This is a genomic window from Sphingomonas sp. PEI4, from assembly GCF_056679955.1.
Window position 1 is genome coordinate 1 of the sequence record NZ_JBWXPI010000002.1, and the last position, 113,955, is coordinate 113,955.

A 113,955-nucleotide genomic window follows, 5' to 3' on the forward strand; every position below is an offset into this window, starting at 1 on the left:
GAGGCAACGGCGCCGCCAATCCAGCGCGCTCTCTTTGCTGGTCGGCGACAGGAGACGCAGAATCCGCGCAGGGCATCCGGCCTCGCAGGGGCCCATAGATTCCTCCAGTCGGGTAGGGTTGGTGCTGCTCAAAGAGTCAGCCCTGACCCCCCCGCCGAACCGTACGTGCAGCTTTCACTGCATACGGCTCTCCGCTGCGATAATACCATTCATGTTCCGGGTATCAGACAAGCGTCCACGGTGTAGATCGACATGACACAGGTCGCACAGGACTCTCGTCTTGCGTAACCGCGCAGCCTTCATCTCCGCAGCGAAACCACGATGTGCAATATCGGCCAACCCTTCGACGTGATGAACCTGACACGGACGGTCCGTCCGCCCGCACGCCGAGCATTGCTTGGCGTTCTGGCGATCAACCCAATCCGTCCGTGAATGGGAATAGATTTGAGTCCGCGGTGGGATATCCACCTTGGCCTTATCTACCCACCCACGGTCCAAGTACATCAGCTTCCAGACCTTAACCGACCGAGGCTGGCCGTCGACCACATAGTCGACGCGATATTCCTGCCCCGACCTCATACGGGCGGCAACAGCACGTACGCTACTCTTGTGCTTGCTCGCCATGGTCTTGAACATACTCCAGCGTTGGATGAACTCCAGCCTATTGAGCTTTTGCTTTACGTCCCTCGCTAAGGCGTAGTAATTCGCAAACCCCCGCAGTTCGGCATTATACGCAAGGACGATCTCGACATCGCTACAGCTAAGAAGGATGTTTCGATGCTTGGCCTTCAATACAGCCATGTCACCATACCCCTTCCTTGCGGCAAACCCGAAAACCTTCTCCCAAGGAACGCTGAGTTGCATCACCTCTGACGGAGGCCGACGGCTGAAGTGCTGCGAGCCGCGCTGGCTCCGCACTGTCCATTGACGTCCCGTATAGGTTCGCACCTCGTAACCGAGGAAGGCAGCTCCATCGCTCGCCTTTCGAATACCGCTTTTCTCCTCGGATACGCTCAGTGCCAACTCGGTGGTCAGGAACGACCCAACCTCCGCGAAGATACGTCGCGCCTCGTCTTTGCTACCGATCACACCGATAAGGAAATCATCAGCATACCGGCAGTAGCGAAGTCGGCGATATCCGGCGTCCATGGCGTCTCGCGACGGCAAGGTACGCATCTGTTTCGACAAAGCTTTGATCTCGGAGATTAAGACCTCGATCGCTGCCAAGTCAGCGTTATCGCTGGCCTGTAGACGCTTGAGCCGCGCTCGCCTTTTAGCGATGCGCGCTGCCACTCTCCCGTACTCAGGGTTCGTGGCACGGACCTTTCCCCTCTCGAAGGCGGCTATCCGGCCTGCGATGAACTCATCGAGCTCATGCAGGTAGATGTTTGCCAAGATTGGAGACACGATCCCGCCCTGTGGAGTGCCGCTGTAGGTCGGATTATGCGTCCGCCCCTCCATGACGTGCTGCGCGGCGATGAAGGTGAGACAGCAGCGTCAATCAAGATGAGACTCCGTTTGGGGCTGTCGGCGTAGGGCGTAGCCCGGAGCCGACAGCCCCAAACGGAAGCCCTTTCGAAGGGCTTTGGTGGTCGTGACCGGCCTACATCTGGGCTTTTCCTTGGGGGAAGAGCGCAGGTGAGCGGTCGACACGTCAACGATCATCAAACGAGGCTCTTTATGAAACATCGTCAAAGCGACCCGGTGCCCGTGGCAGCGGCCAAGGCCGGTATCAGCCGGGCGACCGCCTATCGACTGCTCAAGGGCGGCAAACTCCCGTCCCAGAAGGCGGAGCCGCGAGGTCGGCGCCGACCAGACCCGCTGGCAGAGATCTTCGACACCGAGATTGTCCCACTTCTCCAGGCGGCTCCCGGCCTGCGGGCCGTTGCCATATTTGAGGAGATGCTTCGCCGGCATTCGGATCTGTCGCCCGGTATCCGGAGGACCCTGGAGCGGCGCATCCGGACATGGCGTGCGCGGCATGGTCAGGACCAGGAAGTCATTTTCCGTCAGACCCACGAGCCCGGCCACATGGGCCTGTCGGACTTCACCGATATGGGCGACCTCGATGTGCCCGTCACGGTCGCCGGCGAGCCGCTCAAGCATCTCCTCTATCACTTCCGGTTGGTCTGGTCGGGTTTCGAGCACGCCCATGTCATCCTCGGCGGCGAGAGCTATGTCGCCTTGGCCGAGGGACTGCAGAACGCCCTGTGGGCGGTAGGCGGCGCGCCACGCCTACACCGCAGTGACAGCCTGTCGGCCGCATTCCGCAATCTCGACGCTGACGCCAGAGTTGACCTGACGCGGCGATATGATGCGCTTTGCGAGCATTATGCGATGGAGCCGACGCGCAACAATCGCGGTGTCGCCCATGAGAACGGCGCTATCGAAAGCCCCCACGGCCATCTCAAATATGCCGTAAACGACGCACTGTTGATGCGCGGATCCGGCGACTTCGACGATTTGACCGCCTATCGCGCCTTCATCGACGAGATCGTCGCGCGCAAGAACCGACGCAACGCGGCTCGTATCGATGCCGAGCGCGCAACGCTGCAGCCGCTCCCGCAGCTTCGCACCGGCGACTATGAGGAGAGCATTGTCCCCGTCACCTCGACCAGCAGCTTCACGCTGAAGAAGGTCTTCTACACGGTCCCGTCGCGCCTCATCGGCCACAGGCTGAGGGTCCGCCTGTATGACGACCGCCTCGATATCTTCCTCGGCGCGACGCGTCTCATGACGCTCCGTCGCGGACGAACGCCCAGCGACGGCAAGCACGGACACGTCGTCGACTACCGGCACGTCATTCACAGCCTGCGGCGCAAACCTATGGCGCTGATGAACCTCGTCTACCGCGACCAGATCTTTCCGCGCGAAGCGTATCGCCGGACATTCGACCGTCTTATCGAACAACTGCCCGAGCGCGTCGCCTGCAAGATCATGGTCGAGTTGCTCTCGCTCGCGCATGAGCGGGGTTGCGAAGCAGAGCTGGCAGATGTTCTGGCAGCGGATCTGGACGCCAGGCGCCTGCCAGACCTCACGCAGCTACGAGCACGCTTCTCACCAGACCCGGCCAGCTTGCCGGTCGTCTCGGTGCAATTGCCCTCGCTTGCCGTCTACGACACTCTGCTGACGGGAGCGGCCGCATGAACCCCGCTGTCGACACCCAGCGCCTCGCATTCATCCTCAACGAACTGCGTCTGCCTGCCATCAAGCAGGCCTGGCTCCAGTTCGCTGAACGCGCCGACAAGGAGGCGTGGCCGGCCACCCGCTTCCTCGCCGCGCTCGCCGAGCATGAGATCGCCGAACGCGACCGGCGACGCATCGAGCGGCACCTGGCAGAAGCACGCCTGCCACCAGGCAAGACCCTCGACACCTTCGACTTCACCAACGTGCCGATGATCTCGAAGGCTCACATCATGGCGCTCTGCGCCGGCGACAGCTGGCTCGAGAAGGGGGCCAACCTCATCATGATTGGCGGACCGGGCGGCGGGAAGAGCCATCTCGCCGCTGCAATCGGCATGGCACTCATCGAGGCGGGCTGGCGCGTCCTGTTCACCCGTACCTCGGATCTCGTCCAGAAACTGCAGATCGCGCGCCGTGAGCTCGCCCTCGAAAGTGCGATCGCCAAGCTCGACAAATATCACCTGCTCGTGCTCGACGATCTCGCCTACGTCACCAAGGACCAGGCCGAAACCTCCGTCCTCTTCGAACTGATTAGCGCCCGCTACGAACGCCGATCAACCCTCATTACCGCCAACCAGCCATTCGGCGACTGGTCGCGCGTATTCCCTGACCCCGCCATGACGCTCGCCGCTGTCGATCGCCTCGTTCATCATTCCACCATCTTCGAGATGAACGTCGAGAGCTACCGACGCCGCGCAGCCCTCCAGCGACAATCAAGCTGAGACACCGTCTGTCGCGGAGCGGCGATCAAGACCAAAGTTGGCCTTGCATTGCCTGTCGCGCCGCGACAATCTCGCTCCCGTCACGGCCGCAGAGTCTCATCCTGATCGCCGCTACTGTCTCATCCAGATCGCCGCTCAATAATGACGCCCGCCTTCAGCATGTCACCGATCAGGCCAACGAACTTTTCATCGTCGATCCGTTTCCGCAACAGCTTGAGCAGGACGTCATGGTCAATGTTCTCGAAGAACCCAGCGACATCCACGTCAACAAGCCATTTCACGCCCGTCCAGACGGCTTTAACGTGTTCAAGCGCCGTGTGACACGATCTCCTCGGCCGGAACCCATGCGAGGCGTTCGAGAACACCGGCTCATAGATCCTTTCGAGGAGTTGGCGCGCCACTTCCTGGACGAGGCGGTCGTCGCGCGTGGGTATCCCCAGCGGACGCCGCTTACCCTTGCCTTTCGGGATGAATACCCGACGCACTGGTTTCGGTTTGTAGGCTCCAGCCACCACACTGGCGATCAATGGGTCGAGGTCTTCAGGACCGAAGTCCGCGAAGGTCTCGCCATCGACACCCGGCGTCATCGCCCCCCGATTGGAGACGATCTTCTTGAGTCCCTGCTCCCATAGAAGCCGAGACCCCATCAGGCGGTGGAGCCCATTCACCCGTTTGCCCGACGTTGCCAGCGTCGGAATGGCCTCCAACCGGGCCATCACAGTTTCAGGTAGCATCAGCACACCCCATGATTTCGGTTGAAGTATCGCAACTGCCGCCCTTCCCCCGGCGGTCTCCGCTTTCGGCCCGGTCGCCCGTTCCTTATGCGGATGCACCGTCTCCCCGACTGGGAAGCTGTCCCAAGCGTTACCCCGGGCGTTTGAGTACTATGGCGGCTCCGTACCCATGCAGGTCGGCCGAAGCCGCCTGTTTAGGGCATCCCGTAGTTACACTGATCGGAGATACGACGCGGTTAGGTGTCCCGTTCATCCACTAAACCCCTCGACGAGAGGCGCGCCGGACGGGCTGAGGAGCAAAGAGCCAAGACATGAGACTCTTGCCATCGTCCGGGACTGGCGTGTCAGTCGCTTTCGCCAGCTTCCGCTATATAAAACGCTGCAGACTGGGATTTAAGCAGTGTAGCTTTCACCTTACGCGTCTTGCCCTGACCGGCATCGCTCCTTTACGACTGGAACGCCTTCGGCCTTACTCCAAGCATGCTGTTGTCCCCCGTCCGTTTCCGGATTTCAGGTCTTTCGAACCCAAGGTTAGCTTGGCGGGCAGAGGTTTCCTCAACTTACCTCATCATTACTGATACTCCTTTCAGCGCCACAACGGCGCACTGTCCTTGTACGCAAAGACGTATCCGTCCCTGGCCTTGGGGTTCCAGCGGACCAGACACACCAGTGCGATGACGTAGAGCGGCTCGTCGTCTGAGATGATCTCAGCTGCTGCGTACCAGACGCGGTTTCCGACGAACGCGCTGTCGATAACGCGCATGCCGCGCATGCCGCCACCATCCAGCGCACGGCTGTAGGTGAACTGGTCGTCGAGATAGGCCTTGGGGTTCGGGTGGCCGGCCATGCCGGCGTTGGTCATCGAGAGCCAACCCATGTCGTGTTCTCCGGTTCATGCGGCGAGCCGCGTTTCTGCTGCAGCCTCGGTCGAGAAGGCGCGAAGGTAGGAGAAGGCCTGTTCGGCCTTGGTGGCGGCGAGGAAGATCGCGGTCTTGTCGGCGCGCAACACCCCCAACCAGTTGGCGAGGTAGGAGGCGTGGCTGTCGTGCAGCTCGGTCGGGAGGCCAAGATCGCCGCAGATCATGGCCGAGCCAAGCTCAGCGACCAATTCTTCGACGCAATATGCGTTGTCGCCGAAGCGTTTCCCGAAGGTGCGATCGAGCCGGGAGGCATGGCCCGCCCAATGGACGGTCTCGTGCGCCCGAACCGATGCGTATGCGTCGCCTGACTTGAAGCTGCCGGTGTGCGGCATCTGGATATAGTCGAAGGTTGGGTGGAAGAAGGCGCGGTCACCACCGTGACGGACCCTGGCCGGAATACCGCCAAAGAAGGCGTCGATTCGATCCTGCCGTTCTGAGATCAGCAAAGGGGTCGGTGCGACCTCGCGCGGGTAGTAATAGTCCGGCAGGCGTAGGGTAGGCCGGGTGGCGTCTCATAGAGAACGTCCCTCGGCCCCCCTCCGAACCGGACTTGCACCTTTCAGCGCATCCGGCTCTCCACCTACGTCAGAGTTGCAATCGTCGTCTATCGGGCAGCCTGCCGGCATGGAGGTCCACATGGCAGGGCCTGCACAGCACGATGCGCTTGCGCGCCCGTGCGGAGATCATCTTCCGACCCAAAGGCGCAACCTTCATGTCAGCCATCTTACGGACGTGATGCACCTCGCATGCCGTGTTTTGAACGCCGCACAGTTCACACCGATTGGCATTTAGACGTTCGACAAATTCAGTGCGGTTGAGGCCCCACCTCGCAGTGGAGGGAACGATATCAATCGTTCCGTACCGGATTTCTCCGACACTCAACTCGCTCGACTTCCATAATTTGACCGTTCTGGTCGTTCCATTGACCTGGTAGCTGACCTGATATCCGGTTCTACACCGAAGCCTATTGAAAACCTGCATTACCGAACACTTATGCTTGTTGGCGAGCGTCCGCCCAAAACTGGACTGCCAAATGTGGCTCAGTTTGTTAAGCTTCTTCTTCACGTCCCACGCTAGCGCATAGTAGTTAGCAAATCCTCGTAGCTCAGCATTATAGGCCATCACGATCTCAACGTCACTGCAATGAAGAAGCCGAGGACGATGCTGGCCGACAAAGGCCGACCAGTCGCCATACTTCCTCGTAGCGCAAAATTGCGCGACCTTGTCCCATGGTACGCTTAGTTGCATGACGTCGGAGGGCATACGCGGCCTGGAAACGCGGCCATTCCTCACGACTTTCCCGGTTCGACGCTGGGTATGTGTATGAACGTCGTAGCCGAGAAACCTCACCCCATCCGACGCTTTCGCAATCCGACTTTTCTCTTCCGAAGCTTCGAGACAAAGGGTGTCGGTCAAGAACGCCTTGACCGTTGCCATCACCTCACGCGCCTCGTCCTTGGAACCAATGACGCCTATAAGGAAGTCGTCGGCGTAGCGGACGAAACGCAACCTGCGAAAATTCTGGTCGAATGGATCGCGCGCACGAAGCGACGCTCGCCTCTCCCCAATCTGCTCAATCTCGCGAAGTGCTTGATCGACAGCGGGATCGTCAGCCTTGCCTTCGGAGCGTAACCGACGAACTTTCTTCCAACGATATTGCATGTTTCCACTGAGCCGCCAGTATTCAGCCGGGACGGACCGTTGATCACCTTTGTCAAACCGTTGCCTGTATTCCTCCATAAACTCATCGAGCTCATGGAGGTAGACATTGGCCAGCAAAGGCGAAACGATACCGCCCTGAGGCGTTCCACTGAACGTCTCTCGAACCTGCCAGTCTTCGAGGTACCCAGCCTTCAGCATTCCGCGAACGAGACCGATGAATTTTTCATCATCGATCCGCTTTGCGAGTAGCTTGAGCAGCACTTCGTGGTTGATGTTGTCAAAGAACCCGACCACATCAACCTCGACCAGCCACTTCATGCCAGTCCAGACGCCGCGAACGGTGTCCAGAGCGGTGTGACAGGAACGTCCCGGTCGAAACCCATGGCTGTGTTTAGAAAACACGGGCTCATAAATCCGTTCCAAGATGCTCCTGACCACCTCTTGCACCAAGCGGTCATCAACCGTTGGTATACCGAGAGGACGCAACTTGCCGTTGGCCTTGGGAATATAGACCCGGCGCACAGGTGACGGGCGGTGAGTACCGCTGAGGACCTGCGACATCAACCGGTGAAGCTTCTCGGGCGAAAAGCCGTCGAAAGTCTCACCATCGACGCCCGGCGTCAGCGAACCTTTGTTACGGGCAATCCGCTCGTACGCTTGTTCCCAGAGGAGGTCGCACTTCATGAGATTGAACAGCCCGTTGACCCGCTTCCCTGCGATAGACAACTTTGGCAACTGCTCCATCCGCTTCAGGACGGTATGTGACAGCATCAGCTAGTCCCTTCCCTTGTTGATGGAGCGACGTAAGCTGCCGGACTTCCCCCGGCCGGTTGGGCTTTCGGATGAGTCACCTCGATCCTTATACCGCCGGTCGTGCGTGCCCGAAGGCACGCCTGTCCCGGGCGTTACCCCGGGCGTTTGAGTACTACTCCGGCTCCGTAGCCATACAGGACAGGACGAAGCCCGCCTGCTACAGGCTATCCTGTGATGACGTGAGTAAAGAGATCCGACTTGGTTAGGCCCCCATTTCATCCCTTTGTCCCCATATAGGGCTGCGCCGAGTAGGCTGGATGCATCGATCCTCATCGGAAAGATCAACGCCTTTGAGTACTCGGAACCACGCCTCAACCATTGCTGCGTGGCTGGCACGAGATATACCGCTCGGGATTTGGGTTCAGGCAGTTTAGCTTTGACCATACAAGTCTTGCCTTGACCATCCTTCGTTACAATGGTTTCACGAGTTCTGGCCTTTTCCAGCCATGCTATGTTTCCCTGCCCCTTTCGGGGATCAAGCTCTTTCGAGCCAGAGTAAGACTGGTAGGCATAGGACATTTCCAGCTATCCTAATCTCATTTGAGATACTCAGTTACTCACGCTTTCACAGCGCACCAACGATTTCGTCGGCGTTGAAGACGACATAGGAACGCAGAAAGCGGATCATCTGGTCAGCGGTCGCACCGAGCAGATTGGGCATTCCGGCCTTGCGGAAGGTCGAGGCGTAGACGGAGAAAGACGGTCTCGCATAGCGGTTGATCTCGCCGCCCAGTTCGCGGGCCTGACGGGCGGTCATCCAGTAGCGGCTGCGATAGCCATAGGTGTCGGCGGTCGCCCAGAGCCATAGGGCGTTTATTCCGGTGTACGGAACGCCTTCATGGCGCAGTGGCCTGCCGCCCTCGCCGGTAACCGACCAGGAGCGTTGCCACGGTAGGGTCCCGGCTTCGAGCCGTGCGATAATGGCGGCGGTGATGTCGGCCGCAATGTCGCGGGTTGTAGCGGTCATGACGCTGTCCTCGTTAGCGGTGAGGAAAAGGCACTGCCGGCGCCGCGAGGTCGCGGGCCGGCAGTGAGGCTGTTCAGAATTGAACCGTCGTGCCGAAATTCGGCCGCGACGATCTCGTTCACATCGTCATCGTTCTGGTGAGCGAGTTCGATCTGGGCGCTGCCATTCGTCTCGACCCCGTCCGTCCCGACATCGTCCGGGCCGTCACCGACCAAGGCGGCAAGATCGTCCTCGTCGGTGTCGTCGCTGTCCGCCTCGATCAGGTCCGCGAGATCGCCCTGCACGCCGTCGTCTTCGCTCTCACCCCCGACGACAGTGTCGCTGAAACGCATCGCGGTCGGCACCCATTTCAGGGCAGCTTCCTTGACGTCGGTCTCGACGATCGCTTCGCCAGCGAAGAGCTTCTGGCAGGATGCCGAGATCTCGGTCTTCTTCTCGCTGGCGTGGCGGCTCGACAGCGCGGGGCCTCCGACCTCGTGAAGCAGCGAGATCAACGACCCCTTGGAAACCCGGTCGAAGAAGTTCTCCGACGTCGGGCGCCACCAGCTGGCGACATCGACGTCGAGGATGCTGGCCATGCGGCCGTGGAGCGGGTTCTGGCGATTGGAGCCGTAGGATTCCTTGGCCTCCAGCGACGTCGCGACGATATACGCCAGCCATGCGCTCTTCACCTCGTCGCCGAGCGCGCGAAATGCCTCGAACCGGGTGACCTTGTTGTCGGATTCGCCCCATGATTCGTCGAGCCCGTCCCGTACCTCGGCCAGGTAGTCGCGCGCGCGCGATCCGGGCATGTTGGTCGACAGGATCGGATCCTGCGGGGCATGGGCGCTAATCGTCGTGCCGTCATTCGACGAGGTGCCGCGCCGTGCATCCACCATGGCGAACAGCATGTAGTCCAGCGCGAGGCCGGGACTGGCGATCAACGACGCCGCCAGAACATCGCGACGCTGCATCGCGAGTTGGTCGCTCAGGACCTGGCTGAGTGCCTTGCCGCCCGGCGCTGCGTTATCGGGGTCGACCTCCTTGGGACTGCCTGCCGTCACCGGCGTCACCGCGCCTTCCTCGATGCGGAAGGCCGGCTCCGCCCGGACCCGTTCCAAGCCCTCGCCCTCGCCGTCCGAAACCCCGTCGTCCGTCTCGTCGGTCTCCCCGTTATCACCTTCGACCGGTTCCGGCTCGACCACTGTCACGCGGATCGGCGTCTCGCTGTAATAGGTCTCATCCAGGACCATCGTACCGGTCTGCGACAGCGTCAGAAACGCGCCGACCCGCGACACGAGTTCAGCGGGGAGTACCGAGGGGCGACGTTGCAGCGCTTCGAGTTCTTCGCCAAGCGCATCATGCTCTGCGTCGCAAGCGGTGAACGCCTCTTCGGTAAGTTCGTCGTTCTCCATCTCCTGCTGCAGTTCGCCCATGCGCTGCTCGATCTCGTCTACGCGCTGTGCCTCGGCCGGCGACATCGGCTGGACCGGCAGGGCGATGCGGTGGAGGCCGCGGGCCGCATCCCAGGTGCTGTGGCTGGCGACAGGCCGGATCCAGGCAAGACCGCGTTCCTCGCCGATACGCTTGGCTTCCGCTTCCATCATCGCGGCCGCGAGGGTCTGTGCGATCTCGGGGTTGGTCCAGCGCTCGCCGGCGTTGCTGAACAGGTCGCGGTCGACGACGCCGCCTGCGGCCTCGTAGGATTCGACGCCGACCAGGAGCGCGATCGGATCGTTTGCCCGCATCGTGTCGTTGGCGATGACGCGACGGATGGCATCGGCGTTGTAGTGAACCATCGAGCTATAGGTCTGCCAAACGCGCAACTGACGCTCATGACTGCCGGTCGAGGCGTAGGCCTTGGCCATGTCGAGGGTCAGCTCGCCGTTCGCGAGAGCAGAGAAGATCGGCTCGGCAAGATCAGCCAGGCGGAGCCGACCGTCGATGAAACGGCGGGTAACGCCAAAGCGCTTGGCCACAGCGTCGATATCGGTGCTGCCGTTCAGGAAATGCTGGAAGGCGCGGCATTCCTCGGCCGGACTGAGCTTCATGTGATGGAAGCTGACCGCGAGCGAGGTTTCGGTCAGTTCGGCATCGTCACCCTTCAGGACACGCACCGGCACGTCATACTCGTCGGGATTGATGACGCCCCGAGCTACCAGCATGTTGAGCGCACGCCAGCGCCGGCCGCCATCGAACACCTCGAACGTCCCGCGTGGCCGCGAGACCGGCGTAACGAGCAGGTTCTGGAGGACGCCGCGGGCTTCGAGATCGGCTGCGAACGGCTCGATCTGCAGCGATTCATCAGGGGCGGTGCGGACGTTGCTGGCTGAGAGGCGGAGCTTCGAGAGTTTCACGGACTGGATCATGGGAAATTACCCTTCGTTTCTGAGCATCCGACTATTTTCGGACACCTTCTCCCTTCCCCCTTTCCTCTCCTTGCCGTTTTGGGCCCCTCGGTTCATCTCGATGTTATTGTTCGATTAAGTATTGCCTGTGATGCCTCAGCTACTATCTGGCAGCGTTCCTCAAAGCGTTCTCACCTAATAACGGAAAAATTGATGACTGATGATATCAACGTGGTCGAACTTGCAACCGAGCTGACCATTGCATGGCTGGGCAACCCGAACACGCGGACCACAGCAGACGATGTTCCTGCGTTTCTACAGTCGATGCATGCGGCGGTGTCGAAGCTGAGCGGTGAACAGAGCGTAGAGGCTCCGGAAGCGCCTGCGCCAGAGTACACGCCTGCGGTAACTGCGCGAAAGTCGCTTGCCAGCAAGGATCACATCATCAGCATGATTGATGGCAAGCCTTACAAGACGCTGCGTCGTCACCTCGCTACGAATGGAATGACCCCGGCCGAGTACCGCGAACGGTATAATCTCAAGGCGGATTATCCCATGGTTGCGGAAACCTACAGCGAGAGCCGTCGCGCCATGGCTAAGAAGATCGGCCTTGGCCGTAAGCCTGGCCAGACCGTTCAGAAGGCTGAAGAGCCTGCGCCTGCACCTGCATCTGCCAAGCCGCGTCGCAGCGCGAAGCCCGCAGCAACCGCAGACGCCGAATAGTCAGTCGTGAGGATTGGCGCTTGGTCGAAAGCCAGGCGTCAACGCCTGGCTTTATGAGCCGTGCTCATGAGGTAAAAAACAAAAGGCCGCCGCGGGAGGGGCGGCCTTTCCATTGTCAGCCACTACTGGCTTAATCCTTAGAGCTGGACAGCCCCGCCAGCGGGGGTCGCACTCACCAGGTTTGCCACGAGCGGCGTGTAACAATGAGACATTCGACCACCTCCTTCCAGTTGTTGAACAGTGAAACGGATATGGGCGAGCCTATCGAAGGTTCAAGGATTACAGTCAGATATCCATAAACCGATCGTTCCAGGGTGCATCCCGATCCACGATACAGCGTCGAAGCGAGTTATCTTCGGTGATGGCACGCCCGGCCCCGTATGTTCGTCGCTACCCATTAGGAGCCGGTACATTGAACGGACCTAGATATACGATCAGCGTCGGCAGGCCGGCTCGGGTGACGCAAAACACCTGTTTGTCGCACATTCGTGATTGAGACCGGGTTTTCCACACATCCGACCCCTGAACGGCGATAATGAGAGGATTGCGGATGGTCCGCGTTGAAGAGGAAAGCGACGATAGGCGACATTACGCACGGCCTATTTCGAGCCAACAGCTACACGCACAAGCCGACCGCCGAACGTGGCACCTGCAGGGATCGGAGCAATTGGGGCCAGCGCATCCCGAAAAGCGTCCGGCCGCTAATAACCTTAGGCGGTATCCGGGTCCTCTTCAGGCAGAGCAATTGCATCATTTTCCGTCCGTTTCCCGGAATATGGTATGAAGCCACTTTAGCAGGAGCGTCGCTGACAAAATAGCAATCCAAGGAACTAAAGGGTCCGCTTGTTCGGATGAGCCCACCTGAGCGATCCCAATTGCGACGATTAGTGCAACCATCGTAATGGCGGTCAACAATATCTTGCCGGATCTCGCTTCCGCTCGCCAGAGTAAGTCTGAAAGAAGAGCTATGGTTAGGGAAAGCAAAATACTGATAAAGCTGATAATTAGGAATCTCCAAGTTTTTCTTAATAGAGCTAATTGAATATGCCTGCAAAAGCAAAAACTCGCTGCACAATTGAATTTCGTAAAAGTCATCGAACTTTCATCGACCATTCGAACTGCGGATTGATATTACCCCATTGTCGTCGTGTGCGACGGTCTCGTCGTTGGTACTATCAAAGCCTCATGCGGCCAGCACGCAAGCGATCCTGACCTTTCCTGCAACAGCCTGGGCGATATCTTGGAACATACCTAACGATGCTACGGCCGGCAGACAGCCGGTGTCCCGGCGCATCCTCTCCCCAACGACAGCCCTGCTGAGCTTGTCGGCCAACCGTAGCGCCTCAGAGTAGCGGGAGCCGAACGCCTTCAGTAGCTAATTTCATCTGAGACTTGGGGAATGCTCAAATCGCTTGCACGATTGTATCGCGGTGCGATATATTGGCAACAGGTCGCAACGAGGGTGAGCGCCAAACGAAAACCTCTACGGTAACTCTTGGGCGCCGGCCCAGCTTCGACAGGCGCCGCGCACGTATTTCGCGTCGAGGAGACTCCCTGCATGGCGCTTGGCTTACGCCTCATGGCACAACCGGTGTGCCAACCACATGGTCGAATTAGCTGATCGAACCATGAGCTCCAGCAAGGTAGCGCCTTCTTGGGGCACCTTTTTATACAAATGCATCCCTTACTTACGACATAGGACGACAACCTCAGGAGCAAATCATGACTAAATCGCTTTCGCCCGAGACTATAATTGTCATCAAGTCGACTGCGCCCGCGCTTCAGCAGCACGGGGTAGAAATCACAACGCGCATGTACGAACGCTTGTTCGTTGATCCGGAAATCAAGGCGCTATTCGACCTAGCAGCCCAGAAATCGGGCGAGCAGCCAAAGCGGCTGGCTGCCGCCATCCTCGCTTTTGCGCAGAACGCCGACAAGCTGGATGCGTTGAAGCCCGCTATCGAGCGCATCGCTGCTCGCCACATCGCCACCCATATCAAGCCGGAACACTATCCCGCGGTCGCAAACGCGTTGCTCCCGGCGATCAAGGATGTGCTGGGCGATGCGGTAGACGAGAGCGTTCTAGCGGCATGGGGCGAAGCCTACTGGTTCCTCGCCGAAGTCCTGATATCGCGCGAGAAGACGCTGTACGCCGAGGCGGCGTGATGGACATCAACACGCCTTCTCAAAGCCCGAATGAGCTGCCTGAGGGTCTGGTTTTGTACCGACAGACCGACATCTTCACCGAATCCTCTGTTCCTGCCGGGCTACTCAGGGACCATTGCACCAAGGCTGGCGTCTGGGGTCTGATACAGGTCGCAGAGGGTCGTTTGCGCTACCACGTAACAGACCAGAGGCGGACCGGTGCCGTGAGCATCCTTGCGCCGGATTGCGCACCAGGCGTGGTCGAGCCAACCATCCTTCACTGCGTCGAACCGCTGGGACCTGTCCGCTTTCTCGTGCAATTTTACCGAAGAGCGCCTGAGCCGATCCCGTTGTGCAGCCATGAGGAAATAGCACGCCGAGAGAACGAACATCGGGAAGCAATTTTCGCCTCGGCGGATCGGCTTGCCGTTAGCCAGAATTAGACATGCCCGGGGATCCGCTTACTCCCTGTTCAAAGGCAGGCGGTGGCTTGGTTATGGGGCGCTATCAGCGGAAGGCGACATCGCGTCTGATAAGCGTCCCAGCCGTTACGTAAACGTATTCCCATCGAACACATTGCTTTTGTAGGGTTCCGGCGGGCTCATTGCGGCTGCACTTTTCGGAAATGGACGGCTCGACTGACGAGATCTGCCATGTGATCGGCCGCCCTAATCGTAAGAGGATGATGCGTGAAGCCGGGCCGGGGTGAGATGTAATCCGCCATCTCCCGCGCCACCTGAAGCTGCCGATCGGAGCCTTCCGCCAGCACAGCAATCATCAGATTCTCAAGCGCGATGACGCGTATGCGAAGCTGAACAAGTTCGGCGTTGGTCATGTCGGGAACGTCCGCGTGAGTTCCATGGGCGGATGCGAGCGCACCACCTTCGTTGTCCCACCTCGACAGTGCTCGCTGGCGAAGCTCGATCGGGCTTGGGAGTGGATCAGAGTCAGGCATCAGAGTTTCCTTAAGGGCGTGATCTGGTAGCACGAGCATTGATCATCGGTAGCCGACGCCCTTCACGTAATCGGCCAACTGCGCTTCTTCATATTCGGCATCACCCAGCAGTACGCGGAGAATGGCTCGCGCAGTGAGCACACCTATGGGCCGGTTATCTGCGGCCACAACGGGGATATTCTTCAGATGTCGCTCTTTCATCAGCTTCGAAACGTCCTGTAGAAGGTCCGCCTCCCGACACAGCGCAACATCGCGCGTCATAACCGTCGAGACCGGGCACATGCAGGTCGCACCCTGACAAACGCTCATTTGCCGGACGACATCGGTCTTGGTTACGACACCTTGTAGGGCCCCTGCGCTGTCGCATACGATCACGAGATCAGTCCCGGAGGACAAGAGCTTGGCGGCTTCGATCAGCCGCGCATCATCGGTGATCGTCACGAGTTTTTCGCGCGCCACCTCCAACATTCCTTCAACGAACATCGCCTTGCCCTCCTCTTCGCGCTGACATGCGCGCTAAACGTCGTTCTGTCGCCTGTAGAGATAAGGATCTTAGGACGCTTCAAACGGTCGGACGTGAGGCTGCCGTGCCCTCCACGCGTATTCGGAGACTTGTGGCTAGCAACCGCGGTTGAGACGCGACGAACTAGGGTTGACCAAAGATGACGTTGTTGCCATCTAAACAGCATGCACGCTTTCGCGCCATATTCGCGTTTCCACGACCACGCAGGCCAACTCGCCGCACGCCTGTAGCCCGAGCTCGGCGGCATGCCGATCGGGTTCGGGCCTTATTCGATCTGATTTTCACGGACGCGCTCGGCGCGACCGTGTTCTCGAGTATGCGGATAACTGAAAATGCCTGATGTTGATTTCTCGGCGATTGATCGCCGATCGGAGCCTATTGCTTCACAGGACGCCGACAACCTAACTAGACGTGTGTTGGTATCCAGGCCTGAGAGTTTTTTCTCTCTTCGATTCAACATGCAAGTTGAAGAGGAAGAAGCCGAGAATTTACCAGGTCGTCCCTCACGGGGCCCCCAAGGCGGGCTACATCGCTTTATCGACATAAACCTGCTGTTGTTGATCCTGTTTATTGGCGTTCCGATCTTGGTGTACTGCATCCTTTCAACCGTTACCTAGCCTTGGCTAGCGGTCCGAACCGGGATTATTGAACAAAAATCCTGCCGGCACGTAGTCCTTGGAAAGTAGTACGGTTATGAAACATACGATGATTGTCGTGCTGGCCCTCTCGGTCCTCGCTCCAGCCGCGGCTTTTGCTGACGGACCGGGGAGAGGCTGGATCAGCCGCGAGAAAGCGTCTGCTGGCCTCGCCAAGCGGGGCTATAATGTTACCAAGATCGAAGCCGACGATGGGCATTGGGAAGGTGAAGCTGTTCGAAAGGGCATCCGCTACGAGTTCCATGTTAACCCCAAAACCGGCCAGATCACCAAGTTGGAGCGTGATCGCGATTAAGTGAACGACGGTGTTCCACGATTCTGTTTTGGCGCTGCCGGTGATCGCCTGCTCCGTCCTGATCCTGTTACCTTGACAGCACGGCCTCACGGCATCACCTCTAGTTGATGTACGCTCTTGCGACACATCAGCGTTTTCGCGACCACTCGGGCCAGCTCGCCGCACGCGGTTAGCCCGGGCTTTGTCGGCAAATCGCCGCCAAAGTTCGGGCCTTATTCGGAATAATTAACTCCGGCCGCGCGCGACGCGCCGTGGCCTCGAATAAGCGGATACCGCATCATGCATACTCAAGCTGCACAACTAGACGCTCGTCCTGTTATTGAAGTCTCGATAGAAGAATGTGATTCCCTCTCTGCACTGGCGTTAAGCGCCCAGCACCGACATCCCCAAGCCTCGTCCATGCTTCTTGCCGAACTCGATCGTGCCGAACTTTACGAGGCGTCTGATATGCCGCCAGAGACCGTTACGATGAACTCCATCGTCGAATTTTTGGACGAAGAGAGCGGTGTGCGCCGCGTTGTCCGGCTGGTTTACCCTAATGAGGCAGATATCGATGCTGGACGGATCTCGATCCTGACACCAATCGGGGCGGGACTGATCGGTATGTCAGCGGGCCATGCGATCTCTTGGCCGGATCGTGAGGGCCACGTTCGCTCTCTCAGGATCGTCAGCGTTACTCAGCCCGATAGGGGTTTGGGCGCATGATCGAGGAACTGGCCCGTCATCGATGCAGTGGCGACGATGGCACACCTCTTTTCGTGGTAGAACGCTGTCATGTCTTCATGACCCAGGGCGATACCGGCTTACGTCAGTATCGAGGCGCGGCCTGCTTGACGCTGCTCGATGGCGAGCCTGTTCGCTACATTGATGCGCGAACGTTCGAGGTCGTCGCGAGCGGTGAACTGATCGCCCATGACCCCGCAACGTGTGATTGCGCGCCAGCGGTCGAGGTGTTCACACAAGACGGTCGGCGCGAGGGAGGGGACGCGAGCATCTAGTTCTGTCGCTCAGACATGACATCGATCACCGCGTTGACAAGCTGCGCTGCGCCGTCGCGATTCAAGCGAGCCGGCCAAAAGCGGTTAACGCCTTACCGCACTTCGATCAGTGCCGCCTTTCACACCCGTTCCGCTCAGGGCAGCGCTAGCCGCGCGCAAAAGCATCCGTCGCGCAGCAAAGCTGGCTGGCACCGCCTGCGACCCAAAGCGCTGCGCGAACCCCTCTCGCCAAAGCCTCGACGCCACAACATGAACCTCCTCGCGAGTTGGCGAGCGCTCATCATTAATGCAGGCGGTGATCGCCGGGTACAATTGAGGCAAAAGAACGGCTTCGGTCGGTTCGATCGGCTCGCTGACCTGTAGGTCAACACCTTGCTCGCACCGGCGTTTCAAAGCTTGCCTGCGTTGCCGGCGCCAAGCGCGGCCCGCGAACCAGAGGGGTACTGCGGCAACTACCGCAAACGTCAAAGTCATGTCCAGGAACTGACTTTTCGGTAGCTTACCAACTAAGCCCAGCACCAGGAGAATCAGAATAGCGGGGGCGCCCCATTCCGGATGCAGCGTGAGCCGAAAAACGTACCACAGTAACCAACAAAACAGCGCCGCGGCCGCCAGGCTGCCTACGATCAGGCCGATTGCTCCGGCCGCAATGAGGATCAACTGCATGCGCCGACTCCTTCCGGCTATATATATCGCATTGCGATAGACACTGCAATTGGAACCTCTTACGAACCCGATCAATCGACGCGCGCGAGTAGCTCGGCCAGCATAGGCCTAAGCCGTACAATCTCCTCGCGATGCGTCTCCGAGAGCTGTTTCAGAAGCGTTCGCGCTTTCTGCGTCAATTCGAGGAGAGCCTGCCGGCCATCGTCCGGTGATGGCCTACGTATCACCAAGCCAAGCGTTTCCAGACGATCGACCAACCCGGTCGCGCTGTGCGGTTTTAAGGCCAGACGCTCCGCGACGTAGCCGACGCTCACGTTTACGGGGGCAGCCCCCCGGATCGCGAGCAGCGCCTGGTGTTGCTGCGGCTTCAAGCCGCAGCTAGCCGCGCCTCGTTCACTGAAAACCAGAAACTGGCGAAGCGCATAACGGAAGTCTGCAAGCGCCGCATAGTCGGCGTCGGCTAACTCATTCCGATCAATCATCACTCATATCCTAGGCGTTGAAGTATATCGTGGCACGATATAGTGGTCGCCCTTTCTGAACCGGCGAGAGTGCATGACGGCTTCCACCATCAACATCCCAAAGCCCAAGCGGCTTGCCGATCATAGCGCCGACTGGCGAATGATCATGCTCGCTGGAGCAGCGGTCGTGGTCGGCACGGGCGCAGCGTTCGGTGCCTGGATCCTCCTAAAGCTGATCGCATTTGCCACCAATCTGTTCTGGTTCGGCAGGATATCGGCCGCGCCTGCTGAAATCATGGACGCGAACGTCGGCCTTGCAGTGGTCGCGATACCGGTCATCGGTAGTCTTCTGATCGGCCTGATGGCGCGTTTCGGCTCGGAGAAGATCAAAGGGCACGGCATTCCGGAAGCGATCGAGGCCATTCTATACGGCGAAAGTCGCCTGTCGCTCAAGGTTGCGGTTCTTAAACCACTTTCCTCGGCGATCTCGATCGGCAGTGGGGGTCCGTTCGGGGCCGAAGGTCCGATCATCATGACTGGTGGTGCGATCGGATCCCTGTTTGCGCAATGCTTCCACCTGAGCGCGGCCGAGCGGAAGACCCTGCTGGTCGCAGGCGCCGCAGCGGGGATGACCGGCATCTTCGGCACGCCCATCGCCGCCATCTTGCTGGCGATCGAGGTTCTGCTGTTTGAGTGGAAGCCCCGCAGCTTCGTGCCTGTAGTTGTCGGAACGCTGGTAGCGTTTGCCTGGCGGCCCATGCTGCTGGGAGCCGGACCGATCTTCCCGTTCGCGGCGGTTCCTGTGCAGGCGTGGTGGCCTACGGGGGGATTAGCCCTCGGGATAGGTGTTTTAGTCGGGCTAGAGGCGGCGTTGCTGTCGGCGATGCTCTACCGGGTCGAGGACGCGTTCCACCGGTTGCCGGTGCATTGGATGTGGTGGCCAGCGTTGGGTGGCATCGTCGTTGGGATTGGGGGTTTGATCGATGCCCGTGTTCTTGGCGCGGGCTATGCGAACATCCAGGCACTGCTCGACGGATCATTGGCGGTGCGGGTCATCCTCGCGTTGTTGGTCGTGAAGGCAATCGTCTGGCTGGTCGCGCTGGGATCGGGAACGTCGGGCGGCGTTCTCGCGCCATTGCTAATCATGGGTGGCGCCCTGGGCGCCCTGCTTGGGCAGTTTTTGCCCGGGTCAGTCGGCTTCTGGGCAATGATCGGCATGGCCGCCATGATGAGTGGGGCCATGCGTGCTCCACTGACCGGTGCACTTTTTGCGGTCGAACTAACTGGGCATTTTGATGCCTTGCCGGCGACGATCGCAGCAGCGACGGGAGCCTATGCGATTAGTGTCCTGGTCATGCGTCGGTCGATACTCACCGAGAAAATCGCCCGTCGTGGTCGTCACATCCTCCAGGAGTATACAGTTGATCCGCACGAATTCCTGCAAGCCGAGCAAGTGATGACACCTGCCCCCGCCATGTTGTCGGGTGACATGACGATTAAGGATGCCGTTGCCTATTTCGGGGACGGCGCGACGCACCGAACATATCCGGTGGTTGACGTAGGCGGACGACTGCTGGCGATGGTGTCCCGGGCCGATGCGCTTCGCTGGCGGGTAGAAGGTGAGCTGCCCGACACCTCGCTTGGCGAGGCGCTGTCCGATTCATCGCAGCCGACCGCGTACCTTCACTCGCCGATCGGCGAAGTTGCTGATTTGATGGTCGAGAGCGGGGTTGGACGCATTCCTATTGTCGAGGTCGGCACCAATCGGGTGGTTGGCATCCTCTCGCGACACGATCTGCTCAAAGTCCGCAGCGCCCGCAAACGCGCAGAGATCGACCGAACATAGCCAGACTGGCGCTGTGAATTCCCGATAAAGATCAGATTATCCGGGGGTCAGGTGAACTGAACAATGAAGCTGTCATTCTCTTTCGTACCTATTCTCGCTGGCGCGACATTGCGCGACCGCCTCTTTGCGTGCGTCGGTGCATTGATCGGCGTTGCGCTCACCAGCCTCATGAGCGCCATAGCCCTGCACGACTGGACATCGCTCCCGTTGCTGGTGGCGCCGATTGGCGCCTCCGCGGTGCTGGTCTTCGCTGTCCCAGCGAGCCCGTTGGCCCAACCCTGGTCGGTGTTCGGCGGCAACGTCGTATCAGCGTTGGTCGGCGTAGCAGCAGCCCGCCTCGTGCCTATACCGTACCTTGCGGTCGGGGTTGCCGTAGGCGGGGCGATCCTCGCCATGTCACTGCTTCGCTGTTTGCATCCGCCCGGTGGAGCGGCCGCGCTGACGGCCGTGATCGGTGGGCCAGCCGTGCTAGGAGCTGGTTACGCGTTCCCGTTCGTGCCGGTCGGGGTCAATTCTCTGATCTTGATCCTTGCCGGCATTATTTTCCATAGAGCCTCGGGCCACTCCTATCCTCACCGTCCAATCCCGATCGTCGGTCACGAGATGACCACAGCCGGATTGGGCGTGCCGCATCCCGCAGATATCGACCTTGCACTCGCCGACCTCGGGGAGACCTTCGATGTAAGTCGGGAAGATCTTGACCTGCTGTTTCGACGAGTTGAATTCCACGCAGCAAAGCGTGCAACAAGATAAACCGGCGCAAGGGGGGAACCGCGATGAACACCATGGGAAGCGCCCTTTCTGATCGGCAAGCGATCTGGGCGTTCGTGCTTGGCTGTTTGGCGGTCACAGCAGGCGTTGGCACACACCTGCCGATGTTCTCGATGGCGCAACAAATGCACTATCATTTGGCGGGTATGCCTATGACGAAATCAATGGTCGTCGGCATGGTCCTCATTGTGGGTGGCCTTTTCGTGGCAGCCTATGGACTCTTGCCACGAAACTTAAGCGAGCACCGCACGTCCACCGCCAACATCGTTGTCGCCGCACCTGAGGACGCCCAACTGAGCGCAGCTCACTTCGGTCTTATGGCCGTCCTCGTGGTCGCGCTGGTTGTAGACGTAATGAAGCCCGCTGCGCTCGGGTTCGCGATCCCCGGCATGACTAGCGAGTATGGCGTATCGAAATCGACAGCGTCTCTCGTCGCCTTCTTTGCCCTTGTTGGAACGGTAGTCGGCTCGGTGGTATGGGGATTCCTGGCTGACATTTACGGGCGCAAGGCGACCATTTTGCTCTCGGCCGTGTTCTTTGTGGGCACCGCGATCTGCGGCGCGATGCCAAGTCTCGCCTGGAATATCGCCATGTGCTTCATGATGGGGGCAGCGGCTGGAGGCATGCTGCCGGTCACGTATGCCCTGCTCGCCGAGATGATGCCGTCTCGTCACCGGGGGTGGGCCTTGGTGCTGGTTGGCGGTCTGGGCGCGGTTGGCGGCTACTTCGCGGCAAGCGGAGCATCTGCTCTCTGGCAAGGCACGTTCGGTTGGCGCATCTTATTCCTTTTAAACCTGCCGACTGGCTTGCTACTGATTGTGCTCGGCAATTTTATTCCCGAATCTGCGAAGTTCCTGATCGCACGCGGACGAATAGCGGAAGCTGAGAAAGTCATGCAGCGGTTCGGGGCAACGGCGCGTAAGGTCACCGCTCCGTCGCGGCCGTACCGTTCGCCTCCCTTGGCGCTCACTGGATTCCACTTATGGGGCAAGCTTGCGGCGTTGAGCCTGGCAGCATTTTGTTGGGGGCTGATCAATTTTGGGCTTCTTCTATGGTTGCCAGGTGATCTCCAAGAAAAGGGTTACACGGTTACTGTCGCAAGCACGCTGCTGGCAAAGTCGGCGCTGATCTCGTTTCCCACGGTCTTCCTTTGCGCGTTTCTTTATAGTCGATGGAGCACCAAATGGTCGCTCGTGACGATGATCGCGATCACGATGCTGGGGCTTGGCCTCGTGCTTCGTTTGGAGTTGGCGGGGCATGGCAATCCGGTGCTGCCGGTATCATTGCTTATTGTGGGATCGAACGGCATTCTCGCGACATTGCTGCCCTATGCGGCTGAAAGCTTCCCGCTGAATGTACGTGGCCGCGCGACCGGATGGGTAGCAGCTTGCACCAAGGCCGGGGGAGTTGGCGCCCAAGGGCTTGCTATCGCGGCACTCGTGCCGAGCATGGGCTCGGCGGCCATCGCGATTATGCTGCCGACCGCTCTTGCGCTGGCACTGATCGCCCGGTTTGGTCGTGAGACCCGCGGAACTGATCTGCGCGACCTGGACGCCGACAGCGGGCCGTTCGGGCAGGGCTCCGAACCGAGGACCACTTAGTCTTCGATTAACTTGGGCTAGCTCCGATGTCGAAAAAGTCCGCTCTCCGGTGCCCAGCGCATAGGCTTCGTTTTTGGGAAAGCTGGATTGAGTCGTTCACCCTGCAAGCGACATTAGATTCAATCTGGTGGGGGCATTCTGAAGCAGGGTTCTGACCCCGCGAACCTGCGGAATGGCAATGGCATCGAGAGGGTGTCACAACCCCTACCAACCGCATTTGCCATGAACAGCAGCCTGTCAGCTGATCTTCGATTTCGGAAGCGCCTCCACAAACGCTCGATATGGGGCACGTAGCTGTGACGAGCCGATCTAAGCTGTCACCTGGGAACGAAATCTGTTTCACGGGCACGGTGTATCAAAATTGATACATAAGGCATGCAGCATTGCTGGCGGTTAGGTAATTGGCCTTATTTGAGGTTAGCGTGCAAGCGGGGCTCCGCCGTTTCCCTTATGGGTTTCAGCGACTTTTTCTGCATATCGATCGGCCAGCTCACGATGAATGGCAGCAACGGCTCGATCGGTCGATGTATCTGCTAATTTTCGTTCTTGCTTTTCGCGGTTGATGTAGAACTCCGGATCGTTGTCATCAGACATTTTTCTCTCAATCCTATTGTAGGAATGCTGGCGGAGGGTATTTTATGTTCAATTGCGTGAGAGCAGTATCGACATATACTGCTACTAAATCCAAACCATGCTGATCTAAATCGTGGAGAGCTTCTATTAAACGAGATCGTATCACCTCGATCGGTATTTCCGACGGATCGGACATTTGTTGTCCTCCCTTAGGCTAGAATCTATCCGCGCTGTCACTTGGTGCGCAATCGACAATAGGAAGCATAACCCAGCAGCCTATCGAATTCAAATGTGCTTGTAACTATTTGAAATTGATGTGCTTTGTCTATCGTCGATACTCAGGCTGTTCCAGTATGCAGGTAGTCAGGATTAAATCCAGCTACCTCCCCTAATCGCTTCGCATCAAGAAGCGTTAGTGTGCGATTTTGAAGTTGCATCAGACCTTCGTCCCGTAGTCTTTTGAGTATGCGGTTCACATGCACGGCAGTCAGGCCAAGAGCGTCACCAAGTTGCTCCTGCGTCAGCGGTAAATCGAACTCGTCTTTTTTAAGCAAACTCAAGTGGGACATGCGAGCGTGAAGCTCACATGCCTGATGAGCAACCCGCGCGTAGGCATCACGGCGCCCTAGATTCACGACCCAAGCTCGAAGTACGGCCTCATCAACTAAGGCAGCCCGCCGGAACGCTTGAGCCAGTTCCGGCTGATCACGTATCATGGCAATCAAAGTATCGGGACTTGCCAGAGCAACCGTCAAGGGAGTGAGCGCGACTACACTGTGATCCATCTTTTTAAAGACTGTAATCTCGCCGTTGCAGAAATCGCCTGGAAGCAAAAACGCCGTGATCTGCCGGGAGCCGTCAGGCAGGACTTTGTAGCGAGCGGCCCATCCATCAAGTACTATATAGACGTGCGCGGGGCTGTCGCCTTCGCGCACAACATCCATACTCCTGTTCACAGTCTGCTTGATTTCGCAAACTGCATACAGGGATTGGTGATCGTCAGCCGACAGCATGGCGCCCATTTGGAATTTAGCAATCAATGGATTCATCAGACCCTCTAACATGATCCATGTTAGCACAATCAATTCAGCAATAAAACTTGTCTGCCGCTTTCATCGGATCGGACCCAAAGGCGGAAGATCCGCTTTCACCCAAACCTCGCCATTCCCGAAACTCGGTTCCCGGGGAAGGCGTGACCTTTCTCGATCATCAACCATCACGAGATCGCCGACGATCCTGGTCGCGAGGCTCGGGGCTTCGGCCGCGACATTCCCGCCGGCTTCCTTTGCTACCCGGCAGCACAGGCCGCTGACATAACGGCCTTCAAGGCAACCGTGGTTCCCGTCGGCGAGGATCAAGCGCCGATCATCGAGCAGACCAACAAATTGGTCCGTCGCCTCAACGGCCAGATCGGACACGCTCTGTTACCCAAGGCCCGGGCGCTGATCCCGGCAATGGGACGATTGCCTGGCATCGACGGCAAGGCGAAGATGAGCAAGTCGCAGGGTAACGCGATCCCGCTGTCAGCGAGCGACGCCGAGATCGAGGCGGCGGTGCAGCACATGTATACCGATCCGAACCATCTGCGTGCGACCGATCCAGGACAGGTGAAGGGCAACGTGGTGTTCACTTACCTCGATGCCTTCGACGCCGACGTGGAAGCGGTAGCCGAGTTGAAAGCGCATTATCTCCGTGGAGGGTTGGGGGACATGGCGCTGAAGCGCTGGCTGACTGCCATTCTTCAAACGATCGTCGCGCCGATCCGGGAACGCCGGGCCGCACTGAGCGCCAGGCCCGACATGATAATGGATATTCTGCGCACTGGCGTGAAAAAGGCCGCCAAGTCACCGAACGCACCAATGCGGAAATCACCGGGGCTTGGGGTTATTCCAGCTATAGCAGTTGTGCTTGTCAGGTTTACCGAAACCGGCGACAGACTGTAAGAAAACTCGTTGGCGCGCCGCACCTGACGTTCTTTCTCGTCGAGACTGATCAGAGGGCGCTGCAATCCGGTTTTGCTTCTGTACCAGCGCTGAGATAATCGCGGAGGCATTGAAATCGTTGGCAAAAAGGGCCATCGATACGCAATGCGCGAAAGCCTTCATCTGACCGCGATAGCTCACACACAAGGCATACAGGCGGGGAAAGCAGGAAAGACACCGTTGGACTGCCCGTGGCCCACCCAAAATTACGAAGCATGCCAAGCGTGGTTCGCAGGCTACAGTGTAGCGGTTATAGCAACGTACGCTCAACAGCATGCCATGCGGACTAGAGATTTAGCATCCGGCCGGGCGCAAGTAGCTTGAACCGCAGCGTTGCTGCGCACAGGGGTACGGAATAGCATCGTGCACTGAGCTGAAGTTAACTGGACAACGGTTGCCTCAGTATGTCCGCTACCTTCATGCACAGGGCTTCGATCGTAAAGGGCTTGGTCAGTAACTCCATGCCCGGCTCCAAGTGCCCGTTCCCGACCGCCGCGTTTTCGGCGTAGCCGGTAATAAACAGCACCCTCAGGCTGGGCCGCAGCGCTCTGGCGGCATCGGCCACCTGTCGGCCATTCATCCCATTGGGCAAGCCAACATCCGTGATGAGCAAGTCGATCCTGGCACCCGATTGCAGAACCTTGATCCCGGCTGCGCCGTCGCCGGCGCCGATCACGGTGTACCCCTGCTCGTCCAGCACCTCGTCGATCAAGTGCCTGATGGTCGCCTCGTCATCGACTACGAGAACAGTCTCGCCGCTGCCCTTGATCTCCTTTGAAGAAGCGTCGTCAACAGCGTCATGCGGAGCGTCGCCATCATACCTGGGCAGGTAAATGCAGATGGTCGTGCCCATGCCAAGTTCGGAATATATCCGGACCTGTCCCCCCGACTGACGGGCAAAACCGTACACCATCGAGAGGCCAAGACCCGTACCCTGCCCGATTGGCTTGGTCGTGTAGAATGGTTCGAATGCACGGGCGATGACTTGCGGTTCCATTCCAGTGCCGGAGTCAGTGACGCAGATCGATAGGTACTCGCCAGGGTCCATATCGTGCAGAAGCGCCGCACGTTGATCGAGGCGCTTGTTGCCCCCCTCGATGGTAATGCGCCCGCCCCCCGGCATGGCGTCGCGCGCATTGATGCACAGGTTGAGCAAGGCGCTTTCCAACTGTGTTCCGTCAATCATGGCCGGCCAGAGATCCACCGTGTCGACGATATCCACGATGGTTTCCGGCCCAACCGTGCGGTGTAGCAATTCGTCCATGCCGCGAATGAGGCGGGACACGTCCGTAGGCTTGGGATCGAGCGTCTGACGCCGTGAGAAGGCCAGCAATCTCTGAGTCAACGAGGCAGCGCGACGGCCAGCACCTTGCGCTGCCGAAATGAAGCGATCGAGGTCATCCGTACGCCCACGCGCCAACCGCATCTGGAGCAGTTCCAGATTGCCCATCATTCCCGTGAGCAGGTTGTTGAAGTCGTGAGCCAGGCCGCCCGTGAGTTGACCTACCGCCTCCATCTTTTGGCTCTGCCGCAGCATCTCCTCCCGGTTCTGTTCCTCCGTTATGTCACGGCCGACCGTGTAGAAGATGCCGCTTGCTGGATCGGCGTCGGGAACGGCAGACCAGGCAAAGGCGACCGGCGTGCCGTCCGCCTTCAACAGACGAACATAGAATTGGTGAACCAACTCGCCTTGCATCAGGGTTTCGACCACATCCGCCGTTGTTGCGAGGTCGTCGGGATGGATGATTTCGGCGAAGGGACGACTAGTCAGCTCTTCATGCGATCGATCGAGCACAGCCGCCCACGCGGGATTGATCGTCTTTAGATACCCGTCGAAAGTCGCAACGCCGAAAAGGTCGCGTGTCATCTCGAACAGTCGATCACGTGCGGCCGATGCCTCCCGATCGGCAATCACCCGCTCCGTCGTTTCAGTGCAGGCGCAGAACAGCCCCTCTACGTCACCTGGTTCGCCACGGACGGGCGTGTAGCTGAATGCGAAATGCGCCTCCCGGGGTCGGCCTGGCCGATCAAGCTCAAGCGACAGATCAGCCATATGGACGGGCTCACCTCTCGCAACCGCATCGAACAGCGGCGTCAGCTCCTCCTGTACCTCGGGCCAAACGTCGAAGAATGGGCATCCGAGAGCGTCGGGGTGCCGATCTGCCAGCATCGGGGCGTAGCCGTCGTTGTAGAGCAGAATATGATTGGCACCCCAGCCGATAAACATCGGTTGATCCGCAGCGAGAAGGACACCTACAAGCGTTTTCAGCGGTTGAGGCCAATCATCTGGACGTCCAAGCGCCGAAGCGGCCCAGTCGTATGCTCGCATTGCCGCGCCCATACGCCCGCCGCCCATCAACACATCGAATTGCAACGACTTACCTCGCCCACGCTTCCATTGCGTTATGATAGAGACGTCTTCGGCGCACGCCTAGCGCTTCTTCGACGGCTGCCAGCATGGTGTTACAACCTGCTGAAACAGCCGCGGACGGTTGTGACATCGTCTCGACTCCATCACCTTTTTGCGGCGTTGCCGGCGTCATGACTGCCGCACATGCGCTGCCCCATTGATCGAAACAATCGATCACGCGCGGGCCTGTCCGAAACCACAACCTTTCCGACAGACTGTCGAGCAGCGCTAGGAACTCCGGGGGTAAATCAAGAACATTGATGATTTTGAGAGTGTCGGAAAACGGTATGTTTGCGGCAGACTTGGACGATTGCAGTTCCTGGCAACCTGTCCGCAATCTCTGTTTGTCGTGCAGTCGTGATTGCGACCGGGTTTTTCACATATCTGACCGCTGAGGACACTCCGGAGGCCTATGTCGAGCCGACAGCTAAGCCGTTGCTTCCAGCTCGCGTAAGCTGCGTCCGCGCGTCTCTCTTCCTGCGCGCCCGATCAGTACCGCTGACAGCGTCATTGGTACAATTAGCGCGATTGCCGCGCCCCCCATCGTCGGGATCAGCCCAGCGAAGGCGCCCAGCTGGACAGCAACGCCACCAAATTTGCTACTCCCCGCGATAAGCCCGGTGGCACGCCCACGGACGCGTAATGCGTAGTTTTCGGCTGCATAGGGAAGTAGCACGGCGATCAATCCGTTTGTGCCAACCACCAGCAACGCGATCACAGCGATGAGCAGTGGTGGCCAAGCCAGCGTAGGCGCCGGCAGTAGGGCTCCGGCAAGCCCGGCGAGTGTGAGAAGCACAGTGCCGATCAGGGTGCGCTTGCTACTCCACCGGCTGTAAAGGAAGGCCGCGATCATGATCGTGGGCAGGGCAACAAGTGCTGAGCTGGCGATGATGCCGCTCGCAATCTCGGCACTGAAGCCTCGATCCTGGAGATCGGAAGGCAACCATAGCAGCAAGCCGAAGTTGACGAAGCTCCAAGACAGGGCCGTGATCACCAGGGCGATAGTCAACTCGCGGTGGTGAGCCGCGGCGCTGCCAGCGTCCGCTGGCGCTGCTTGTGGCGCACGCCTGACAATTCCGAACTTTCGAGCCATGTCAGCTAGTTCGGCGTCCATACCCCGTTCCAACAGAAATCGCGGGGACTCAGGTATCCACCTTGCCATCGCAAGCAGCAGCAAACCGGTGGGAAAGCCCTGCAGCCACAAGCTACGCCAGCCGAACAGGGGCTCGAACAGATGCGCTGCACCGCTAGCTGCGAGGTAGCCACCGACCAGTCCCGTACCACCAACCAGCACAAGGACCCAGCTTCTATGACGCGGAGGCATGATCTCTGCCAACAGCGTGTAGACGACGGGCAGCATTCCGCCAGCCGAGCACCCCATCAGAAAACACATGACCAAGTTCCAGCTGTAGGAAGGCATAGCTCCGCAGATGGAGGTCGAGACGAACAGGATTGTCGACAACAGGATCGACACACGCCGACCGTAGATGTCCGCAAGCCACCCCCACAAGAACGAGCCAACTGTGGTCCCCGTAAGGGCAACGAACGGAAGCAGGGCAACGGTCGATTTGGCGAGCCCATACTCGCCCCGCATGCCGGGAAGCACGAAGCCGAGGGTTGCTGGCTTCATAGTGTCGATGATGAGCCCGAGGGTAAGCACCAGCAGAACGGCAGCATGCGAGCGCGTCAGAGGGGTATCATCGGGCGCTTCATATGCGACGCCAACGGCTGCCCTGTGATCAGGCCGTTTCTTGGGTAAAGCGCCAAATATAGCTGCCGGCACGCCGATACCGATCAGCGCCATGCCTAGGTACATCCATCCGTCCATAGCCATACCCGACAGGTGATTGCCCATCGTATGGGCCATCGCGAGCATTGGTAAGTGAAGGGCCACCCCAACGCTGATCGCCGCACAGCCTGCCCAGAAGAGCGGCCAGCGCTCGCCGACAACCGAGTTTCCGCGGCTGCTACTGCCATTCGCCATTTATTTCCCCCCACCAGCAGTAGCGACATACGCCGCACGGCTTGCCTGCCGCAAGCAGAGCACATGCCGACGGGGCACGTTGCGGCTCATGGCTTGCCGAATGGCTTTCAGGCTTGCGGCTCGCCAAACTGAGCGTCCAGAAGTAGGCGTTATCGACCGATTCATCTTCCCGATCGGCGTGATGTTTTGGGATGAGAAGTGCGGCAGATTGAGCGCAGACTACGGTCGTTATCAAATATTGAAACTGATTGATAACCGCAAACCGTAACCTATCTATAAAGAGCGGGCCGGGCCCCTCTGACAATTTCCCTTGGGTGATTGTGATGTCGGACCGCATCGGGTTATCTCGATATAGGCCTGGCCGCTTTGCCTCCTGTCGTCGTTGATGATCCAATCTTTCGATCACCGATTGAGAAGAGGCTCTGAGCATGAAAATCAACAGACTCGCCGAGCTGCATCCGCAGTTGGACGAGCGCGTGCGTATCGCGATAGCGCGCCGAACCCCGAATTCTCCAATTGTGCTGCAATTGTAGAGCTTTGAGTTGGGCCTGAGAGGCCGCTTGTGCGCACCACACGCGAGATACCGGCCCTCCTGACCGCTGATCCCGCCCCACGTCATCATGTTTGTTAGAGGTCCCCATGCCTGAGCTGCTCTCCTTGTTATTCCTTGGTACGCCTGTCTGGATGTGGCTGGCATTTCTCGGCATCGTCGCAACGTTGCTGATCCTCGATCTGGGTGTGTTGCACCGCGGACAGCGGGAAATCGGGGTGCGCGAGAGCCTCGCATTGTCAGCAGGTTACATCACGCTGGGACTGGCGTTCGGCGGGTGGATTTGGTGGTATATCGGGCCTACTGCCGGTCTCAACTACGTGACGGGCTTCGTCATCGAGAAGAGCCTCGCGATGGATAACGTGTTCATCATCGCCATGATCTTTGGCTACTTCGCCATCCCCCGCATCCACCAGCACCGCGTACTGTTCTGGGGCATCCTGGGTGTCATTGTCCTGCGTGCAGTGATGATCGGTTTTGGTGCGGCATTGGTCGATCGGTTCGAATGGGTATTATACGTCTTTGCGGCCTTCCTGGTTTTCACCGGTATCAAGATGTGGCTGACTGCAGACACGGAATATGACGTAGCCAGTTCGCCCGTTTTACGCTGGGTCCGCCAGCGCATGCCGGTTACCGACCAACTTCACGGCGAACGATTCTGGGTGAAAGAGCAGGACCCAGCGACGGGGCGCATGCGCCGGATCGCTACGCCGTTACTACTGGCTCTGGTCATGATCGAATGCGCTGACGTCATCTTTGCGGTCGATTCCGTGCCGGCCATCTTCGCGATCACAACGGATCCATTCATCGTCTACACGTCGAACATCTTTGCTATCCTTGGGTTACGCGCGCTCTATTTTGCGCTCGCCGCGATGGTCGACCGGTTCCATTACCTTAAATACGCCTTGGCCGCGTTGCTGGTATTTATCGGCTCGAAAATCTTCGTTGCCGACATGTTCGGGCTCGCCAAATTCCCGCCCGCAGCGTCGTTGGCGGTAACCTTTGCGATACTGGGTTGCGGCGTCGGCTGGTCCCTGTGGAAAACGCGAGCGGCTGCTTCGGCCTGAGTTTGAACGCGTCCGCCGGCATTGAAAGCGGACCGGTCATACGCTGTGGGTATAGCCGTACTCCATCTACCGGGACTGGCGTTTACGACGCGCGGGGATAAGGTGGCTGCTGACATGACCGACCGACCGTCATCAACGGGGCCGAAAAAAGGGATAAGGATGCGCTCCGCTCTAACCATCCTTGCGCTAGTCTCTGCTCAACCCTGCTTCGCGCAGACGGACCTGCGGCCGCCCCCCCCCGCAGGTCGGCCTTTGGAGGCAGGCACTGCCGGATGGAGCATCACCGTCGGCGTCGCACCAGTCTTAAGCCCTGCATGGCAAGGCTCGCGAGACATGGCCTTGTCGATCTTTCCCGACCTGCGGATCAACTACAAGGACACCATCTTCGCTTCGATCCCCGACGGTTTGGGTTGGAACGGGGTGAACCGGGACGGGTGGAAGGCAGGACCGCTCGCCAAGCTCCGCTTTGGGCGGGATGAAGAGCGCGGGGGATCGCCGTTCCTCATTACAGGCGGGAGTGACGCGCTACGCGGCCTCGGCGACGTAGATGCAGCTGTTGAGGTGGGAGGCTTCGTCGAGAAACGGGCTGGGCCATGGCGTGGACGGATCGAGGTTCGTCGCGGCTTCGGCGGGCATGACGGCGTTGTCGCCGACGGGTCAGTTGCTTACCAGGCGCGCCGGGGACGGACCATCATCAACATCGGGCCTCGCGCAACGCTGGCAAGCCGCGAGTATATCGAGACGTATTTCGGCATCGATGCGCTCCAGTCGCGACGGTCCGGACTTAGACCGTATTCTGCGTCAGGCGGACTATTGTCCTACGGTGTAGGCGGTACCGTAATTCGTCCCCTAAACCGGCGAAGCGCCATCACGCTTTTCACTGGCCTGGATCGACTAGGTCAGAACGCAGGCGATTCACCCCTCATCCGCGAACGCGGGCGCCGGACCCAATTCACCCTAGGTCTCGGCTACGGATTTAGGTTCAACCTGTAATCGAACCAGACGCATATACCCTGCGCCGGTAGCCAGCGACCAAGCCTGAAATAACGAGGATCGCGGCAGCGCCGGTTGCTACGGCAATAGGTCCTGCAGCTTGGCCACCTGCAGCGAAGATAGCAGCAAGCGCCCAAAGGAAAACAGCTGCGTACGGCAGATTGCCACGTCCTCGGACCAGCACGGTGGCCGCGATGAGTCCAGCAATCACGATCACCGCTGCACCGATCCCAGGAGCGGCTGCACCGCCCTCCACGCCGTGATACCTCAGGCTAGCCGCGATGTTGACGGTGGTAGCGACGGTCAACCATGCGGCGAGCGCGCTCAACGGAAGGTACGCACACCACCACGCAGTTTTCGACACCGTCGCATTCGACAGGGCATGATAGGCAACGATCAGGCACGTAAGCGTCAAGGTAATGATCAGAACCGATACGAAGCTTAACCCGTAAAGCTGTGTGTAAGCAGCCCAGAGTGCGTTCCCCAAAAATGCGCCCGCTGCCGGCCAGCGCAGGCGATGAAGCAATGCATTTTGGCGCTGTGCGGGCAGGGCCTGATAAACAGCAAACACCGTGGCTCCGAGGTAGAGCGCGCCCCAGATCGAGAATGCCCAGCCTGCCGGGGTTATCAAGGTTCGGACCGCCAGAGACCGGGATCCGATAGGCTGACCGATCCCAATCTGCGGTAAAAGAGGCGTCAGAATTTGAAGCGCTGCTGTCAGCAGCACCGCGAGATGCGGCAGATTTAACGCGGTCCGTTGGGATAAGGTATTCGTTGCCATTTTTCCACAACGGCCGATCGGCTTACGCGTTGCAATGTCACGAAGGAACGCGGTTGCATTCAGCGCTATCGTATCTAAACGGTCCTCGGGCGCCTGACATATTGTCATTTACCCGAGGCTTCAGTGGGACGACCCAGAGGCCTTTATCCACAATCCCGGTTGCGACGCGAAGGCGGTATCTTATCGTATTCTAAAGTGCGGAGGATAAGACGCAATATACCAGGACCGGTACGCCAACCAAAACGATCAAAAGTAACAGGTTGAGCTCCATAAGTCGGCTCAGCCAGTCCTTACCCTCATTCTGCCGGTCTTTGGCATCAGCCTTAGAATAGCCTTCTACGATCTCCAGATCGAATTTGTTCGAGAAAAAGCTTTGTGGTCGCATCCGCAAGAAAGGCTGAGGTGCTGGATTGGCAGCTTGATGCTGACGGTCATCCTGACACAAATCATCGGATTTCGAGACTTGGTTTTCCACTACACGGTTTCCACGTATTCGAGATCATGGGCGCGCAGAACGCGTCCCAAAGGTCAGATCGAATAAAGCCCGAACTCGAACGGCAATGGCCGCGAGCTCGGGCTAAGCGCGTGCGGCGAGTTGGCCGGCGTGGTCGCGGAAACGCTTATGTGTCGCAGGAGCGTACATGTCAGTAACATCGGGGACCCGTGTCATAATGTCAACTCGTGCTAATCCCTTCGCGATCCTATTGACCTTGGCCGGCGAAACCCTAGCTTGAGGAAGCGGGCCGGGCCCCTCTGGCGGTCGTCTCAGGACGAACGTGATGTCGGACCGCATCGGGTTATCTCGATGTCTAGGCCTGGCCTGTTCGCCTGCTTTCATCGCGACTGATCCGATCGTTCAATCGTTGGTTGGAGAGCGGCTTTGCCTATATTTTCTCACAAGTTGACCCAGTTGCATGCCCGGCTGGATGAGCAGATCCGCGTCGAGATGAAGCGACGCATGCCCGATACCTTGCGGCTATTTCGGCTGAAGCGGTTGCGTCTCGACGTGAAGGACCGCCTGCACGCACGCGCCTTGCGGCCGCAGTTCAGCTGAACCGACACGCTGAACCATCGTTGTAGAATCATCGTCCGTAAGGATTGGCTTCACCGATCAGAATGGATCGGGATGGCAAAAGGAGAACGAATATGGCCTATTTTCTAACCGCCGGTTTGGTGCTTGCTGCTACCGGGGCGGCCCTCGGCATGACTGTCGATCATCAGAACCAGGTGGATCACCGCAGCGGTCCGGTCGCCGTCAAATATCGCGGTGACGTTGTCATCACGCACAAGCAGGTGGGCGCGGTTGCACCCGGCGGAAGACCGTCGTCGCTACGCTGCGACTGGGCGGCGAGCATGTCAGTGGCACGGCACGCGGTCGCGGCGTCGGGTACCAGGCTGGTGCGCAGCATCGACAGCGAACCGGTGATTTCCGGCACCCGGCCCGGCTGGTGCGTTGCGAGCCATGGCGCGATCAAGAAGGAGGTCGCGACGAAGTCCGCGGACATGCAGCAGCATCTGGTAAAGCTGGCGCAGGAAGACGAGCAGATGCTGCGCGTCGAGCTCGACCGGATCCACGGTCCGCAGCGCGCAGGATGATCCGGCGCGTTCGATTGGCGGGCGTGCTCGGTGCCGCAAGTTGCGGCCTGATCACGCCCGCGTTTGCACAAGATGTCGGGTCGGTAACCTTGGAAATGATGAGCGAAGAGGAACGGCGCGGGCTGAGCTGGAGTGAGGGACGTGCCGCGCTAGCGGGCGATATTCGCGTCTCGCGCGGCCGGCTCGATGCATCGGCGCGCGTGGTAACGCTTCGGAACAGCGTGCGACACGGTGGCGCCGATGCGGTCGTCGACCTTTCGGTGGGAACCGACTGGGATCTGGGTGCGGTGCGTATCCGTACCGACGCCACCGGCCACGCATTCGCGGGCGCGCGGGGCCGCATGGACTATGTCGAGGCCGGCGTATCGGCAAGCTATGCCTATGGTCCGCTCTACGCCACGGCCGGCGTGATCGGCGCGCCGTCGCAGCGCGCGATCGGTGGCAGCAACGTGTATGTCTATGCGAACGCCAATGCCGGTATTCCTGGTACGCCGCTGACGATGCTGGCCGAAGTCGGCCACTCGTCCGGCAGCGTCCGCGACCCCAGTCGGGTGCAGCGTCTTCGTCCGGGCGGCAGTTACATCAACTGGCGGCTGGGTCTCGAGCATCGTCGTGACCGTCTGACGATCGGCGTCGATTATATTGGGACTGACGTCTCCCGCACCGCCACTGCCAGCAGGTTTGCCGATCAACGCAACGCCGGAGACAGAATCGTAGGGCGCGTACAGGTTTCGTTCTGACGATTACCGCGGTCAGTGAGTGCCCATTAACGCTGATGTGTATACGATCTGCCTCGGCAGAACCGTCTGTATATGTTAAACAAACGGCCGGTGCGGTTGAAAAATAGCCTGACGTCGCGCTCCTGATCGTATCGACCGGGATCGAGTCCGAGAACGCCCTATCCGTCTCGATCATCGTTCGTTTGCGGGATTAGAAGTCGCGGATGGTAAGTTTTGCTGGCGAGCGAACTTGTTTGCTGCCGCCTTCACGATATCGGGCTGATTGCTATTAAAAAGGCCGTGACAAACTATCGGGAATAGCACGCAACGCGATTGCCGTTCGAAGGCATTTATGAAGATGCGCGCCTACCAACGGTTGGTCACCAGCATCCGCGACCGCCAAAGCCTGACCGATAACCGTTATTAGACGTTCGAGGCGCTGAGCGGTTGTTTCGCCGTCCATCATGGCTTCAAAGCCTTGATCATTTTGGCGTACCCGGCAGCACGAGCCAGATGAGCGATGCGAGCTGAAACGTCGTTACTGGCTTCGGCCTGTTCCCGCGCGCGCGCTTCGTTACGAACAAGAGTGCTCAGATCGCTCGAGTTGGACACGTTTATGCTCCTATCAAGCGGGAGCGCTCCAGCGTCTCTCAGTCGCCGCCATGCCATTAGCGAGTCGCGGCGATGTACCGACCCTGTACATGCCGTTAACCCGATGCCAACCTCACTTATGCTACCGTCCCCCATGGTAAACCTAACCGGCATAGTCGACGAGGTAGCGCGGCTGGACGCGCTTCGTGCTCTCGATATGCTCGACACTCCCCCTGAAGCCGAGTTCGACGCCATCGCTGTAGGGGCGCGGCATCTCTTTGGCTGCAAGTTCGCTTTCGTTTCGTTAGTTGACGCGGACCGGCAGTGGTTCAAGGCAGCGTGCGGCCTTGAGGCTAGCGAGACACCACGAGATGTGTCTTTTTGCACCCATACGATCGCTGCCGACGATCTGCTCGTCATTGCGGACACGCGCGAAGACCCGCGCTTTGCAACCAATCCTATGGTGGTGGAAACACCCTTTGTGCGTTTCTATGCAGGCGTGCCGTTGCGAGTGACACCACCAGGAGGAGGTGCCGCGCTGCCGATCGGCACCTTGTGCGTGGCTGACGACAAACCGCAGGATCCGACCCGCGAAAAGCTGGAGATACTCGCCGGTATGGCGCGGGTCGTCGAAGCGCTGCTTGAGGCGCGCCGGACCAGCAAAGAGAACCTACAGCTGGCGCTTGATCGCCAGGAGGCCCTCGGTGACATGGCCCGCACGCACAGACTGCTCCAGCACGCCGAACGCATGGCAAGGATCGGGTCGTGGCGCCTCGAGCTTGAAGGCGGACGGATACACTGGTCCGATCAGACCTACGCGATCCACGGCCTGGCACCGGGCTCGCAAGCGCAGCTTGCCCTAGCTATGCAGTTCTACCCCGAAGACGATCGTGCCAAGTTGGAAGCAGCGCTAGACCGCTGTGTGCGGCAAGGGACTGCATGGGATCTGGAGCTGAACTTCACAGATGCGCAGGGGCGGCCCCGTCGCGTGCGCACATTGGGTGAGATCGATGAGCGCGCCGGTAAGCGTGTCGCCGTCATGGGAGTGATCCAGGACATCACGGACCGGTACCAATTCGAGCGCCGTCTGGTTGCGGTAGCTCGAACCGACGAACTGACGGGCATACCAAGCCGACGCGCTTTTAACGAAGAATTGGAAGCTGCGCTCGATCGCGCCCGGGAAGGCGCACCGCTTGCTATCGCAATCATCGATCTGGATCGGTTCAAGGAGGTCAACGACCGGCTTGGCCATGCGACAGGGGACAAGGTTTTGCAGGTGATGGCCGCCAAGCTGCAAGCAGTACAGTATCTGGGCGATCACTCCATCGCCCGACTGGGCGGGGACGAGTTCGTGCTGATCCTACGCGGACGGCGTACGCACGAAGAACTCGTCCAAGACATCGCGCGATTGCTCGCAGACCTACGCTACGCCGTGCCTGACGACCGTAGCGTTATAACGGTGTCTGCGACGATCGGAGCCTGTGTCTATGGCGCAAGTTATGTCGATCGGGCTTCGTTGCTTAAAGAGGCAGACGAGGCTCTGTACCGCGCGAAGCGGATGCAGCGAGGCACGGGCGCTATTGCAGGCAACAGCGCCCATATCCAAAGTTTGGTTGGTGAGCCGCGATAATCTGCTTTGACCCCGGCACCTGGTTGGCGAGAATAGGATTCAGGCATTTTGCATGTGACAATGAGCCGATGAGCACCGGACTGATGAAGATCCCCGTCTTGCTGGTATCCGGTGTCCTGTCCTGGCTTTTCGTCAGCTGGGTGACAGGCGCGGCGGAACCCTGGGATGCCGACGCCTACTGGCGTCTCTGGTACCCGTCCTCGTTGGGCCTAGCTGCGCTAGCAGGGGCAGCGTTCAAGACGAGGGGGTGGATGGCAGGAGTTATCCTGACGTTTGCCCAGCTTCCTGTGATATGGCTCAACGCTGGGACTATCTCGCTCTGGGTAATCGGCCTGGCAATGTCCTGCGTCCTCGCTGTGCCGGCTGTCGCAATCTCAGCTTTTACCGGCTGGTTTGCGGCTCGCTCACGACCGTTGTGACAGTCCGCGAATGGGATCGATCCGCCTGTGCATCAATAAGATCATGGTAGGACCCGTTCGCCCGGGCTGGACGGTGCCCTTACCCGCCTTCCCGCAAACGAACCGTTGAATGAGAAGGCCGCCCGCCCCGACCTGAGTAAACGCTCACGCTTTCTGTCGGTGTTCTGATCGCGCTATTTGTCGTCGGTGTCTCGGCGCGCGGTAACCAGGAATGTCCGGGTTTGGAGGAACGCGGACCGTCCGCTGTGGACGCCCGACCTCAGGAAATCGACGACTGAACGGGTTAGATCAGCGCCAACGAACCGAGTCTTCTGCTGCACGCCGGAGTTGGGCGACCATCTGGCGCTCGTGGCCGGTCAGGGCGTCCTTCGACAGGAATGCGGCCTTCAACGCGGCAGCCAGTTCACCCCAGCCGTCCGTCGATCCGTTGATTGAAGTGAACGCCGGTAGCACGTCGGCTAACGCGTGGAGGCAGCGGCGGTCGCACCAAGCTTCAGTGAGCAAGCACAGATCATGGAAGAAGTCGTCACTGCTGGCATAGATGTGGTTCATGCCCAGACAATGACGGAATGGCGGCTTTCGGGCAAACCGGCTTAGCTTCCAACGACTACCTTGAGCGATCTGCTTTGTCGGAAAACACATGATTTCCGATGGCACCCCCGGAGCCACTGACGCGACTGTCAATCGAGGCTCAGCCTGTTCGACAAACCCTATCGCTTTGACCGAGTAGGCCGAAACCCGGTTTTGGAGGTTTTCCGTCACAGCCGATCGCTAGCGTTCAACTGGGTCCGTTCTGTGTACTCACCCCCATCAGGAGGCTTTCAGTATCCGGCTTAACACAGCCTCTACGTCGGTCGCCGGCACGAAGACGCGGGTCCGGTAAGCGATGATTTCGGTGAAGCAGCCGAGCGATTTCAGCCAAGGCAACTGCGAGGCGGGTGCGTCCACGATCTCCACCCTCGGGTTGCCGTTCACGATCGATCGCCGGAGCGTCATCGGGAACGGCCGCACGACGTCGACGCTGCGCCCTGAGAGAACGGAACGTGCGATCGCGTCGACCGGCAGATCGTCGGTCTTGGCGATCCCGAGCTTGGTGTAAAGCTGGACCACGTGCTGGTCGAACACGAGACGGCCTAGCCACGAATTGCCATGGGCGTCCGCAATACGGTTCACCGCGAGATGGTCCGACGGCAGCGCCGACCAGATCGGCAGCAGCAGGCCGGTCGCCAGTCTGATCGTCTCGGTATCGACCTGACCTGCCGCCTCGATGACCTCAGCGCTCCATCTGGCCTCGAAGGTCTCCCGGTCGACAACGTCCCATGCCGTTTCCAGCAGATCGGCCTCGCGCAGATACTCACGTCGGCAGGGACGCTGCAGTTCGATGCGCGCGATCGGCTGGCCATCGTCGTCCATCCACGACCGTGCCCGGGTCCGGAGCGCGACGCGCCCCGACCGGGCGTTGACCACGAACGCGACGTCGTCCTGCCATTTGGCGAGGTCGAGGATACGGTCGAGCGAGATGGGATTCTTGCGGCGCGCGATCTCGATCGTGAGAAGGTGCGAGGTCGCGCCCGACAGGGGATCGGTGCGCAGCAGCGTGTCGTCGAGGACCGTCGCGGTATCCGCCGTGATCGTCTCGACGCCGACATCGAGCGTGCCGGCTTCGCGGGCTGCGGCGACGCGGGTTTCGACGAGTGCCAGGAATTCGTCGAAGATCAGGTTCTGGAGGCCGATCGGCAGCGCAAGCAGACGGTTCAGCCAGCGTTGGATGGGCGGCAGCTCTTCCTTCAGGACGCCGTCATTGTCGTGCAGCTCGAGGCCGGTGCGCGAGCAGAAGTCGTCCATCGTCGTGCTGGTCAGCTTGCCGCCATCGAGGAGCGCGAACCATGTCAGGAGTGCATCCTTGGCATACTCACTTTCGAGATTGTCGGCTGGATCGAACAGGTTTTGCCCGCCGGTCTGCCGCTGGCCGCGCGTGAGGGCGCCAAGGCTGTCGAGGCGCCGCGCGATTGTCGAAGTGAAGCGGAGCTCGCCCTTGCAGTCGGTGGTCACCGGCCGGAACAGCGGTGTCGTCGCCTGATGGGTACGGTGCGTGCGACCAAGCCCCTGGATCGCGCGATCGGCACGCCAGCCAGGTTCGAGCAGGAAGTGGGCGCGCTGCTGCTGGTTCTTGGCATCGAGGCTGGCATGGTACGAGCGCCCGGTGCCGCCAGCGTCAGAGAACACCAGCACCCGCTTCGTGCCGGCCATGAACGCCGCGGTCTCAACCTGCGAGGACCGCCCCGAGCGGGTCTCGATCTTCTGGCGACCGTCCGACGTCGGTACGAGACGCCGCGAGCGCCCCGTCACCTCGGCCACCATATCGGTGCCGAAATGCTCGATCAGCGCGTCGAGTGCGGATTTGATCGGAGGCAGTGCACAGATGTGCTCGAGCATCTGGTCGCGGGCAGCGAGCGCGTCGGGGTTATGGACCGGGTTGCCAAACTCATCGCTCATCGGCGCCGAACGCGCGGTACCGGTGTCGTCGGTATAGGTCTGCATCTGCCGCGTCGGGAACGCCCGCATCAGATAATCGGCAATATACTCGGTCGGTGACAAATCTATCATCGGATCCGCACGTTCGTCGGCCGACATCTGGGCCAGGCGTCGATCGAGTATAGCCTCGGCGGTCGTGACCAGCTGCAGCACCACCGACTGGTCAGCCTTCAGATGCTGTTCGACCGCGGCGATGACCGTCGGCAGCTTCATCGAGAGCAGGACCTGCCCGAAGAAGCGCTGCTTGGTCGATTCCAGCCGTGAGCGTGCCGAGGCCTTCGCACCGCTATTGAGCGTCCTCTTTTCGAACCCGTCAACGACGCCGGTCAGTTCCAGCGCCTCTTCCATGTTCTGGTGAATGACGCTCCAGGCCTTGGCATAGGTGTCGTAGATCTCGATCTGCGCCGGCGTCAGTGCGTGCCGCAGCACGTCGTACTCGACGCCGGCGAAGCTCAGCGCGCGCGAGGTATAGAGACCGAGCGCCTTCAGGTCGCGCGCCACCAGTTCCATCGCTGCGATCCCGCCCTTGCGAATTTCGGCAATGAACGCCTCGCGGTCTGCGAACGCGGTGTCGGGTCCCCACAGGCCAAGCCGCACTGCGTAGGCGAGGTTGTTCACATCGGATGCGCCGGTTGCCGAGGCGTAGAGGACCCGGGCGCCGGGCAGGTTGTTCTGCAGCAGCACGCCGCAGATGCCCTGCTGAGATCCTTCTTTTTTGCCCATGGCACCCTCGCCACCGGCGACGCCGCCCATCTCGTGCGCCTCGTCGAAGGCGATCACCCCGTCGAAGTCGGAGCCTGCCCAATCGAGGATCTGCTGCAGGCGGCTATGGTCGGAACGCATCGAGCGCAGCGTCGGATAGGTGACGAAGAGCACGCCCTCGTCCAGTTTGATCGGCTGATCGATCTTCCAGTTGGAGACCGGCTGTACGTCGACCGACATGCCACCGAGCGCTGTCCAGTCGCGACGCGCATCTTCGAGCAGCGGTTCGTTCTTTGACACCCATATATGCCGGCGACGACCCTGTAGCCAATTATCGAGGATGCACGCTGCGACCTGTCGGCCTTTGCCCGCCCCAGTACCGTCGCCCAGAAAGAAGCCCTTTCGGTAACGGCTGCCCTCGGGATCGATGGTGAGTTCGACGCCTTCCTTGGCCGGCTTGAACGACCCGGGGAGCAGCTGACCCCAAGCATGGCCCGCATAGACCACGGTCTCGAGCTGCGATGAGGACAGCATCCGCTCCGTCACCGTGCGCTCCGGAAGGTGGGCAATGTGCGTCGGAATGGGTGCTGGTATCGAACCCATCGCCACTGATTCCACCAGCGCGGTCGGGTGGTCGCCGGCGACGTCGAACACGATCCGGCTTGGCCGGTAGGGCCAACTTGGTCGGCCAGAGGTGCGGCCGTAGCTAGCGTTTTGTAGCTGACCGGCAGTACGGTGTTGCGCACCGGTGCATGATACGTGCGAGCAACCGTAGCTCTGGCTTGCCGCGCCGCGCCGAACAGGCTGGGTTCGGGCACCGGCAGTGTCGCTATCGGGGTATCAGCCACCAGCGAGGCCCGCGGCGGGATGGTCACGGCGTCGAGGAAACCCGCGACCGAACTGCGCTGGATAACGGTGTGCGAGGTGCCGCCTGCCACCTTGTCGATGAGGTAAAGTCGCACCGCGATATCGGTGCCGTGCTTGCGGTAGCAATGCTCAAGCCGCAGCGAGGTGCGAACCGTGCAGCCGGTCAGCACCGCCTCATAGGCCGCTTTCAGCCGTGCGCTTGGCGCGAACCAGTCGGGCATGATCGCTACCACCCGACCGCCCTTTGCGACCCGGCGGATCGCTGCCTGGAGATGGCGAAGCGCAGCAAGATCGTCGGCGCCGCGACCGACGCTGCGCGAGAAGGGTGGATTCATCAGCACTACGGTGGGCTTTGGCAGCCGCGCGTGCAGACTGACCAGCGCCGCGCCGTCGTGACCAGTGACGATCGCATCCGGGAAAATGCCGGCGAGGCGGTCGCGGCGTTTCGTGTCGATTTCGTTCAGCTGCAGGCTGGCGCACGCCGGTGCCTGGACGATCAGCAAGCCGTTGCCGGCGCTGGGTTCGAGGACGATGTCGTGCGGACCGATCGCGGCCATCAGCACCGCCATCGCCGCAATATCGACCGGCGTCGAGAATTGCTGAAGGTCGATCTGTTCCTCGCTGCGCACCGTCTGGGTCGGCAGCATCGCCATGATCGCCGACGCCTGTGCCACGTCCGACATGCCAGTGAGCTGGTACGGCCGCGACGCGAGATGGAGCGCAATGCCGTGTTCGAGCGTCTCGAAACTGTCGCGCTGCGTCCAATGACCATCGGCGTCCGAGCCGCCAAAGGCCGCTGTCATTGCCTCGTTCATATCGCGGCGGGCGATCGGCGTGCCCGATGCAAGCAACCCGGCAATTCTTGCCGCTGCACTGTGATCGGTGACGGGCGGAAGATCGAGCAAATCGAACATGGCAGGTTCCCTCAGGTTACGCTGCCAATCCGACAGCTCACCGCCTCCCTCCCTCTCCCCTCTCTGCCGCCTCGAGCGCCTCGGCCCAGTCTTTGTAGCCCACCGGGTAATCGACCTGGATGACACGACTATCGGATGCGAAGCGGGCAATGCTTCGCGCAACCGCACGGCGTCCGGCGAGATCATTATCGCCCGCGAGGATTAGCTTTGTAACGCTGTCAGGGATCGTCACTAGATCGAGCCGGCGCGATCCGAGCGTTGCCCAGCAAGGTAGTCCGCGAATCCGGGACCAGGCCCGCGCCGTCTCGAATCCTTCGGCCAGGCCAATGGCCGCACTAAGGCCACCGCCCCGCCATGCCCCGGTACCAAGCGTGCCGAGCGTCGCCTTCTGAGAATAGCCTCCATCGGGCTTCAGGAAGATGCGCTGAAAGGCGACCAGGCGCTGCGCTTCACGGACCCCGATCAGCAGTGCCGGCTTGAAGACAGTCATGGGCTTGGGACCTAGCGGACAGCGCGGATGGAAGCGGACGTCGGTTGGCACCGGCAACAGTCCCCTCGAGGCGAGGTAGCGCTCGGCCAGGTTACCGGAGACACTTACCGCCTCGCTCCACAGCCGGTCGATGTTGGCCGTACCCTTTGCCTGGGCCAGAACGGGCGGTTTATAGCGGCGCCCGATTGGTATCCGGTCCAGCTCACGCAGGATGTCGCCGGCGTCGCACCCGGCAAAGCAGGTCACCAGCAGGCCGCGGTCACCCTGCCTGATCGAGAGGCTTGGTGTACCGTCGGTATGCGCGGGGCACCGACACATCGCACTGTTCCCGTGCCAAGTGCCGCCAAGCGCGCCGACCAGATCGACGAGGTGCTGGGATGGTCGATTGGCGATGATAGCCATATTCGATACCCTTTAGCGCGCACCGGCAGGGACGTAACTGCTCACCGGGTTGGCAGGAAAGGGTTGCGGAGTGCGCGTGTATCTGATTCATCCTGCGCATGCCGCTTCCACCGCGCTTCAGGCTGAGTGACGCTGACAAGGATGCGCTGCTGGCGCAGCAGCAGGATATGATCGAGCGGCTGGTCGCTCGGATCACAGAGCTCGAAGCACTCGTAGGCAAGCCTCGCAAGACGTCGGTCAACTCGCATATCCCGCCTTCGAAGGACGGGATCGGTCGTGACAGGAAGCGGCGCAAACTATCGGGTGGGCCGCGCCCTGCTCGGGAAGGCAAGGCCCGCTCGCTGACGGAGACGCCGGACAAGACCGAGCGCCGGATTGCAGATGCCTGCGGTCATTGCGGGACGGATGTGTCGGGCGCTTCGCAGCGCTGCCGGCATCGCTACGATCATATCGACCTGCCCCCGATCCGGCCGGTCGTGACGCGGGTGGAGCTGTTCGGTGGTCGCTGCGGGGGCTGTGGCCGACGCTATCGCGCCGAGGCTCCGGCGGGCATGCAGCCGGGTACGCCGTTTGGGCCCGGCATCCGCTCACTGCTGGCCTACCTGCACCACAGCCATCATGTCGGGTTCGAGCGCCTATCGCGGGTTGCGGCCGAGATGTTCGGCCTGACCATTTCCGAAGGCGCCATCGCCAACATCTTCCGACGGATGGGTCAGGACATGGCCACCGCGACGAGCGCGATCCGTGAGAAGCTGCGCAGCGCTCGGATCATCGCCTCGGACGAAACGACGACGCGGACCAACGGCGTGATCCAGTGGCAGTGGGTGTTCATTTCGGACCAGGCCGTGCTGCACAAGGTCGCGCCAAGCCGGGCACGCCGTGTCGCCGCAGAAGTGCTCGGAGATCACCGGCCCGACGTCTGGGTGTCCGACCGCTATGCCGGCCAGCAGGATCTGGCCGGAGCGCATCAAGTCTGCCTCGCCCATGTTCTGCGTGACGTTCAATATGCCATCGACTGCGGCGACACGATCTTTGCCCCCACGATCCGCGACCATCTGCGATGGGCGATCGGGGTCGGCAGGCGACGACACACTCTCAAGGACAGTACGTTGGTGAGCTACGCTGCAAAAGCCGATCTCAAACTGTCCCGGCTGATGCTTGCGCCTGTCGCGCACCCTGCGGGCAAGGCGCTGCTCAAACAGGTCAAAGCCTGGCGGACGAAGTTCTTCGTCTTCCTCACCAATCGTAACGTGCCCGCCACCAACAACATCTCCGAGCGCGAGATCCGCCCCTCGGTGGTGTTCCGCAAGGTGACCAATGGCTTCCGCTCGGACTGGGGCGCCCAGATTCACGCCGGATACCGCTCCGTCACCGGGACCGCCCGCCTGAGCGGCCAATCCGCGCTCGCGGCCGTGCGCGACCTTGTCGATGGCAAGTTCGCCCTCGCCTGATCAGGCTACAGCACGCCAGCCCGGTGAGCAGTTACGCAGGGACGCCGGCGATCGCGTAGAAGGTCTTGTCACGATCGAAGTAGCTGGCGATCTCCTCGACAGCCGCTTCCGGGTCGGATGGCAGATCACGTCCTGTCTTCTTCGTCACATAGGCGGCCAGAGCCTTTTTGGCGGACATCTCGCTCGGATGGAAATCCAAGACGTCCTTGGCGCCGTGGTCCCTTATGAAAAGGACGTACTTGGTCATGGCTACAGGCCTCGTGCTGAAGGCTGCCTTTTCCGGCCGCCCTGGGGTGGAAGGTTAAGGCCGCTTTCCGCGACCCTTTTCTTACCCTCCCTCTCCACTCCATTTTTTTGACGGACCAAGTGGCGCACAGTCTCATTTACCAGCTGCTAAAATCTCGCCGCTAAGCTGCTCTTGGAACTAGAATCATTCTGCGCAGGTTTGTCGAGCGCGCTCTTTTTCATTCGAGGTGTCGATGAACCAGTTTTCGCAGGTCGAGATTGCCAACTGGATCGCCATTTATCTGGCAGCGGCTATGTGCTGCGCAATCGCCATGGCTATGTCAGTCTCCGTGACGGTCCACGGTTTGTACCGGGACAGGGCATGGGAAGATGTTCGTAGTGTTCGTGGAGCCGTACTTTTCCTGCCAAAGGCGTGGTGGCGCTGGCAAAAGCTGTATCTACTGTCGACACCGGTAACGCTTGGAATCTTTAGTTATTTCGCTGCGACGATGACTTGGAGCTGATTGCTCAAATATCCAGAACCCGAAGCAGTTTGGTCGACGCAGAATCCTGATCCATTTCGGACCTATCTAGCGTCACGAGATCACCCAGGACGGCCATGCGAGGGTGCGTCACCGCCTTGGCAGCTTCGTACTCGTCGCTGTCAAATCTTATCGCCTCCACCACCACCGTCCGCAATTCCCCCGTCATTCGCGACCTCGCCTCCAGGACAAAGTCCGGCCGGCAGGGGCCGTTTGGTGTCATTGAATCGAAGAGCGGCTTGCTGATGGCCATGTCTACACCCCGGGCATGCAACACGCGCTGGGTATCGAGGATCGCGCGTAGCGCCTTGCGCTCGAAGTCGGACTCGACAGGCACGAACATACGTCCGTTGTAGATCGGCTGCGCATAGGCGCGCAGGGGCGCATAACCGCGCGCCTCGGGATATTCGCCAGCGACGACAAGGACGATGTACGGTCCGCTGATGTGGTTACCCCGGATCGAGGGCGATTGGACGCGCGTCGCGATGTTGACCGGTTCACCGTCAGGCACATGGATTTCATTGCCTTTGATCGCCTTTGCATAGAGCGCCACGAAGCCTTGCGGAGCATGCCTCTTGGGCCATTTCGGCGCCAGTGCGCGTAGTGTGCCATACACCGTGTTCGTCTCGAGGGGGCGCGCGTGTGTCCAGAATGCCCTGGCCAGCTCGACGCCCGGCGCGATCTCGATCTTGGCGGCCGCACGGCCGAGCGATGCAAACTCTTCCCTGATCGACCATTCGTAGCCCATACCCAACGGGGCAATCGTATTGCAGCCCGCGCTGTCGAGCAGGCGCCATAGGAGGCGCGCGAGCCGCGGGGTCGAGGCGTTGCGGGTCCGATCGTCGAGACTGTCGTCCTCAGGCCGCTGTGCGAGCTTCTCCGGTGCTGGTCGCAAGACCTCGAAAAAGCCTGAAGGTGGATCGGTTGGGGTGTTTTGGGACCTGACTTCCGTAATGCGATTGGTGGCCTGGTCGCGGAAGAAGGGGCAATCGGTGCGGTGCTCCGGCCGCTTAGTGCTGGTCAACCGGCGCAAATAGTAGGTTTCGGCCTCGGAAAGGTAAGCCGGCGTCAGGATGGGCGGGGCCTTACCCGGTCCCAGACAGCCGCAGGCGATCCAGCGGTGTCCGATTCGCGCATTCTGGACGAGCGTCACGCCAGCTTGTTCGTCATGGAACGAGCCGTCGCCGACATACCAGCGCACCAGCGCCTCATGCAGGGATGCCGGCAGCGGGATCCGATCCCCGTTGTTTCCGTCGGTATCGCGGTGGATCAACCACATGTTCGAGTGACCTTCAGGCGCTAATTGAAGCCAGTTTCGGCAGGTCTGGTGGTCTTGACAAGCACAAACCGCTTGACCTCAACTCTTGGGATATCAAGGCCAATGGGGGTTTTCCGTGCGTTATCCACTCGCTGCTGCTGGCCTTTGCGCCGCTCTGATCGTCGGTTCGCAAGCCGGTGCCGCTCCAAAGGGCTCAGCGTTCCGGAAGGTTCAGCTGATCTCGATGACGGGGAGTCTGCCCACCGATGCCACGAACTCTTTGCCCGGGATCCCTCCATTAGCGGCAATAGCCGAGCCGTCGCCGCTGCCGGACGCCTTTCAAGTCCATGATCTTAGTCGCCGCTACGTTCAGTTCCGCATGCAGCAGGAGATCGCTGCAGCGGCGGTAACCCCGGTGGGTGCTCCTATTATGAGTGGCGAGCCCACAGGTATTGCGGCGTTTTCATCTATCCAGGTTCCGGGCTGGCTACGCGGGGGGATCACCATCCAGCCCGTCTCTTTCAAACCCGGTTGTGCTCCGCTGTCCTATCGTCCGTCAGGGTTTCTTGCCCGGAGTGCGGAGGCGCGTCGTGCCGCCTACTATGGGATGATGAGCGCGGTGGCCTGCGAGCATGGTATCCCGACCGGTTTGTTCGATGCGATGATTATCCGCGAGAGCGGGTACAATCCGATCGCCACATCGACGGCGAACGCCTACGGCCTCGCGCAGCTAATGCCGGGGACGGCGGTTGGCCTCGGCGTCGATCGGTATGATCCGCTGCAGAACATGCGTGGTGGTGCCCGTTATCTTCGGCAGCAGCTTGATCGTTTCGGCCAAGTTCACTTGGCGCTGGCCGCCTATAACGCAGGTCCAGGTCGCGTGCACGGCGGCATGGTCCCGCGCATCACCGAAACACAGGCTTACGTCTCAGCCATTATCGCGAACTGGTCGCGGCTGACGTCGCCAGCTCGCTCGCCTTCCCCGATCTATAATCGGTCAGCGGGCTATACCAAGGTCGCCGCGATGCAGCGCTTCTAAGCAGAAATTGACCTCTGCCTAGGCTTCATGCGAACCGATGTAGTGACGGATTTACGGCGACGACCAAGCGAGTCTGTTCGTTCGCCGGATACGACCTCGATCAAGCTGACGTCATACTCTGGTAGCCGGTTTTCTGCTTCAATGCTCTTGAGAAGCTGCTTTAGCCGTTTCATTGGACCCATAGAACCAATTTTGTGATGAAGCTCCTCAAGATTGATGTCGATTGGACCAGCTTCGCAGTAACAATGGGCAATTTCGTAAAGACGACGTTCGATTGCACCCAAACGAAAATAGTCATGGTGATAATGGTAGATCCGCTGATCACGTTTGATTGCGCGGTATAGCCAATTGCATGGGCGGACGCGCACATAGCGAAGGACTTCGTCCCCGTTCGCCATTTTCTCGTACTCGACCTGCGCCTCGGACAGCCACGAGAACCAGCCCCGGTCGATTTTTGATCCGGTCTCGATATTCGTCTTTATCTGAGTGCCTTGAAGGCGTTCCAGCGCTTCACCAAACCGCCGGTAATCGCGTACCGACGGTCGCTCGACTCCGGTGATGCGAAAGAAGTCATGAGCTGAAAAAGTCACGTCCTCATCTGAGATCTGGCCATCAGCTATCGCCTGCGCAACGAGGGAGGCAACATACAGAAGGATTTCCTTGTCCCACATTGTCGCAACACCGGTTGCGCTTGGCCGGATTTGAATGGTCACCTGGTCATGCTTGTACTCGATAGGCTCAAGGTGCGCATTCTTCGAAAGCACGAAGAACGGGTAGTCCATGATGCTCCGCTCGCCGCGGACTTTTCCGTGAAGCGGGCTGTCCATGTCGAACAGTGAAATCTGCCGCGCTATCGCTGGTGATTTCGCCATCATCGATCCCCTTTGCAATACACCCCCTTCTTATCATTCTATCCTCTAGAATCACCCCTAGTCGAACATAGGGTAACTGAAAGCACGAGCTTTGGCGGTTCAATCGGTCGCGATCGCCGGATCTCGTCAGGGTACAACGAAAGGAGACGCTAGGCCTCGTGCTTTCGGTTACCCTATCCTCACTCACAGCAATGCCGGCCCGACCCGACTTTCAGACCTCAGCGCCGTCGCCAAAAGCTGGCCTATGGATCGAAGGTCTGAGCTGCTCGATAGCGATCGGACTGGTTGCCTTTTGGCGTGGTCCTTCAGGCCATGAAAAGTCCGCCCCAAGTTCAGTTTTCCCGAGGCGGCGTTCTTATTCATGCCGCGAAGATACGCTCCGGGGCGATCGACATCGCCTCGAACGTGTTTATGGGCCGTCGCGATAACCGAGGCTGCCGCGCCTTTCTGACCCATTAGTCGACAAGCCTCATACCAAACATTGGCTGGGATTGCAGCTTGGGCAATGAGCCTCTCGGCGTCACCGATGATAATACCCCATGTCATTTGCTCGGGAGGACACGAAATGAACTCGGGAGCCACGGCGGCAATAAAGCGCGGATCAACGCCGTGATGGGCTAGGTCCGCCTCAACTTCACTTTGCGGCTCGTTGTTACGGACGTCGTAGCCTCGCTCACTACTGCTTCTCGCCAAGCCTCTACAGTATGTTGCTTTAGCAATGGGTGGTTGTTTTGTAGTTGTATAGTGGGTGTCGTTTAAGACGCCCGAGGGTGAATCTTTTACCGGTTCCCATTCCTCGTTATCCCTCGCCGAAACCGTCCTAATGCGCTCATCGAGCGCTGCCGCATGACCTTCCAGCTTTGAAACACACGCCTGGAGCAAGCGTTCATCCCGAACCTTCCGCATCTGATGAGTAGCCAACTGAGTGCTTTCGATGATGCCGGTTGCATCGACACCTCCGATCTCCTCGTCGATGATAAGCTGCACCAGGCTGCTGATGCGGCGGCGGGCTGCGGTAAGACGCTTTCGAAGAACATTTATGCGCAAGTCCGCCTCTGTCCCCTCGTCAGCTATGCGGACGAATTCATCGTAGCGCACGCCAAGCGGGCTAAGATCTATCCCGTAAGCATAGATCAGCCGGCCGTCTTTTCCCCTTGCTCCGATACGCTTGCCATTGGCGCTGTCGCGGTGTGCAACCAGCCCCCACCGCGTTGCACTGTTCAGCAGCTTTTGAAGCTGCCGAATACCAATTCCAAGCTTTTGACTGAGCGTTTCGTTAGAAGGAAAGACAATCGGGCGCTGTCCCTCACTCCAGTCTACCTCCCGCGACCAACTCATCAGTGTGTCAACCGCATGCACAAGGCGAGATGGTACACCAATATAGGGAGCCGCACGTTTAAAAGCTGTTAGAACATGCCGATGACTTACGCGTTCGGGAAGCCCGGAAAAGTCTTCAGCGATCCGTCCAGTCGATGCTGTGCGTTCGTCTACTCGCCGATGGCCAGCCCCTGGAGCGAAGGTAATAGAATTCATTCGGAGAACCCCCTTTGGATTTCCGTGCGGACGCAGAAGTCCGTGGCGCGCTAGGCACGCATTCCCGCTGCATCATCGTAATTTGGCTATGCCGCTGTTGTTACGCAGCACTTCCGAAATTCCGAAAGCTCCGACCTATTGCCGGGCTTTTCTTCTTTGCACGGCATTCCCTCAATTAGGTTTCGCGAGGCCAAGCGACCTCGAGATCGCCTCCCGTGATTCCGGACTCGGCGATAGCGACAGCCTAAACGGCAGCGGCATGGGAAGTCGCTTGCGTTGGCTCGTGCTTTCGGTTTCTTTGACGAGGAAATTCTCGTGCTTTCAGTTTCCGTATCTCGGACGCACCAAAAAAAGGGCTTCATTAGATAGAGTAACTGAAAGCACGAGAGGCACGTCGTCACGCGACGCGTCCCTCCCTCGCCGAGAGTAGCAGCTTAGAGTATCGCTCGTGCTTTCAGTTACCCTATCTCACTGAGTCCGCGAGAGGGGGGAAACGGTACCATCCCGGTATAACCAAACGAGCCGTTCGGGACCCGTTATTCCGCCCCAAACTCGTCGAGCCGTTTGGACCGGCGCATACCGATTTTTTGGTATTCCACCTCTATAGCTCGTACTATCAGCTCTTGAGCAGCTTCGCCGTGCTCAGGTCGAACATCGTCAAAACCGAGACCGTCAACATGCCTTACAACGGTAATGATCTGCTCAGGAAGGCCGGTCACGACGCCGAGTACCATTGATATGACCTTCAGGAGGTCTCTTAGTTCGACTCCCGCCTCGTTTTTTTGGAGCAGATCCTGAGCATACATTGCTTCGATTTTGCTGATGCCCAATGCCTCGAGGATAGCTGCTATCTCAGGCATCTTGAGAGCGACACGCTTTTCGACCTTACGGTGAAGCCCGTCATGGAGACGGCTCCGACCGATTTTTGTCAATGTCGCCAGTTCCCTGACGCTTACCCGTGCAAGGTCCATCCTGGCTAGGATGTAATCCTCTAATTCGAAACTCGGAATTGCCCCCGCTGGGTTTTCCGCCCAACTTCGCGTCGCTTCGCCCATCGCCATTCTCCCGGCTGATGGCTTATGGGTAGACTCACCAAATCGTAAAAGGCAACCCTAAAGCTGGTTCGAAACAAGTGGTTATGGTCGTTTAGGTCGCAACGGGATGACGTTCGCATCTTTCTTCTTCAGGGAAACGCGATAATTTTCGGCCTCAGAAGCGGAAAGCCCAAGCTTTGTGAGAACCTCCGTAGCATTCCGTTCAACAATGAGGTCAAAAAGTACCAGCGACACAGCGTCAGCTAAGAGAACCTCTTGCCCGAGTGCCTCACCAAGCGAGAGTGCAGCTGCCTCGATCGTGCTGGCGCTGGTCTCTAGGATAGAGAAGTCGATCTCGACCTCCCCCTCGCTCGAGATTATGCGAAGATGGTTTCGCATGTCCTCAGCGTCATAGCTATTTACCAAGTCGGAAGCACGCTCGGCGCGTTCGTCTATGACCATAGGCAAAGAATAATACGAACGATGCTTGTTCGACAGAAGTCTGACACCTTCGGTGGTCAGCCGGAAATAGTGATCCGAGACGGAAATATAAAACGCCTTTTCAGCCGTCACGTTGGTCAACCTTCAATCCCGGGTCCACTCCGGACCCTTGCATACTCATAAAAGGCGAAAACCGCATTCTGCAGCGTAACAGCTAAACCAGTTACGATCTGGATGCCAAACCAGATGACCGGGTATCCCAAAACAGGCCGCCCGCGTTTCTCGGGCAGGTGCCCTGAAATTCCGGGCGGGCGCCCGGCCCAGTCGGGCAAGGTGATTCGCAAAAGGCAAGATCAGCTCGGAATGTTAAGAAATGCATAAGCGTTAGCAATGTTCCGACGATTTCCGTTTGCGACTGAAGATTGCTGCCGGCCAATCTCCTCTTGGGCGCGCTGAACAGCGCTCGATCGAAGGAGACTCCTTATCATGAAGACCACGTTCAAGATCGGCCGTCGCGCCGAGACGACCGCCCTGGCGGTCATTGGTGCGGCAGCAGCAGCCGCTGTTCTCGCTTCGCCGGCATTCGCCGGTGCAGACGCTACGTTCAACACGGCACTCAATGCCTTCACCGGCTTCCTCGAAGGTTCGGGCGGCAAGATCATCACCGTCCTGTCGCTCGCTGGCGGCGTCGTCGGCCTGGCCTCGGGCCGCTTCTCGCTCGGCCAGGTCGCGATCCCGGTCGGTGTGGGCGTCGGCGCCGGTACCGGCATTCCGATCGTCACCTCGACCGTCACCGCCACCATCTGAACCGACCCGGTGCCGGCGTTGATAGCAGCTTCGCCGGCACCGTTTTTGAAGGTGGCGTGATGTCAGCCGATAAGTACGTGATCCCATCGCACCTCGACGATCCTGAGCTGATCGGGTTCTGGACGCTCGACGAGTTCCTCGCGATGGTTATCCCCTTTACTTGGGGGATCCTGTCCCAACACATCGTCATCGGGATCGGCTTAGCCGTCCTAGGCTGGTGGGCCCTTAGGAGGGCAAAGGCGGGACGGGCAACGTCGTGGCTGATTCATCTGGCGTATTGGCATCTGCCAGGCGGCTTCCCGTCGCTGCGCGCCACGCCACCTTCCTACCTCCGACTAATGGTGGGCTGACATGGATTTTTCCTACCAGCACGCGCAAAGCCAGCGCGTCCTTCGCCAGCGTAATGTCCTCGGCATCGCCGCATTGGTTCTTGCCGGTTTTGTTGCGCTCCTGCTCCTGATGTCGGCGACACGTAGTCGCGAGATTGTGCTGCAGCCGGTTCTTGGCTCGCCTGTCACGCTGTCCACGTCGGGTGTCTCGCGCGAGTATTTGGAACTTGTGACCCGCGACACGGCCGTACTGACGCTCAACCGCACCCCAAGCAGTCTCGATTACTGGATGAAATCAGTCCTCGCGATCGTTTCGCCCAAGTCGCAGGGCAAGATCAAAGCCGACCTCCTCAAGATCGTTGACGAGCAGCGCGGCTCCAGCATGTCGCAGTATTTTACGCTCGAGGGCATGGAGATCGACCCCAAGGCGCTCCAGTCCACCGTGTCGGGCAAGCTCAACACGGTCATCGGTCAGAAGATCGTGTCATCCGAGCAGCGGACCTTTGTCTACGACTGGGAATATGCCGGCATGACCCTGAAGCTCGTCGGCTTCAGCATGGTCCAACCCAAGACCCGTACGGGAGCTGCGATGTGACCGCGATCTACGCCTTTGGCAGCGCTGCGCTCGGCACTGCCCTCTCCAGCCGCACCTTTTGCTGGCTAAGCCGCATCGCCGGTGCCGCTCTAATTGCCGTGGCGATCTTCGTCTTTGCGGCCCCCGCCTTCGCGGCTGGCGACCAGACCCTAATGGCCGACGACGGCGCGCAGGTCTCCTGCAACGCGTCCGCCAAGGACCTCACCCGGATCAGCCTCGTCGGCGACGAGTTCGCCGGCGTGTCCAAGATCAATACGGGCAACCCCTCGGACGACTTCTCCGTCGTCAACGAGCCGGTCCGTGGCGACATCTACCTGTCGGTGCCGGAAGGCTTTGGTCGTCGGCTCCTGTCGTTCTTCGGCACCAGCAAGCGCGGCTACGTCTACAAGTTCCAGTGCCGGATCAGTGGCGATCAGGCGGTGCAGGTGTTCGTCTCGAACCCCGCGATCGCCAAGGCCGACGCTGCGGAAGCCGGTACTGCCACGAAGGTTGCACAGACGTCCTCGCCGGAAGAGGCCGCTGTAACGCTGGTGCAGGCGATGTACGCCAACAAGACGGTCGACGGCTTCGAGATGCGTCAGCGCTCGCTCAAGCCCGTCTATGTCGGCGACCTCAAGGTTCAGATGATCGCTGAATATCGCGGCGACGCTCTCACCGGCCGCGTCCTGCGCATCGAAAACAAGGGCACCAAGGAAACGGTGCTGACCGAGGCCAGCGTGGCGCCATCGAGCGCACTCGCGGTCTCGATCGCCGAACCCAAGCTCGCGCCGGGTCGGGTCACGACCGCTTACCTCGTCTCGCGGAACGGAAACTAAGCCATGGGCATCAAAGATATTTTCTCTCGCGAGCGTAAGCCGCTCGACGCTCCCGAAGTCGTTGACGGCGACGGCGTATCCCCAATCGCCTCGGAACTCGATGGCAACGTCGAGACCCGCAAGAAGCAGCAGATGAAGCTGGCGGCAGGCTGCGGCGTGGTTCTCGTCGCATCCTCGTTCTGGATCTTTGGCGGTGACGACGCGGTCAAGAAGATCGATCCCGATAGCGCGGACAAGAAGACGGTCTCGGTCAGCGACATGACCAACAAGACCAAGTCCGAGCAGGAGTGGATGGCGCAGTCGGAGAACCGTTTCCAGTCGAACGAAAACCAGCTGAAGGGTGTCGAGGGCACCAACGCTCGCGTCGCGCAGCTAGCCGAGCAGCTCGACGCGATGCGCGCACAGAACCAGTCAATGTCGAGCGATGGCCAGCGCGTCGTATCCGCCTATCAGGCCGAAAACGATCAGTTGCGTCGGCAGGTCAACGAGCGTGCCGCAGCGCCTGCCCCGATGCCCGGGCCGCAGGCAATGTACGGCCCTGGTAGCGCCGCCCTTTACGGTCGCCCCGGCGCGGCAGGCGCTACTCCCGGTCCGGACCTTCCACCTGCGCGCCTCAGCGAAGTTAAGATGGTCTCGTTTGGCTCTGCCGAGGCCGGTAATGCCTCGAAGGTTTCAAAGGGCAACACGGTCTACACCGACAGTCCGAACTACCTTCCACCCAACAGCTTTGCGAGCGCCAAGGTCATCGTCGGTGTCGATGCCGCAGCCGGCACCAACAGCCAGACTGATCCTTTGCCCGTCGTCCTTCGCGTCACCGGCCCCGCGCGGTCGGTGCTGCAGAATGGCAAGCTGCTCACGACGAAAATCCAAGGCTGCCTCATCAACGGTGCGGCGCGCGCAGAGCTTTCGAGTGAGAAGGTCTACGTGAAGCTGCAGAAGATGACCTGCCCTCAACCGGGCGGTCGCTACGCCGTGTCCGAGGTCAAAGGCTTCATCGCGTTCGGCGGCAAGACCGGCGTTCGCGGACGTGTCGTCAGCCGCGAAGGGTCACTCGTCAGCCAAGCTTTCATTGCGGGCCTCGTCGGCGGGATCGGCAAGGGTTTCGCAGCCAATTCGAACTCTTTCCTCCAGGGCCGCAATGTTCAGGTCAACGGCAAGCGCCAGCAGCTCGGCATGGGCGACATCGCACAAGGCGGGATCGGAAATGGCGTTGGCGAGGCTGGCGACATGGTCTCGAAATACCTGATCGAGCGTGCCGAGCAGTACCAGCCGGTCATCGAAATGCCGACCGGCGTCGACGTCGAGATCGTCTTCCTGGAGGGTGTTTATGTTCGGAACTAATAGCGTCGCCGACAGGCGTCTGACCGTTGGTCGGGTGCTGGTCCTTATTTTGGTCATCGCAGCGTTCGTTGCTGCCGCCATCGGCGCGAAGGCCGCCTATGCCGCGCTTCGTCCGGCAGACGCATCGGTGATCGCCCTCCTGAAGGCCCGCCTGCCCAAAACGCAGGTCAGCAAGGTCGATTGTGCGATCGTCGATGGCCTCTGCGAAGTGACGGCCGGCAACAACCTGTTCTACGTTGATCGGTCGGGACGCTATCTCGTTATCGGTCGTGTCTACGACATGGAGACGCGGCAGGATCTCACTGCAACCCGCCTCCTCGAGATCAACCCGGACATGCTGATTGGCGGCGCAGCCAAGGCCAACAACGCACCCGAAGGCGGCGAGCCCCCCATCGCCAAGGCTGCCGGCGCTGCTTCGCCGACAACCCTTTCACGCCTTTCGCTCGACGGTCTCCCCAATGATGGCGCGATCGTGTGGGGCAACCAGTCGGGCAAGACGGTCACGGTCTTCAGCGACTTCCGCTGCGGCTATTGCCGGGCGCTCTCGAACACGTTGCGGTCGATGAACGTGCGTGTCGTCGAACGACCAATCTCTGTTCTCGGTAGTCGCGACCTCGCCAATCAGGTGTATTGCGCCAAGAACCGCGAGACCGCGCTGCATCAGGCCTATGCCGGCGAGCCTCTTCGCAACTCGGCCACCTGCGACACCTCAGGCCTCGATGCCAATGAGCGCTTCGCTCGCTCGCACGGTCTGAACGGCACACCCGTCATCGTCCGCGCCGATGGCGCGATGATCGAGGGCTATCGTCCCAAGGAGGCGCTCGCCTCCTTCATTGCTGGAGGCCGGTCGTGAATAAGGTCCACGTTTGTCTCGCTGTCGCCCTTGCCTCCGGCACCATGATGACCGGCTGCACGACAATGGGCGGCAACATCAAGGGCAACTTCACGTGCGTTGCACCCGACGGCATCTGCGCGCCCAGTTCGACGATCGATGATCGCGCGCTGGCGATGATCGCGGGCGAGGATGGCGATCGCATGATTACGCCCGCCGGTCCCTACAGCGCGCCGCAAAGCGCCGGCCGCGGTTTCGATACCGCTGACGCTGCGCCTGCGCGTAGCCAGGAACGCGTGCTTCGCATCGTCTTCCCGGCGCAGATCGACGGTGCCGGTCGCCTGCACGAACAGACGGCGGTCCATGCCGTCGTCGAGCGCGGCGAATGGCAGCGCGCGCTGGCGAGCAACGCTGTCGCGACGACGCCGGCACAGGTTCAGGCGGCAACGGGCGGCGACACGCTGCTTGCAGCTGTCGACCGTGCCGATCCTCCCTTCATGGAGGAATCCGCGACTGCTGATCCGGATATGCCAACCGCAGCTGCGGTTGCTGCCGCTCGCGTTCAGGCGGATCCTGTCGGGGACATCAAGGATCAGGTCGCGCGTCGGCTCTCGAAAGCGCCGCGCCGCCTTTCGGTGTCGCCATCGGCACTCCGCACCCCGCCCGCGGTGACCTCTGGCTCGAAGTCTGCGTCCCCCACGCCAAACTTGCCGGTCGCGGTTGGCATGACCACCGGCTCCAAGCCCCTTTCCTCACCCGCGCCTGTCCGTCCGGCCCTCACGTCCACCTCGGCGGTTATCGCGCCGAAATACATGACCCCGGCCGGGCGTACCGCGATCGCCGCGGTCGGCGCCAATCCGGCCGTTCGTGCCGGCCTTGCCCGTGCCAAGCCGGAAGCGCGGGAGGCGGCAAAGACGGCGAACCCCCTGCCGGTGCTACGCGCGTCCTCGTTCCCCGGAGTTGTCCAGTGAGCATCTTCAAAGGCCTGCTTGCCACGCTCCTCGGTGACTCAGCCAAGCCTGAGAACGGCCGTCCGGACTCGGTTGTCCCGCGGTTTGTCCATTGGCTGCCCTACCGCAGCTACGATCCGAAGACGCAGATCTACTACAATAGCGCCTCGCGCGGTTTCTTCCTCGAAGCGACCCCGATGATCGGCGCAACCGAGCAGAGCTACGAAATGCTGGCCCAGCTGCTGTCCGAAGGCATTCCCACGCCGGGTGCCCTGCAGGTCCATGGCTGGATGAGCCCGCGCATCAGCGAGAAGCTCTCGCAGTGGTACATGCCGCGCTATTCGGCGTCAGGCATTTACGAGCGGATGGCGCGGCACCGTACCGAGTATTTGATGGGCGGCGTCTGGAACTCGTTGTCGGCATCGGCTCCCTTTTGCCTGCGCAATCACCGTCTCGGCCTGTCCTACTCCACCCCGGAATCGAGCCGCGTCTCGAACGAGCAAATTACCTCAGTCATGGAAGGGCTGATCTCGGCTCTGGAGTCGCTCGGCGTCCATGCGCGCGCAGTCGACCCCAAGGGCCTCATCTCGTGGATCGATGACATCACCTCGCCCACGACGGCACCCGGTGACGACACGATCACCTACAATCCGTTCGACCCGATCGCAGACCAGGCCGTGCGTCACGACCTCGAAATGAGGATCGAGCCTGACCGCATCCTCCTACGCACCGAGCGGTTCCGTCCGACTGGCAAGACCGTCGACCATGCCCCGGAGATCGGCGAGATCTACCCGGACACGTTTGACGTGCGCTCCTTCTCGGTGCGCAACCTGCCGCAACGCTGGGCGCCCTGGGACATGGCCAAGCTGATCGGCGACATGTTTGCCGACAAGCTGCGCATGCCCTGCCCGGTGTCGACCAACCTGTGCCTCGACTTCCCCGACGCGGAGGCCTCCGGGCAGCGCGCCGGCCGCAAGTTCATGCGCACCACCAGCCTCGCCGACAGCAAGTCCGCGCGCATGTTGCCACAGCTGAAGGACCAGTCCGAAGAGTGGCGTTTCGTGAAGGACGAGCTGCGTCAGGGTCGCAAACTCGTGCAGGCGTTCTATTCGGTTACCTCGTTCAGCCCGAAGGGCAAGGGCGACGCCAACGAGCGCATCCTGAAGTCGGTGTACCGCGCGGCAGGCTGGGACCTGCTCGATGATCGCTATCTGCAGATCCAGGGGCTGCTCGCGGCGATGCCGATGACGATGGCCAACGGTCTGTCGTTCGACCTTAAGAATATGAAGCGACTGCGCACCGTCCTGACCACGACGGCCGCAAGCCTGATGCCGCTGCAGGGCGAATATCTGGGTGGTAACAACCCACACATGATGCTGATCGGCAGGCGCGGTCAGCCCTTCTTCTGGTCGCCCTTCGAGAACACTGCGGGCAACCACAACGTCGCGGTTTTCGGCAAGTCGGGCTCGGGCAAGTCGGTGGCCCTTCAGGAGTTGTGCGCCTCGATGGTCGGCGCTGGTGCCAAGGTCGTCGTGATCGATGACGGCCGGTCGTTCGAGCATTCCTGCAAACTGCAGGGCGGCGCTTTCGTCGAGTTCACGATGTCGTCGGGGTTCTGCATCAACCCGTTCTCGATGATCGATCCAGTGCTGGCGGAGACCGATGAGGATTACCTCATGGACTGCTTCGCCATGCTGAAATCGATCGTGAACCAGATGGCGCGTCACATCGACAAGCTCGACGATACCGAGCGCGGCCTAATCGATGGCGCGATCAACAAGGTCTGGGCAGAGAAAGGCCGGCAGGGCTCGGTCAACGACGTCATCGCCGCGCTCGACGAGACCAAGAACCCGCTCGCCATCAATCTCGCGATCGCGATGCGCCCCTTCTCGACCGACGGCACCTATGGCCGCTTCTTCGAGGGTGAGGTGTCCTTCAAGCTCAAGAACAACCTGACGGTGTTCGAGCTGTCGGATCTGTCGTCGCGCGAGGAGCTTCGTTCGGTCGCCCTAACCGCGATCATGTTCATGGCGAGCCAGGCCATGCGTCGCGAGGACCGCTCTGTCCCCAAGGCGCTGCTGCTCGATGAGGCGTGGCAGATGCTTAAGGGCGGCTCGATGGCCGACTTCATCGAAGCCTATGCGCGTACCTGCCGCAAATACGGCGCGTCGCTGGTGACCGCCACGCAGAGCCTCAACGATTATTACAAGTCGGACGGGTCGAAGGCGGCACTCGAGAACAGCGACTGGTTCGTCATCCTCCAGCAAAAGGCTGAGACGATCGCCGACTTCAAGAAGCACGATCGCTTCGAGATGGATGACTACACCGACGCGCTGCTCCGCTCGTTGAAGCGCAACGGCTCCGAATATTCCGACGTGATGATTAAGGGTCCAGAGACGCTGGCGGTCGGCCGGCTCGTCCTCGATCCCTATTCTGCGACGGTTTACTCGTCATCGCCCCGCACCTTCGCGGCCATCCATGACCTGCTCGCGCAGGGTCTGACGATGGAAGAGGCGATCGAACGGGTCGCCTACCCCGACAACCCTGAGAAATGGACCGATCCGAGCGCCGATGAAGCGCTGGCGATCGCAGCGGAGTGACAGCTATGGCAACCGTTCTTCAGCCCCTCCAGGTCGAGCGCAAGGTCGACTATGGCTACCTCCTCTATTTCGGACTTAATTTCGCGGGCTTCCTGGCCACGACGCTGCTGATGACGTGGGGCGTCTTCGTCCTATTCTTCCTGCTCATCGGCAACTTCTCGCTCGATGGCATGATGAACCATCTGCAGAACCTGACCAGCCGCTACCTCGCAGCGGACGCTGGCCGGCTCGACCAATTCAAGATGATCGTCGGTATCGTTCATATGGTCATCACCGGCGCGATCATCTTCTTTCGCCGTCACGCCATTTTGCCGCGTGACGCTGCTCGCCGGGAGCACCGCGCATGACCGACACGATCGCTACACCCACGGTCGAACCCGTGGCCTCGCCTGTCGCTGCCACGGCTCGGCGTAAGACGGTGTTCGCAGGTTACACTGCCTCGCAGCTGCTGATCGGTGCCGCGCTCGTCCTCGGGCTCGTCTGGGCCATGTGGGTCACCAAGTTGGTAACGACCGAGAAGCCGCAGCACATCGTCAAGGCAGACCTGTCGCGGATCGTAGGAGAGTACGTTCAGGCACAAGCCCGTAGTGCGACCCCGCCCGACCAGGTCCAGGCGCAGATGCGAACGTTCATGGCATCGCTCGATACGGAGCTACAGCGCCGCGGTGCGGCTGGCCAGGTCGTGCTCGTCGGGGAGGCAGTCCTGTCCAAGAGCGTGCCTGACATCACCGCCGATGTCGCCAGAGCCGTTTATGCTTCGGGCGTGAAGGCACCAGTGCCGGCGACGCCCGCCCAGATGGGTTCGATGATGCAGGGGCAGGCCCCTGCCGCGCCGACGATCGCGCCTGTGGAAATGGCGCAGGCCCCCGTTTCCGCCGCGCCGAACCCCTTTGCCGCGGTGCCGGCCCCCGCGACGGCGCAGGAAGCCGCTCCGGTTGATCCGTCGGTTGCCGGCGCGATGGTCTCGAGCTTTGGAGGTCCCGGTGGCCAGTAAGGCAATCGTGGCGCCAGCCTCGGCCGAGGGCTTCCGCCCCCGCAAGCGTCTGTGGGCGGCCCTTGGCCTGTTCGTCGCCGGTGGGATTTCCCTGAATGCGATCGCGCAGTGGCGGGACACGCACGGCTTGCTCATCAACGCGTCGGAGTCGCTGCCGAACTGGGCGTTCGTCATCCATAAAACGGCAGTGCCCAAGCGTGGCGAGTACGTCTTCTTCGTGCCGCCAGCCGTGCCGCTCGTCACCAAGCATTTCGGTGCGAAGAAGCAGATGTTCGGCAAGATCGTCTACGGCATGCCGGGTGACACCGTCGTCCACCGCGGTGCAGATGTGTTCGTTGCGGGCAAGCTCGTCAGCCACATGAAGCCGTTTACAAAGTCGGGCGAGCCGTTGGTGGCTGGCCCGACGGGCGTTATCCCGCAGGGCTGCTACTATGTCGGTAGTCCGCACAAGGACGGCTTCGACAGCCGCTATGCCGCGATCGGCTACGCCTGCTCGAACAAGATCGTCGGCGTCGGGGATCCAATCCTGTGAGGACCGCCCTGGATCTCTGTGTGATGTTCGCGGTCAGCGCGCTGCTGACTTCCTCCGTTGCGATCGCCAGTGACCACGGCGTCGTCGGCCAGGCCTTTCCGATCATCGAGCCGGATTTGCTGGCGACGATCGAGGCCCGCCTGCAGCGTCTTCAAGCCACCGGCGGGATCGACCGTATGAACGCGGAGTTCGCCAAGCGGTCCGAAGCGCGCGTGCGTCGGCCGAAGCCTGTCGCCGGCATCACAGCGACGACGGAGCCACGCAGCTGGGCTTACGATCCGACCATCGTCATCGAGCGTGACGTTCAGGACCAGAAGGGCAATTACATCGCCCGCGCCGGCCAGACCGTGAACCCGCTCGACTTCGTGGCGGTCCATCAGGCGCTGGTGTTCGTCGACGGTGATGACGCCGCACAGATGGAATGGGCGACGTCGCAATACAGCGATTTGAAGGCAAAAATCATCCTCGTGAGCGGCTCGCCGATTGAGGAAATGACCAATCGCAAGCGGCGCTTCTATTTCGACCAGGAAGGTCGCCTCACTGGCAAATTCGGGATCCGGCACACGCCGGCCGTCGCCGTTCAGAATGGCCGCGTCCTGAAGCTCTCCGAAATCAAGCTGAAGGGAATAAGCTGATGCCGTTGTGGCTCGACCTCCTGCGCACGCCAATGGCGGCTCCTGAAACCGACGATCTGCGTACCATGCGGCGGACCTTTCAGGGCCTTTGCGTTGCGTCCGCGATCGGCGTCCTTGCCATCTCGCCGCTGGTGCGACTCTTCGGACGCCCCGCATCCTTCATGGTTGCGGCTTTGCTTATGACGACGGCGCTGCATACCGCGCTCTACGTCTTCCGAAAGAACCGCGCCGACAACGCCTTCCTCGACGCCGCACAGTCGTCGGAGGAGCACGCGTGAAGTTCCTGCGCTTCCTGACGCTCTTGCTGGGTGCGTTCGTGCTTTCGACGACACTCGCCCCGCGCGCGGAGGCGCAATCGAAGTGCTCGGGCAAATTCGTGAACCCGATCACCGACGTCTGCTGGTCGTGCCTGTTTCCGCTCTCGGCGGGTGGCATGAAGATCTGGCCGAGCAATCGCGCCGATACGGAAAACCCGTCCCTCCCCGTCTGCGCGTGTGGCAGTCCGGTGCCGCGCATCGGTATCTCGGCTGGTTTTTGGGAGCCTGTTCGTCTTGCCGACATCACTACCAAACCGTGGTGCTTCGTCAATCTGGGCGGCACCAAGATCGCGCCCGGCTTCGACATCGGACAGGGCCAGCTATCTGGACCATCGCAGACCGGCGGGAACGGGCAGAACACGTCGAAGTGGCACGTCCACTGGTACGTCTATCCGCTCCTGTACTGGATGGAGATCCTGACCGACTTCCTGTGCTTCGAGCAGGCGTCGTTCGACATCGCGTACATGACCGAGGTCGATCCGCTCTGGCAGGATGACTCGCTGACCGCGCTCATCAACCCGGAAGCCGTGCTGTTCTCGACGCCGATCGCCCAGGCTGCGTGTGCCGGCGACTGCATCGCTGCAACCGCCAAGCTGCCGCTCGACGCGACCTTCTGGTGCGCTGGCTGTCAGGGGCCCATGTATCCGGTCAACGGCAACATCGCCGCCTCGATCGGTCATGTGCAGGCATCGCGTCTCGCGCTGGCTCGCTTCGCCTTCAAGATCCACCGCGAAGGCCTCGCCTGGGGCACGATGGGCTCCAAGGGCCTGTGCAACAAGTACCCGATGCCGGTGCTCCGCAAGCAGCAATACCGCGTCCAGATGGTCAACCCGATCCCGATGGTCAGCGGCAAGATGGCTTGCTCGCCTCTCGGGGCCTCGACCATGCCACCGCAGGCAGGCCGCTCCTTCCCCGTGAAGGGCGAGGACATGGGCTACCTCGTCTGGCGCAAGCGCAACTGCTGCGTGCTCTGAGGAGAGACAATCATGCGCCGCATCACCATCGTTATCGCTGCAATCGCCGGGCTCGCCGGCATCCAGGCGATCGCACAGACCGTCGATGGCCTCGATCTCGAGGCGATTAAACGTCGCTCGGCCGCCATGCAGGGTGACGCCGACATTTTCGCCGAGCACGTCCGCAACCGCGGCGATGCCTTCCGCGAAGAGGCCGTCGCTATTCAGGCAAAAAGCAGCACCAACCTCACCGCGCTCGCTAAAGCGGATCTGCCGGTGAACGGGGATGGTGCGTTCGACTTCGACGAGATCATCAAGGGGGCCAGCCAGAACGTTGCCGGCACCAAGGGCGATGCGCCGCAGTTCATCGCCTTTGCGAGCCTGTCGATGCCGCGCGCGGCCCTTCGTCAGCTCATTGCCGACACGGCCAAGGCGGGCGGTGTGGTTGTCTTCCGGGGTTTCCCGAACAACTCGATGAAGGCCTTCAGCGCCATGCTGGGCAAGGTCGTCACCGACAAGGATCAGCTGTCCAATGTCGGGATCGATCCCCGGCTCTTTCGTGCGTTCAACGTCGAGGCGGTCCCAACCTATGTCGCCGTATCGACCGACTTCGATCTCTGCTCGGGCCTGAATTGCACCACCTCGGTGCCAACCCACGACAAGATCACGGGCAACGTCTCGGTTCGCTATGTGCTCGATACCTTCGTCGCGGCGCACGGCCCGGGTGCCGGGGTGGCGTCCGTCGCATTGCGTAACCTCAGCAAGGGCATCTGAGTGAAGCGCGTCGCTTTCTCTTTGCTACTGGCCGTCCTCGCGGGCGCCACCAGCGGCGTCGTCGCACAGACGACGATCGAGGAAGCACGCAAGCAGGGCGCTGATCTCGGAAAGTCGATGCGCGCTGACGAAAGCCTTGGTCCGAACGATGCCAAGCTTGCGCAGCTGCCGGGATATGGCGGCACCGATCTGGCAGAAAAGGTCTATTTCGACGATCCCGACCGCCTGGTAGTCGACGGTGGTTCGAAGGCTGGCACCGACGAGGCGTTCGGCACGGTTACCGATCGCGCACGCACGCGGGCGACCTTCAGCAATGCCGAGATCCTGGCGGCGACGTCGCGCGCCACCGCGATCGAGAAGGACCCTGACACCTATCTGGGCGGTCAAAGCCTCGGCGGTGCCGAAGGCACCTGCACGCCGCTGCCGCCATCGGTCGGCTCAAAGGGCTATTACGAGGCTACCTGCAACAAGGGGTCGAAAGTTACGGACACGGTCGAGGCCTGCCGCGGAAACCTCGTGCCTACCGTCGTGAACACCGCGCGCTGGTTCTACTACGGCGTTCTCGACAAAAACGAGGGCTACGGGTTCGCCAAAAACAGCGTCATGCAGGCGAAGGTCAATGCAGGCATTTGCCGGGCAGAACCGGTCTCCAAGCACATCTGCGACGCGCAGATCGATCTTGGCGGTGGCGCTAACGACGTCGAAGGCTACCGCAAATACTGCAAGAAGAATGTCAGCGGCACGGCGCAGCTGTATTCCTGCAATGCCGAATTGTCGGCCGCTGAGATCGCCAGCCACCACAACTTTGCGACTGGTACGGCCTATCTGAAGAAGGAAGGGACGCTCAGCGTTACCGTCGCCCGGAACGAAGGCACCTGCCCGGCGCTGGCGGCCGACACGACGTGTGTCCGCCAAGCGACCGAGGTCTGCACCGAAGGCCCTGAGACCCGCATCATCGAGGGCGTTCCCGTCACGCAAGCGTGCTGGGCGTGGTCGCGATCCTTCACCTGTCAGCGTCTCACTCCGGCGAGCGATTGCACCGATCTCGACGCCAACAAACAATGCAAGTTCCTGCGCGACGAGTGCCTCGACGATCCGCAGAGCGGCGCCTGCAAGGTGTCGCAGCGGGTGTATAGTTGCCCGCTGCCCGACGATAAGGCGCCAACCGATAAGCAGTATGTCTGCGGCGGGGATGTGTATTGCCTCAACGGTAGCTGCGAGACGATCGAACGCGAAGCGTCGACCGAGTTCAAGGACGCGCTGGTCGCGCTCCATTCGATCGGAGACGCCGGCAAGCAGTTCGATCCTGCTAACCTCACAGTGTTCTCCGGCGAGCGCGGCACCTGTTCCAAGAAGATCTTTGGTGCTTCGAATTGCTGCTCGGGCAGCGGCGTTCCGCTGCTCACACCGTGGCTGTGCAGTTCGGCCGAAAAGCAGCTCGACGAGAAGGACGACAAGGGGCTCTGCCACAAGGTCGGATCGTACTGTTCCGATAAGGTTCTAGGTGTCTGCGTCACGTCCAAGGACGCCTATTGCTGCTTTGGTAGCAAGCTCAGCCGCATCCTTCAGGAGCAGGGCCGCCAGCAGATTGGCAAGGCGTGGGGCAAGCCCAAGGACGAGACCTGCAAGGGCTTCTCGATCGAGGAGTTCCAGCGCCTCGACCTGAGCCAGATGGATTTTTCCGAGGTCTATGCGGAGTTCATGGACGCAGCAAAGCTGCCCAGTGAGGTCACCGTAATGGCCGACATTCAAACCAAGATTCAGGGGTATTATGATCTTCACGGGGGCAAATGATGTGGGCGGTCCGGGGGGGCCTTGTTCGATCGACATGTCGGTGCTCGATCTTGCCATTTTCCTCCGCATCCACCGGTCCGGTCGGGGCACCTCGGCTGGTGAGGTCGCGCAGACCATCTCGCACTGGTTTCAGTGCGACATCGATCCGCACGAGGTCGAGCAGGCTTTTCCGCGCATGGCCGACAAGGGCTGGCTTGTCCGCCGCGAGACCGGAATGCGCGCGACCATCAAGGGGCGGAAGCACGGTCGCAGCCACCTTCGTGGCATCGTCCGGATGCTCGATCAGGGCACCAGGATGCTCGACGTCGCCGCGATGATGTCTGTTCTCAAACTCGCAATGATTGAGCTCGACGGGGAGCATGATGATGTTGACGATCAAGACTAAGCGTGCCGGTCGGTTGACCGCTGCCATCCTGATGCTGCTTGCAGCGACGGCGCCTGTTGCCACGCCCGCGCTCGCGCAGGTCGTCGATCTGCAGAGCGCGTCGATGGCTGAGGCGATCGATGACGACGATGCGCAGGCCACTAATGCTGTGGTCCAGCCCGAATTTGATCAGACGTCTGACGCCCGGGAGCAGCAGCAGAGCGGCGACTTCTATTGTGGCGAGCGGAAACTCGGCCAGTGGTTCTACTGCGAGCGGCCCAAGGCTAAGCCGTCTGCCCCGCAGGCGTCCGCACAGCCGCAGCAGTCGTCCACGGCACAGCTGAAGGCGATTACCAAGCAGCTCGACGAACTGAAGGCGCGGGCGATTTTGGAGCCGACGGAAGCGAATGTCATCGCCTATGTCCGCTACCAACGCGAGCAGCTCGATCGCGCGTCGACCTTCTCCGACACCTGGCAGCGTGCGCTCTGGCAAAACCCGGACATCGACTACACGCTGCAGCGGCCGGTCTCGACCGTCGGCAAGCGAGTATGGACTGACAACCGTGCCGCCACCCGCGACCAGGTGCTCTCGCGCCTCGGCCAGCGCTACGGCATGTTCTACTTCTTCGCGCAGTCCTGTGCCGCCTGCGAGGTTTTCTCGCCGATCCTGCGCTCGGTTGCCGATAGCCACCGCATCACCGTCATGGCCGTGTCGACGGACGGCGGGCCGAGCCGCCAATTCCCCAACTATGTCGTCGACAGCGGGCAGCGTCAGCGCATGGGCGTGCCGCTTGCGACGCCGGCGTTGGTCCTCTTCGACACCGTCACCCGCAAGACGGTGCCGGTCGGGTTCGGCGTCATGTCGGCCGACGATGTGATGGAGCGGATCTTCATGCTCACCAATTCCAAGGTCGGGAGTGACTTCTGATGGCAAACACCCCTTCTCCCCGTCCCTCACCCTTCCGCGCCATTCTTCGCCGGACCGCTTCTGTCGCCATGACGCTTGGTGCCGCGAGTATGGTGCCGGTCGGGACCGCGCGCGCGGACGTCGCCGGCCAGATGAACGAGTTCTTCCAGGATGCGGGCGGTGCCGCCAACGTCACCGGTCCAAGCGCCTACCAGGGCCAGACCGCTGGTTACTACTCGATGGGCAACGTCTGGAGCCGTTTCCCGCAGAAGAGCGTCCAGCCGTTCAATCTGCAGATGCCCAAGGTGTCAGCAGGCTGTGGCGGCATCGATCTGTTCACCGGCTCCTTCAGCTTCATCAACGGCGCTGAGATGGTCGCTATGCTGAAGGCGACAGCCAACAACGCGTTGGGTTTTGCTTTCCAGCTCGCGATCGACAGCGTCTCGCCCGAGATCGGCAAGGTCATGGATGGCATGGCCAACAAGGCGCAGCAGATGAACCAGATGAACATCTCGTCGTGCGAAGCGGCGCAAGGTCTGGTCGGATCGGTCTGGCCGAAAATGGCGGGCGCACGCTCGACGGTCTGCGCGGCGGTCGGCAATTCGCAGGGCAAGTTTTCCGATTGGGCGCGTTCCCGGCAAGGCTGCGGCGCCGGTGGGGAACAGGATGCCACGCTCGAGGGAAACACGGATCCTACGATGGCCGACAAGATCCCGGGCGCGCCGCGTAATTACACCTGGGATGCGATCAAGAAGTCGAACAAATTTGGCAGCGACAAGGAGTTCTCCGAGTTTCTGATGACGTTGGTCGGCACGATCGTCATTAACCCGAAGGCTGCGGAAGGAAAGATTGTCGGCTTTGTCGGGCCGGCTGAGGATGCCGTTGTAACCGCTCTCCTCGACGGTCCCGGCACTGGAACGCCGGTCAAGATCCTGAACTGCGACGACGACGAGAAGTGCCTGAATATGACCGAGCAGACACTCCGTCCGGGGCCTGGTCTGCGCGCCAAGATCAAGACCATGATCGACTCGATCAACTCCAAGATCCGTACCGATGCGGCATTGGACGCACAGGAGCAGCAGCTCCTCAACATGACGACGCTGCCGCTGTACAAGATGCTCGCGGTGCAGGCGATGGCGCACCAGAGCTTCTCTCCCGGCGAGACCAGTGCGCTCGCCGAGATAGTCTCGGTTAACCTCCTGTCCGCGATGATCGAGAACATGCTCGACCGGATCAGCCAGTCGACCGTGCAGGTCCAGCCCGCCGATGCCGAGATGGGCAAGATGTGGCGCGACCAGCTAACCGAAGCGCGTAACCGCTATGCGCAGCGCAACGTCGAGTTGAAGGCGACGCTTAACCAGACGCTCGCGCTCATCAACCAGTCGGTGATGGTGGAGTCGACGCTGCAGAATAGCATGTCGCCGGCGATGGCAGCCTCGCTCAATTTCTCGCGCGGGCTGAGCGCGCAGGGCCTCAACTAAGGACGAGTTAGCGATGGTCGAGGTCTTCACGATTGGCGGTGGCGAATACATCGTCAACACGTTCAACGCGGTAGCGGCATGGACGGGCGGCGGTGGCTATCGCGCGCTTCTACGCGTGGTGATGGTCCTCGGCCTGATCTACGCGTTGCTCGCTGTCGCCTTCACAATGAACGTGCGTGCATGGCTGAACTGGTTTCTCGGCTCGTCGCTTATCTACACTTGCCTGATGGTGCCAACCGTCGCCGTGAAGGTTACCGACCGCGTAAATTCGTCGCTTGCGCCTGCAGTCGTGGCAAATGTGCCCCTTGGGCTCGGCGTCATCGCCAGCTTCACCAGCCAGGTCGGTGACTGGCTGACGCGCACCGCGGAAACGGTGTTCACGATGCCAAGCCAGCTTAGCTACTCGACCAACGGCATGGTCTATGGCGCGCGGCTGCTTGATGCGACACGCAACTTCCAGATCCGTGACGCCGAGTTTGCGACGAACCTGTCCGCGCACTTCAAAAACTGCGTCTTCGGCGACATCATGCTCGGCCAGAAGTCGATGACGGACCTCGCCTCTGCAAAGGATCTCTGGGCGGCTATGGGACCTGGGTCGGCTGCGCGCTCGCAACCTTGGGTCGAGCGTTCGGGTGCCGCGACCACCAGCAGCATCGTTCCCTGCCGTCAGGCCTACGGCATGCTCGATGGCCTTTGGCATACCATGATCGAGGTGCACACGTCGCTTTGGGCAAAGGAAACCTATCCCAAGCTGTCCACCTCGGTCGCCTCTGCCAAGCTCCGCAGCGATGTACCGATCGTCAATCAGGCCTTCACGGCGTCCAGCGCGAACTATGAGACCATCTTGCGCCAAAACACCGCCATCAATGCCTTCATGCAGGCGCGTGACGGCATGGCAGGTGGTCCGGGCGCGGCGTCGATCGATACGTTCGCGACGACGCGGGCAGACATCCAGGCGCGCAATACGTACAATTCGATCGCGCAGCAGGCGATGAGCTGGGTCCCGATCCTCAACATCGTTCTCACCGTCGTGTTTTATGCGATGTTCCCTGTCATCTTCCCGCTGTTCCTGATGCCGCAGACCGGCGTCGGCGCCCTCAAGGGGTATCTGACCGGGTTCTTCTATCTTGCCGCGTGGGGGCCGCTTTACGTGATCCTGCACATGATTTGCATGACGCGGGCGACTAGCGCAGCGCAGGGTGTCGCGGAGGGTGGCATGTCGCTTGGGACCTATGCCGGAATCGGGGCGGTCAACGCGGAGACCGCGACTATCGCGGGCTTCATGCTCATGTCGGTGCCTTTCCTTGCGGCAGGTCTCGCAAAGGGGGCCATGAGCATTTCCGGTCAGGCGACGTCGGTCCTTTCGCCGGCACAAAACGCTGCTGAAGCTGCCGCAGCGGAGCAGACGACCGGCAATTACAGCTACGGCAACACCAGCTTCGCTAATTCGACGTCTAACATGCGCCAGAGCAATCAGTGGTCGGACGCGCCGACATTTTCGTCGGGCGGCATGGCGTCTAGCTTCCGTCACGATAACGGCGCAACGACCAACTCGTTTGGTGATGGTCAGAATGTCTATGACAACTCGCGCGCCATGTCGAATATCGGGTTCAAGCCGCAACTTAGCCAAGGCTCTGTTGCCACTGAAAGCCGGCAGGCGACGATGGCAGCGCGCGTCGCTGACGGGTTCGAGCAGGCAAGCCGTCGCGAGGTCTCGCACCTTAATGCGCTTCGGAACGGCCATTCTTGGTCGAGCGAGAACTCGTCTGGTTTCGACTCAAGCTCCGGTGTTCGTAGCGGGAGTAACACCGAGGTCAGTGATCGGAATACGATCACCGGGAGCGACGGCGTCCAGAATAGCCAGAGTGTCGGCAACGGAACGCGGAAGCAGTCCGAGACCGGCAAGGGCACTAGCTGGTCAGATGCCGTCACCGGAGGTGTTACTGCCGGCGTTGGAGTTGGGGGCAAGGGCGGCGAAGGAGGCTTGCTTGGCAAAGCAGCCAGCGCTCTTGGTGTCCAGGCAGGTGCGACCGTCGGCTATAATCAAAATTATACGCGGGCGGATACAACCAACGATAGCGATAGCGCATCGAGTAGCCGCGATAATTCAGTGTCGGCGACGAATGGCATCAATCGCGACCATTCGACTGGTGCAACCGTTAGCACAAACGACGGTACTTTCAGTCAATCTGGTGAGTTTTCCCGGTCCTCGCAAAGCGAATCCCAAACCAAAGCTATCGAGGAATCGCTCAGCCGCATCGAGTCCTACAACGAGCAAGCCCGTCATTATCGGGAACTTTCCCAGTCGCTGGAGCAACACGCCAGCTTCGCCGAAAGCTCAGGGTTTAACCTTACGCAGGATCTCAGCCAAGATCTTGCCCGGTATTATGACAAGGAGGTGGCAAACGCCCCTTCTGGTGTCCTGCCCGGCCTGTGGGAAACGAACCTCAGTTCGACGCAAGAGGGTATGCGCAACGCCGCTATCGGGAAGTGGGCTAATCAGCGATCGGAAGCGATCGAGCGCGACATTCAGAGCGCCCTGAACAATCCAGCGCTAGAAGGCATGGAACTGCCTGGTGTGGCTTCCGAGGCGAGCATCGCGGGGCGCTATTCGGGAGGTAGCGGAGTCGCATCCCCCCATCCTGTTTCGAGCGGCAAACCTTCGACGGATCGTGAGGTAGGCCTCATCACCGCTGGAACGTCTGAACTCCTTGGCGAGAAACATCGGCGTGATGTTGACGCACGGTTGTCCCTAGCGACCGGCCCCACAGGTCCGAAGCGGTGAGATTACCTTATCACCATGTCGAGCGCGCCGGTCGCGATCACGCCAAGGACCACCGCGACGAAGAGTCGTTGAACGAGCCGTCCAACCCATGTCTTTTCGGCGGCAGACGCGTAGTCGTCCTCCGAGGTCTCACTCCAGTCAAACTCAGGCGGCGGGTTAAGCTGCCAAAAACCACGACCGGTTCCGGCCTTGATGTCGGTATCAAAGTAGATGGGCTGGGTCGGATCAATTTTCACGGCGCACCTCGTTAACAGAGGGTACAGCGAAATGAGCACGACGGCAACGCACGAGCTTAAGGCTCATCATTCTGTTCAGCACCATCCGCCGACGCTGGGTGATATGTCCGGCATCCTCATTTTCGGCTTTTCATGGCTGCTGGTTATGGCAATCGGGCTGGCGCCGCTTGCGGAGGCATCCTTGTCTCGGTCGCCTTCGATCACGATGCCAACGACGATCGCGTTCTTCGTCGCTGTCGGAAGCGCGATCCTCCTTCGCCGTCGCTATTCCTGGATGGGCCTTGTGCTTCATATCTTCGGGCAGATGACCATATGGCTATCGCTGTTCGTCATGTCCCTAGCGATCGTCCTAATAACAATCCCGCGCTGATGATTCCGAACTGTCTCATCATCGCCGATCGCACCTCCCTGATAACGAGAGCGCATCATCTGACTAGCTATCTGCTGCACCGTACATTTCCGTTTCGGCGCTTCGATAGCTGTCACTCAGTGGCACTAATAGGCGACCCCGCCTGAACGCCCGGAGCCAACTCAAGTAGTGAAATTAAGTGTCGTCCGTAGGAAACGCTCGGCGGGCCAAGCGTTTTTGGATCAGAACGTATCGGAGACACGTAGTGGCAGACGACAAGAGCAAGACCGACGGCCGTGATCGCAGCCGTGTTTCGGGTAGCGAACCTTACGAGGTCGAGTATTTTGCTCAGAAGCATGGGTTAAGTGCGCAGCAGGCGCGTGACCTGATTGCCGAGGTCGGGAACGACCGTGAGAAGCTCGATGCTGCTGCAAGCAAGATAACCGGTCAGCGCGGTAGCGCCTGAACACCGGCAAGGTGCTGTCTCAGCGCCGTCTGAATGAGCAGACGTCACTGGCGCCCCGCGACAGCCGGAGCGCGGTTCTCGAAATCAGGCGGGATGGCGACCTCCGCCTGCAGGCCTCAGCGGCTTTGGACGGGCGCCCCAAGCCGGTGCATCATTGAAGTCCATGGTGTGACGATCGCGTGTGTCCGCCTGATAATCAGGTTGCGGAACGCTTCCGACGGGCGGCCTTCAGTTTGATCCAGACAGGGGCATGGTCGCTGGACTTCTCCCAGCCCCTGACGTGATGATCGACCTGCGCGTCCGCCAGCCGAGCTGCCGCAGGGGCGTTCAGGAGAAGATGGTCCAGCCTTAGCCCGGCGTTACGGCCATACGCATTCCGAAAGTAATCCCAGAACGTGTAGATCGTTTCGTCCGGGTGCTTTGCCCGCAGAGCATCCAGCCAACCTTGATTGATCAAACGAAAGAACGCGGCTCGGACTTCCGGTGCAAACAGCGCGTCTTTGATCCACCGCTCCGGCTTGTAGACGTCCATCTCTGTCGGCATCACGTTGTAGTCACCTGCCAGAACAACCGGCGCATCGGTGCTGAACAGCGTGGCCGCATGGGCGATCAAGCGCTCCATCCAGGCCAACTTGTAGTCGAACTTCGGACCCGGCCTTGGATTTCCATTGGGCAGATAGAACCCCGCTATCAGAATGCCGCCCACAGCCGCTTCGAGATAGCGGCTCTGCACGTCATCCGGGTCGCCGGGCAACCCCCGCCGCGTCTCGACGGGCTCGGCGCCACGGGCGAGTATCGCGACGCCGTTCCAGCTCTTCTGACCCTGCCAGATCGCGCCATAGCCAGCCGCCTCGATCGCGCTCAAAGGGAACTTCTCGTCCGGTGCCTTCAGTTCCTGCAAACAGACGACGTCGGATTGCGCTTCGTCGAGCCAGCGCAGGAGCACCGGCAGACGACCGTTGATGCCATTCACGTTGTAGGTTGCGATCTTCATCGAAGCACCAGGCGAACAGAGGCGATCATAGGTCGGGCAACATCTGGTCAGCGCGTCCCCAACCGACCAGATCCTTTGACGCTGCCCGTTTTAGCAGCGCGCCCGCATCACCGATGTGCCAGCCCGATGCGCGGTCGAGTTTCCCCAATTCCTTCCATGTGATCGGTACCGCGACGGGCGCGCCTTCGCGAGCGCGAGCACTGTACGGCATGACAGCCGTCGCCCCGCGCTGATTGCGCAGGTAGTCGATGAAGATGCGTCCGGTTCGCTTCGCCTTGGCGAGGGCTGCGGTAAATCGATCGGGTTCGGACTGCGCCAGGACAAGTGCCAGGCGGTGTGCGAAATCCTTCACAGCCGGCCACTCGGCCTGCGGTGTCAGCGGCGCGATGACGTGAACACCCTTTCCGCCCGTCACCATTGGAAAGGTCTCAAGGCCCATCTGGGCCAGCACGTCGCGGACATGAAGGGCCGCGGAAATGACATCCTTGAAATCGAGGCCCTCATCGGGATCGAGGTCGAACACCAGCCGGTCGGCCTTCTCGACGTCTTCGATCCGAGCACCCCAGCCGTGAAACTCGATCGTACCCATCTGGACACAGGTGACGAGACCCTCGGCGTCGTCCACGAACAGATAGGGTTCGTCGTGTCCGTCCTTTTCGGCAATACCGACATGGTGGACATGATCGCCGAAGCTGCCGGCGTCGTGCTTCTGAAAGAAGCATTTCTTCCCCCTGCCTTGCGGACACCGGACCAGGCTTATCGGCCGGCTCCCGCACCAGGGCAGCATGATGCCCGAGACGGTTTGGTAATAGTCGGCGAGCTGGCCTTTCGTAATTGCGGACTCGGGAAAGATTACTCGTTCCCGGTTGGTCACGCGAACGACGGAGGGTTCGGGCGCCTCGAGCTTGGCAACGGGCGCGGGCTTCTCGACCACGACCGCCTCGGGTTTCTTGTCCTGACGCAACCCCAGATAGCTGGAATGGCGCAGCACCCCGTCGCTCGTGACTTCCATGAACGCCACTTCGGCGACCAGCTGCGGCTTGATCCAGCGTGCGCCGCGCACGGCTGCGCGAGGTGCGTCGACGGTCGGCTTCGTGGCGGCAAGCGGCGTCATCAGATCCATCAGCTTGTCGATCTCCTCACCCGTATATCCCGTTCCGACCTTGCCGGCATAGCGGAGATGACCGTCCTCGTTGACGCCCAAGAGGAGCGACTTGAACCCTCGCTGCTTGTCGGACGGCAACCAGCCGACGATGACGAACTCCTGTCTCTGGATACACTTCGTCTTGAGCCAGCTGCCGGACCGCGAGCCGACATAGCGCGCGTCCGCGCGCTTCGAGATGACACCCTCGAGACCTTCGGCGCAGAACGTGTCGAACAGCTCCTCACCGCGGCCGACGATGTGGTCCGAGTAGCGGATCCGGTCAGTGCCGCCCGCGAGCAGCGTCGCAAGCTTCGCCTTGCGCTCGGACAACGGCTGTCCGGTCAAATCCTCACCGTCGAGTGCGAGCAGGTCAAACGCGTAGTACAGGATCGCGTCCGGGTCTCCTTTGAGCGCAGCTTGCAACGCCTGGAAATCGGTCTTGCCGGCTGCGTCGACGACGACCGCCTCACCATCGATGAGAGCAGACGACGCATCCAGATCTGCGGCGTCAGCGACAATGCCGGCGAACTTGTCCGTCCAGTCCAATCCGGACCGCGTATAGGCCCGTCCCGTCCCCCCACCGACCGCCACGAGCGTTCGATAGCCGTCATATTTCATCTCGTGCAGCCAGACGTTGCTGGCGGGCACATGATCGACAAGCGTCGCGAGCTGGACAGGTTGGAATGGCGGGGGCGAACCTGACTTCTTACGGCTTGTCATTCGTGATCTTGCAGCTTTCGTCGCAGGCTTTGCGGCAGGCGTTGCTGGCGCACCCGACTTGCCTTGCTTGCCTGCGGCGATCTCTTCCATGGTCAGGCCGCTGACGACCCCGGTGAGGTGTGTTCCGACAAGATCCTCCGATCCGCCGACCTGGTCGTCGGTAACCTTGCGCAGGATCCAGTTCTCGCCCTTCTCCTTCCCACGGGGCTTCAGCCTGAAGAGCATCCATTCGCCTTTCAGGCGATGCCCATGGAGGAAGAAGTGGAGATGCCCTTCAGGCAGCGTCTTGCTAGGGTCCTTGCCCGCGAGCGGTTCCCACGTCCCCATGTCCCATAGCATCATGGTCCCGCCGCCATATTCAGACTTCGGGATAGTACCTTCGAACGTGGCGTACTCGACGGGGTGGTCTTCGGTGCGAACTGCTAGACGTTTGTCGTCAGGATTGATGCTGGGTCCTCGCGTGACGGCCCAGCTCTTGAGAACGCCGTCGAGTTCGAGCCGTAAGTCATAGTGCAGGCGAGACGCGGCATGCTTCTGCACGACAAAGCGGTTGCCCCCAGCTTTGGCGATCTTACCCTCAGGCTCGGCCGTCTTGGTGAAATCCCGCTTTTCCCGGTATTTCGCTAGGGTATCGCTGGAGGCGAGATCGGTCATGACGCTATGCCCAATTCAGCAGGGCGAAGCTCATGCTCCAGCTGATCCATCGTGCACGCCACAGGTGCCTTGTCGGGACGCCAGCGCAGGATGCGCGTGCCGTGCCGGAACCGATCACCAGTCACCTGATCGTACAGGACTTCGACGACGAGCTCTGGCCGCAAGGGGACCCACTCGCTCTCACGACCGTCGTTCCAGCGACTGGGACCGCCAGGAGCTTTACCCGTGAAGCCCGGCGCTTCAGTCAATGGCTCGAGCTTCGCGGTAAGCGCCGCGCGGTCGGCCGCGGCGATACCTGAGGTAAAGCCGACATGGTTGAGCTTGCCGCTATCATCGTAGAGCCCAAGCAGGAGTGAGGCCACCTCGTTACCTTCCTTCACCCGCCTGAAGCCGCCAACAACGCAATCCGCGCTGCGATGCTGCTTCACTTTCAGCATGGCGCGTTCCCCGCCACGGTAAGGCTCGTCCAGCCGTTTCGCGACGACGCCGTCCAGAGCCCCTCCGCTCGCCGCCAACCAGGCAGTCGCATCAGCGATATCATCGCTGCACGGTGAGAGCAGAAGACCAGGCCGGGAATGCCGGGCGTGGAAGTCCTCCAACGCTTTTCGGCGAGCGGAAAGCGGCGCACCGCTGAAGTCGGTATCATCGACGCCCAGGCAGTCGAACAGCATAAGCTGCGCAGGCGTCTCCTTCGCCAGACGATCGATCCGGCTTTGCGCCGGGTGCAGCCGTGCCTGAAGCGCATCGAACGAGAGAATGTCCGCGATCGGCAGGATGATCTCGCCGTCGAGCACGAACTTCCCCTGCGGGACCGATGCGACGAGGGCGACGATTTCGGGAAAGTAGCGACCAAGCGGCTTTCCCGATTTGGAAAGGATGTCGACCACCTCGCCATCACGGAAGACCAGGGCCCTGAAGCCGTCCCATTTGGGCTCGTATTGCCAGCCCAGCTCAGCTGGCAGCGCGCTTACCAGCTTGGCTTCCATAGGCGAGGGCCTGTCTGCCGACATCAGCCTGGGTCCGGGGCGCAGCAGGCACACTGCTTCGGAGCCGACCGTTTTGCCTTTGCTGCCTCGCGACGTCGTTCCTGCCGACTTGGCAGCCGAGCAATGCCAGCCGAACCGGGCAAACCGTTCGGCACAGTCGACTTGATCACGACATCTTTGAGCATGAGATCACTCCTGGCAGCTTCTCGTTTATAAAAGCCCCCCGTTGCTATCTGTTCCTGCCGCGCCGGCGAGGCAGCGGTTGCCGCGCGTGGTACATGCGGCAGCACTTCCGCATTGCCCTGTTCGTCAGAGGTGAAGCGTCCATTTTCGTTCGTGCCAGACACGCGACTGAACCGTGTCACCGAACCGCCAGAACCGTGTTTCCCGCGCGTGGGGACCGGCACGAACAAGCGTCCAGCATTCGCCTGTTGGCAGCTCGACGATGCGGTGAATATGCGTAGCGTCGACATGATATCTCTCGCCGGGAACGCGGTGCACAAGCTTGCTATGCCACCCTCCGCCGGGATCCAGATGGAACACTTCATCGACATAGCCGCCCTCGAGGACTTCGGTCTCGAACGCCCAGGGATGGTCGTGCGGTGTAGCATGCGGCTCCTCGGCCTTGAACCGGTGAAGCGCACGTCCGTCGTCCAGATGGTATTTGGTGAAGGCTCGCGACATGCGTTCGACGCTGACGATCCGCGTGCCTTCCGGAACGCGAGCAACGGCCGCTCGCGGTAGTCTCATACTCACGGTTCAGACACCTCTTCATAACAGCCTGCGCGGCGCAGCTGGCGGACAATCCCGTTGAACGCGGCAGTTACGCCTTGAGCGCGTCCGATTTCGTTTTGTTGCCCTGCCGCGTCCCAGAACATCGTCAGCGGCCATTTCTCCGCGCAATGCGGCAGCAGACAACGAAGCGCCAACCGGATCTCCGGTACGTCAACGCGCCCGTCCGAGCAGCGCGTAACCCCGCAGCGCAAGATATGCACCGACAGTGCGATCACGACGCGCTGATGCCTCGGCAGCTTAGACACAGGATTAATGGAAGTCGTGCGACTTGAACCGAACGACCTCCTCCGGATCCATGCCTTCCGCGTGGGGCGGCCAGTATTGGTTACGCGCCTCAGGCTTCCAGCCCTTGTCACCGCGATCAGGTGAGCCTGGATGCTGGCCTGCGTCACCGCGGCCAGTCCGGTGCGGGAACGACATGTCACCGACACGGTGCAGCAGGTCGCCATGGTCGATGATCCGGTCGCAGATAACATGGATGATCTCGCCTTCCTTCTGGACCCGCCCTTTCATGCCGACCATCGAGGCCGACATGATCGTGCGGCGCTGCGCCTCGAACCGGTCCGGCCAGAGGATGCCGTTGGCAATCCCGGTCTCGTCCTCAATCGTGATAAACAGCACGCCCTTGGCGGACCCCGGCTTCTGTCGGACCAGGACAATGCCGGCGACTTCGACGTGACGGCCGTCGCGAACGTTGGCGAGATCAGCGCATTTGGTGACGCCGCGTCGCGCCAACTCGTCGCGCACGAACGTCAGCGGATGGGCGCGGAGCGACAGCTGCAGCGCACGGTAGTCCTCGATGACCTCACGGCCATCAGTCAACGGCCGCAACTCAACGTCCGGCTCGATGCCTTCTGCGCTGAACGTCTCGGCCACGCGGTCTGCCGCGGCGAATAGCGGCAGCGGTGCGTCGCCAAGGCCCCTCACCTTCCAAAGCCCCTGGCGGCGATCGACGCTGAAGCTGTGGAACGCGTCGCCGTCAGCCAGCTTCTCGATCGCGGCGCGCGGCACCCCCGATCGCCGCCATACGTCCTCGACGCTCTCGAAAATGGTGGTGCTGCGGGCGCCTACAATCTTCGCGCCATCGGCGTTCGACAGGCCACGGATCTGCCGCAGCCCAAGTCGGACAGCTAGATAGCGCCCGCCATACGGTTCCAGCGTACAGTCCCAGCGGCTCACGTTGACGCAAGGTGGCCGCACCACGACGCCATGGTCGCGTGCGTCGCGAACGATCTGTGCCGGCGCGTAGAAGCCCATCGGCTGCGCGTTCATCAGTGCCGCGCAGAACACATCGGGGTGATGATGCTTCATCCACGACGAAGCGTAGGAAATCTTGGCGAAGGAGGCGGCGTGGCTTTCCGGGAAGCCGTACGAGCCGAAACCTTCAAGCTGGCGGAAGGTGCGTTCGGCGAACTCACGCGGGTAACCGCGCTCGACCATGCCCCCGATCAGCTTTTCGCTGAAGTGCGACACGCCGCCCGTGAACTTGAACGTCGCCATCGCGCGGCGCAGCTGATCCGCTTCGGCCGGCGTGAACCCGGCGCCGACGATCGCGACCTTCATGGCCTGCTCCTGGAACAGCGGCACGCCCAGCGTCTTTTCCAGCACAGCGCGCAATTCCGGCCGCGGATACTCCGGCTTCTCCAGTCCTTCGCGCCGGCGCAGATAGGGATGGACCATGTCGCCCTGGATTGGCCCCGGCCGCACGATCGCGACCTGGATGACGAGGTCGTAGAAGCGCCGTGGCTTCATGCGCGGCAGCATCGACATCTGTGCGCGGCTTTCGATCTGGAAGGTGCCGAGCGTATCAGCCTTCGAGATCATCGCGTAGACGTCGGGATCATCGTCCTGCAGGTCCGCCAAGCCGACCCTCAGCCCCTTGTCCGCCTCGAGCATATTGAACGCGCGGTTCATGCAGCCGAGCATGCCAAGCCCCAGCACGTCGACCTTCATGAACTTCAATGCGTCGATGTCGTCCTTGTCCCACTCGATGATCTGACGATCGTCCATCGCGGCGGGCTCGATCGGCACCAAGTCATCGAGGCGGTCATGGGTGAGGACAAAGCCGCCCGGGTGCTGGCTCATGTGACGGGGCACACCGATCAGCTTGCGCGCCAGCTCCAGCGTCAGGCGCAACCGGCGATCGCCGATATCGAGATTGAGTTCTTCGACCTGCTTCTCGCCCACGCCTTCGGCTGACCAGCCCCAGACCAGCCCCGCCAGTGACGATGTGAGGTCTTCCGGCAGGCCGAGCGCCTTGCCGACGTCGCGCACCGCGCCACGCGCCCTGTAGCGCGTGACGACCGCCGTTAGCGCGGAGTGATTGCGACCATAGGTCTCGTAGATCCACTGGATGATCTCTTCGCGGCGCTCATGCTCGAAGTCGACGTCGATATCCGGAGGCTCGCGCCGCTCCCCTGAGACGAACCTCTCGAACAGCAGCTCGTGCTTCACCGGATCGATCGAGGTCACGCTCAGCACGAAACAGACGCATGAGTTGGCGGCCGAGCCTCGCCCCTGACAAAGAATCCCGCGCCGGCGTGCTTCCCGCACGATCGCGTAGACGGTGAGGAAGTACGGCGCATAGCCAAGCTCGCCTATCAGCCGCATCTCATGGGCGATTTGATCGGTATAGGCCTGCGGAACGTCGCCATCGAACATCCGCTCGACTGCGTCGGTTGCCAACTTCTGAAGCGCCTCCTGTGCTGTTAGCCCATCGATCAGCTTTTCATGCGGGTATTGGTACTGAAGCTCGCCGAGATCGAAGGTACATATCCGCGAGATGTCGACGCTTGCCTGCAGCGCGTCGGGATAGGCGCGGAAACGCCGGACCATTTCGTCCGGCGATTTCAGCGCGCGATCGGCGCTCACCTCACGGCGATAGCCAAGCTCGTCGACGGTGCATTTCTCGCGCACCGCTGTCACTACGTCCTGCAGCAGCCGCGCGTGTGGCGCGTGATATAGCACGTCGCCTGTCACAACGGCGCGCACGCCGGCACCGCCGGCCTGCCGCGCGAGCGCATCGATCCGAACTGCGTCTCCTGGTCGGCGCCGCTGGAACAGCGCCATATATCCGCGACGACCGAAGATCGCCTTCAGGTCGACTAACGCGGCAAGGTTCTCTTCGTCCGCCTCGCGCGGCAGCAGAATCGCAACAACGCCGTCCGACCATGGCTCCAGATCATGCCAGTGCAGTAGGCAACCGCCCTTCCCTGCCCGCTTCTTGCCTACGGTCAGCAGTCGCGTAATTCGCGACCAGGCCGAGCGATCGATTGGGTAGAGCAGCAGGCGTCGGCCGCAGGACAGATCGACGCGCGTGCCGGCGATCGAGCGGACGCCTGTCGCCTTCTGCGCTTCCCACGCACGCACGACGCCGGCCACGGTGCCGATGTCGCTGATCCCGATCGAGGGATACCCAAGCAGCGCAGCAGCCGCGAACAGCTCGTCGGGGCTGGACGCGCCGCGCAACAGCGAAAAGTGCGTCAGCACCTGAAGCTCGACATAGTGGGTCATCCAAAGACCCCGTGCATCCACCAGGACAGATCGCCCGTGTCGTCCTTGAAGCCGTCACCCCTGCGGAAGACCCAGTAACGACCTCCTGCCTCGTCCTCGACCCGGTAATAGTCGCGGACCGCCCATACCTCGGCGTCGCGCCGCCACCATTCGCCGTGGACACGCTCCGGTCCGTCGCCGGCGACGACTTTGTACGTCTTGCCCCTCCACTCGAACCGTTTCGGTGGCTGGTCGGGCATTAGCGCCATGACCCGGTGTAGTGGCTCTGGATGCGCAAAGAGACGGATCGGGCGTTGCCAACTCGGCCAGCTTCCCGGCACGAGGTTTGGATCGGAGCGGACAACGGCCCGCTCAGGGACATGGCTTTCGACGGGCGCTATGCGGAAGACGGCGTTCCCCCCGATCCGTCCGGCGATGAGGTCGACCAGCCGCGACGGATCGCGCACCAATGTCTCGCCGGCGAGGACAGCACCGAGGTCGACCGCATCGAGCGGCTCGGTGTGCGGCGCCACCAGCCAGAATTGTTCAAGCCCCATGCCTGGGTCGATGCGCTCGATGCGCAGCTTCAGCAGCCGCAGGAGATGTGAGACCTCGCGGGTCGGCCGAGATGTGCCGACCGCGACGATCTGCTCGCTGCCGTCGACGCACAGGCCAGTCAGGCGCAGCGACCTGGCACCAAGCCCCTTGGTCTGCAGCAGCTCCGCAAGGTCGCGCAGGAGGTCGCCCATGACCTGCTCGATCGCCTCGGCTGTGCTAATCGGCTCCAGTAGCCGACGCTCGACGGCTGGCACCTCCGCATCCTCGCGCGGCGTGATCGGCTCTGCCATCCCACCTAGAGCCTGATCGAGGCGAGTGATGGCGGCCAAGCCAAGCCGTCGTGCCAACGGCCCGCGCGCGACCGGCAGGAGATCCGCGATCCGCTCAAAGCCGAACTTGCGCGCCGCAGTGAGCGCCGTCGGTCCCAGGCGCAGCGCGGCGACCGGCAATGGGCTCAGCGCCTCTACCGTTCCGCGTGGTTCGACGCGGGTAAGATCGTCCTTTCCGAAGCGGGCCAGCGCGTGCGCAGCGCCTGGCGTGTCGGCTACCGCAACACGGGCTGTGAAGCCGGCGCGACGGCAGAAAGCCAGCAGGCGACCGCAGAACCGCTCTTCTCCGCCATGAAGATGATCGCAGCCGGCAAGATCGATCCAAATCCCGTCTGCCGGCGTCACTGCCGCAATCGGCGACCAGCGTCGAACAGCCAGCAGCGCAAGGCGATCGAGTAGCGCGGCGTCGGCTTCAGGATCGGCCGGACGAAAGTCGAGATCTGACACCAGCGCGCGGGCGTGCGTAGCCGCCATGCCTGCGTGAATGCCGAGAGCCTGCGCGCCTGTGCAAGCAGCAACCACCTCCTCGCGTCGCCCAACCTTTCCAACCAAGGCAAGCGGTGCAGATACGGTGATTTTAATATTAAGACGCGATGCAGAAACTATCGGCTTCGACGGGTTCGCCGATTTATAGGGATGATTGGCTGCTTCCGATCGCCGACCAAGCTCGCGCATGGGCGGCTTTGCATGGACTGGTAGCGCGGCGATCTGCGCCTCAACGTCACCACGTGATTGCGCACCCTCTCGCGCCCAACGGGCACCAGGCCGCCATCCGCCGCCCCGCGGCACCGAACAGGCACCCGGATCGTCGTCGACCGGCTGTTGCAGGGCGGGCCGCTCAGGCAGCCGCGTAGCGGGCCGTTCCAGCCGTCTCAGCCGCTCGATGGCTAAGTTCGGCAGGAACAGCGAGACGACCCGTCTCATCGCTGCCCTCCACTATCAGGGAAAAGCCCTCACCGCCGCGCTGCCGCGCCAGTTCGACCGACCATCTCGCTCTTCCTACACCCGCGACTTCCAACCGTGCCGAACGCGCGGAGCCGATCCGCCAGCGCGTCCACGCGGCGGACGGTTCGGAAAGAGGATCCTGATCACGGCCGCGGCGACGGCGAAGGAGCAGCACCGGCATGTCAGCTTCAGCCGCCACCAGCTGCAGGCGGCGGGTGGCGACCATCGACACCTTGCTTGCCTCTGCGACGATCGCCGATGGCGTCCCGTCGCGAACCGCGTCCTCGATCACGGCGAGCAACGCCGCGTCATCATATGGCTGAGCATAAATGACATCTGATGAGGACAGGCCTGCCTGCGCCAAAGCCGGCGCGTACAGGTCGGTGCGGCACGTGGCCCACAACACAGGGCCGCTGGCATTGGCAGCTTCACGCGCCGCAATGCCAGCAAGGAACAGCGTCGTTGCGGCATCATCCACGAGCGACGCGCTGCGCGCCGTCGCCTCGTGAAGTGCGCCGGCACGCAAACCCTTAGCCCCAAGCCGGCCGTCGATCGCGGCCACGCCGAACGGCAGCACGCGGTAGTCGGTCACCGGCGTGGCGATCGTCCGCAGATGAGCAATGCTGGTTGCGAGGGACTCGGAGGCGGGGGACATCATGTTCTTACACTCTACTCGTTCCCTTTATGTTCCGTTACCATCTCCAACATTGCAAGCGCTTTGATCGTCCCAATCCGGGCAAGAGGCTTGCCTTTCCCCTCGGCTCACGAAGGGAACGAAAAATATACGTAGCGGCAACAAACCACGAATTATTCGCTTCCGTTTCGATTTTGGGTGACTCATAGAATCGTCATGCCGATCCGCCCCGAGAACCGCTGGCTCTACCCGATCGACTGGCGGCAGCTGTCGCAAACGGTCCGGTTCGATCGTGCCGGCTCCCGATGCGAGGGGTGCAGCCGGCCGCATCTGCGCCGTGTGGTCCATCTCGGCGACGGACGGTGGTGGGATGCCGATATCCGGTGCTGGCGGTCGAACCGCGGCAAGCGGATCTCGATGAAGGCCGGGTTCGCGCTGGCGTCGGTCCGGGTGACCTATGTCGTCCTGGCCTGCGCGCACCTCGATCATGATCCTGGCAACAGCGCGCCTTCGAACCTCAAAGCGCTATGTCAGCGCTGCCACATGATCCACGATGCGGCCGAGCATCGCTGGCAGCGCTGGTGGAATGTCTTTCGGCTCCGAGCAATCCGCGATCTCTACGAGGATCCGCGCGTCACCCGCGAGCGCATCGCCGGCCGCTAGAGATCGATGTTGCGGGTCCGCATTGCTTCGGCTGCGAGATCGGCGATCGGCCCCTGCCCTCCAGTCGCCTCATAGACTTCGGCGACATCGTGATCCGCGAGCGTATCCAGCATGAGACGAACCGCCGCGACGCTCGCGTCGTCCAGTACGGTCTTTGTCTCGTCGTTCGCCATGGCTAAGGTCCCGCCGGTGTTTCCAACGGAGTACGAATAGCATGAGCTGAGTGAACTGGTTAAGGGCGTCGCGGAAGCGACCGGTTCGAACGATGCCGATGCAAAGAAGGCGATCACGGCCGTGTTTGACCAGATCGCGGCAGCAGCCGTGAAGGGCGAAGAAGTTTCGATTCCCGGCTTCGGCAAGTTTGCCGTGAAGGACCGCACTGAGCGCGACGGTCGTAACCCCGCCACGGGCGAGCCGATGAAGATTGCAGCATCGAAAAAGGTTTCGTTCGCTGCCGCCAAGGGCCTGAAAGACAAGCTCTGATGAACGAGGGCCGGCGATCAGTCGCCGGCGCCGATGGGAGGCGCGGATGTGCAATCGTTACAGGCTGACGGCGAAGCAGGCCGACGTGGCTGCTACATTTGGCATCCGCCCTTCCTACGAGCCGGACGAGACCTACCCGGCTGCCGACATCTTTCCCACGGGTAAAAAGACGCCGTTCTATGGCCAGGTCGTCGTTCAGGACTGCGCCGATCGAAAGATCGAGCGGATGGAATGGGGCGTGCCAACCCAGGTGCCGAGCAAGCGCGATCCGGCGGTCAAACTTACCAAGTATGTGACCAACGTACGCAATCTCAGTTCCAGCTTCTGGCGGTCAATGCTGACTACGCCCGCACGCCGCTGTCTGGTCCCGGTGACGGCATTTTCCGAGTTCGGGATCGCGCCCGGCGAGGACGGAAAAAAGCCGCTGCACTGGTTCGACGTTCCTAGTCGCCCAATCTTCGCCTTTGCCGGCATCTGGCGTCCGACGGAACGCGGCAATGCGTACGGATTCCTGACAACAGAGCCGAACGCGATCGTGGCGCCGATCCACCCCAAAGCTATGCCTGTCGTTCTTCATGATGACGACTACGATCGTTGGCTATCGGCACCGTGGGAAAACCTGAAGGATCTTGTGGCCTCCTATCCGTCACAACTGATGCGGGTCGGTCTTTAACGACTTCACTGCGTGAGGGGTGAGTCATCGGGCTCGACTGTGTCGGTGCAGTTAAGGATTACGTCCACAGAAGGAACCTAATCGAGACCGGCGCGGTCGTCGCTCCGGCGATGTTGGCGGACGCAGCGGTGATGCTGAAGGACATGAGCGCCTGACCATGGCGCCCGTTCAGCGGGTCGGACTTATCCCTGAACACAGAAGTTCGACGATGTCGTGCGCGACCTGTTGCGCCGACATCGGCCCCTCCGGGCGGAACCAGCGCGCGGGCCAATTGAGTGCGCCCGCTAGCGTGAACGCTGTCAGCCGCACGTCCTTCACCGCGGCCGATCCGTCGGCGACCGCCTCCTCGATCATGCCGCGCATCGTCCCGTCAATCTCGGTCTTCAGCGCGAGGAACTCCTTGCGCGCGCTGGACGACAGCACCTCGTCTTGCGTCCGGACGACGCACCGGCCGAAATCGTCCATCGTCACCTCGGCATAGAGCCGCAAGAACGCCTTTAGCCGGTCGAGACCGTCCCCGCCGGTCTGCTGGGACCGTTCTGCAGCGCCGCGCAACTGCTCCAGCCCGATGCGGACGCACTCGAACAGCACCTGATCCTTGTTGCCCAGATAGTGATAGATCACCGGTTTGGTCACGCCAAGGCTCGCCGCCACGTCATCGAGCGAGGTCGCGTGGAAGCCGCGCTCGTTGAACATCTTCACCGCCGCCCGCAGCAACGCATCGCGCTTCTCGATCCGCAGCGCCTCGCGCGCCGCCATTGACGGGAACGGAGAGGCGGCGGGGGATTGAGTAACAGGTGGGGCAGGCATCGCCCTTCTTGACACAGGGCCGGCGTCGCGCGCAACTACCCACTAGTAGAGTTCATACCAGACCGTACAACGATGATGCTCACTGACACCCAGACTGCCGTGAAGGACGCCATGCGCGCGTTCTCGCAAGAGCGTATCCGAACGCAAAGCGCTGTGTCCGACATCCAGCGGATGGTCATCGCCCGCGCGCTCTGAAACTTACGAAGGAAGAAGCATGTCCACCGATCCCGTCATCATCGCCAGCTATGCCCGTACGCCGATGGGCGGCTTCCAGGGTGCGTTGTCTGGCGTCACCGCAGTCGAGCTCGGCTCGACGGCGGTTCGCGCTGCGGTCGACCGCTCCAAAGTCGACCCGGCGATCATTGACCGGATCTATATGGGCTGCGTGTTGCCCGCGGGTCTTGGCCAGGCGCCTGCGCGTCAGGCCGCGCTCGGTGCCGGTTTACCCAATTCGGTCGAGGCGACCACCGTCAACAAGATGTGCGGATCGGGCATGCAGGCGACCATCATGGCAACCGAGGCGCTGATGGCGGGCACCGTCGACGTCGTGATCGCGGGCGGCATGGAAAGCATGACCAACGCGCCGTTCCTGCTCGCCAAGCATCGCTCGGGCGCGCGGATCGGCCATGACGTCGTGTCGGATTCGATGATGATGGACGGCCTCGAGGACGCCTATGAGAAGGGCAAGCCGATGGGCGCCTTTGCCGAAGAGACCGCCGGCGAATACCAGTTCACCCGCGAGGACCAGGACGCATTCGCGATCGAAAGCCTGACGCGCGCCAGCGCGGCGATTACGGGCGGCGGCTTTGCCGACGAAGTCGTTCCTGTGACGGTCAAGACGCGTGGCGGCGACGTGATCGTCAGCGAGGACGAGCAGCCGGGCAAGGCTAAGCCCGAGAAGATCCCCGGTCTCCGCCCGGCGTTCGCCAAGGACGGCACGATCACGGCCGCGACGTCGGCCTCGATCTCGGACGGCGCCGCCGCACTCGTGCTGACCCGCGCGAGCGTCGCCGAGAAGCTTGGGTTGAGCCAGGAGGCGCGGATCGTCGCCACTGCGGCGCACGCTCATGCCCCCGCGCTGTTCACGACCGCACCCGTTTCAGCGATCCGGAAGGTGCTCGACCGGGCCGGCTGGGGTGTCGAGGAGGTCGATCTGTTCGAGGTGAACGAGGCGTTCGCGACCGTCGCGATGATCGCGATGCGCGAACTAGGCATTCCGCGCGAGAAGCTCAACGTCAACGGCGGGGCGACCGCGCTCGGCCATCCGATCGGCGCGAGCGGCGCGCGGATCATCGCCACGCTGGTCGCCGCGCTAAAGTTGCGTGGCCTGAACAAGGGTGTTGCGGCGCTCTGCATCGGCGGCGGCGAGGCGACCGCGGTCGCTGTCGAACTAATCCAAGCGTGATCTGCGCCGTTTTCCTGCGCATGCGGGAATCCAGATTTACGGCCGCTGGCGTCCGTGACCGTTGGCTCCTGCCCTATCAGGAGAGTGGATCCGAGGGGATTGCCTTGAAATGACCGGGCTCCGGGTCGAGCGGGATGGCGCGGTCGTGACGCTCACGCTCGACCGTCCGGAGTCGGCCAACGCAGTCGCCATCCCCCTCGCCCGCGAACTGATGGAAGCGGCGATCACCTGCGACGAAAACCCGGCGGCACGCTGCGTACTGGCTGACCGGCAGCGGGCGGTTCTTCTGTGTGGGCGGAGATATCGCGTCGTTCGGTGATGCTGGCGACCGCCTGCCGGCGCTGCTGAAGGAGATCACCACATCCGACGCGCTCAGCAATGCACCGTTGCCTGCAGCGGCAGGACAATCTTGTTTGCCGGACATCAAGGGGGACAAGGTTCTCCTGAGCGAAGTCGAAGGTCCGATGGGGTAGCGCTTCAAGCGCTACCCCATCGGACCTTCGACATGGACATTGCCGAGTTGCAATTGCCCAAGGCGAGCTATATCTGTTCGTAGACATCGACCGTACCAGCAAGCTCGCGGTGACACAGTTGGTCGACAAGGCTGACACGCGGACGGCCTGGAAGTTTCTCAAACATCTGCTAAATACCATATCTTACCGGATCCGTACGATCCTGACCGATAATGGCATACAGTTTTCAGAGCACCCCATAACCGCAATACCGCCTGGTCGCGGCAGATGCGCTTCGACATGATCTGCGAGGCAAACGACATTTAGTACCGCCACCAAGCCGGACCATCTCTGGACCACGGTCAGGTCGAGCGGATGAACCGCATTATCAAGGAAGCGACCGTCAAACGTTTCCACTATGAGAGCAATGAGCCGCTACGGGTGCACCTCGCCGACTCTATAGCGGCCTACAATTTCGCCCGTCGGCTCAAGACGCTCATTCTCTTAGCCCCCTACGATCATGATCAGCGCTCGATACACATGGCGATGCCCATCCCGCCTCCGATGCACAACGTCGCGAGGCCTTTCCTCGCGTCCTGCTTAGTCATTTCGTAGATCAACGTGGTCAGGACGCGCGCGCCGCTCGCGCCGATCGGGTGGCCAAGCGCTATTGCGCCGCCGTTGACGTTGACCTTCTCGGCGTCCCAGCCGAGCTCCTTTCCGACCGACAGAGCCTGCGCCGCGAATGCCTCGTTCGCCTCGATCAGCTCAAGGTCACCGACGGTCCAGCCTGCCTTCTCGAGCGCGCGCCGCGTCGCGGGAACTGGACCAATCCCCATGATCGACGGATCCACGCCGGCCGATGCCCAACTCCTGATTGTCGCGAGGACCAGCGAACCGCGGCGCTCGGCCTCCTCGCGGCTCATGATGACGAGTGCCGCGGCACCATCATTTAAGCCGCTCGCGTTCGCGGCAGTCACAGTGCCGTCCTTTTTAAAGGCAGGCTTCACGCCCGATACGCTGTCGATCGTCGCGCCCGCACGAATATATTCGTCGTCGGCCACGACGGTGTCGCCCTTGCGTCCTTTGATCGTGACGGTCGCGATCTCGTCTTTGAAGCGACCTGACCCACGTGCAACTTCGGCGCGGTTTTGCGAACGGACGGAAAATTGGTCCTGCTCGGCCCGCGTCACCTGATACAGCTCGGCTAAATTCTCAGCGGTGATACCCATGTGGTAGCCGTTGAAGACGTCGGTTAGCCCGTCGCTCACCATGGTGTCGATGAGGCTGAGATTGCCCATCTTCTGCCCGCCGCGCATCGACTGGGCGTGAGCGCTGAGCGACATCGATTCTTGGCCGCCCGCGACGACGATCGTCGCGTCGCCTGTCTGAATAGCCTGACATGCCAGGGCAACGGCGCAGGCCGGAACCGCAGACCTGGTTGACGCCCCACGCAGGCACTTCCTTCGGCACGCCCGCAGCCATCGACGCCTGGCGCGCGGGGTTTTGCCCCTGTGCCGCGGTCAGCACCTGCCCCATGATCACTTCTGACACGTCTTCGCCAGCGACGCCCGCCTGTTCGAGCGCTGCCTCAATCGCGATGCGACCGAGCTCATGCGCCGGGATCCCGGCGAACGCGCCGAGGAAGCTGCCAACAGGTGTACGCTTGGCAGCGGTGATAACAATATCCATTTCGATCCTCCCTCGGGTGGCGCATCGGGTTGCAGCCGGCATCGGTTCAGCTATCTGTATCTTCCCGGCCGGAATCTCCGCGTCAGCTAAAGCCCCTAAGCTAGTTCCTAGAGGACTGTTGCTCGCTATAAACTCTGCCCAGTATTTCCAAAATTGACGTACCGCACCAGCAACTATCAGCTGTAGAAGGACAGCAAAGGCTTATCCTCATAGCTGCTTTAGATCTCTAAACCTGATATGTAATGGGCGGAGGTCTTTGCTGCAATCTCGTCTTCGAGCACGCCTGGTGCCGTTTCAATCAGCTTGAAGCAGCTGTCGTGATTAATGCGTTGAAACACCGCCAAATCAGTGACGATCATGTCGACGACGTTCTTGCCCGTCAGCGGCAACGTGCAGGAAGGAATAAACTTGGGACTTCCATCCTTGGCGGTGTGATCCATCACCACGATGATCTGCTTGACGCCCGCGACGAGATCCATCGCGCCGCCCATGCCCTTGATCATCTTGCCCGGAATCATCCAGTTGGCGATGTCGCCGCCTTCGCTGACCTCCATCGCGCCCAACACCGTCAGGTCGATATGGCCGCCGCGGATCATCGCGAAGCTGTCCGCCGAGCTGAAGTACGACGAGGACGGTAATTCGCTGATCGTTTGCTTGCCGGCGTTTATCAGGTCGGGATCTACCTCGTCCTCGTACGGAAACGGCCCGATCCCGAGCATGCCGTTCTCCGACTGCAGTGTCACCGTCACGCCCTCGGGGATGTTGTTCGCGACGAGCGTAGGGATGCCAATGCCCAGATTTACGTAAAAGCCATCCTTCAATTCGCGGGCAGCGCGTGCCGCCATCTGGTTGCGGTTCCAAGCCATTATGTAGTCTCCCGTTCGCGCACTGTACGGAACTCGATTTTCTTGTCGTACTGCCCGCCCATAATCAGCCGGTTCACATAGATCCCGGGCAGGTGGATCGCATCGGGATCAAGGCTGCCGATGGGTACGATCTCCTCGACCTCCGCAACGCAGACCTTGCCCGCCGTTGCCATTGGCTGGTTGAAATTGCGTGCGGTCTTGCGGAAGATCAGGTTGCCCGTCTCGTCCGCCTTCCAGCCCTTGATCATCGACAGATCCGCCCGGATGCCGCGTTCGAGGATATACTCCTGCCCGTCAAAGGTTTTTACCTCCTTGCCTTCGGCCACCTGTGTGCCGACTCCGGTCTTGGTATAAAAGCCGGGAATACCCGCGCCGCCTGCGCGACAGCGCTCGGCAAGCGTTCCCTGCGGGCAGAACTCGACCTCCAACTCGCCGCTCAGATATTGCCGCTCGAACTCCTTGTTCTCGCCGACATAGCTGGAAATCATCTTCTTGACCTGACGGGATCGAAGCAGCTTACCCAACCCCTGCCCGTCGATCCCGGCATTGTTGCTGGCGATGGTCAGGTCCTTGACGCCCGACGCCTCGATCGCGTCGATCAGTCGTTCCGGGATCCCGCACAGGCCGAAGCCACCCGCACAGATCGTCATACCGTCGAACAGCACGCCCTCCAGGGCAAGGGCAGCATCCCCAAAGATCTTGTTCACAAAAAACCCCTATGAACTATTATGTATCTGAACAGCCAAACATCGGGAGCAAAATCTAGGTATCCGCTCCGGCGTCGCTGAGTGTTTGGATAATCGCCGAGAAGTCCATGCCGCCCTTCCCGGCAGCCGCGAACGCCTCGTAGCGCTCGGCTGCTTTTGCACCCATTGGTGTGTCTGCGCGGGTGTCTGCCGCCGCGGCCATAGCGAGCCGCAAATCCTTCAACATCAATGCTGCAGCGAACCCGCCCTGATAGTCATGATCAGCCGGCGTGTCGGGCCCAACCCCGGGCAGGGGGGCGTAAGACGTCATCGACCAGCTCTGCCCTGAAGAGACACTTGAAATGTCGTAAAAGGTCTGCGGATCCAGCCCCAGCTTCTGCGCCAGCACGAACGCCTCGCAGGTCGCGACCATCGTCGCGCCCAGCAGCATGTTGTTACAGATCTTTGCCGCCTGGCCCGCGCCGTTCACGCCGGCATGAATTACCGCCTTACCCATGTCCGCGAGAAAAGGTTGCGCGAGGCCGAACGCTTCAGCGGCACCGCCGACCATGAAGGTGAGCGTGCCGGCATTCGCCGCGCCGATTCCGCCCGAGACCGGCGCGTCGACCGCGGCAAGGCCTTTGGCCATCGCAGCACCAGCTACCTGTTTGGCAGTCGCGACGTCAATCGTCGAGCAGTCGATCAGAATTGCGGAGGGCAACGCGACGTCGAACAATGTCATATAGACATCGGCAACATGCTTGCCGGCCGGCAGCATCGTGACGATTGCGTCGGCGCCTTCGGCGGCGTCGGCGGCAGAACCAACGGGCAAACAGCCCGCAGCCTTGGCGCGCGCGAGCGCGCCTTCGCTTAGATCATAGGCGCGGACGTCGTGCCCCTTTTTCGCAAGGTTTGCGGCCATCCCACCGCCCATGTTGCCCAGACCAATGAATCCGACGCGTGCCATTTCTCTCTCCTATGTTGGTTCTCAGGCAGCCCAGTGGTGACGACGTCGCGTCATTTGCCCGTCCAGACCCCTGCACGTTTCTCGACGAACGCCGCCATACCCTCGCTCTGGCCCTCGGTCCCGAACAGCGCGTGGAACAGGCGGCGTTCGAACTGCACGCCCATGCGAAGCCCTGTCTCGAACGCGGCGTTGACCATTTCCTTGTTCGCCAACACCGCGAGCGGTGCCATCCCGGCGATCGCTATGGCGGTCTTCACCGCCTCCTCGACCAGATCCGCGGCCGGGACGATGCGGCTGACGAGCCCCGCGCGCTCGGCTTCCTCGGCGCCCATCATTCTTCCAGTCAGGCACATCTCCATAGCCTTGGCTTTGCCCACCGCGCGCGTAAGGCGCTGCGATCCACCCATGCCAGGCGAGACCGCCAGCTTGATCTCGGGCTGGCCAAATTTGGCCGTGTCGGCGGCGAGGATGAAGTCGCACATCATTGCCAGTTCGCACCCGCCACCGAGCGCGAAGCCCGACACTGCCGCGATCACGGGTTTACGCGTCGCGGTGAACCGCTCCCAGCCGGCGAAGAAGTTGCTGGCGTACATGTCGGCAAAGCCTTGCGCCTGCATTTCCTTGATGTCGGCGCCGGCCGCAAACGCCTTCTCGCTGCCGGTGAGCACCGCGCAACCTTGCGTCGCGTCCGCGTCGAACGCAGCAAACGCGGCGAGCAGCTCGGAGAGGATCTGCGAGTTGAGCGCGTTGAGCGCCTGTGGCCGGTTGAGCGTGACGAGCGTCACGGCCCCCCGCTGTTCGACGATGATGGTTTTGTATTCGGCCATTCAACTCTCCTTATTCGTCGCCCCAGCATAGGCCGGGGTCCTTGTGGGGCGTACGGACCGCCAACACGGTAGAGGAATGCCAGCCTCCGCTGGATCACGCGCTATCCTGGGGTCCAGGCCTCGTTCTCAGCCAACGGCGCGAAGATCTGGTCGATCACGTGATCGGTCACGGCCTCTGGGGTCGACGGATCCCAGCGCGGCGCATTGTCCTTGTCGACGATCAACGCACGGACACCTTCGATAAAATCGTGGCGCTGCACCATATGCGCTCCAACCGCATACTCCTGACGCATCTCGTCGGCAAAGTTCATCATTGTCGCGCCTTCGCGCAGCAGGCGAAGCGACACCTTCATCGTCTGCGGCGACTTGGTCTTGAGCGTGACGAGCGTCTCCGTGGCCCAGTCTCCGCCATCCGCATCGAGTGCGGCAAAGATGTCCTCCAGCGAATCGGACCCGAACAACCGGTCGATTGCATCGCCTTGCGCGAGTATGCGCGCATCCGGCGGCGTAACCGCGAATGCATTGAGCACGTCGGCGATGCCCTGCGGCGCGGCGCCGATGCGGGCCTTTGCGTCGTCCAGCGAAGTGCTCGGCAGATAATGCGTAGCCAACCCAAGCGCGAGGCACTCCCCCCCGTCGAGCCGGTGCCCGGTCAGCGCCAGAAATTGCCCTATCCGTCCCGGCAGCCGTGACAGATACCAGCCGCCCCCGACATCGGGGAACAGCCCGATCCCGGTCTCGGGCATCGCGAACTTCGTGTTCTCGGTTGCCACGCGGTAGGTGCATGGCAGCGCGAGCCCCACGCCGCCGCCCATCGTGATCCCGTCCATGAACGCGACGATCGGCTTGGCGTAGGTGAACAGCCGGTGGTTCATCCGGTATTCGGCATGGAAGAAGGCTCGCGCGGCGACGCCGTCGCTCGCCCCGCTCTCGGCAAGCATCCGGATATCGCCGCCCGCGCAGAACCCGCGTCCCTCGGCGTGATCGATCACGATCGCTTCCACAGCTGCGGTCGAACGCCAATCTTCGAGCACCTCAAGCACGCCGTCGCACATGGCGAGGTTCAGCGCATGGATAGCCTTTGGTCGATTGAGCCGGATCCGACCGATGGGGCCATCAATTTCGACAATAAGCGGGTCTGTCATGACGTAATCTCTTTGCGAGACATTCCGGTCCCCTCTGCCCAACTGCGTGCAGAGTTAGTTCGCGCAGCGGCGCAGGGGATGCGGGGGACAGATGGGTGTTCGCTGCGCGCGGTCATTGCCGGATCAGCTCGCGGCCGACGATCATCCGCATCACCTGATTGGTCCCCTCAAGGATCGAGTGCACCCGCAAGTCGCGCAAGAACCGCTCGATCGGATAATCCTGCAGGTACCCGTACCCGCCATGTAGCTGGAGCGCGCGATCGACGACGCTCGACCCGGTATCTGTGGCCAGGCGCTTGGCCATCGCCGCGAACTTGGTCTTGTCGGGCGCATTGGCGGTCACCTTCGCGGCCGCCATGTAGAGCAGCGCGCGCGATGCCTCCAGTTCGGTTGCCATGTCCGCCAGCGTGAACTGCGTGTTCTGAAAGTCGGCGATTGCCTTGCCGAACTGCTTTCGGTCCCTGGTGTAACCGATCGCTTCGTCCAGGCACCGTTGGGCGCCCCCCAGCGAGCATGCCCCGATGTTCAGCCGCCCGCCGTCCAGGCCCATCATGGCGATCCGAAACCCCTCGCCTTCGCGGCCGATCAGATTTTCACCGGGCACGCGCACGCCGTCGAAGATCACGGCCCGCGTCGGCTGCGAATGCCAGCCGAGCTTCTTCTCGTTCGCGCCGAAGCTGACGCCCGCCATGTCCTTCTCGATCACTAGGCAAGAAATACCCTTGGGCCCCTCCGCCCCGGTGCGGACCATCGTGACGTACACCTCGTTCTCACCGGCGCCGGATATGAACTGCTTCGAGCCAGTCACTATCCAGTCGTCACCGTCCTTTACCGCGCGCGTCTTCAGCGCCGCGGCGTCGGATCCCGAAGAGGATTCGGTCAAGCAATAGCTCGCCAGCCGGTCCATCGACACGAGGCTCGGTAAATACTTGTCCTTGACCACTTGCGATCCGAACCGATCGATCATCCACGAAGCCATGTTGTGGATGCTGATGAACGCGCTCGTCGAAGGACAGCCATAGGCCATCGCCTCCATGATCAGCGCCGCCTCCAGCCGTCCAAGAGCGATCCCGCCGCTCTCTTCGCTGACATAGATGGCTGCAAAGCCGAGTTCGGCCGCCTCCCTGATCGTCTCGCGCGGGAAGATGTGCTTCTCATCCCACTCGGCAGCCTGCGGCGTAATCCGGTCGGCGGTAAAGCGACGCGCCAGTTCCTGAATCTCACGCTGGTCGTCGGTCAGGTCGAACTGAGTCACAATCGTCAACCCATCGTTGGAATGACGAAGGCGTCATTGTTCCGAGCCGGGCCACCGTCCTCCGCCATCGCAGGCAGCGCCGATCCGTCGGGCCAGCGCTGCGTGATCGTCTTGACCTTGGTCCAGAACTTCACGCCTTCCATGCCGTGCTGGTTGGTGTCGCCGAATGCGCTGCGCTTCCAGCCGCCGAACGTGTGGTACGCAACAGGCACCGGGATCGGCACGTTGATCCCGACCATGCCGACGTTCACGCGAGCGGCAAACTCGCGTGCGGCATGGCCATTGCGCGTAAAGATCGCCACGCCGTTGCCGTACTGATGCTCGCTGGGCAGCCGCACCGCATCGTCGAAGTCCTTCGCGCGCACGATCTGCAGCACGGGGCCGAAAATCTCTTCCTTGTATGCGCTCATGTCCGTGGTGACGTGGTCGAACAGCGATGGCCCGACGAAGAACCCCTTCTCATGTCCTTGCAGTTCGAACCCGCGCCCATCAACCACCAGTTCCGCGCCCTCATCGACGCCAGTCTGTATCCACTGCTCAATCCGCGCCTTGTGTACCGCCGTCACGACCGGGCCGTAATGCGCGTCGCTGTCGGTCGAAACGCCAACGCGGAGCGCTGCGATCGCTGGGATAAGCTTCTCACGTAGAGCCTCGGCGGTCTTGTCGCCCACCGGCACAACCACAGGCAGCGCCATGCAGCGTTCGCCCGCGCTGCCGAACGCTGCACCCGACAGATCCGCGACCACCTGGTCAAGGTCCGCATCAGGCATGACGATGCCGTGGTTCTTGGCCCCGCCCATTGCCTGCACGCGCTTGCCCGCCGCGACGCCCCGCTTGTAGACGTAATGCGCAATGTCAGACGAGCCGACAAAGCTCACCGCGCTGATCGCTGGATGATCGAGGATTGCGTCAACCATCTCCTTGTCACCGTGCACAACCTGCAGAATGCCCGCGGGCAGCCCAGCCTCGAGAAACAGTTCGCCCAGCCGGACTGGGACGCTCGGATCGCGTTCGCTCGGCTTCATGATGAACGCGTTACCCGTCGCAATGGCGACGCCGCTCATCCACAGCGGTATCATCCCCGGAAAGTTGAACGGCGTGATGCCTGCGCCGATGCCCAGTGGCTGACGCATCGAATAGACGTCGATCCCTGGCCCGGCTCCTTGGGTATATTCGCCCTTCAGAATGTGCGGAATGCCGCAGCAGAATTCGATCACCTCAAGCCCGCGCTGGATATCGCCCTTCGAGTCCGCGATTACCTTGCCGTGCTCGGACGAGAGCATATGCGCCAGCTCGTCCATGTTCGCTTCGACGAGCCGCTTGAACTCGAACATCACACGCGCCCGGCGCTGTGGGTTGGTCGCAGCCCAGCCCGGCTGTGCCTTTTGCGCGGCTGCAACCGCCAGATCGAGATCGGCCTGCGTGCCGAGTACGACGCTCGCCTGCACCAGCCCGGTGTTGGGATCAAACACGTCGCCACGCCGCCCGCCTGCGGTGGGGCTGGCGCCTGCGATCAGATGTTCGATGCTACGGATTTGGGTTGCCATGAGGTTCTCCTAAGTTGGAAACGCTACAACACTTTGAAGTCGCGACATCAAGCTATGGACATGCAGGTCGCGCCTGCATATTTGCAGGTGATGGACTGGAGCGATCTACCGATCTTTCTTGAAGTGGCGCGTGCGCACCAACTTGGCCGCGCTGCCGCAACTTTGGGGATTGACGCGACAACGGTGGGTCGCCGCCTCAGGCGACTTGAGCAAGCTATCGGACAACGGTTGTTCGAACAAAGCATTGAGGGGCAGACATTGACGTCGGCAGGCGAAGATCTTCTTGCCCGCGCTGAATCGATGGCCGCGATTGCTGCTAAAATGCGTGCATCACCAGACAGCGAGAACGGTATCAGGGGAACGGTACGCGTAAGCGTAGCGGAAGGGTTCGGAACCTGGTTCGTCAGCCGATATCTGACTGATTTTGCTAATCACCATCCCTCGCTGAACATCGATCTGGTAGCCAACAGCGGCTTCTTGAATCCGACGCGTCGAGAGACGGATGTTGCTGTACTTCTGGCCCGTCCCCGGCGTGGGCCATTGAAAACCCGCAAGCTCACCAACTATGCGCTACGTCTATACGCGTCGGCTGCCTATCTCGCTGAAACAGGACCGATTGAGACGAGCGCCGACCTCCGAACGCGACGGATGATCGGCTATGTACCAGATATTATCTACGCTCCCGAGCTCCGCTATCTTGAGGAGGTCCCAGGCGCACGCAGCCCCAGCCTGCGATCATCCAGTATCAATGCGCAAGCGCGTATGGTGGCGAGTGGTGCAGGCGTCGCAGTACTTCCCTGCTTCATCGGTGATGCTGATCCTACCCTGATCGCGATCCTCCCGGAGATCATGATAAAGCGGGCATTCTGGCTTGTGACCCATCAGGATACCGGGCGCTTCACAGCCATTCGCGCTTTTACTGACTGGCTGACAGCACTCGTCACAACCGAACAGCGGGCGTTGGCACCGTTTGAAGTCGCCGATTCCATACAGACCTGACGCGCTGTTGCTGCTCGGACTGCATGCCTCGTCGTGGCGACCAATCGCATGCTACCACTCGTGACGAACCTACCCCGTACGGCTTCCCTCCATTCCAACGAAGAATTTGCACCATCAGACCCGGGGTCAAACACCTAGGCGCTCTTGCCCGCAACTACTTCGTCGCCTTCACATTGCGACAGCATCCAAGTCCTATATAGCCGTGTCATGCCTAGAATCATTGCTCCACCACCTGCACAATATCTCCGAGCGGATGCGATTCGCGGGGGCATGGACCTGCTGATGTTTGCCCACAGGTCTCATCTGTTACACGCAGATCAAGCTTTAGCCGAACACGGACTTGGCCGTGCGCACCACCGCGTCCTGTACATACTGTCTAGAAACCCCGGCGGTACAGTAACCCAAATTCTGGGATTTCTTGGGATAACTAAGCAGTCTTTGGGCCGTGTGATGAAGGATTTGCAAAAGAGAGATATGGTTGAAGCGCGTATTGGCGAGAGCGACCGCCGCAATAAACTATTACACTTAACGCCCAAAGGTTATGAGCTTGAAAGGTTTCTTTTCGACGAGCTTCAGGAAAATATGGCCCGTGCATATGCAGCTGCTGGGGAATCGGCCGTCGAAGGCTACTGGACGTTGATGCAGCATCTTATGAGCCCAGCGGCACATGAGGATTTTTTGACCTTCAATGATCGTCCGACCAGAGCCGGATAATGAGACTGGAACTAGACACGCTCTCTAAGAGCCGTCTGGAATGACAATCCTGGCGGGACGGGTGATCTTCTCGATCGTCGTTCCTTATCAAGAAAGTCAGTCAGTGCTCCGATAGCAGAAGCTACTATTGCTGGTAGGCGAGCGTAACAGATTCGACGTTCGCTGAATCGCCCATAATAAGGTCGATGGGCTGGTGCAAGGCAGACCGAACGCTAGACATATCCGCGTCTTGCCGTTGCTAATCGAGTCTCCGGCTTACTCCATCAGCATGGCCGTTGAGTTACCTTCGCACGTCAAACGCAGCTTACTGACCGGTTTTTCGTACATCGCGCGGATACATGAACACCCTGCCCCGCTTCAGGATACGGGGAACGTCAGCAACCATCAATCGTGTTTAACGCAAGTTGTAGTTAGCGCCCAGCTCATCGTTCGTGCGTGCAACGTGATCGTCAATAAGGCGTTTTATATCGGAGGACCGGTGCGAGGCATTTGACATATTCGTGGCGAATTTCCGCTTGCCGTTCGGGGTTTTTGTGCCCGTATCGGTAATGACTCACGACCCGATCTCCCGTTCATAGTGAATTCGTGCACGCCCCCAGACTAGAGTACAAAGAGCGTTTGAGTCCTCCCTAAAGGCCGGCAGTCACTGCACGCCAACGGCTCAACGCATTCCTGATTCAACCTGACTTATGTGGATCAGCGCCGAAAGTGGAATCTCTTCTGAGCGAGGCAACTACCAGTAATCCTTTGGAGAGCATGGGTGCCAGATCGACAGATTGGGGAACCCTGGCTATGTTAAGCTTCGACGTAGATTTAATAACTTGGTCAACATGGTCCCCACTTTCGGCGCCGATCTACACTTTGCTTGCAAGCATCCCTGAGCGAGCCGGCGTCGTAGCCGCGGTTCCCGAGCAGCAAATGCGCTTTGGACAGATCGTCCAGCAGCGCAGCCGCACGGGTGTACTCGCCGCGGCCTCCCTCGGCTGGCCCGCAAGGATCGGCCTCGCCCCCTCCGGGCTACCAGACGAGGTGAAGGGCATCCAAGCTGCAGGTGAGGCCCAGCACGTTTCGGACCTCGCTGCCTGGCAGAATGGTGAAATCGGGAATACACTTCAACCACTCCCGCAGGAAAACTTTCACCTCGCGACGTGCAAGCATGGCGCCCGGACAGGTGTGCGGCCCCGTTCCGAATATGCTGTGGCGCCCGGCGACTGGACGGTTGAAGTCGACCGTCAGGGGATCGGAGATCCTACGGTCGTCCAGCCCGCAAAGCATGTGTATTGGAAGAATCGTATCGTTGGCGAGGATCTGCACGTCCCTGAAGAGTATGTCCTGCGAAACGGTGCGGCCCGTGATGATGATGCCATGGCGACGGAAAAGCTCCTCGATGGCGCTTCTCAGGAAGTCGTCGTCGTCCAGTCTGTCGATGAGCTGGTGCCTCTGGACTTCGTTGTTTGCGAGGAAATTCATAATGTACGACAGCATCGAGGCGACCGTGTCGAGACCAGCGAACATCAGCATGACGATATAGGCCGATGCCTCATCCTCGTCGATCATCGCCCCATCGACTTCGCAGTTCACGATCTTGCTTGCAAGATCGGTGCCGGGATTGGCGCGACGCGCGCGAACCGTGTTCTGTATGTACTGGAACACCTCACCCTGCGCCTCGCCGCGTATCTCCTGCGAACCGCCCTTGACGAATCGTTCGACGAGCGGGTGCAGACGAAGTCGCTCTTCTCGTGGCAAATCCACCAGATCGAGGAAGATGCACATCGGCAGTATCTGCGCAAAGTCCGCCACGAACTCGCAACCTCCCTTCGGCTTGAGTCCATCGATCAGCGATGTCGTCAGTTCACGAACGCTCTCCTCCATGGCGTCGATCACCTTCGGAACGAGCCCCAGCGTCAGCGGCTTGCGGAGCTGCGTGTGACGCGGCGGATCGATCTCGATGGGAACGAGCCTGGGCGCAGAATCGTCGCGCGGTATGAGGATGCGCGTGCTCGAAAACACCTGAGTGTTGCGCAGTATACCCTCGACGTCGTCGGCGCGGGTGAACACCCAGTGCCCGCCGTTCATCGGCGTCCAGAATATGTCAGGGTGGCTCTGCTGTAGGGCGTAGTAGGCAGCCTGCGCATCGGTCTCACCTCCCGGCACGTCGTACATGTCAAACTCGAAGACGAGTTCCTGAGGGACATGGTCCGGCTTTTGGCATCTAGCGGCGACGTTCATATGCTCTCCTATCGTCATTGGTGTTTGACACTCTCGAAATTAGCTCGATTCAGGCCAGCTCAGCGGCCGGTCCACGGCCACTCGCAAGCCGAACATCGTTGCTCCGGCTGCTCAGGCAGATCGTCCTGTGTTGCACGTGCGGCCCTTACGAAGAGGCTCGCCCCCACCCCCCAAGTCCGGCGCGTCTCCCCACCCGCCCGATCGGCAGGAGGCGGTACGGCCCATTCTCTCCGCCTGAACGATGTGCGCTATTGAGTGATGCGTCAATAGGTGCTTATAGTACCTTCGGTGATACGCCACCCTGCGATGCGTTATGACCGCCGATGGGCCGCCCGCGCGCCATCGGGAGGTTAGGAGTTGTATGCCCGTGATGTCGTCGAACGATTTGGAAGTGTTTGAACCCGCAGCGTCGGACGGGAAGACGGGGATCGTCGACGTCACCCGCCCAGGCCGGTCCGCCACCAACGAAGACGCGGACGGTCTTCGCAATGTCAAACGCCCCAGAGCAGGCCGCATGGCTAAGACGGAGCGAGCCGCCATGATCCGGGAATGCGCCCTGCGGGTCGTCGCAAGGCACGGGATCGGCAACACTAATCATCCCCTCGTCGCAGCGGAAGCGCAGACTTCCGTCGCGACGGTGTTCTTCTACTTCCCGACGCATATGCGACTGCTGGAATACGTTCTGGAAGACGTGGCAACGTTCCTGCTGAACGATATCGTACGGAAAGTCGCGAACGCCGCGGCGAACGTCCACTCGGCGATCGAACGGATACTGCTGGCGTTTGCCGAGTCGATCGACGTCGACCCTGACATGGCGCGAGTGTGGCTGGACTGGAGCACGGCGATCCGCTCCGACGTATGGGTCAGGTACCTCGCCTTCCACCAGCAGGCTTGCGGTTTGATCCAAGACCTTCTCCTGGTCGGACAGCGTGAGGGTTCATTGCGCCGCTCGATCGACGCTTCGGACGCGGCCCGGGTCATCGTCGGTCTGGCTCACATGATCGCGCAGATGAAGTTCTCAGGCTCTTCCACGGCAGAGGTGCATCGGGCGGTGCATGTGCTGCTGCTGAATTACATCGGAGGCGGGGGCGGCGAAGGGAATCCGGTCGCCGCCGAAAAGGAGAGCGGTGCTACAGCGCAGGGAGAACCCGAATGATCGAAACGCAGCCGGTCTTCGGTCAGGACAGCCGGGTGGTGATCGTCGGCGCAGGCCATGCCGGCGGCAGCGTCGCCGCATTCCTGCGGCAGTTCGGGCATCGCGGACCGATCACGCTGGTCGGCGATCAGCTCTACGCACCCTACCAGCGTCCGCCGTTATCGAAGGCCTACCTCAAGGGGGGAACCGACGCCGAGGCGCTCAAGCTGAAAGCCGACGCCTTCTACGCCGCCCAAGACATCACGTTGCGGCTAGGGTCGGCCGTCGCATCCATTAAACCCGGCAAGCAGCGCGTCTTCCTAGAAGGCGGCGGCCACGAGGCGTACGACTGCCTGATTTTGGCTACTGGAAGTACCGCACGGGCGCTTCCTCTGGCGGGCGCTGATGCACCGAACGTGCACATGCTCCGTTCGATCGCCGACGCCGACGCGCTGCGAGCGGAGATGGGTCCCGGCCGACGTCTGGCCATCATCGGCGGCGGCTACGTCGGGCTGGAGGTCGCCGCCTCGGCCCGCGCGCTGGGCGCCGAAGCGGTGATCGTTGAGCGCGAGGCACGCTTGCTGGCACGTACGGCCTGCGAACCGCTGTCGCGCTTCTTCAGCGACTACCATGCCGCACGTGGCGTCGAGATTGTCTGCGGCGCGGCGGTCGACGCGTTGGAGCATGATCCCGACGGCATGGTATCGGGGCTGATCTTGGCCGATGGCCGTGGAATCAAATGCGACTTCGTCCTCGTCGGCATCGGCGCCTCCCCGTGCGACGAACTCGCCGCGACCGCCGGAATCGCCTGCGACGGGGGCGTGCTGGTCGACATCCAGAGTCGCACCAGCGATCCTCGCATCTTCGCCGTCGGCGACATGACCCGGAGGCCGATGCCGCTGTACGGCGGCGTCATGGTGCGCCTCGAGAGCGTCCCTAACGCTCTAGAGCAGAGCCGCCAGGTGGCTCACGCGATCCTCGGCCGAGCGTCGCCGGCGAACGAGGTCCCGTGGTTCTGGTCCGACCAGTACGACCTCAAGTTGCAGATCGCCGGTATCACGCTGGGTTCAGAAGATCTCCTGATCCGAGGCAGCGTCGCATCGGCCCGTTTCGCGATATTCCACATGAACGGCGATCGGGTTCGGGCGGTCGAAGCAGTCAACGCAGTGCCCGAATTCATGGTCGGCCGTCAGCTGATCGCCTCGGGTCTTGCGGTGTCTCGCGCCCGACTGCTGGATCCGGCGCTGACGATGAAGCAGATCGTCGAAGATCAGAGAGAAGAGGTTTAGCATGGCACGAGTCGTTTTCATCAGTCGGAACAGCACCGAGTACGCGCTGGACGCACGTCCCGGACTGTCGGTCATGGAGGCAGCCACTCAGAACGGGATACCTGGCATATTCGGCGACTGCGGGGGCGCAGGCGCCTGCGCGACCTGTCACGTATATGTCGACGCGGCTTGGCAAGAGGCGACCGGATCCCCGTCGGAGTCCGAAGCCGCGATGCTCGAATACGCGGCAGACGTTCGCTCGAATTCGCGCCTGTCTTGTCAGATTAACGTAACCCAGGAGCTCGACGGTCTGACCCTGACCTTGCCCGACGTGCAGTGAGCCCCGCAGCGATGGTCCTGCCCGCAATCTTCAGCCATGCCTCGGACCTCCCTCTCCGGGAATTTCCGGTCCGACATTGCAGTGGTGATCGGGGCCGACGAACTTCGGCGAGATCGGCATTCGAAGGGGTGGATCGTCGGCGCTAGGAGCCAGGCCTCGGCGTAGGGGCGGGGGCGGCTTTGCCAACGGACCCGCGAATATGCCTTCGCGATCGCTCCTGTGCGGTCGATACGCATCCCCACGTACGCGATATACCGCTAGTTCTGTACGCTCGCCTTTTCCTCCGACCGTGGTGCCCGAACGCCGGGCAAGCCGTTTTCCACTCGACCGACGGGCCGATCTCACTAGAAATGAAGGCCGATCCACGTCTGAACATAGTCGTGGTCGTCAGCATTGTTGTACGTCGACGACTTGAGGTCATGGCTGTAGGACAATCCGCCAAACAGCGTCTTTCCGTACTCCCAACCCAACGAGGGTCGAACTATCTTCCGGTCCTTTATGAGCTGGCCGTTCGGCGAGTACCCGGCGACGTCGTGCGCCCAGGCCAGCGCGGGCGTCAGATGCAGGGCTCCGAGTTCGTAGGCCAGCGTCGCGTTGAGGCGATAGCCAAATGCTGCAGGCGTGACGAATCCCTTGTTTACGCATCCTTCTGGGTTGCCGCCTCCGGGAATGGCAATCGCCGGGCACGAGGCGATGTCGCCGAATCCCTCCCTCGAAAATCCGTACTGGAAACCGCGACCATATCTCGCTGTGGAGAGCGGCGGGAGGCCAGGCAGCGTCTCCAATAGCGCCTCCCCCGAAACCCTCAGTAGCTTAGCCTTCAGTATTTGCGGAAAATCATGGGACGCCGTGACCATCAGGTTAAGGGACCGCAGCCGGTCGTATCCATTGCTGAAGCTGCCCGGCGGCATTCCGAGCACGCGAGGAACGAGCGGTCCGGCGCCGAAGATCTGCTCGATGACATCCGCCGTGTTCAGCTGGACCGGGAGGTTGTCGCTGAAGTCCATTTGCGCACCGACGGTGGTGCCGCCCTGCGTGAAAGTGAAGTTCGCTCCGAACGTGCGGATGTTGCCCGGATAATCGAACCGATAACCGGCGGTCTTGAGGAAGGAAGCCGTCCCCGCGTAGCCGGCCGGGGCCCCCGCTGCGAGGAAGATCGGATCAGGCTGCTGGAGGGCAGCGAGGTCGCCGGTGACGGCGGTGATGAACGGCAATCTGGACGCCAGGTTCAGGAAATAGATCCTGACGTCCAGTCCAGCGACGGGCTTAAAGGCTGCGGAAATCCCGAACTGCGAATGCACTCCGGTATATACGTCCCCTTTTCGCGGAAGCACGGCGCCAGCCGCGAGGCCAAAGGCGTCGTTGTCGTATCGTGCCGCGTCGGCGGGAAGTGCCGAAGCTGGTGTGGGAAAGAAGGTGTTCGCGGAGAGGCCGGAGCAACCAGCATCGAAACCCACGTCCAGAACGCCGAAGAACGTTCCGCATGCCGGAAGGTTGTCCACGCTTCGCTCAAACTGATAGAACCCTCCGACCGTCACGCCATCGACTGTCGCCGAGAGGTTCAGCATCCCGGTCGGGATAGCCACCTCGTCCCGAGCCACCACGCCCGGCATGCGCGCCGCGGACAGATCGATGGGGGTGATCGCAGCTTGGGCGTTAAAGCTTTTCGATATCGACCAATTGAGCACCGAACGCCCGACCTTGGCGTCGACGGAGGCGCTTGGCGAGATCTTCCATGTCCCTGCGGCGTATGCCTCCCACAACCGCACCCCGGCAAACCGATTGAGACGATTGAAACCGCGATCGCTCAGAGGAGCGTTGGCTCGGTACCCGTTCGGAATATTTCCCTGTGGAACCTCGCCGTAGAGCGTTTCGAAATCCGCCCAAGCTCGCGCGCTTGCCACGAGACGATAGTCGTGGTGGGTCATCGTCACTCTGCTGAAGGCCTGAACCGGCGCGGTGAAGACATCGCCTTTGCTGTAGTTCAGATTGCCGTCGTCGTTCACGTCGGTTCCGGTTCCTCCCTTCGGCCTTCCGCTGCTGTCGAAGGACTTTCCGATCAACCGGCGGTCGGCGTGCGTCGTGCGCACTCCGACGCGGCAGTCACCGTAGTATCTACGCTGACGTCCGCATCGAGCGAGGGGATTCTGAGATCCGTCTTGGCCGAGGCAAGACTGCTGCAGGAAATCAGCACAGTGATGCTCGCCGCGCGAAGAAGGCCGAGCCTGATCCATCTGTGCCGCCCGTAGCAAACGGGAAGGCGATTGGAGTTTCCAACGGTCATACTCATTCGTGTTTCATCCTCAATATGGTGTCGGCGAAGATCAGCGCGTGGCGATTGGTGCTGGTCATCACCCGTCTCCCAAATATGTGCGCCGTTGGCGCCCGCCGCTTTCGACCCGAGCGTCCCCCCCCTGGCCGATCAGGGCGGCTGGCACCTGTCCGGCGGGCGTCGTCACGTTCGGCCGCGAGCAGCTGGAAGACGGCAAGGTCGAGAACACCCGCTGCGACGATCCCGGCGGGGACCAGCGCGACGTCAGGCGCCGACCCGAATTTGTCGCCGTCTATGCCGTTCGTCTTCGCGGCTCCCTCAAACGCGCGGTCGAGCGGAAGACGTGCCGTGATAGGCGTTGTCAGCTGCTGACAGAACTTGACCTGCAGTTCGCCGCTGAAATATTGCCGCTCAAACTCCTTGTTCTCGCCGACATACGGCGAGATCATCTTCTTCACCTGAGGCGAGCGAAGCAGTTTCCCTAGCCCCTGCCCGTCGCTCCCGGCATTGTTGCTGGCGATGGTCAGGTCCTTGACGCCAGACGCCTCGATCCCGTCGATCAGTCGTTCTGGGATGCCGCAAAGGCCGAACCCACCAGCGCAGATCGTCATGCCGTCGAACAGAACACCGTCGAGCGCCGAGGCGACATTGTCGTACAATTTTCGCACTACGCGTTCTTACGAGTCGGTTGGGGCATCTCACTACCGAAGCAGCTGTGCGATCTCCGGCCCTGATCGAGCCCTCTGTCGGTCAAAGGCCGAATAGCTTTGCGGACTCGTATCGAGCCACGATGGAGAGACGTTATGTTTTGATTAGATCCTCCATGCCGACCGCCGGTGCGGACGAGGCGGCTTCGCCGGGAGGACGGAGTTCGCGTCGTGACGTCGATCGGCCATCTCCTTCTCGCGCTTCGATAGCGGTTGGAAGGCGCGACTATGGGCGCCCTCCAACCGGTAATTGACGAATTCAGAAGCGCACGCTCGTCGAGACGCCGTACGTGGCGGGCATTGCGGCGTAGCGAACGATGACATCCTGGGTCGCAAACTGATTGGTCCAGTAGTACTCGTTCGTGACGTTGCGTCCCCATACGGACAACGACCACCGGTCTCCGGGCCCGTTCACCCCAGCGCGGAGATCAAGCGTGGTGAAGTTGCGTATCCGAGAGCTCGCCGGATCTCCCAACGTGGAGTTGGTTCGCGTGTTGTGCAGCACGTTCCCGCCGAGGAAAGCGTTCAGCGTAGACGTCACGGGGAACTCGTACTGGACGTCGCCCAACACCTGCCACTTCGGCGAAAAGGGAAGCGCGGAGCCTCGATAGTCGCCGTTGACGCGGTCATTGTTGATGCCAGTGAACTCGATCACCTTCGAGTCCACGTAGGTACCCGCGCCCCGCAACGTCAGACCGCTCACCGGCCGGAGAGTCACGTCGATCTCTGCCCCGTTGATCCTCGACTTGGGCAGGTTAACGAGCTGCTCCAGCTGATTGAAGATCGGGTCGATCACTGCCCCGCGAATCTGCTTGTTCTTGTAGTCGTAGTGGAACGCGGCGACGTTCATCTGAACCTTCCGGTCGAACAGCGTCGCCTTTATGCCGGCTTCGTATGCCGTGACGGACTCCTGCGTCACGGGCTGGTACTGAGACGTCTGAGACGCGGGAATCGTCGGGAAGCTCCCGGACTTGTAGCCGCGGGACGCAAGTCCGTAGAACAGGAAGTCGCGCGTGGGCTGGTAGTTCGCTCCGAGGCGCCAGGAGAAGTTGTTCTCCTTCAACCGGCCCGGCGTGGGGACGCGGGACAGCAGGAACTGCGAGTCGAAGGCGACGCACGTAGACGCGTCGGGGGGCGTCTGCGCCACGCCGCTTATCTGCTGGGACAAGGCGTAGAAGGTCGCTGAGTGCCCCGGGTTGCCGCGAATGCATGAGGTCGAATCGTTCTTGCTGTCCGTGTAGCGTCCGCCAGCCAGCAGCGTGACCTTGTCGAAGATCTTGTACTCGACATTCGCGAAGCCCGCGAGATCGCGGATATCCTGCGTCAGGGTGGTCGTTGCCCCGTCCACGCCGATTCCCGGCAAGATCGCCGTATTCGTCGAGTCGTTGACGAGGAAGAGATCGCGCGTCGTGACCTTGTTCGTGGCCAGATTGCCGCCGATGACCCAATCCAGTCGAGACGTGTTGCCCGAGACGCGAAGCTCCTGGAAGAAACTCTTGACCTTGCCGTCCGACTGCACGCCTGCATTCTCGAGAACGGTGCCGTCCCTGTCGACGCCGTAGCTCTGGTCGAAGTCGGTATACGAAGTCAGCGACGTGACGGTCACGCTCGAACCAACTTCCCAGTCGGCGCGGAGCGACGTCTGGAGCATCCCGTCATTCCGGCTCAAGTCGCGGTTGGGGTCCCAGTCCGCGGCACGGGCCTTGTTCGGCGCGAGTGGATAGTTGCGGAAGGCGGCAACCCGCCGCTTGGTTTCGACCGGATCATAAAGGCCAGGCGCGCTTGCGTCCTGCTGCAGCTTAAGGCCGACCAACTGGGCGGCCTGAGTGTCGGAGTCGTTGTGCCATCCGTTCACGCTCGCCAGGAACGAAAGAGTGCTCGTAGGCTTCCATTCCAACTGCACACGACCGCGAACGATGTTCTGCCTGCCGAGCTTGTCGCCGCGGGTGTAGCTGGACTGCCATGGCCCCGATTGGGTAGTACCGCCAGCGACGCGGATGCCCAGATTCTCCGTGATCGGACCACTCACGAATGCTTCGGCGTCAAGGGTATCGAAGCGCCCGAACGACCCTTTGACGCCGGCCTCCATAGTGTCGGTGGGCTTTGCGGCGATGTAGTTGATGGCGCCGCCCGTGGAGTTCTGACCGAACAGGATGCCCTGCGGACCCTTTAGTACCTCCACGCGCTCGAGGTCGAGCGTCGCGCCCTGGGTGAAATTGCTGTAGGTCAGGGGCATCTGATCGACGTAAACGCTCACCGCAGGGCTGGCCCCGAGCGTGTAGTCGTTGAAACCGACGCCGCGGATCGTGAAGAGCGGAGTGCCGTCCTGACTCTTCTGGAACGTCAGACCGGGCGAGATCTTGACGAGATCGCCCGTGTCGCGGACGCCTAGGTTGGCCAGCTGGTCGCCATCCGCTGCGTTGATCGAGATGCCGATGGAGTTAAGCGTCTGGGACCGCTTCTGGGCGGTGACGATGATGTCTCCGATCTGCGACGCGTCCGCCGCTACCTGAACCGCTCGATCCGCAGTCGGAGGAACGCCGCTTTCCTGAGACGTCGTCGGCGTCTTCGCCGGCGCGTCGGCCGGCACGCCGGCTGACGGGGGACCCGCCACCTGGGCGAGGGCGGGAACGCCGAAAACCATCGACATACCGGAGATTCCGGCAAACAGATCAAGTCGAAACGAGCGCAGACCCTTAGGCATCATCCATTCTCCTGTCACGCGCTCTGAACGGCGCTTTGCCATGATGAAGTCGGGCTCGCTCCGCGTGAGGGCGAAACGGGCAATCAACTTAGGAGATAGTAATCAAGTTTCCTACTTCGGCAAGCCTTTGTTGGTGACCCTGTCTCACTCTGATCTCGGTTCGGCCCCTCGCACCTTGGGAGATCTCCGAAAACCGGTCAACGAGTGTACGGGGTTGCTGGGTCCGCCGGGGTCTTTGGCGACTATCCGCCGCGGTCGGCCCGCACAAACCCGACCTTCCGCAGCGAACGTGTGCCCCTGGCCGCATGACCCCATTCGCCACTTGCTGCCGACTAGCGATTGGAGCGCCAAGGCAGCTTCAGCGCGGAATGTAGGACCGACACTCCGAGCTGAAGCCGCCACGACGACGATCGCGGAGTGGATTAAAAGTGGAAGCGGATCTCCCCGCCGTATACGCGTCCGCGAGACAGCGGCGAGAACGTGGGAAGCGGCCGCGGTCCCAACGCGCCGTCGCCGCCGAAGGCGGGCGTGTCGGGGAGAACGGCGTCGTTGCCGTACATCGTCTCGTTCGTCAGGTTCTTGCCGTACACGGAGAAAGTGAGACTTCCGCCTTCAGGCGTGAAGGAGAGATTCGCATCGATAAGGTCGATGGGCCTGTAGAAACCCAGATTGTTGTCGGTATGGAACGCGCTGTCGCGGTGGTTATAGGCCAGGCGCGCGGATGCGACGCCGCCGGGCAAGGGCATGTCGAGCGTGGCGCTGGTTCCATAGGTCCACGGCGACTGACGAGGCAGCTTCAGCGCGAAGTCCAGAGCGTCGATGACCCCGTCTCCATTGAGATCCACGGACAGCGACTTGTACTTGCCGTCGGTGTAGCCGAACTGTCCGGAGAGGACGAGGTGCCGGAACGGCGTCAACAGGATTTCACCTTCGAATCCCTGCACCTGCGCCTTGCCGACGTTCTGTATGAGCTGTGCAATGCCGACGCCGACCACGGGGACCTGCACCTCGCGTTGAATGTCGTCGATGATGTTGCGGAAGACCGCGAGATTGACCGAGCCGACCCCTCGGATCTTCTGCTTCACGCCCACCTCGTAGGCGTTCTGGCTTTCCGAATCGAACGGACCCGGCGCCGCGCCCAGCAGTGTGTTGCGGAAATTATAGCCGCCGCTGCGAAACCCTTTCGCGTAAAATGCATAAGCTTGCGTAAGGCTGCCGGGCTTCCACTGAAGCCCGACTTTGGGCGAGAAGTCCCTCCAGCTCTTCCGGCTAAGGAAGTCGGGCGTGATTGTCCGGGCGACGTAGTCGGTCCCGGTCGCTCGGATGGTCGCGATCTCGACCTTCTTCCGCTCGTACGTAAAGCGACCGCCCAGATTGAGCGTCAGCGTGTCGGTGAAGTGCCAGTCGACAGCGCCGAACGCGCCGAGCGTATCAAACGTGCCCTCGCCGCCGCCCGCTCGGCGGACAGACCCGCCCGCCAGCGTCCGATCCTCGAGATACGTCAGATCCTGCGTAAAATAGTAGAGTCCGACCGTAGGTTCGAACCGTCCGAAGGTGCCGGCGTAGCGAAGCTCCTCGCTTAACTGGCGCTGCTTGGTATAGGTGCCGATGTCGAACTGCGTGGTGCCGACGCCGTCGAGGTCGGACAGAGTATCCCCTACGAACCTTCTCCATGCCGCGATGTTGGTGATCTCCCCGTCGCCGAAGCCGACGCCGACGTTCGTCTCCAGCGTCGCTTGATTCCACCGGTTGTCGTAAAATCCGCGCGTGTTTACGAGGAAGTCGTGTGACGATCGGGAAAAGACCGCGTGGTTCTGCGAGGCCGGACCATCGCCCTCGGCCTGTCCGTGTTCCAGACGCAGGAGGAACTCGACCGATGGGGACGGCGTGAAGCGCAGGCTCGGCCGTACGATAAACTGCCGATCCTTGCCGAACGACGAGCCGTCATACAGATTCCTGAACCAGCCGTCGTCATAGGTGTAGTAGGCGGCGAGCTTGGCGGTGAGCTTGCCGGCCACCAGCGGTCCCGAGATCGATGCGTCGGCCACCATCCTCGGTCCAGACTCGGTGCCGATCCGCCCGCGCACCTCCAAGGTGTCGGTGGGCTTGCGGGTCCTGACGAGGACAGCGCCCCCCGTGACGTTGCGGCCGAACAACACGCCCTGCGGTCCGCGCAGCACCTCGATCGCCTCCAGGTCGAAGTTGTCGAACAGCTGACCGGCGTTGATGCCTTGATAGACTCCGTCGACGAACAGACCGACAGTCGGGTCGATCGAGGGGATCGAACTATTGACGCCGATCCCACGGATAGAGAAGTTCGCATAGCCCTTGGACGTTCCGTTGTCGTCCAGTGCGACGTTGGGGATCGTAAAACCCAGGCTACCGATGTCCCGAACGTTGAGCGCCTGCAACTGCGCGCCGCCGAAGGCGGTCACGGCTAGCGGAACGTTCTGCACGTCCTCCGCGCGCTTCGTGGCCGTCACGACGATGTCGTCGGCCTGCAGCGCCGCCGCCGCGCCCTCCGGCTGCGACGCTGCCTGCGGATCGGCGGCGTGGCGGTCTGGCGCCGCCTGCGCGCCTGCAGCGGCAGCTTGGAAGCAGAGGGGAATGATCGACGCCGCTACAACGAGCGACCGAGCGTGACGGCAAGCCATGGTTCTTCTCTCCCAGATGTGCCGCTTCTTAGTAAGTCGGCTACATCAACGATGGTCGTGGAGAGGAACCAACTTGTCAAGCAGTGTACGTTCTGCGATGTTTGGAACCGACAGACCGAACGGTCGTGGCGAGAGGAGAGAAAATGGCTGACCTAACTTGGGACATCGACCGGTCGCATCCCGGCTGGCTGAATCTCCCGGGATCCGTGTCGCCTGCTCGCGGAGTCATCGAGGGCCTCGCGGACATCGAGGCAATCGAGGCCCTCGATCCCGCCGACGTCATGCCCGCCGCCACGGCCTACGACTGTCTAGCGCTCACCGCACGGGCAACGCCGGACAAGCCGGCGATAATCGCGTTGTCGGAGAGCGGCGGCTCGATTTCCTCGACGATCACCTACGGGGACTACCTGCGCGACGCGACCGCTGCGGCCAACCTCTTCCGCAGCATCGCCGGAGAAGGCCCGAGCGTCGTGGCGCTGATGCTGCCGATCGTGCCGGAGGCACTGATCGCGGCCTGGGGAGCGACTGCGGCGGGGGTCGCGATGCCGATCAATCCCCATCTCGAACCGGCCCTCGTCGCGTCGATCTTGAAGACCGTCAACGCAACGGTGCTCGTCACGACGCGCGCCTTCGGCGCGAGCGCCGCCGATCGCCTTGAAGACATCGTGACCCAGGTTCCCTCGCTTCGTCGGATCCTCTTGGTCGGCGACGACGCGCGCGGTGGCGCGCAAGAATTCGCAGCGGCACTTCGCGAACACGACGGCGACGCGCTCGGGTTCGAGCCCAG

The 113,955-nt window shown here is 61.1% G+C and carries 104 protein-coding genes and 6 pseudogenes (1 of these 110 only partly in view); 58 read left to right on the forward strand and 52 right to left on the reverse strand.

Annotated features, from left to right (window positions below; genetic code table 11):
* Positions 1-174: 174 nt before the first annotated feature.
* Positions 175-1,395 carry a group II intron reverse transcriptase/maturase gene (locus tag AC1MLZ_RS19110; protein WP_480961614.1) on the reverse strand — a complete coding sequence of 407 codons (1,221 nt, stop codon included), beginning with the start codon at positions 1,393-1,395 and terminating at the stop codon, positions 175-177.
* A 243-nt stretch (positions 1,396-1,638) separates the two neighbouring features.
* Between AC1MLZ_RS19110 and istA the strand changes: the two genes are divergently transcribed.
* Positions 1,639-3,147, forward strand: a complete 1,509-nt coding sequence (istA, locus tag AC1MLZ_RS19115) for an IS21 family transposase (RefSeq protein ID WP_151989758.1) — start codon at positions 1,639-1,641, stop codon at positions 3,145-3,147.
* On the forward strand, positions 3,144-3,905 hold the full coding sequence (istB, locus tag AC1MLZ_RS19120) for an IS21-like element helper ATPase IstB (RefSeq protein WP_159513485.1): 762 nt from the start codon (positions 3,144-3,146) through the stop codon (positions 3,903-3,905). The genes istA and istB overlap by 4 nt, the downstream gene beginning before the upstream one ends.
* Before the next feature lie 140 nt (positions 3,906-4,045).
* Here the strand turns inward: istB and AC1MLZ_RS19125 are convergent.
* The 6 genes and pseudogenes from AC1MLZ_RS19125 to AC1MLZ_RS19150 form a co-directional block, all read right to left on the reverse strand.
* Positions 4,046-4,639: pseudogene (locus AC1MLZ_RS19125) on the reverse strand (reverse transcriptase domain-containing protein); the annotation flags it as partial.
* A gap of 586 nt (positions 4,640-5,225) precedes the next feature.
* The gene (locus tag AC1MLZ_RS19130) at positions 5,226-5,516 is read right to left on the reverse strand and encodes a hypothetical protein (protein ID WP_480961615.1); all 291 of its coding nucleotides are present in this window, start codon (positions 5,514-5,516) and stop codon (positions 5,226-5,228) included.
* A 15-nt stretch (positions 5,517-5,531) separates the two neighbouring features.
* A pseudogene (locus AC1MLZ_RS19135) lies at positions 5,532-6,047 on the reverse strand (zincin-like metallopeptidase domain-containing protein); the annotation flags it as partial.
* Between the two features lie 97 nt (positions 6,048-6,144).
* The gene (ltrA, locus tag AC1MLZ_RS19140; protein WP_480961616.1) at positions 6,145-7,992 is read right to left on the reverse strand and encodes a group II intron reverse transcriptase/maturase; all 1,848 of its coding nucleotides are present in this window, start codon (positions 7,990-7,992) and stop codon (positions 6,145-6,147) included.
* Between the two features lie 607 nt (positions 7,993-8,599).
* A complete protein-coding gene (locus AC1MLZ_RS19145; protein WP_480961617.1) occupies positions 8,600-9,001 on the reverse strand; it encodes an ArdC-like ssDNA-binding domain-containing protein in 402 nt (133 codons plus the stop codon).
* The gene (locus tag AC1MLZ_RS19150; protein ID WP_480961618.1) at positions 8,998-11,349 is read right to left on the reverse strand and encodes a ParB/RepB/Spo0J family partition protein; all 2,352 of its coding nucleotides are present in this window, start codon (positions 11,347-11,349) and stop codon (positions 8,998-9,000) included. Before AC1MLZ_RS19150 ends, AC1MLZ_RS19145 begins: the two co-directional genes overlap by 4 nt.
* A 192-nt stretch (positions 11,350-11,541) precedes the next feature.
* Here AC1MLZ_RS19150 and AC1MLZ_RS19155 point away from each other — a divergent pair, with 192 nt between their 5' ends.
* From AC1MLZ_RS19155 to AC1MLZ_RS19165, 3 genes are all read left to right on the forward strand, one after another.
* A complete protein-coding gene (locus AC1MLZ_RS19155; protein WP_480961619.1) occupies positions 11,542-12,051 on the forward strand; it encodes a Ros/MucR family transcriptional regulator in 510 nt (169 codons plus the stop codon).
* Positions 12,052-13,773: 1,722 nt separating this feature from the next.
* Positions 13,774-14,217 carry a globin domain-containing protein gene (locus AC1MLZ_RS19160; RefSeq protein WP_183937882.1) on the forward strand — a complete coding sequence of 148 codons (444 nt, stop codon included), beginning with the start codon at positions 13,774-13,776 and terminating at the stop codon, positions 14,215-14,217.
* The gene (locus tag AC1MLZ_RS19165) at positions 14,217-14,639 is read left to right on the forward strand and encodes a TehB family protein (RefSeq protein WP_480961620.1); all 423 of its coding nucleotides are present in this window, start codon (positions 14,217-14,219) and stop codon (positions 14,637-14,639) included. The genes AC1MLZ_RS19160 and AC1MLZ_RS19165 overlap by 1 nt, the downstream gene beginning before the upstream one ends.
* Positions 14,640-14,797: 158 nt before the next feature.
* Here AC1MLZ_RS19165 and AC1MLZ_RS19170 read toward each other — a convergent pair whose 3' ends face one another.
* A complete protein-coding gene (locus AC1MLZ_RS19170; protein WP_183937886.1) occupies positions 14,798-15,151 on the reverse strand; it encodes a hypothetical protein in 354 nt (117 codons plus the stop codon).
* A 42-nt stretch (positions 15,152-15,193) separates the two neighbouring features.
* Entirely contained in the window at positions 15,194-15,634 is a 441-nt protein-coding gene (locus AC1MLZ_RS19175) for a CBS domain-containing protein (RefSeq protein ID WP_183937888.1), read from the reverse strand.
* Positions 15,635-16,367: 733 nt separating this feature from the next.
* Here AC1MLZ_RS19175 and AC1MLZ_RS19180 point away from each other — a divergent pair.
* From AC1MLZ_RS19180 to AC1MLZ_RS19190, 3 genes are all read left to right on the forward strand, one after another.
* Complete coding sequence (locus tag AC1MLZ_RS19180) at positions 16,368-16,625, forward strand: PepSY domain-containing protein (protein WP_183937892.1); 258 nt, start codon at positions 16,368-16,370, stop codon at positions 16,623-16,625.
* 279 nt (positions 16,626-16,904) lie between these two features.
* Complete coding sequence (gene rnk, locus AC1MLZ_RS19185; protein WP_480961621.1) at positions 16,905-17,330, forward strand: nucleoside diphosphate kinase regulator; 426 nt, start codon at positions 16,905-16,907, stop codon at positions 17,328-17,330.
* Positions 17,327-17,623 (forward strand): hypothetical protein, encoded by a 297-nt coding sequence (locus AC1MLZ_RS19190; RefSeq protein ID WP_183937896.1) that lies wholly within the window; start codon positions 17,327-17,329, stop codon positions 17,621-17,623. Before rnk ends, AC1MLZ_RS19190 begins: the two co-directional genes overlap by 4 nt.
* Positions 17,624-17,707: 84 nt before the next feature.
* Here the strand turns inward: AC1MLZ_RS19190 and AC1MLZ_RS19195 are convergent, their stop codons facing one another.
* The gene (locus AC1MLZ_RS19195) at positions 17,708-18,289 is read right to left on the reverse strand and encodes a hypothetical protein (RefSeq protein ID WP_480961622.1); all 582 of its coding nucleotides are present in this window, start codon (positions 18,287-18,289) and stop codon (positions 17,708-17,710) included.
* 71 nt (positions 18,290-18,360) lie between these two features.
* Complete coding sequence (locus tag AC1MLZ_RS19200; protein ID WP_151992023.1) at positions 18,361-18,771, reverse strand: MarR family winged helix-turn-helix transcriptional regulator; 411 nt, start codon at positions 18,769-18,771, stop codon at positions 18,361-18,363.
* Positions 18,772-18,844: 73 nt separating this feature from the next.
* Here AC1MLZ_RS19200 and AC1MLZ_RS19205 point away from each other — a divergent pair, with 73 nt between their 5' ends.
* The 3 genes from AC1MLZ_RS19205 (at position 18,845) to AC1MLZ_RS19215 (ending at position 22,968) form a co-directional block, all read left to right on the forward strand.
* Positions 18,845-20,596: a chloride channel protein gene (locus tag AC1MLZ_RS19205; protein WP_480961623.1), complete on the forward strand. Its 1,752-nt coding sequence runs from the start codon at positions 18,845-18,847 to the stop codon at positions 20,594-20,596.
* A gap of 63 nt (positions 20,597-20,659) precedes the next feature.
* The gene (locus AC1MLZ_RS19210) at positions 20,660-21,349 is read left to right on the forward strand and encodes an HPP family protein (protein WP_480961624.1); all 690 of its coding nucleotides are present in this window, start codon (positions 20,660-20,662) and stop codon (positions 21,347-21,349) included.
* Positions 21,350-21,372: 23 nt separating this feature from the next.
* Entirely contained in the window at positions 21,373-22,968 is a 1,596-nt protein-coding gene (locus AC1MLZ_RS19215; protein WP_480961625.1) for an MFS transporter, read from the forward strand.
* A gap of 417 nt (positions 22,969-23,385) precedes the next feature.
* Here AC1MLZ_RS19215 and AC1MLZ_RS19220 read toward each other — a convergent pair whose 3' ends face one another.
* The gene (locus AC1MLZ_RS19220) at positions 23,386-23,562 is read right to left on the reverse strand and encodes a hypothetical protein (RefSeq protein WP_183937908.1); all 177 of its coding nucleotides are present in this window, start codon (positions 23,560-23,562) and stop codon (positions 23,386-23,388) included.
* Between the two features lie 317 nt (positions 23,563-23,879).
* Complete coding sequence (locus AC1MLZ_RS19225; protein ID WP_426291273.1) at positions 23,880-24,605, reverse strand: Crp/Fnr family transcriptional regulator; 726 nt, start codon at positions 24,603-24,605, stop codon at positions 23,880-23,882.
* Positions 24,606-24,854: 249 nt separating this feature from the next.
* Here AC1MLZ_RS19225 and AC1MLZ_RS19230 point away from each other — a divergent pair, with 249 nt between their 5' ends.
* Entirely contained in the window at positions 24,855-25,484 is a 630-nt protein-coding gene (locus AC1MLZ_RS19230; protein WP_234422919.1) for a hypothetical protein, read from the forward strand.
* Between the two features lie 418 nt (positions 25,485-25,902).
* On the opposite strand, the gene AC1MLZ_RS19235 is transcribed toward AC1MLZ_RS19230, so the two are convergent.
* Both AC1MLZ_RS19235 and AC1MLZ_RS19240 read right to left on the reverse strand, forming a co-directional pair.
* Complete coding sequence (locus AC1MLZ_RS19235) at positions 25,903-27,750, reverse strand: hybrid sensor histidine kinase/response regulator (RefSeq protein ID WP_199861024.1); 1,848 nt, start codon at positions 27,748-27,750, stop codon at positions 25,903-25,905.
* Between the two features lie 610 nt (positions 27,751-28,360).
* On the reverse strand, positions 28,361-29,917 hold the full coding sequence (locus AC1MLZ_RS19240; RefSeq protein ID WP_234422830.1) for an MFS transporter: 1,557 nt from the start codon (positions 29,915-29,917) through the stop codon (positions 28,361-28,363).
* A 100-nt stretch (positions 29,918-30,017) separates the two neighbouring features.
* On the opposite strand from AC1MLZ_RS19240, the gene AC1MLZ_RS19245 reads away from it, so the two are divergent.
* The 3 genes from AC1MLZ_RS19245 to AC1MLZ_RS19255 all read left to right on the forward strand — a co-directional run bounded on the left by AC1MLZ_RS19245 (position 30,018) and on the right by AC1MLZ_RS19255 (position 32,527).
* On the forward strand, positions 30,018-30,185 hold the full coding sequence (locus tag AC1MLZ_RS19245; RefSeq protein ID WP_183938025.1) for a hypothetical protein: 168 nt from the start codon (positions 30,018-30,020) through the stop codon (positions 30,183-30,185).
* A gap of 371 nt (positions 30,186-30,556) precedes the next feature.
* Complete coding sequence (locus AC1MLZ_RS19250; protein ID WP_183938027.1) at positions 30,557-31,534, forward strand: TerC family protein; 978 nt, start codon at positions 30,557-30,559, stop codon at positions 31,532-31,534.
* Positions 31,535-31,693: 159 nt separating this feature from the next.
* Complete coding sequence (locus AC1MLZ_RS19255) at positions 31,694-32,527, forward strand: MipA/OmpV family protein (RefSeq protein ID WP_221211942.1); 834 nt, start codon at positions 31,694-31,696, stop codon at positions 32,525-32,527.
* Here AC1MLZ_RS19255 and AC1MLZ_RS19260 read toward each other — a convergent pair.
* The gene (locus AC1MLZ_RS19260; protein WP_183938029.1) at positions 32,517-33,308 is read right to left on the reverse strand and encodes a hypothetical protein; all 792 of its coding nucleotides are present in this window, start codon (positions 33,306-33,308) and stop codon (positions 32,517-32,519) included. The genes AC1MLZ_RS19255 and AC1MLZ_RS19260 overlap by 11 nt on opposite strands.
* Before the next feature lie 190 nt (positions 33,309-33,498).
* Complete coding sequence (locus AC1MLZ_RS19265; RefSeq protein WP_183938031.1) at positions 33,499-33,783, reverse strand: hypothetical protein; 285 nt, start codon at positions 33,781-33,783, stop codon at positions 33,499-33,501.
* A 426-nt stretch (positions 33,784-34,209) separates the two neighbouring features.
* Between AC1MLZ_RS19265 and AC1MLZ_RS19270 the strand changes: the two genes are divergently transcribed.
* The 3 genes from AC1MLZ_RS19270 to AC1MLZ_RS19280 all read left to right on the forward strand — a co-directional run bounded on the left by AC1MLZ_RS19270 (position 34,210) and on the right by AC1MLZ_RS19280 (position 35,644).
* Entirely contained in the window at positions 34,210-34,362 is a 153-nt protein-coding gene (locus tag AC1MLZ_RS19270) for a DUF465 domain-containing protein (RefSeq protein WP_321163344.1), read from the forward strand.
* 92 nt (positions 34,363-34,454) lie between these two features.
* On the forward strand, positions 34,455-34,904 hold the full coding sequence (locus AC1MLZ_RS19275) for a hypothetical protein (RefSeq protein ID WP_055876914.1): 450 nt from the start codon (positions 34,455-34,457) through the stop codon (positions 34,902-34,904).
* A 98-nt stretch (positions 34,905-35,002) separates the two neighbouring features.
* Positions 35,003-35,644 carry a TorF family putative porin gene (locus tag AC1MLZ_RS19280; RefSeq protein ID WP_235516971.1) on the forward strand — a complete coding sequence of 214 codons (642 nt, stop codon included), beginning with the start codon at positions 35,003-35,005 and terminating at the stop codon, positions 35,642-35,644.
* 441 nt (positions 35,645-36,085) lie between these two features.
* Here AC1MLZ_RS19280 and AC1MLZ_RS19285 read toward each other — a convergent pair whose 3' ends face one another.
* Positions 36,086-36,235: a hypothetical protein gene (locus AC1MLZ_RS19285; RefSeq protein ID WP_162237052.1), complete on the reverse strand. Its 150-nt coding sequence runs from the start codon at positions 36,233-36,235 to the stop codon at positions 36,086-36,088.
* Between the two features lie 133 nt (positions 36,236-36,368).
* Between AC1MLZ_RS19285 and AC1MLZ_RS19290 the strand changes: the two genes are divergently transcribed.
* Positions 36,369-37,844, forward strand: coding sequence for a sensor domain-containing diguanylate cyclase (locus tag AC1MLZ_RS19290; protein ID WP_056418723.1), 1,476 nt, complete (start codon positions 36,369-36,371; stop codon positions 37,842-37,844).
* Positions 37,845-38,551: 707 nt separating this feature from the next.
* Here the strand turns inward: AC1MLZ_RS19290 and AC1MLZ_RS19295 are convergent.
* The 3 genes and pseudogenes from AC1MLZ_RS19295 to AC1MLZ_RS19305 all read right to left on the reverse strand — a co-directional run bounded on the left by AC1MLZ_RS19295 (position 38,552) and on the right by AC1MLZ_RS19305 (position 44,173).
* Entirely contained in the window at positions 38,552-38,815 is a 264-nt protein-coding gene (locus tag AC1MLZ_RS19295) for a hypothetical protein (protein WP_480961626.1), read from the reverse strand.
* A 258-nt stretch (positions 38,816-39,073) separates the two neighbouring features.
* A pseudogene (locus AC1MLZ_RS19300) lies at positions 39,074-43,281 on the reverse strand (strawberry notch-like NTP hydrolase domain-containing protein).
* Between the two features lie 37 nt (positions 43,282-43,318).
* Complete coding sequence (locus tag AC1MLZ_RS19305) at positions 43,319-44,173, reverse strand: DUF7146 domain-containing protein (RefSeq protein WP_480961627.1); 855 nt, start codon at positions 44,171-44,173, stop codon at positions 43,319-43,321.
* A 98-nt stretch (positions 44,174-44,271) separates the two neighbouring features.
* Between AC1MLZ_RS19305 and tnpC the strand changes: the two genes are divergently transcribed.
* Positions 44,272-45,624 carry an IS66 family transposase gene (tnpC, locus tag AC1MLZ_RS19310; protein ID WP_480961354.1) on the forward strand — a complete coding sequence of 451 codons (1,353 nt, stop codon included), beginning with the start codon at positions 44,272-44,274 and terminating at the stop codon, positions 45,622-45,624.
* A 31-nt stretch (positions 45,625-45,655) separates the two neighbouring features.
* Here tnpC and AC1MLZ_RS19315 read toward each other — a convergent pair whose 3' ends face one another.
* The gene (locus AC1MLZ_RS19315) at positions 45,656-45,871 is read right to left on the reverse strand and encodes a hypothetical protein (protein WP_480961628.1); all 216 of its coding nucleotides are present in this window, start codon (positions 45,869-45,871) and stop codon (positions 45,656-45,658) included.
* Between the two features lie 232 nt (positions 45,872-46,103).
* On the opposite strand from AC1MLZ_RS19315, the gene AC1MLZ_RS19320 reads away from it, so the two are divergent.
* The gene (locus tag AC1MLZ_RS19320) at positions 46,104-46,373 is read left to right on the forward strand and encodes a hypothetical protein (protein WP_480961629.1); all 270 of its coding nucleotides are present in this window, start codon (positions 46,104-46,106) and stop codon (positions 46,371-46,373) included.
* 4 nt (positions 46,374-46,377) lie between these two features.
* On the opposite strand, the gene AC1MLZ_RS19325 is transcribed toward AC1MLZ_RS19320, so the two are convergent.
* A complete protein-coding gene (locus AC1MLZ_RS19325) occupies positions 46,378-47,670 on the reverse strand; it encodes a hypothetical protein (protein WP_480961630.1) in 1,293 nt (430 codons plus the stop codon).
* 115 nt (positions 47,671-47,785) lie between these two features.
* On the opposite strand from AC1MLZ_RS19325, the gene AC1MLZ_RS19330 reads away from it, so the two are divergent.
* Positions 47,786-48,688, forward strand: a complete 903-nt coding sequence (locus AC1MLZ_RS19330) for a lytic transglycosylase domain-containing protein (protein ID WP_480961631.1) — start codon at positions 47,786-47,788, stop codon at positions 48,686-48,688.
* On the opposite strand, the gene AC1MLZ_RS19335 is transcribed toward AC1MLZ_RS19330, so the two are convergent.
* From AC1MLZ_RS19335 to AC1MLZ_RS19350, 4 genes are all read right to left on the reverse strand, one after another.
* Positions 48,685-49,560 (reverse strand): replication initiator protein A, encoded by an 876-nt coding sequence (locus AC1MLZ_RS19335; protein ID WP_253069883.1) that lies wholly within the window; start codon positions 49,558-49,560, stop codon positions 48,685-48,687. The two genes, AC1MLZ_RS19330 and AC1MLZ_RS19335, sit on opposite strands and share 4 nt — an antisense overlap.
* 183 nt (positions 49,561-49,743) lie before the next feature.
* On the reverse strand, positions 49,744-51,093 hold the full coding sequence (repC, locus tag AC1MLZ_RS19340) for a plasmid replication protein RepC (protein WP_480961632.1): 1,350 nt from the start codon (positions 51,091-51,093) through the stop codon (positions 49,744-49,746).
* Between the two features lie 536 nt (positions 51,094-51,629).
* Positions 51,630-52,148: a hypothetical protein gene (locus tag AC1MLZ_RS19345; protein ID WP_132741242.1), complete on the reverse strand. Its 519-nt coding sequence runs from the start codon at positions 52,146-52,148 to the stop codon at positions 51,630-51,632.
* Between the two features lie 81 nt (positions 52,149-52,229).
* Complete coding sequence (locus AC1MLZ_RS19350; protein WP_480961633.1) at positions 52,230-52,709, reverse strand: hypothetical protein; 480 nt, start codon at positions 52,707-52,709, stop codon at positions 52,230-52,232.
* A gap of 345 nt (positions 52,710-53,054) precedes the next feature.
* Here AC1MLZ_RS19350 and AC1MLZ_RS19355 point away from each other — a divergent pair, with 345 nt between their 5' ends.
* From AC1MLZ_RS19355 to AC1MLZ_RS19450, 20 genes are all read left to right on the forward strand, one after another.
* Positions 53,055-53,375, forward strand: a complete 321-nt coding sequence (locus AC1MLZ_RS19355; protein ID WP_132741246.1) for a TrbC/VirB2 family protein — start codon at positions 53,055-53,057, stop codon at positions 53,373-53,375.
* A gap of 59 nt (positions 53,376-53,434) precedes the next feature.
* A complete protein-coding gene (gene traL, locus AC1MLZ_RS19360; RefSeq protein WP_031439148.1) occupies positions 53,435-53,725 on the forward strand; it encodes a type IV conjugative transfer system protein TraL in 291 nt (96 codons plus the stop codon).
* 1 nt (position 53,726) lies between these two features.
* Complete coding sequence (locus AC1MLZ_RS19365) at positions 53,727-54,299, forward strand: type IV conjugative transfer system protein TraE (protein WP_480961634.1); 573 nt, start codon at positions 53,727-53,729, stop codon at positions 54,297-54,299.
* The gene (locus AC1MLZ_RS19370) at positions 54,296-55,114 is read left to right on the forward strand and encodes a type-F conjugative transfer system secretin TraK (protein WP_480961635.1); all 819 of its coding nucleotides are present in this window, start codon (positions 54,296-54,298) and stop codon (positions 55,112-55,114) included. Before AC1MLZ_RS19365 ends, AC1MLZ_RS19370 begins: the two co-directional genes overlap by 4 nt.
* 3 nt (positions 55,115-55,117) lie before the next feature.
* Entirely contained in the window at positions 55,118-56,455 is a 1,338-nt protein-coding gene (locus AC1MLZ_RS19375; RefSeq protein ID WP_480961636.1) for a TraB/VirB10 family protein, read from the forward strand.
* Complete coding sequence (locus tag AC1MLZ_RS19380) at positions 56,442-57,308, forward strand: DsbC family protein (protein WP_480961637.1); 867 nt, start codon at positions 56,442-56,444, stop codon at positions 57,306-57,308. Before AC1MLZ_RS19375 ends, AC1MLZ_RS19380 begins: the two co-directional genes overlap by 14 nt.
* A complete protein-coding gene (locus tag AC1MLZ_RS19385; RefSeq protein ID WP_480961638.1) occupies positions 57,305-58,258 on the forward strand; it encodes a TraV family lipoprotein in 954 nt (317 codons plus the stop codon). The genes AC1MLZ_RS19380 and AC1MLZ_RS19385 overlap by 4 nt, the downstream gene beginning before the upstream one ends.
* The gene (traC, locus tag AC1MLZ_RS19390; RefSeq protein ID WP_480961639.1) at positions 58,255-60,837 is read left to right on the forward strand and encodes a type IV secretion system protein TraC; all 2,583 of its coding nucleotides are present in this window, start codon (positions 58,255-58,257) and stop codon (positions 60,835-60,837) included. Before AC1MLZ_RS19385 ends, traC begins: the two co-directional genes overlap by 4 nt.
* Positions 60,838-60,842: 5 nt before the next feature.
* The gene (locus AC1MLZ_RS19395) at positions 60,843-61,184 is read left to right on the forward strand and encodes a hypothetical protein (RefSeq protein ID WP_480961640.1); all 342 of its coding nucleotides are present in this window, start codon (positions 60,843-60,845) and stop codon (positions 61,182-61,184) included.
* Positions 61,181-61,831, forward strand: coding sequence for a TrbI F-type domain-containing protein (locus AC1MLZ_RS19400; RefSeq protein ID WP_480961641.1), 651 nt, complete (start codon positions 61,181-61,183; stop codon positions 61,829-61,831). Before AC1MLZ_RS19395 ends, AC1MLZ_RS19400 begins: the two co-directional genes overlap by 4 nt.
* Complete coding sequence (locus AC1MLZ_RS19405) at positions 61,821-62,363, forward strand: S26 family signal peptidase (RefSeq protein WP_480961642.1); 543 nt, start codon at positions 61,821-61,823, stop codon at positions 62,361-62,363. The genes AC1MLZ_RS19400 and AC1MLZ_RS19405 overlap by 11 nt, the downstream gene beginning before the upstream one ends.
* Positions 62,364-62,386: 23 nt before the next feature.
* Complete coding sequence (traW, locus tag AC1MLZ_RS19410) at positions 62,387-62,998, forward strand: type-F conjugative transfer system protein TraW (protein WP_480961916.1); 612 nt, start codon at positions 62,387-62,389, stop codon at positions 62,996-62,998.
* On the forward strand, positions 62,998-63,276 hold the full coding sequence (locus AC1MLZ_RS19415; RefSeq protein ID WP_480961643.1) for a hypothetical protein: 279 nt from the start codon (positions 62,998-63,000) through the stop codon (positions 63,274-63,276). The genes traW and AC1MLZ_RS19415 overlap by 1 nt, the downstream gene beginning before the upstream one ends.
* A gap of 23 nt (positions 63,277-63,299) precedes the next feature.
* Positions 63,300-64,289 (forward strand): conjugal transfer pilus assembly protein TraU, encoded by a 990-nt coding sequence (traU, locus tag AC1MLZ_RS19420; protein ID WP_480961917.1) that lies wholly within the window; start codon positions 63,300-63,302, stop codon positions 64,287-64,289.
* Positions 64,290-64,301: 12 nt separating this feature from the next.
* Positions 64,302-65,042 carry a type-F conjugative transfer system pilin assembly protein TrbC gene (gene trbC / locus AC1MLZ_RS19425; RefSeq protein ID WP_480961644.1) on the forward strand — a complete coding sequence of 247 codons (741 nt, stop codon included), beginning with the start codon at positions 64,302-64,304 and terminating at the stop codon, positions 65,040-65,042.
* Positions 65,043-66,836 (forward strand): conjugal transfer protein TraN, encoded by a 1,794-nt coding sequence (locus AC1MLZ_RS19430; protein WP_480961645.1) that lies wholly within the window; start codon positions 65,043-65,045, stop codon positions 66,834-66,836. It begins immediately after the preceding gene.
* A 34-nt stretch (positions 66,837-66,870) separates the two neighbouring features.
* A complete protein-coding gene (locus AC1MLZ_RS19435; protein ID WP_480961646.1) occupies positions 66,871-67,221 on the forward strand; it encodes a hypothetical protein in 351 nt (116 codons plus the stop codon).
* Entirely contained in the window at positions 67,202-68,128 is a 927-nt protein-coding gene (locus AC1MLZ_RS19440; RefSeq protein ID WP_480961647.1) for a conjugal transfer protein TraF, read from the forward strand. The genes AC1MLZ_RS19435 and AC1MLZ_RS19440 overlap by 20 nt, the downstream gene beginning before the upstream one ends.
* A 68-nt stretch (positions 68,129-68,196) precedes the next feature.
* Positions 68,197-69,588, forward strand: a complete 1,392-nt coding sequence (locus AC1MLZ_RS19445) for a conjugal transfer protein TraH (protein WP_480961648.1) — start codon at positions 68,197-68,199, stop codon at positions 69,586-69,588.
* Positions 69,589-69,601: 13 nt separating this feature from the next.
* Positions 69,602-72,373: a conjugal transfer protein TraG N-terminal domain-containing protein gene (locus tag AC1MLZ_RS19450; protein WP_480961649.1), complete on the forward strand. Its 2,772-nt coding sequence runs from the start codon at positions 69,602-69,604 to the stop codon at positions 72,371-72,373.
* Positions 72,374-72,375: 2 nt separating this feature from the next.
* Here the strand turns inward: AC1MLZ_RS19450 and AC1MLZ_RS19455 are convergent, their stop codons facing one another.
* The gene (locus tag AC1MLZ_RS19455; protein ID WP_480961650.1) at positions 72,376-72,609 is read right to left on the reverse strand and encodes a hypothetical protein; all 234 of its coding nucleotides are present in this window, start codon (positions 72,607-72,609) and stop codon (positions 72,376-72,378) included.
* A 31-nt stretch (positions 72,610-72,640) separates the two neighbouring features.
* On the opposite strand from AC1MLZ_RS19455, the gene AC1MLZ_RS19460 reads away from it, so the two are divergent.
* The gene (locus AC1MLZ_RS19460) at positions 72,641-72,979 is read left to right on the forward strand and encodes a hypothetical protein (protein WP_480961651.1); all 339 of its coding nucleotides are present in this window, start codon (positions 72,641-72,643) and stop codon (positions 72,977-72,979) included.
* Positions 72,980-73,223: 244 nt separating this feature from the next.
* Positions 73,224-73,424, forward strand: a complete 201-nt coding sequence (locus AC1MLZ_RS19465) for a DUF3606 domain-containing protein (RefSeq protein WP_480961652.1) — start codon at positions 73,224-73,226, stop codon at positions 73,422-73,424.
* Positions 73,425-73,620: 196 nt separating this feature from the next.
* Here AC1MLZ_RS19465 and xth read toward each other — a convergent pair whose 3' ends face one another.
* From xth to AC1MLZ_RS19505, 8 genes are all read right to left on the reverse strand, one after another.
* Complete coding sequence (xth, locus tag AC1MLZ_RS19470; RefSeq protein ID WP_480961653.1) at positions 73,621-74,418, reverse strand: exodeoxyribonuclease III; 798 nt, start codon at positions 74,416-74,418, stop codon at positions 73,621-73,623.
* Positions 74,419-74,443: 25 nt separating this feature from the next.
* Entirely contained in the window at positions 74,444-76,936 is a 2,493-nt protein-coding gene (ligD, locus tag AC1MLZ_RS19475) for a DNA ligase D (RefSeq protein WP_480961654.1), read from the reverse strand.
* A complete protein-coding gene (locus AC1MLZ_RS19480) occupies positions 76,933-77,922 on the reverse strand; it encodes an ATP-dependent DNA ligase (protein WP_480961655.1) in 990 nt (329 codons plus the stop codon). The genes ligD and AC1MLZ_RS19480 overlap by 4 nt, the downstream gene beginning before the upstream one ends.
* 309 nt (positions 77,923-78,231) lie before the next feature.
* Positions 78,232-78,678, reverse strand: a complete 447-nt coding sequence (locus AC1MLZ_RS19485) for a hypothetical protein (RefSeq protein WP_480961656.1) — start codon at positions 78,676-78,678, stop codon at positions 78,232-78,234.
* The gene (locus AC1MLZ_RS19490; protein WP_480961657.1) at positions 78,675-78,932 is read right to left on the reverse strand and encodes a hypothetical protein; all 258 of its coding nucleotides are present in this window, start codon (positions 78,930-78,932) and stop codon (positions 78,675-78,677) included. Before AC1MLZ_RS19490 ends, AC1MLZ_RS19485 begins: the two co-directional genes overlap by 4 nt.
* A 34-nt stretch (positions 78,933-78,966) precedes the next feature.
* Complete coding sequence (locus AC1MLZ_RS19495; protein WP_480961658.1) at positions 78,967-82,230, reverse strand: error-prone DNA polymerase; 3,264 nt, start codon at positions 82,228-82,230, stop codon at positions 78,967-78,969.
* Positions 82,227-83,771: a Y-family DNA polymerase gene (locus AC1MLZ_RS19500; protein WP_480961918.1), complete on the reverse strand. Its 1,545-nt coding sequence runs from the start codon at positions 83,769-83,771 to the stop codon at positions 82,227-82,229. Before AC1MLZ_RS19500 ends, AC1MLZ_RS19495 begins: the two co-directional genes overlap by 4 nt.
* Positions 83,772-83,934: 163 nt before the next feature.
* Positions 83,935-84,696, reverse strand: coding sequence for an ImuA family protein (locus AC1MLZ_RS19505; RefSeq protein ID WP_480961919.1), 762 nt, complete (start codon positions 84,694-84,696; stop codon positions 83,935-83,937).
* 195 nt (positions 84,697-84,891) lie between these two features.
* Between AC1MLZ_RS19505 and AC1MLZ_RS19510 the strand changes: the two genes are divergently transcribed.
* The gene (locus tag AC1MLZ_RS19510; protein ID WP_480961659.1) at positions 84,892-85,338 is read left to right on the forward strand and encodes a hypothetical protein; all 447 of its coding nucleotides are present in this window, start codon (positions 84,892-84,894) and stop codon (positions 85,336-85,338) included.
* Here AC1MLZ_RS19510 and AC1MLZ_RS19515 read toward each other — a convergent pair.
* Positions 85,335-85,511, reverse strand: coding sequence for a hypothetical protein (locus AC1MLZ_RS19515; protein ID WP_480961660.1), 177 nt, complete (start codon positions 85,509-85,511; stop codon positions 85,335-85,337). The two genes, AC1MLZ_RS19510 and AC1MLZ_RS19515, sit on opposite strands and share 4 nt — an antisense overlap.
* A gap of 46 nt (positions 85,512-85,557) precedes the next feature.
* Here AC1MLZ_RS19515 and AC1MLZ_RS19520 point away from each other — a divergent pair, with 46 nt between their 5' ends.
* From AC1MLZ_RS19520 to AC1MLZ_RS19530, 3 genes are read left to right on the forward strand one after another with little or no spacing between them, the layout of a single operon-like run.
* Positions 85,558-85,821: an HU family DNA-binding protein gene (locus tag AC1MLZ_RS19520; protein WP_480961920.1), complete on the forward strand. Its 264-nt coding sequence runs from the start codon at positions 85,558-85,560 to the stop codon at positions 85,819-85,821.
* A 46-nt stretch (positions 85,822-85,867) separates the two neighbouring features.
* On the forward strand, positions 85,868-86,494 hold the full coding sequence (locus AC1MLZ_RS19525) for an SOS response-associated peptidase (RefSeq protein ID WP_480961661.1): 627 nt from the start codon (positions 85,868-85,870) through the stop codon (positions 86,492-86,494).
* A gap of 26 nt (positions 86,495-86,520) precedes the next feature.
* The gene (locus tag AC1MLZ_RS19530; RefSeq protein ID WP_480961921.1) at positions 86,521-86,649 is read left to right on the forward strand and encodes an oxidoreductase C-terminal domain-containing protein; all 129 of its coding nucleotides are present in this window, start codon (positions 86,521-86,523) and stop codon (positions 86,647-86,649) included.
* Between the two features lie 13 nt (positions 86,650-86,662).
* Here AC1MLZ_RS19530 and AC1MLZ_RS19535 read toward each other — a convergent pair whose 3' ends face one another.
* Positions 86,663-87,253: a TetR/AcrR family transcriptional regulator gene (locus tag AC1MLZ_RS19535; RefSeq protein ID WP_480961662.1), complete on the reverse strand. Its 591-nt coding sequence runs from the start codon at positions 87,251-87,253 to the stop codon at positions 86,663-86,665.
* Between the two features lie 123 nt (positions 87,254-87,376).
* On the opposite strand from AC1MLZ_RS19535, the gene AC1MLZ_RS19540 reads away from it, so the two are divergent.
* The 4 genes and pseudogenes from AC1MLZ_RS19540 to AC1MLZ_RS19555 form a co-directional block, all read left to right on the forward strand.
* A complete protein-coding gene (locus tag AC1MLZ_RS19540) occupies positions 87,377-87,499 on the forward strand; it encodes a hypothetical protein (protein WP_480961663.1) in 123 nt (40 codons plus the stop codon).
* A gap of 19 nt (positions 87,500-87,518) precedes the next feature.
* Entirely contained in the window at positions 87,519-88,709 is a 1,191-nt protein-coding gene (locus tag AC1MLZ_RS19545) for an acetyl-CoA C-acyltransferase (protein ID WP_480961664.1), read from the forward strand.
* A 109-nt stretch (positions 88,710-88,818) separates the two neighbouring features.
* Positions 88,819-89,028 (forward strand): hypothetical protein, encoded by a 210-nt coding sequence (locus tag AC1MLZ_RS19550; protein WP_480961665.1) that lies wholly within the window; start codon positions 88,819-88,821, stop codon positions 89,026-89,028.
* 427 nt (positions 89,029-89,455) lie between these two features.
* Positions 89,456-89,680, forward strand: a pseudogene (locus AC1MLZ_RS19555) (IS481 family transposase); the annotation flags it as partial.
* 5 nt (positions 89,681-89,685) lie between these two features.
* Here the strand turns inward: AC1MLZ_RS19555 and AC1MLZ_RS19560 are convergent.
* From AC1MLZ_RS19560 to AC1MLZ_RS19595, 8 genes and pseudogenes are all read right to left on the reverse strand, one after another.
* Positions 89,686-90,853 (reverse strand): annotated as a pseudogene (locus AC1MLZ_RS19560) (acetyl-CoA C-acetyltransferase).
* A gap of 218 nt (positions 90,854-91,071) precedes the next feature.
* Positions 91,072-91,719 carry a 3-oxoacid CoA-transferase subunit B gene (locus AC1MLZ_RS19565; RefSeq protein WP_480961666.1) on the reverse strand — a complete coding sequence of 216 codons (648 nt, stop codon included), beginning with the start codon at positions 91,717-91,719 and terminating at the stop codon, positions 91,072-91,074.
* The gene (locus AC1MLZ_RS19570) at positions 91,719-92,426 is read right to left on the reverse strand and encodes a CoA transferase subunit A (protein WP_480961667.1); all 708 of its coding nucleotides are present in this window, start codon (positions 92,424-92,426) and stop codon (positions 91,719-91,721) included. The genes AC1MLZ_RS19565 and AC1MLZ_RS19570 overlap by 1 nt, the downstream gene beginning before the upstream one ends.
* A 55-nt stretch (positions 92,427-92,481) precedes the next feature.
* On the reverse strand, positions 92,482-93,372 hold the full coding sequence (gene mmsB, locus AC1MLZ_RS19575) for a 3-hydroxyisobutyrate dehydrogenase (RefSeq protein WP_480961668.1): 891 nt from the start codon (positions 93,370-93,372) through the stop codon (positions 92,482-92,484).
* Positions 93,373-93,422: 50 nt separating this feature from the next.
* On the reverse strand, positions 93,423-94,199 hold the full coding sequence (locus AC1MLZ_RS19580; RefSeq protein WP_480961669.1) for an enoyl-CoA hydratase: 777 nt from the start codon (positions 94,197-94,199) through the stop codon (positions 93,423-93,425).
* A gap of 101 nt (positions 94,200-94,300) precedes the next feature.
* Positions 94,301-95,344, reverse strand: a complete 1,044-nt coding sequence (locus AC1MLZ_RS19585; protein WP_480961670.1) for an enoyl-CoA hydratase/isomerase family protein — start codon at positions 95,342-95,344, stop codon at positions 94,301-94,303.
* 112 nt (positions 95,345-95,456) lie between these two features.
* Positions 95,457-96,599 (reverse strand): acyl-CoA dehydrogenase family protein, encoded by a 1,143-nt coding sequence (locus AC1MLZ_RS19590; RefSeq protein ID WP_480961922.1) that lies wholly within the window; start codon positions 96,597-96,599, stop codon positions 95,457-95,459.
* 5 nt (positions 96,600-96,604) lie between these two features.
* Positions 96,605-98,134, reverse strand: coding sequence for a CoA-acylating methylmalonate-semialdehyde dehydrogenase (locus AC1MLZ_RS19595; protein WP_480961923.1), 1,530 nt, complete (start codon positions 98,132-98,134; stop codon positions 96,605-96,607).
* Positions 98,135-98,200: 66 nt separating this feature from the next.
* Between AC1MLZ_RS19595 and AC1MLZ_RS19600 the strand changes: the two genes are divergently transcribed.
* Positions 98,201-99,145 carry a LysR family transcriptional regulator gene (locus tag AC1MLZ_RS19600; protein WP_480961671.1) on the forward strand — a complete coding sequence of 315 codons (945 nt, stop codon included), beginning with the start codon at positions 98,201-98,203 and terminating at the stop codon, positions 99,143-99,145.
* 270 nt (positions 99,146-99,415) lie between these two features.
* On the forward strand, positions 99,416-99,859 hold the full coding sequence (locus AC1MLZ_RS19605) for a MarR family winged helix-turn-helix transcriptional regulator (RefSeq protein WP_480961672.1): 444 nt from the start codon (positions 99,416-99,418) through the stop codon (positions 99,857-99,859).
* 864 nt (positions 99,860-100,723) lie between these two features.
* On the opposite strand, the pseudogene AC1MLZ_RS19610 reads toward AC1MLZ_RS19605, so the two are convergent.
* Positions 100,724-100,822 (reverse strand): annotated as a pseudogene (locus AC1MLZ_RS19610) (IS5/IS1182 family transposase); the annotation flags it as partial.
* Between the two features lie 54 nt (positions 100,823-100,876).
* On the reverse strand, positions 100,877-102,088 hold the full coding sequence (locus AC1MLZ_RS19615; RefSeq protein WP_480961673.1) for a cytochrome P450: 1,212 nt from the start codon (positions 102,086-102,088) through the stop codon (positions 100,877-100,879).
* 361 nt (positions 102,089-102,449) lie between these two features.
* On the opposite strand from AC1MLZ_RS19615, the gene AC1MLZ_RS19620 reads away from it, so the two are divergent.
* The 3 genes from AC1MLZ_RS19620 to AC1MLZ_RS19630 are packed head-to-tail and all read left to right on the forward strand — an operon-like array spanning position 102,450 to position 104,831.
* Positions 102,450-103,244 carry a TetR/AcrR family transcriptional regulator gene (locus tag AC1MLZ_RS19620; RefSeq protein ID WP_480961674.1) on the forward strand — a complete coding sequence of 265 codons (795 nt, stop codon included), beginning with the start codon at positions 102,450-102,452 and terminating at the stop codon, positions 103,242-103,244.
* On the forward strand, positions 103,241-104,512 hold the full coding sequence (locus AC1MLZ_RS19625) for an NAD(P)/FAD-dependent oxidoreductase (RefSeq protein ID WP_480961675.1): 1,272 nt from the start codon (positions 103,241-103,243) through the stop codon (positions 104,510-104,512). The genes AC1MLZ_RS19620 and AC1MLZ_RS19625 overlap by 4 nt, the downstream gene beginning before the upstream one ends.
* A gap of 1 nt (position 104,513) precedes the next feature.
* Positions 104,514-104,831 (forward strand): 2Fe-2S iron-sulfur cluster-binding protein, encoded by a 318-nt coding sequence (locus AC1MLZ_RS19630; protein ID WP_480961676.1) that lies wholly within the window; start codon positions 104,514-104,516, stop codon positions 104,829-104,831.
* A 344-nt stretch (positions 104,832-105,175) separates the two neighbouring features.
* Here the strand turns inward: AC1MLZ_RS19630 and AC1MLZ_RS19635 are convergent, their stop codons facing one another.
* The 4 genes from AC1MLZ_RS19635 to AC1MLZ_RS19650 form a co-directional block, all read right to left on the reverse strand.
* The gene (locus AC1MLZ_RS19635) at positions 105,176-107,065 is read right to left on the reverse strand and encodes a DUF1302 domain-containing protein (protein ID WP_480961677.1); all 1,890 of its coding nucleotides are present in this window, start codon (positions 107,063-107,065) and stop codon (positions 105,176-105,178) included.
* Between the two features lie 52 nt (positions 107,066-107,117).
* Positions 107,118-107,771, reverse strand: a complete 654-nt coding sequence (locus tag AC1MLZ_RS19640; protein ID WP_480961678.1) for a CoA transferase subunit A — start codon at positions 107,769-107,771, stop codon at positions 107,118-107,120.
* Positions 107,772-108,069: 298 nt separating this feature from the next.
* Positions 108,070-110,601 carry a TonB-dependent receptor gene (locus AC1MLZ_RS19645; RefSeq protein ID WP_480961679.1) on the reverse strand — a complete coding sequence of 844 codons (2,532 nt, stop codon included), beginning with the start codon at positions 110,599-110,601 and terminating at the stop codon, positions 108,070-108,072.
* A 335-nt stretch (positions 110,602-110,936) separates the two neighbouring features.
* A complete protein-coding gene (locus AC1MLZ_RS19650) occupies positions 110,937-113,168 on the reverse strand; it encodes a TonB-dependent receptor (protein WP_480961680.1) in 2,232 nt (743 codons plus the stop codon).
* 143 nt (positions 113,169-113,311) lie between these two features.
* Between AC1MLZ_RS19650 and AC1MLZ_RS19655 the strand changes: the two genes are divergently transcribed.
* A protein-coding gene (locus AC1MLZ_RS19655) for an AMP-binding protein (RefSeq protein ID WP_480961681.1) crosses the window boundary here: on the forward strand, positions 113,312-113,955 show its 5' end (the start). The gene runs 1,288 nt beyond the window's last position; the window shows 644 of its 1,932 coding nt (coding positions 1-644); the start codon lies at positions 113,312-113,314; its stop codon lies off the right edge, out of view.

What these genes read in the sequence shown, in the direction of transcription:
- istB (WP_159513485.1), top strand. Translation starts at nt 3,144, where the DNA reads ATGAACCCCGCTGTCGACACCCAGCGCCTCGCATTCATCCTCAACGAA.
- AC1MLZ_RS19130 (WP_480961615.1), bottom strand. Translation starts at nt 5,516, where the DNA reads ATGGGTTGGCTCTCGATGACCAACGCCGGCATGGCCGGCCACCCGAAC.
- ltrA (WP_480961616.1), bottom strand. Translation starts at nt 7,992, where the DNA reads ATGCTGTCACATACCGTCCTGAAGCGGATGGAGCAGTTGCCAAAGTTG.
- AC1MLZ_RS19145 (WP_480961617.1), bottom strand. Translation starts at nt 9,001, where the DNA reads ATGACCGCTACAACCCGCGACATTGCGGCCGACATCACCGCCGCCATT.
- AC1MLZ_RS19150 (WP_480961618.1), bottom strand. Translation starts at nt 11,349, where the DNA reads ATGATCCAGTCCGTGAAACTCTCGAAGCTCCGCCTCTCAGCCAGCAAC.
- AC1MLZ_RS19155 (WP_480961619.1), top strand. Translation starts at nt 11,542, where the DNA reads ATGACTGATGATATCAACGTGGTCGAACTTGCAACCGAGCTGACCATT.
- AC1MLZ_RS19160 (WP_183937882.1), top strand. Translation starts at nt 13,774, where the DNA reads ATGACTAAATCGCTTTCGCCCGAGACTATAATTGTCATCAAGTCGACT.
- AC1MLZ_RS19165 (WP_480961620.1), top strand. Translation starts at nt 14,217, where the DNA reads ATGGACATCAACACGCCTTCTCAAAGCCCGAATGAGCTGCCTGAGGGT.
- AC1MLZ_RS19170 (WP_183937886.1), bottom strand. Translation starts at nt 15,151, where the DNA reads ATGCCTGACTCTGATCCACTCCCAAGCCCGATCGAGCTTCGCCAGCGA.
- AC1MLZ_RS19175 (WP_183937888.1), bottom strand. Translation starts at nt 15,634, where the DNA reads ATGTTCGTTGAAGGAATGTTGGAGGTGGCGCGCGAAAAACTCGTGACG.
- AC1MLZ_RS19180 (WP_183937892.1), top strand. Translation starts at nt 16,368, where the DNA reads ATGAAACATACGATGATTGTCGTGCTGGCCCTCTCGGTCCTCGCTCCA.
- rnk (WP_480961621.1), top strand. Translation starts at nt 16,905, where the DNA reads ATGCATACTCAAGCTGCACAACTAGACGCTCGTCCTGTTATTGAAGTC.
- AC1MLZ_RS19190 (WP_183937896.1), top strand. Translation starts at nt 17,327, where the DNA reads ATGATCGAGGAACTGGCCCGTCATCGATGCAGTGGCGACGATGGCACA.
- AC1MLZ_RS19195 (WP_480961622.1), bottom strand. Translation starts at nt 18,289, where the DNA reads ATGCAGTTGATCCTCATTGCGGCCGGAGCAATCGGCCTGATCGTAGGC.
- AC1MLZ_RS19200 (WP_151992023.1), bottom strand. Translation starts at nt 18,771, where the DNA reads ATGATTGATCGGAATGAGTTAGCCGACGCCGACTATGCGGCGCTTGCA.
- AC1MLZ_RS19205 (WP_480961623.1), top strand. Translation starts at nt 18,845, where the DNA reads ATGACGGCTTCCACCATCAACATCCCAAAGCCCAAGCGGCTTGCCGAT.
- AC1MLZ_RS19210 (WP_480961624.1), top strand. Translation starts at nt 20,660, where the DNA reads ATGAAGCTGTCATTCTCTTTCGTACCTATTCTCGCTGGCGCGACATTG.
- AC1MLZ_RS19215 (WP_480961625.1), top strand. Translation starts at nt 21,373, where the DNA reads ATGAACACCATGGGAAGCGCCCTTTCTGATCGGCAAGCGATCTGGGCG.
- AC1MLZ_RS19220 (WP_183937908.1), bottom strand. Translation starts at nt 23,562, where the DNA reads ATGTCTGATGACAACGATCCGGAGTTCTACATCAACCGCGAAAAGCAA.
- AC1MLZ_RS19225 (WP_426291273.1), bottom strand. Translation starts at nt 24,605, where the DNA reads ATGTTAGAGGGTCTGATGAATCCATTGATTGCTAAATTCCAAATGGGC.
- AC1MLZ_RS19235 (WP_199861024.1), bottom strand. Translation starts at nt 27,750, where the DNA reads ATGTTTATCGGCTGGGGTGCCAATCATATTCTGCTCTACAACGACGGC.
- AC1MLZ_RS19240 (WP_234422830.1), bottom strand. Translation starts at nt 29,917, where the DNA reads ATGGCGAATGGCAGTAGCAGCCGCGGAAACTCGGTTGTCGGCGAGCGC.
- AC1MLZ_RS19245 (WP_183938025.1), top strand. Translation starts at nt 30,018, where the DNA reads ATGGCTTTCAGGCTTGCGGCTCGCCAAACTGAGCGTCCAGAAGTAGGC.
- AC1MLZ_RS19250 (WP_183938027.1), top strand. Translation starts at nt 30,557, where the DNA reads ATGCCTGAGCTGCTCTCCTTGTTATTCCTTGGTACGCCTGTCTGGATG.
- AC1MLZ_RS19255 (WP_221211942.1), top strand. Translation starts at nt 31,694, where the DNA reads ATGCGCTCCGCTCTAACCATCCTTGCGCTAGTCTCTGCTCAACCCTGC.
- AC1MLZ_RS19260 (WP_183938029.1), bottom strand. Translation starts at nt 33,308, where the DNA reads ATGGCAACGAATACCTTATCCCAACGGACCGCGTTAAATCTGCCGCAT.
- AC1MLZ_RS19275 (WP_055876914.1), top strand. Translation starts at nt 34,455, where the DNA reads ATGGCCTATTTTCTAACCGCCGGTTTGGTGCTTGCTGCTACCGGGGCG.
- AC1MLZ_RS19280 (WP_235516971.1), top strand. Translation starts at nt 35,003, where the DNA reads ATGAGCGAAGAGGAACGGCGCGGGCTGAGCTGGAGTGAGGGACGTGCC.
- AC1MLZ_RS19290 (WP_056418723.1), top strand. Translation starts at nt 36,369, where the DNA reads ATGGTAAACCTAACCGGCATAGTCGACGAGGTAGCGCGGCTGGACGCG.
- AC1MLZ_RS19295 (WP_480961626.1), bottom strand. Translation starts at nt 38,815, where the DNA reads ATGAACCACATCTATGCCAGCAGTGACGACTTCTTCCATGATCTGTGC.
- AC1MLZ_RS19305 (WP_480961627.1), bottom strand. Translation starts at nt 44,173, where the DNA reads ATGGCTATCATCGCCAATCGACCATCCCAGCACCTCGTCGATCTGGTC.
- tnpC (WP_480961354.1), top strand. Translation starts at nt 44,272, where the DNA reads ATGCCGCTTCCACCGCGCTTCAGGCTGAGTGACGCTGACAAGGATGCG.
- AC1MLZ_RS19315 (WP_480961628.1), bottom strand. Translation starts at nt 45,871, where the DNA reads ATGACCAAGTACGTCCTTTTCATAAGGGACCACGGCGCCAAGGACGTC.
- AC1MLZ_RS19320 (WP_480961629.1), top strand. Translation starts at nt 46,104, where the DNA reads ATGAACCAGTTTTCGCAGGTCGAGATTGCCAACTGGATCGCCATTTAT.
- AC1MLZ_RS19325 (WP_480961630.1), bottom strand. Translation starts at nt 47,670, where the DNA reads ATGTGGTTGATCCACCGCGATACCGACGGAAACAACGGGGATCGGATC.
- AC1MLZ_RS19335 (WP_253069883.1), bottom strand. Translation starts at nt 49,560, where the DNA reads ATGGCGAAATCACCAGCGATAGCGCGGCAGATTTCACTGTTCGACATG.
- repC (WP_480961632.1), bottom strand. Translation starts at nt 51,093, where the DNA reads ATGAATTCTATTACCTTCGCTCCAGGGGCTGGCCATCGGCGAGTAGAC.
- AC1MLZ_RS19345 (WP_132741242.1), bottom strand. Translation starts at nt 52,148, where the DNA reads ATGGGCGAAGCGACGCGAAGTTGGGCGGAAAACCCAGCGGGGGCAATT.
- AC1MLZ_RS19355 (WP_132741246.1), top strand. Translation starts at nt 53,055, where the DNA reads ATGAAGACCACGTTCAAGATCGGCCGTCGCGCCGAGACGACCGCCCTG.
- traL (WP_031439148.1), top strand. Translation starts at nt 53,435, where the DNA reads ATGTCAGCCGATAAGTACGTGATCCCATCGCACCTCGACGATCCTGAG.
- AC1MLZ_RS19365 (WP_480961634.1), top strand. Translation starts at nt 53,727, where the DNA reads ATGGATTTTTCCTACCAGCACGCGCAAAGCCAGCGCGTCCTTCGCCAG.
- AC1MLZ_RS19375 (WP_480961636.1), top strand. Translation starts at nt 55,118, where the DNA reads ATGGGCATCAAAGATATTTTCTCTCGCGAGCGTAAGCCGCTCGACGCT.
- AC1MLZ_RS19380 (WP_480961637.1), top strand. Translation starts at nt 56,442, where the DNA reads ATGTTCGGAACTAATAGCGTCGCCGACAGGCGTCTGACCGTTGGTCGG.
- AC1MLZ_RS19395 (WP_480961640.1), top strand. Translation starts at nt 60,843, where the DNA reads ATGGCAACCGTTCTTCAGCCCCTCCAGGTCGAGCGCAAGGTCGACTAT.
- AC1MLZ_RS19400 (WP_480961641.1), top strand. Translation starts at nt 61,181, where the DNA reads ATGACCGACACGATCGCTACACCCACGGTCGAACCCGTGGCCTCGCCT.
- traW (WP_480961916.1), top strand. Translation starts at nt 62,387, where the DNA reads ATGTTCGCGGTCAGCGCGCTGCTGACTTCCTCCGTTGCGATCGCCAGT.
- AC1MLZ_RS19415 (WP_480961643.1), top strand. Translation starts at nt 62,998, where the DNA reads ATGCCGTTGTGGCTCGACCTCCTGCGCACGCCAATGGCGGCTCCTGAA.
- trbC (WP_480961644.1), top strand. Translation starts at nt 64,302, where the DNA reads ATGCGCCGCATCACCATCGTTATCGCTGCAATCGCCGGGCTCGCCGGC.
- AC1MLZ_RS19435 (WP_480961646.1), top strand. Translation starts at nt 66,871, where the DNA reads ATGTCGGTGCTCGATCTTGCCATTTTCCTCCGCATCCACCGGTCCGGT.
- AC1MLZ_RS19440 (WP_480961647.1), top strand. Translation starts at nt 67,202, where the DNA reads ATGTTGACGATCAAGACTAAGCGTGCCGGTCGGTTGACCGCTGCCATC.
- AC1MLZ_RS19445 (WP_480961648.1), top strand. Translation starts at nt 68,197, where the DNA reads ATGACGCTTGGTGCCGCGAGTATGGTGCCGGTCGGGACCGCGCGCGCG.
- AC1MLZ_RS19450 (WP_480961649.1), top strand. Translation starts at nt 69,602, where the DNA reads ATGGTCGAGGTCTTCACGATTGGCGGTGGCGAATACATCGTCAACACG.
- AC1MLZ_RS19460 (WP_480961651.1), top strand. Translation starts at nt 72,641, where the DNA reads ATGAGCACGACGGCAACGCACGAGCTTAAGGCTCATCATTCTGTTCAG.
- xth (WP_480961653.1), bottom strand. Translation starts at nt 74,418, where the DNA reads ATGAAGATCGCAACCTACAACGTGAATGGCATCAACGGTCGTCTGCCG.
- ligD (WP_480961654.1), bottom strand. Translation starts at nt 76,936, where the DNA reads ATGACCGATCTCGCCTCCAGCGATACCCTAGCGAAATACCGGGAAAAG.
- AC1MLZ_RS19480 (WP_480961655.1), bottom strand. Translation starts at nt 77,922, where the DNA reads ATGGAAGCCAAGCTGGTAAGCGCGCTGCCAGCTGAGCTGGGCTGGCAA.
- AC1MLZ_RS19495 (WP_480961658.1), bottom strand. Translation starts at nt 82,230, where the DNA reads ATGACCCACTATGTCGAGCTTCAGGTGCTGACGCACTTTTCGCTGTTG.
- AC1MLZ_RS19500 (WP_480961918.1), bottom strand. Translation starts at nt 83,771, where the DNA reads ATGCGCGAGCTTGGTCGGCGATCGGAAGCAGCCAATCATCCCTATAAA.
- AC1MLZ_RS19505 (WP_480961919.1), bottom strand. Translation starts at nt 84,696, where the DNA reads ATGTCCCCCGCCTCCGAGTCCCTCGCAACCAGCATTGCTCATCTGCGG.
- AC1MLZ_RS19510 (WP_480961659.1), top strand. Translation starts at nt 84,892, where the DNA reads ATGCCGATCCGCCCCGAGAACCGCTGGCTCTACCCGATCGACTGGCGG.
- AC1MLZ_RS19515 (WP_480961660.1), bottom strand. Translation starts at nt 85,511, where the DNA reads ATGGCGAACGACGAGACAAAGACCGTACTGGACGACGCGAGCGTCGCG.
- AC1MLZ_RS19525 (WP_480961661.1), top strand. Translation starts at nt 85,868, where the DNA reads ATGTGCAATCGTTACAGGCTGACGGCGAAGCAGGCCGACGTGGCTGCT.
- AC1MLZ_RS19535 (WP_480961662.1), bottom strand. Translation starts at nt 87,253, where the DNA reads ATGGCGGCGCGCGAGGCGCTGCGGATCGAGAAGCGCGATGCGTTGCTG.
- AC1MLZ_RS19540 (WP_480961663.1), top strand. Translation starts at nt 87,377, where the DNA reads ATGATGCTCACTGACACCCAGACTGCCGTGAAGGACGCCATGCGCGCG.
- AC1MLZ_RS19545 (WP_480961664.1), top strand. Translation starts at nt 87,519, where the DNA reads ATGTCCACCGATCCCGTCATCATCGCCAGCTATGCCCGTACGCCGATG.
- AC1MLZ_RS19550 (WP_480961665.1), top strand. Translation starts at nt 88,819, where the DNA reads ATGACCGGGCTCCGGGTCGAGCGGGATGGCGCGGTCGTGACGCTCACG.
- AC1MLZ_RS19565 (WP_480961666.1), bottom strand. Translation starts at nt 91,719, where the DNA reads ATGGCTTGGAACCGCAACCAGATGGCGGCACGCGCTGCCCGCGAATTG.
- mmsB (WP_480961668.1), bottom strand. Translation starts at nt 93,372, where the DNA reads ATGGCACGCGTCGGATTCATTGGTCTGGGCAACATGGGCGGTGGGATG.
- AC1MLZ_RS19580 (WP_480961669.1), bottom strand. Translation starts at nt 94,199, where the DNA reads ATGGCCGAATACAAAACCATCATCGTCGAACAGCGGGGGGCCGTGACG.
- AC1MLZ_RS19585 (WP_480961670.1), bottom strand. Translation starts at nt 95,344, where the DNA reads ATGACAGACCCGCTTATTGTCGAAATTGATGGCCCCATCGGTCGGATC.
- AC1MLZ_RS19600 (WP_480961671.1), top strand. Translation starts at nt 98,201, where the DNA reads ATGGACATGCAGGTCGCGCCTGCATATTTGCAGGTGATGGACTGGAGC.
- AC1MLZ_RS19605 (WP_480961672.1), top strand. Translation starts at nt 99,416, where the DNA reads ATGGACCTGCTGATGTTTGCCCACAGGTCTCATCTGTTACACGCAGAT.
- AC1MLZ_RS19615 (WP_480961673.1), bottom strand. Translation starts at nt 102,088, where the DNA reads ATGAACGTCGCCGCTAGATGCCAAAAGCCGGACCATGTCCCTCAGGAA.
- AC1MLZ_RS19620 (WP_480961674.1), top strand. Translation starts at nt 102,450, where the DNA reads ATGCCCGTGATGTCGTCGAACGATTTGGAAGTGTTTGAACCCGCAGCG.
- AC1MLZ_RS19625 (WP_480961675.1), top strand. Translation starts at nt 103,241, where the DNA reads ATGATCGAAACGCAGCCGGTCTTCGGTCAGGACAGCCGGGTGGTGATC.
- AC1MLZ_RS19630 (WP_480961676.1), top strand. Translation starts at nt 104,514, where the DNA reads ATGGCACGAGTCGTTTTCATCAGTCGGAACAGCACCGAGTACGCGCTG.
- AC1MLZ_RS19635 (WP_480961677.1), bottom strand. Translation starts at nt 107,065, where the DNA reads ATGGATCAGGCTCGGCCTTCTTCGCGCGGCGAGCATCACTGTGCTGAT.
- AC1MLZ_RS19650 (WP_480961680.1), bottom strand. Translation starts at nt 113,168, where the DNA reads ATGGCTTGCCGTCACGCTCGGTCGCTCGTTGTAGCGGCGTCGATCATT.